This window comes from Rhodanobacter ginsengisoli (assembly GCF_042657065.1).
Taxonomy (GTDB): domain Bacteria; phylum Pseudomonadota; class Gammaproteobacteria; order Xanthomonadales; family Rhodanobacteraceae; genus Rhodanobacter; species Rhodanobacter ginsengisoli.
Genome location: NZ_JBHSNF010000002.1, coordinates 424,694 through 536,125, shown reverse-complemented (window position 1 = coordinate 536,125; position 111,432 = coordinate 424,694). Strand labels below are relative to the sequence as shown.

General features: G+C 65.7%; 101 protein-coding genes, 6 tRNA genes and 1 pseudogene (2 of these 108 only partly in view). 67 read left to right on the top strand and 41 right to left on the bottom strand.

The window, feature by feature from the left end; genetic code table 11:
* Positions 1 to 525 carry the 3' portion of a 5'-nucleotidase gene (locus ACFPPA_RS11685; protein ID WP_377320024.1) on the top strand. Its footprint begins 402 nt before the window's first position, so the window shows 525 of its 927 coding nt (coding positions 403–927); its start codon lies off the left edge, out of view; its stop codon occupies positions 523 to 525.
* Positions 526 to 935: 410 nt separating this feature from the next.
* Complete coding sequence (locus tag ACFPPA_RS11680) at positions 936 to 1,628, top strand: alpha/beta fold hydrolase (protein WP_377320022.1); 693 nt, start codon at positions 936 to 938, stop codon at positions 1,626 to 1,628.
* A gap of 302 nt (positions 1,629 to 1,930) precedes the next feature.
* Here the strand turns inward: ACFPPA_RS11680 and ACFPPA_RS11675 are convergent, their stop codons facing one another.
* Entirely contained in the window at positions 1,931 to 2,566 is a 636-nt protein-coding gene (locus tag ACFPPA_RS11675; RefSeq protein ID WP_377320020.1) for a LysE family translocator, read from the bottom strand.
* Positions 2,563 to 3,420 carry an NIPSNAP family protein gene (locus ACFPPA_RS11670; RefSeq protein WP_377320018.1) on the bottom strand — a complete coding sequence of 286 codons (858 nt, stop codon included), beginning with the start codon at positions 3,418 to 3,420 and terminating at the stop codon, positions 2,563 to 2,565. The genes ACFPPA_RS11675 and ACFPPA_RS11670 overlap by 4 nt, the downstream gene beginning before the upstream one ends.
* 87 nt (positions 3,421 to 3,507) lie before the next feature.
* On the opposite strand from ACFPPA_RS11670, the gene ACFPPA_RS11665 reads away from it, so the two are divergent.
* Positions 3,508 to 4,464, top strand: coding sequence for a helix-turn-helix transcriptional regulator (locus ACFPPA_RS11665; protein WP_377320016.1), 957 nt, complete (start codon positions 3,508 to 3,510; stop codon positions 4,462 to 4,464).
* Between the two features lie 96 nt (positions 4,465 to 4,560).
* On the opposite strand, the gene ACFPPA_RS11660 is transcribed toward ACFPPA_RS11665, so the two are convergent.
* Complete coding sequence (locus ACFPPA_RS11660; protein ID WP_377320014.1) at positions 4,561 to 5,436, bottom strand: DMT family transporter; 876 nt, start codon at positions 5,434 to 5,436, stop codon at positions 4,561 to 4,563.
* A gap of 140 nt (positions 5,437 to 5,576) precedes the next feature.
* Between ACFPPA_RS11660 and ACFPPA_RS11655 the strand changes: the two genes are divergently transcribed.
* The 5 genes from ACFPPA_RS11655 to ACFPPA_RS11635 all read left to right on the top strand — a co-directional run bounded on the left by ACFPPA_RS11655 (position 5,577) and on the right by ACFPPA_RS11635 (position 10,790).
* On the top strand, positions 5,577 to 6,746 hold the full coding sequence (locus tag ACFPPA_RS11655; protein WP_377320013.1) for an acyl-CoA dehydrogenase family protein: 1,170 nt from the start codon (positions 5,577 to 5,579) through the stop codon (positions 6,744 to 6,746).
* A gap of 17 nt (positions 6,747 to 6,763) precedes the next feature.
* The gene (locus ACFPPA_RS11650) at positions 6,764 to 7,309 is read left to right on the top strand and encodes a GNAT family N-acetyltransferase (RefSeq protein ID WP_377320011.1); all 546 of its coding nucleotides are present in this window, start codon (positions 6,764 to 6,766) and stop codon (positions 7,307 to 7,309) included.
* Positions 7,306 to 7,803 (top strand): nucleotidyltransferase family protein, encoded by a 498-nt coding sequence (locus tag ACFPPA_RS11645; RefSeq protein WP_377320009.1) that lies wholly within the window; start codon positions 7,306 to 7,308, stop codon positions 7,801 to 7,803. The genes ACFPPA_RS11650 and ACFPPA_RS11645 overlap by 4 nt, the downstream gene beginning before the upstream one ends.
* Positions 7,800 to 8,402 (top strand): glutathione S-transferase family protein, encoded by a 603-nt coding sequence (locus ACFPPA_RS11640; RefSeq protein ID WP_377320007.1) that lies wholly within the window; start codon positions 7,800 to 7,802, stop codon positions 8,400 to 8,402. The genes ACFPPA_RS11645 and ACFPPA_RS11640 overlap by 4 nt, the downstream gene beginning before the upstream one ends.
* A 114-nt stretch (positions 8,403 to 8,516) precedes the next feature.
* Entirely contained in the window at positions 8,517 to 10,790 is a 2,274-nt protein-coding gene (locus ACFPPA_RS11635) for a thiamine pyrophosphate-dependent enzyme (RefSeq protein ID WP_377320005.1), read from the top strand.
* A gap of 27 nt (positions 10,791 to 10,817) precedes the next feature.
* Here ACFPPA_RS11635 and ACFPPA_RS11630 read toward each other — a convergent pair whose 3' ends face one another.
* The 3 genes from ACFPPA_RS11630 to ACFPPA_RS11620 all read right to left on the bottom strand — a co-directional run bounded on the left by ACFPPA_RS11630 (position 10,818) and on the right by ACFPPA_RS11620 (position 17,120).
* The gene (locus tag ACFPPA_RS11630) at positions 10,818 to 12,572 is read right to left on the bottom strand and encodes a sensor domain-containing diguanylate cyclase (protein WP_377320003.1); all 1,755 of its coding nucleotides are present in this window, start codon (positions 12,570 to 12,572) and stop codon (positions 10,818 to 10,820) included.
* A gap of 341 nt (positions 12,573 to 12,913) precedes the next feature.
* Complete coding sequence (mfd, locus tag ACFPPA_RS11625; RefSeq protein ID WP_377320001.1) at positions 12,914 to 16,399, bottom strand: transcription-repair coupling factor; 3,486 nt, start codon at positions 16,397 to 16,399, stop codon at positions 12,914 to 12,916.
* Between the two features lie 115 nt (positions 16,400 to 16,514).
* Positions 16,515 to 17,120 (bottom strand): GNAT family N-acetyltransferase, encoded by a 606-nt coding sequence (locus ACFPPA_RS11620; RefSeq protein WP_377319999.1) that lies wholly within the window; start codon positions 17,118 to 17,120, stop codon positions 16,515 to 16,517.
* Positions 17,121 to 17,317: 197 nt separating this feature from the next.
* On the opposite strand from ACFPPA_RS11620, the gene ACFPPA_RS11615 reads away from it, so the two are divergent.
* Together ACFPPA_RS11615 and ACFPPA_RS11610 are read left to right on the top strand one after the other, a co-directional pair.
* Complete coding sequence (locus ACFPPA_RS11615; protein ID WP_377319997.1) at positions 17,318 to 17,719, top strand: MmcQ/YjbR family DNA-binding protein; 402 nt, start codon at positions 17,318 to 17,320, stop codon at positions 17,717 to 17,719.
* Complete coding sequence (locus tag ACFPPA_RS11610) at positions 17,716 to 18,108, top strand: VOC family protein (protein WP_377319995.1); 393 nt, start codon at positions 17,716 to 17,718, stop codon at positions 18,106 to 18,108. The genes ACFPPA_RS11615 and ACFPPA_RS11610 overlap by 4 nt, the downstream gene beginning before the upstream one ends.
* A gap of 4 nt (positions 18,109 to 18,112) precedes the next feature.
* Here ACFPPA_RS11610 and ACFPPA_RS11605 read toward each other — a convergent pair whose 3' ends face one another.
* Complete coding sequence (locus ACFPPA_RS11605) at positions 18,113 to 18,652, bottom strand: DUF2058 domain-containing protein (RefSeq protein ID WP_377319993.1); 540 nt, start codon at positions 18,650 to 18,652, stop codon at positions 18,113 to 18,115.
* A gap of 328 nt (positions 18,653 to 18,980) precedes the next feature.
* On the opposite strand from ACFPPA_RS11605, the gene ACFPPA_RS11600 reads away from it, so the two are divergent.
* The gene (locus ACFPPA_RS11600) at positions 18,981 to 19,436 is read left to right on the top strand and encodes a hypothetical protein (protein ID WP_377319991.1); all 456 of its coding nucleotides are present in this window, start codon (positions 18,981 to 18,983) and stop codon (positions 19,434 to 19,436) included.
* A 25-nt stretch (positions 19,437 to 19,461) separates the two neighbouring features.
* Here ACFPPA_RS11600 and ACFPPA_RS11595 read toward each other — a convergent pair whose 3' ends face one another.
* The 4 genes from ACFPPA_RS11595 to ACFPPA_RS11580 all read right to left on the bottom strand — a co-directional run bounded on the left by ACFPPA_RS11595 (position 19,462) and on the right by ACFPPA_RS11580 (position 23,853).
* Positions 19,462 to 21,078 carry an MASE1 domain-containing protein gene (locus ACFPPA_RS11595; RefSeq protein ID WP_377319989.1) on the bottom strand — a complete coding sequence of 539 codons (1,617 nt, stop codon included), beginning with the start codon at positions 21,076 to 21,078 and terminating at the stop codon, positions 19,462 to 19,464.
* Between the two features lie 326 nt (positions 21,079 to 21,404).
* On the bottom strand, positions 21,405 to 22,316 hold the full coding sequence (locus tag ACFPPA_RS11590; protein ID WP_377319987.1) for a cation diffusion facilitator family transporter: 912 nt from the start codon (positions 22,314 to 22,316) through the stop codon (positions 21,405 to 21,407).
* A gap of 66 nt (positions 22,317 to 22,382) precedes the next feature.
* Positions 22,383 to 22,898 (bottom strand): Slp family lipoprotein, encoded by a 516-nt coding sequence (locus ACFPPA_RS11585; protein ID WP_377319985.1) that lies wholly within the window; start codon positions 22,896 to 22,898, stop codon positions 22,383 to 22,385.
* 40 nt (positions 22,899 to 22,938) lie between these two features.
* Positions 22,939 to 23,853 carry a 23S rRNA (adenine(2030)-N(6))-methyltransferase RlmJ gene (locus ACFPPA_RS11580; protein WP_377319983.1) on the bottom strand — a complete coding sequence of 305 codons (915 nt, stop codon included), beginning with the start codon at positions 23,851 to 23,853 and terminating at the stop codon, positions 22,939 to 22,941.
* 176 nt (positions 23,854 to 24,029) lie between these two features.
* On the opposite strand from ACFPPA_RS11580, the gene ACFPPA_RS11575 reads away from it, so the two are divergent.
* The 3 genes from ACFPPA_RS11575 to ACFPPA_RS11565 all read left to right on the top strand — a co-directional run bounded on the left by ACFPPA_RS11575 (position 24,030) and on the right by ACFPPA_RS11565 (position 26,713).
* Complete coding sequence (locus tag ACFPPA_RS11575; protein ID WP_377319981.1) at positions 24,030 to 24,374, top strand: hypothetical protein; 345 nt, start codon at positions 24,030 to 24,032, stop codon at positions 24,372 to 24,374.
* 77 nt (positions 24,375 to 24,451) lie between these two features.
* Positions 24,452 to 24,868 (top strand): hypothetical protein, encoded by a 417-nt coding sequence (locus ACFPPA_RS11570; RefSeq protein WP_377319979.1) that lies wholly within the window; start codon positions 24,452 to 24,454, stop codon positions 24,866 to 24,868.
* A 93-nt stretch (positions 24,869 to 24,961) separates the two neighbouring features.
* Positions 24,962 to 26,713, top strand: a complete 1,752-nt coding sequence (locus ACFPPA_RS11565) for a copper resistance system multicopper oxidase (protein ID WP_377319977.1) — start codon at positions 24,962 to 24,964, stop codon at positions 26,711 to 26,713.
* A 226-nt stretch (positions 26,714 to 26,939) separates the two neighbouring features.
* Here ACFPPA_RS11565 and ACFPPA_RS11560 read toward each other — a convergent pair whose 3' ends face one another.
* Positions 26,940 to 27,101: a hypothetical protein gene (locus ACFPPA_RS11560; RefSeq protein ID WP_377319975.1), complete on the bottom strand. Its 162-nt coding sequence runs from the start codon at positions 27,099 to 27,101 to the stop codon at positions 26,940 to 26,942.
* Between ACFPPA_RS11560 and ACFPPA_RS11555 the strand changes: the two genes are divergently transcribed.
* Both ACFPPA_RS11555 and ACFPPA_RS11550 read left to right on the top strand, forming a co-directional pair.
* A complete protein-coding gene (locus ACFPPA_RS11555; RefSeq protein ID WP_377319973.1) occupies positions 27,100 to 27,930 on the top strand; it encodes a copper resistance protein B in 831 nt (276 codons plus the stop codon). The two genes, ACFPPA_RS11560 and ACFPPA_RS11555, sit on opposite strands and share 2 nt — an antisense overlap.
* 12 nt (positions 27,931 to 27,942) lie before the next feature.
* A complete protein-coding gene (locus ACFPPA_RS11550; protein ID WP_377319971.1) occupies positions 27,943 to 28,626 on the top strand; it encodes a c-type cytochrome in 684 nt (227 codons plus the stop codon).
* A 27-nt stretch (positions 28,627 to 28,653) separates the two neighbouring features.
* On the opposite strand, the gene ACFPPA_RS11545 is transcribed toward ACFPPA_RS11550, so the two are convergent.
* Positions 28,654 to 29,583, bottom strand: a complete 930-nt coding sequence (locus ACFPPA_RS11545) for a DMT family transporter (protein WP_377319969.1) — start codon at positions 29,581 to 29,583, stop codon at positions 28,654 to 28,656.
* A 69-nt stretch (positions 29,584 to 29,652) separates the two neighbouring features.
* Positions 29,653 to 31,821, bottom strand: coding sequence for an AsmA family protein (locus ACFPPA_RS11540; protein ID WP_377319967.1), 2,169 nt, complete (start codon positions 31,819 to 31,821; stop codon positions 29,653 to 29,655).
* Positions 31,822 to 32,110: 289 nt separating this feature from the next.
* Here ACFPPA_RS11540 and ACFPPA_RS11535 point away from each other — a divergent pair, with 289 nt between their 5' ends.
* The 8 genes from ACFPPA_RS11535 to ACFPPA_RS11500 all read left to right on the top strand — a co-directional run bounded on the left by ACFPPA_RS11535 (position 32,111) and on the right by ACFPPA_RS11500 (position 41,556).
* A complete protein-coding gene (locus ACFPPA_RS11535) occupies positions 32,111 to 32,692 on the top strand; it encodes an ATP-dependent zinc protease family protein (protein ID WP_377319966.1) in 582 nt (193 codons plus the stop codon).
* Between the two features lie 29 nt (positions 32,693 to 32,721).
* A complete protein-coding gene (rimK, locus tag ACFPPA_RS11530; RefSeq protein ID WP_377319964.1) occupies positions 32,722 to 33,627 on the top strand; it encodes a 30S ribosomal protein S6--L-glutamate ligase in 906 nt (301 codons plus the stop codon).
* Complete coding sequence (locus ACFPPA_RS11525; protein WP_377319962.1) at positions 33,624 to 34,724, top strand: succinylglutamate desuccinylase/aspartoacylase family protein; 1,101 nt, start codon at positions 33,624 to 33,626, stop codon at positions 34,722 to 34,724. Before rimK ends, ACFPPA_RS11525 begins: the two co-directional genes overlap by 4 nt.
* Positions 34,725 to 34,828: 104 nt before the next feature.
* Positions 34,829 to 35,533, top strand: coding sequence for a glutathione S-transferase N-terminal domain-containing protein (locus ACFPPA_RS11520; RefSeq protein WP_377319961.1), 705 nt, complete (start codon positions 34,829 to 34,831; stop codon positions 35,531 to 35,533).
* A gap of 251 nt (positions 35,534 to 35,784) precedes the next feature.
* Entirely contained in the window at positions 35,785 to 36,231 is a 447-nt protein-coding gene (locus ACFPPA_RS11515; protein ID WP_377319959.1) for an Hsp20/alpha crystallin family protein, read from the top strand.
* Positions 36,232 to 36,555: 324 nt separating this feature from the next.
* Entirely contained in the window at positions 36,556 to 38,001 is a 1,446-nt protein-coding gene (locus ACFPPA_RS11510; RefSeq protein ID WP_377319957.1) for an amidohydrolase family protein, read from the top strand.
* Positions 38,002 to 38,118: 117 nt separating this feature from the next.
* Positions 38,119 to 40,608 (top strand): zinc-dependent metalloprotease, encoded by a 2,490-nt coding sequence (locus tag ACFPPA_RS11505; RefSeq protein ID WP_377319955.1) that lies wholly within the window; start codon positions 38,119 to 38,121, stop codon positions 40,606 to 40,608.
* Positions 40,609 to 40,809: 201 nt separating this feature from the next.
* Entirely contained in the window at positions 40,810 to 41,556 is a 747-nt protein-coding gene (locus ACFPPA_RS11500; RefSeq protein ID WP_377319953.1) for a glutathione S-transferase family protein, read from the top strand.
* A 75-nt stretch (positions 41,557 to 41,631) separates the two neighbouring features.
* On the opposite strand, the pseudogene ACFPPA_RS11495 reads toward ACFPPA_RS11500, so the two are convergent.
* Positions 41,632 to 42,924, bottom strand: a pseudogene (locus tag ACFPPA_RS11495) (APC family permease).
* 156 nt (positions 42,925 to 43,080) lie between these two features.
* Here ACFPPA_RS11495 and ACFPPA_RS11490 point away from each other — a divergent pair.
* The 5 genes from ACFPPA_RS11490 (at position 43,081) to ACFPPA_RS11470 (ending at position 50,273) form a co-directional block, all read left to right on the top strand.
* A complete protein-coding gene (locus tag ACFPPA_RS11490) occupies positions 43,081 to 44,046 on the top strand; it encodes a L,D-transpeptidase family protein (protein WP_377320697.1) in 966 nt (321 codons plus the stop codon).
* A 2-nt stretch (positions 44,047 to 44,048) separates the two neighbouring features.
* Positions 44,049 to 44,804, top strand: coding sequence for a M23 family metallopeptidase (locus tag ACFPPA_RS11485; RefSeq protein WP_377319951.1), 756 nt, complete (start codon positions 44,049 to 44,051; stop codon positions 44,802 to 44,804).
* Between the two features lie 69 nt (positions 44,805 to 44,873).
* On the top strand, positions 44,874 to 45,662 hold the full coding sequence (locus ACFPPA_RS11480; protein WP_377319949.1) for a murein L,D-transpeptidase catalytic domain family protein: 789 nt from the start codon (positions 44,874 to 44,876) through the stop codon (positions 45,660 to 45,662).
* 175 nt (positions 45,663 to 45,837) lie between these two features.
* Positions 45,838 to 47,226, top strand: a complete 1,389-nt coding sequence (cycA, locus tag ACFPPA_RS11475) for a D-serine/D-alanine/glycine transporter (protein ID WP_377319947.1) — start codon at positions 45,838 to 45,840, stop codon at positions 47,224 to 47,226.
* Between the two features lie 236 nt (positions 47,227 to 47,462).
* A complete protein-coding gene (locus ACFPPA_RS11470) occupies positions 47,463 to 50,273 on the top strand; it encodes a glycoside hydrolase family 31 protein (protein WP_377319945.1) in 2,811 nt (936 codons plus the stop codon).
* Between the two features lie 102 nt (positions 50,274 to 50,375).
* Here ACFPPA_RS11470 and ACFPPA_RS11465 read toward each other — a convergent pair whose 3' ends face one another.
* Both ACFPPA_RS11465 and ACFPPA_RS11460 read right to left on the bottom strand, forming a co-directional pair.
* Positions 50,376 to 51,539 (bottom strand): hypothetical protein, encoded by a 1,164-nt coding sequence (locus tag ACFPPA_RS11465; RefSeq protein WP_377319943.1) that lies wholly within the window; start codon positions 51,537 to 51,539, stop codon positions 50,376 to 50,378.
* Positions 51,536 to 52,666, bottom strand: coding sequence for a carboxylate-amine ligase (locus ACFPPA_RS11460; protein ID WP_377319941.1), 1,131 nt, complete (start codon positions 52,664 to 52,666; stop codon positions 51,536 to 51,538). Before ACFPPA_RS11460 ends, ACFPPA_RS11465 begins: the two co-directional genes overlap by 4 nt.
* A gap of 360 nt (positions 52,667 to 53,026) precedes the next feature.
* Between ACFPPA_RS11460 and ACFPPA_RS11455 the strand changes: the two genes are divergently transcribed.
* The gene (locus ACFPPA_RS11455) at positions 53,027 to 53,293 is read left to right on the top strand and encodes a DksA/TraR family C4-type zinc finger protein (protein ID WP_377319939.1); all 267 of its coding nucleotides are present in this window, start codon (positions 53,027 to 53,029) and stop codon (positions 53,291 to 53,293) included.
* A 51-nt stretch (positions 53,294 to 53,344) separates the two neighbouring features.
* Here ACFPPA_RS11455 and ACFPPA_RS11450 read toward each other — a convergent pair whose 3' ends face one another.
* The 5 genes from ACFPPA_RS11450 to ACFPPA_RS11430 all read right to left on the bottom strand — a co-directional run bounded on the left by ACFPPA_RS11450 (position 53,345) and on the right by ACFPPA_RS11430 (position 57,956).
* Complete coding sequence (locus tag ACFPPA_RS11450; RefSeq protein ID WP_377320695.1) at positions 53,345 to 53,743, bottom strand: OsmC family protein; 399 nt, start codon at positions 53,741 to 53,743, stop codon at positions 53,345 to 53,347.
* A gap of 197 nt (positions 53,744 to 53,940) precedes the next feature.
* A complete protein-coding gene (locus tag ACFPPA_RS11445; protein WP_377319937.1) occupies positions 53,941 to 54,708 on the bottom strand; it encodes a proteasome-type protease in 768 nt (255 codons plus the stop codon).
* A 64-nt stretch (positions 54,709 to 54,772) separates the two neighbouring features.
* Positions 54,773 to 55,588, bottom strand: a complete 816-nt coding sequence (locus ACFPPA_RS11440) for a transglutaminase family protein (RefSeq protein WP_377319935.1) — start codon at positions 55,586 to 55,588, stop codon at positions 54,773 to 54,775.
* A 2-nt stretch (positions 55,589 to 55,590) separates the two neighbouring features.
* Positions 55,591 to 56,532, bottom strand: coding sequence for an alpha-E domain-containing protein (locus tag ACFPPA_RS11435; protein WP_377319933.1), 942 nt, complete (start codon positions 56,530 to 56,532; stop codon positions 55,591 to 55,593).
* Positions 56,532 to 57,956 carry a circularly permuted type 2 ATP-grasp protein gene (locus ACFPPA_RS11430; RefSeq protein ID WP_377319931.1) on the bottom strand — a complete coding sequence of 475 codons (1,425 nt, stop codon included), beginning with the start codon at positions 57,954 to 57,956 and terminating at the stop codon, positions 56,532 to 56,534. Before ACFPPA_RS11430 ends, ACFPPA_RS11435 begins: the two co-directional genes overlap by 1 nt.
* Positions 57,957 to 58,262: 306 nt before the next feature.
* Between ACFPPA_RS11430 and ACFPPA_RS11425 the strand changes: the two genes are divergently transcribed.
* From ACFPPA_RS11425 to ACFPPA_RS11415, 3 genes are all read left to right on the top strand, one after another.
* The gene (locus tag ACFPPA_RS11425; protein WP_377319929.1) at positions 58,263 to 58,937 is read left to right on the top strand and encodes a 2'-5' RNA ligase family protein; all 675 of its coding nucleotides are present in this window, start codon (positions 58,263 to 58,265) and stop codon (positions 58,935 to 58,937) included.
* Positions 58,938 to 59,915: 978 nt separating this feature from the next.
* A complete protein-coding gene (locus ACFPPA_RS11420; RefSeq protein WP_377319927.1) occupies positions 59,916 to 61,346 on the top strand; it encodes a carbohydrate-binding protein in 1,431 nt (476 codons plus the stop codon).
* 138 nt (positions 61,347 to 61,484) lie between these two features.
* Positions 61,485 to 61,829, top strand: a complete 345-nt coding sequence (locus ACFPPA_RS11415; RefSeq protein WP_377319925.1) for a zinc ribbon domain-containing protein YjdM — start codon at positions 61,485 to 61,487, stop codon at positions 61,827 to 61,829.
* Between the two features lie 23 nt (positions 61,830 to 61,852).
* Here the strand turns inward: ACFPPA_RS11415 and ACFPPA_RS11410 are convergent, their stop codons facing one another.
* The 10 genes from ACFPPA_RS11410 to ACFPPA_RS11365 form a co-directional block, all read right to left on the bottom strand.
* Positions 61,853 to 63,334: an ABC transporter permease/substrate-binding protein gene (locus tag ACFPPA_RS11410; protein ID WP_377320693.1), complete on the bottom strand. Its 1,482-nt coding sequence runs from the start codon at positions 63,332 to 63,334 to the stop codon at positions 61,853 to 61,855.
* On the bottom strand, positions 63,334 to 64,110 hold the full coding sequence (locus ACFPPA_RS11405; protein WP_377319923.1) for an ATP-binding cassette domain-containing protein: 777 nt from the start codon (positions 64,108 to 64,110) through the stop codon (positions 63,334 to 63,336). Before ACFPPA_RS11405 ends, ACFPPA_RS11410 begins: the two co-directional genes overlap by 1 nt.
* A 36-nt stretch (positions 64,111 to 64,146) precedes the next feature.
* Positions 64,147 to 65,394: a putative bifunctional diguanylate cyclase/phosphodiesterase gene (locus ACFPPA_RS11400; protein WP_377319921.1), complete on the bottom strand. Its 1,248-nt coding sequence runs from the start codon at positions 65,392 to 65,394 to the stop codon at positions 64,147 to 64,149.
* A gap of 49 nt (positions 65,395 to 65,443) precedes the next feature.
* Complete coding sequence (locus ACFPPA_RS11395; RefSeq protein ID WP_377319919.1) at positions 65,444 to 66,631, bottom strand: HD-GYP domain-containing protein; 1,188 nt, start codon at positions 66,629 to 66,631, stop codon at positions 65,444 to 65,446.
* 457 nt (positions 66,632 to 67,088) lie between these two features.
* The gene (locus ACFPPA_RS11390) at positions 67,089 to 67,514 is read right to left on the bottom strand and encodes an organic hydroperoxide resistance protein (protein ID WP_377319917.1); all 426 of its coding nucleotides are present in this window, start codon (positions 67,512 to 67,514) and stop codon (positions 67,089 to 67,091) included.
* A gap of 88 nt (positions 67,515 to 67,602) precedes the next feature.
* The gene (locus tag ACFPPA_RS11385) at positions 67,603 to 68,070 is read right to left on the bottom strand and encodes a MarR family winged helix-turn-helix transcriptional regulator (RefSeq protein ID WP_377319915.1); all 468 of its coding nucleotides are present in this window, start codon (positions 68,068 to 68,070) and stop codon (positions 67,603 to 67,605) included.
* A gap of 163 nt (positions 68,071 to 68,233) precedes the next feature.
* Positions 68,234 to 68,902 (bottom strand): DUF4396 domain-containing protein, encoded by a 669-nt coding sequence (locus ACFPPA_RS11380; protein WP_377319913.1) that lies wholly within the window; start codon positions 68,900 to 68,902, stop codon positions 68,234 to 68,236.
* Between the two features lie 122 nt (positions 68,903 to 69,024).
* Positions 69,025 to 69,789 carry an alpha/beta hydrolase gene (locus ACFPPA_RS11375; RefSeq protein ID WP_377319911.1) on the bottom strand — a complete coding sequence of 255 codons (765 nt, stop codon included), beginning with the start codon at positions 69,787 to 69,789 and terminating at the stop codon, positions 69,025 to 69,027.
* A 279-nt stretch (positions 69,790 to 70,068) separates the two neighbouring features.
* Positions 70,069 to 70,554 (bottom strand): DUF5329 family protein, encoded by a 486-nt coding sequence (locus tag ACFPPA_RS11370; RefSeq protein ID WP_377319909.1) that lies wholly within the window; start codon positions 70,552 to 70,554, stop codon positions 70,069 to 70,071.
* A gap of 33 nt (positions 70,555 to 70,587) precedes the next feature.
* Positions 70,588 to 72,144, bottom strand: coding sequence for a phospholipase D family protein (locus tag ACFPPA_RS11365; RefSeq protein ID WP_377319907.1), 1,557 nt, complete (start codon positions 72,142 to 72,144; stop codon positions 70,588 to 70,590).
* Positions 72,145 to 72,659: 515 nt separating this feature from the next.
* Here ACFPPA_RS11365 and ACFPPA_RS11360 point away from each other — a divergent pair.
* Positions 72,660 to 73,184, top strand: coding sequence for a hypothetical protein (locus ACFPPA_RS11360; protein ID WP_377319905.1), 525 nt, complete (start codon positions 72,660 to 72,662; stop codon positions 73,182 to 73,184).
* A 28-nt stretch (positions 73,185 to 73,212) separates the two neighbouring features.
* On the opposite strand, the gene ACFPPA_RS11355 is transcribed toward ACFPPA_RS11360, so the two are convergent.
* The 3 genes from ACFPPA_RS11355 to ACFPPA_RS11345 form a co-directional block, all read right to left on the bottom strand.
* Complete coding sequence (locus ACFPPA_RS11355; RefSeq protein WP_377319903.1) at positions 73,213 to 73,596, bottom strand: hypothetical protein; 384 nt, start codon at positions 73,594 to 73,596, stop codon at positions 73,213 to 73,215.
* Positions 73,597 to 73,654: 58 nt separating this feature from the next.
* Entirely contained in the window at positions 73,655 to 74,455 is an 801-nt protein-coding gene (locus ACFPPA_RS11350; RefSeq protein WP_377319901.1) for an SDR family oxidoreductase, read from the bottom strand.
* A 146-nt stretch (positions 74,456 to 74,601) separates the two neighbouring features.
* Positions 74,602 to 75,171: a lipocalin family protein gene (locus ACFPPA_RS11345; RefSeq protein ID WP_377319899.1), complete on the bottom strand. Its 570-nt coding sequence runs from the start codon at positions 75,169 to 75,171 to the stop codon at positions 74,602 to 74,604.
* Positions 75,172 to 75,315: 144 nt separating this feature from the next.
* Here ACFPPA_RS11345 and ACFPPA_RS11340 point away from each other — a divergent pair, with 144 nt between their 5' ends.
* From ACFPPA_RS11340 to thpR, 5 genes are all read left to right on the top strand, one after another.
* Positions 75,316 to 75,507, top strand: coding sequence for a CsbD family protein (locus ACFPPA_RS11340; protein WP_377319897.1), 192 nt, complete (start codon positions 75,316 to 75,318; stop codon positions 75,505 to 75,507).
* Between the two features lie 179 nt (positions 75,508 to 75,686).
* On the top strand, positions 75,687 to 76,613 hold the full coding sequence (locus ACFPPA_RS11335; protein WP_377319895.1) for an ABC transporter ATP-binding protein: 927 nt from the start codon (positions 75,687 to 75,689) through the stop codon (positions 76,611 to 76,613).
* Positions 76,610 to 77,371: an ABC transporter permease gene (locus ACFPPA_RS11330; protein WP_377319893.1), complete on the top strand. Its 762-nt coding sequence runs from the start codon at positions 76,610 to 76,612 to the stop codon at positions 77,369 to 77,371. The genes ACFPPA_RS11335 and ACFPPA_RS11330 overlap by 4 nt, the downstream gene beginning before the upstream one ends.
* A gap of 314 nt (positions 77,372 to 77,685) precedes the next feature.
* A complete protein-coding gene (locus tag ACFPPA_RS11325; protein ID WP_377319891.1) occupies positions 77,686 to 78,537 on the top strand; it encodes a DUF3014 domain-containing protein in 852 nt (283 codons plus the stop codon).
* Positions 78,538 to 78,671: 134 nt separating this feature from the next.
* Complete coding sequence (gene thpR, locus ACFPPA_RS11320; RefSeq protein ID WP_377319889.1) at positions 78,672 to 79,262, top strand: RNA 2',3'-cyclic phosphodiesterase; 591 nt, start codon at positions 78,672 to 78,674, stop codon at positions 79,260 to 79,262.
* 52 nt (positions 79,263 to 79,314) lie between these two features.
* On the opposite strand, the gene ACFPPA_RS11315 is transcribed toward thpR, so the two are convergent.
* Positions 79,315 to 79,770 carry a cupin domain-containing protein gene (locus ACFPPA_RS11315; protein WP_377319887.1) on the bottom strand — a complete coding sequence of 152 codons (456 nt, stop codon included), beginning with the start codon at positions 79,768 to 79,770 and terminating at the stop codon, positions 79,315 to 79,317.
* Between the two features lie 255 nt (positions 79,771 to 80,025).
* On the opposite strand from ACFPPA_RS11315, the gene ACFPPA_RS11310 reads away from it, so the two are divergent.
* Complete coding sequence (locus ACFPPA_RS11310) at positions 80,026 to 80,538, top strand: DUF1697 domain-containing protein (RefSeq protein WP_377319885.1); 513 nt, start codon at positions 80,026 to 80,028, stop codon at positions 80,536 to 80,538.
* A gap of 63 nt (positions 80,539 to 80,601) precedes the next feature.
* Here the strand turns inward: ACFPPA_RS11310 and ACFPPA_RS11305 are convergent, their stop codons facing one another.
* Entirely contained in the window at positions 80,602 to 82,173 is a 1,572-nt protein-coding gene (locus ACFPPA_RS11305) for a carbon-nitrogen hydrolase family protein (protein ID WP_377319883.1), read from the bottom strand.
* Positions 82,174 to 82,378: 205 nt separating this feature from the next.
* On the opposite strand from ACFPPA_RS11305, the gene ACFPPA_RS11300 reads away from it, so the two are divergent.
* From ACFPPA_RS11300 to ACFPPA_RS11290, 3 genes are all read left to right on the top strand, one after another.
* Positions 82,379 to 83,056 (top strand): NAD-dependent epimerase/dehydratase family protein, encoded by a 678-nt coding sequence (locus ACFPPA_RS11300; RefSeq protein ID WP_377319881.1) that lies wholly within the window; start codon positions 82,379 to 82,381, stop codon positions 83,054 to 83,056.
* 618 nt (positions 83,057 to 83,674) lie between these two features.
* Complete coding sequence (locus ACFPPA_RS11295) at positions 83,675 to 84,451, top strand: TenA family transcriptional regulator (RefSeq protein WP_377319880.1); 777 nt, start codon at positions 83,675 to 83,677, stop codon at positions 84,449 to 84,451.
* 110 nt (positions 84,452 to 84,561) lie between these two features.
* A complete protein-coding gene (locus tag ACFPPA_RS11290; RefSeq protein ID WP_377319878.1) occupies positions 84,562 to 87,270 on the top strand; it encodes a putative bifunctional diguanylate cyclase/phosphodiesterase in 2,709 nt (902 codons plus the stop codon).
* A gap of 22 nt (positions 87,271 to 87,292) precedes the next feature.
* Here the strand turns inward: ACFPPA_RS11290 and ACFPPA_RS11285 are convergent, their stop codons facing one another.
* The gene (locus ACFPPA_RS11285) at positions 87,293 to 89,092 is read right to left on the bottom strand and encodes an aminopeptidase P family protein (RefSeq protein ID WP_377319876.1); all 1,800 of its coding nucleotides are present in this window, start codon (positions 89,090 to 89,092) and stop codon (positions 87,293 to 87,295) included.
* Positions 89,093 to 89,236: 144 nt separating this feature from the next.
* On the opposite strand from ACFPPA_RS11285, the gene ACFPPA_RS11280 reads away from it, so the two are divergent.
* The 8 genes from ACFPPA_RS11280 (at position 89,237) to truD (ending at position 97,258) form a co-directional block, all read left to right on the top strand.
* Positions 89,237 to 90,907, top strand: coding sequence for a CTP synthase (locus ACFPPA_RS11280; RefSeq protein ID WP_377319875.1), 1,671 nt, complete (start codon positions 89,237 to 89,239; stop codon positions 90,905 to 90,907).
* Positions 90,904 to 91,740, top strand: coding sequence for a 3-deoxy-8-phosphooctulonate synthase (kdsA, locus tag ACFPPA_RS11275; RefSeq protein WP_377319873.1), 837 nt, complete (start codon positions 90,904 to 90,906; stop codon positions 91,738 to 91,740). Before ACFPPA_RS11280 ends, kdsA begins: the two co-directional genes overlap by 4 nt.
* A 60-nt stretch (positions 91,741 to 91,800) precedes the next feature.
* On the top strand, positions 91,801 to 93,099 hold the full coding sequence (eno, locus tag ACFPPA_RS11270) for a phosphopyruvate hydratase (protein WP_377319871.1): 1,299 nt from the start codon (positions 91,801 to 91,803) through the stop codon (positions 93,097 to 93,099).
* Between the two features lie 19 nt (positions 93,100 to 93,118).
* Positions 93,119 to 93,445 carry a cell division protein FtsB gene (gene ftsB / locus ACFPPA_RS11265; protein ID WP_377319869.1) on the top strand — a complete coding sequence of 109 codons (327 nt, stop codon included), beginning with the start codon at positions 93,119 to 93,121 and terminating at the stop codon, positions 93,443 to 93,445.
* On the top strand, positions 93,442 to 94,152 hold the full coding sequence (gene ispD, locus ACFPPA_RS11260) for a 2-C-methyl-D-erythritol 4-phosphate cytidylyltransferase (RefSeq protein ID WP_377319867.1): 711 nt from the start codon (positions 93,442 to 93,444) through the stop codon (positions 94,150 to 94,152). The genes ftsB and ispD overlap by 4 nt, the downstream gene beginning before the upstream one ends.
* A gap of 156 nt (positions 94,153 to 94,308) precedes the next feature.
* On the top strand, positions 94,309 to 94,782 hold the full coding sequence (gene ispF, locus ACFPPA_RS11255) for a 2-C-methyl-D-erythritol 2,4-cyclodiphosphate synthase (RefSeq protein ID WP_377319865.1): 474 nt from the start codon (positions 94,309 to 94,311) through the stop codon (positions 94,780 to 94,782).
* Positions 94,779 to 96,170, top strand: a complete 1,392-nt coding sequence (mgtE, locus tag ACFPPA_RS11250; protein ID WP_377319863.1) for a magnesium transporter — start codon at positions 94,779 to 94,781, stop codon at positions 96,168 to 96,170. The genes ispF and mgtE overlap by 4 nt, the downstream gene beginning before the upstream one ends.
* 53 nt (positions 96,171 to 96,223) lie before the next feature.
* Complete coding sequence (gene truD / locus ACFPPA_RS11245; RefSeq protein WP_377319861.1) at positions 96,224 to 97,258, top strand: tRNA pseudouridine(13) synthase TruD; 1,035 nt, start codon at positions 96,224 to 96,226, stop codon at positions 97,256 to 97,258.
* An 86-nt stretch (positions 97,259 to 97,344) separates the two neighbouring features.
* On the opposite strand, the gene ACFPPA_RS11240 is transcribed toward truD, so the two are convergent.
* The gene (locus ACFPPA_RS11240; protein ID WP_377319859.1) at positions 97,345 to 97,890 is read right to left on the bottom strand and encodes a Smr/MutS family protein; all 546 of its coding nucleotides are present in this window, start codon (positions 97,888 to 97,890) and stop codon (positions 97,345 to 97,347) included.
* Positions 97,891 to 98,018: 128 nt separating this feature from the next.
* On the opposite strand from ACFPPA_RS11240, the gene surE reads away from it, so the two are divergent.
* The 4 genes from surE to ACFPPA_RS11220 are packed head-to-tail and all read left to right on the top strand — an operon-like array spanning position 98,019 to position 101,138.
* Positions 98,019 to 98,816 (top strand): 5'/3'-nucleotidase SurE, encoded by a 798-nt coding sequence (gene surE, locus ACFPPA_RS11235; RefSeq protein WP_377319857.1) that lies wholly within the window; start codon positions 98,019 to 98,021, stop codon positions 98,814 to 98,816.
* 3 nt (positions 98,817 to 98,819) lie between these two features.
* Complete coding sequence (locus tag ACFPPA_RS11230; protein WP_377319855.1) at positions 98,820 to 99,515, top strand: protein-L-isoaspartate(D-aspartate) O-methyltransferase; 696 nt, start codon at positions 98,820 to 98,822, stop codon at positions 99,513 to 99,515.
* Positions 99,515 to 100,120, top strand: coding sequence for a YqaA family protein (locus ACFPPA_RS11225; RefSeq protein ID WP_377319853.1), 606 nt, complete (start codon positions 99,515 to 99,517; stop codon positions 100,118 to 100,120). Before ACFPPA_RS11230 ends, ACFPPA_RS11225 begins: the two co-directional genes overlap by 1 nt.
* Before the next feature lie 28 nt (positions 100,121 to 100,148).
* Complete coding sequence (locus ACFPPA_RS11220) at positions 100,149 to 101,138, top strand: peptidoglycan DD-metalloendopeptidase family protein (RefSeq protein WP_377319851.1); 990 nt, start codon at positions 100,149 to 100,151, stop codon at positions 101,136 to 101,138.
* 37 nt (positions 101,139 to 101,175) lie between these two features.
* On the opposite strand, the gene ACFPPA_RS11215 is transcribed toward ACFPPA_RS11220, so the two are convergent.
* Both ACFPPA_RS11215 and yhbY read right to left on the bottom strand, forming a co-directional pair.
* Entirely contained in the window at positions 101,176 to 101,553 is a 378-nt protein-coding gene (locus ACFPPA_RS11215; protein ID WP_377319849.1) for an Mth938-like domain-containing protein, read from the bottom strand.
* A gap of 10 nt (positions 101,554 to 101,563) precedes the next feature.
* Entirely contained in the window at positions 101,564 to 101,860 is a 297-nt protein-coding gene (yhbY, locus tag ACFPPA_RS11210; RefSeq protein WP_377319847.1) for a ribosome assembly RNA-binding protein YhbY, read from the bottom strand.
* An 81-nt stretch (positions 101,861 to 101,941) separates the two neighbouring features.
* Between yhbY and rlmE the strand changes: the two genes are divergently transcribed.
* From rlmE to lon, 12 genes are all read left to right on the top strand, one after another.
* The gene (gene rlmE / locus ACFPPA_RS11205; protein ID WP_377320691.1) at positions 101,942 to 102,592 is read left to right on the top strand and encodes a 23S rRNA (uridine(2552)-2'-O)-methyltransferase RlmE; all 651 of its coding nucleotides are present in this window, start codon (positions 101,942 to 101,944) and stop codon (positions 102,590 to 102,592) included.
* Positions 102,589 to 104,547, top strand: coding sequence for an ATP-dependent zinc metalloprotease FtsH (gene ftsH, locus ACFPPA_RS11200; RefSeq protein WP_377319845.1), 1,959 nt, complete (start codon positions 102,589 to 102,591; stop codon positions 104,545 to 104,547). Before rlmE ends, ftsH begins: the two co-directional genes overlap by 4 nt.
* 279 nt (positions 104,548 to 104,826) lie before the next feature.
* Positions 104,827 to 104,903, top strand: a tRNA-Arg gene (locus ACFPPA_RS11195).
* A 180-nt stretch (positions 104,904 to 105,083) separates the two neighbouring features.
* A tRNA-Pro gene (locus tag ACFPPA_RS11190) sits at positions 105,084 to 105,160 on the top strand.
* Between the two features lie 25 nt (positions 105,161 to 105,185).
* Positions 105,186 to 105,262: transfer RNA gene (locus ACFPPA_RS11185), tRNA-Arg, on the top strand.
* 15 nt (positions 105,263 to 105,277) lie between these two features.
* A tRNA-His gene (locus tag ACFPPA_RS11180) sits at positions 105,278 to 105,354 on the top strand.
* 20 nt (positions 105,355 to 105,374) lie between these two features.
* Positions 105,375 to 105,450 (top strand) — tRNA-Lys (locus ACFPPA_RS11175).
* A gap of 266 nt (positions 105,451 to 105,716) precedes the next feature.
* Positions 105,717 to 105,801 (top strand) — tRNA-Leu (locus ACFPPA_RS11170).
* 90 nt (positions 105,802 to 105,891) lie between these two features.
* Entirely contained in the window at positions 105,892 to 107,184 is a 1,293-nt protein-coding gene (gene tig / locus ACFPPA_RS11165) for a trigger factor (protein WP_377320689.1), read from the top strand.
* A gap of 36 nt (positions 107,185 to 107,220) precedes the next feature.
* Entirely contained in the window at positions 107,221 to 107,850 is a 630-nt protein-coding gene (gene clpP / locus ACFPPA_RS11160; protein ID WP_377319843.1) for an ATP-dependent Clp endopeptidase proteolytic subunit ClpP, read from the top strand.
* 109 nt (positions 107,851 to 107,959) lie between these two features.
* Positions 107,960 to 109,252, top strand: a complete 1,293-nt coding sequence (clpX, locus tag ACFPPA_RS11155; protein WP_377319841.1) for an ATP-dependent Clp protease ATP-binding subunit ClpX — start codon at positions 107,960 to 107,962, stop codon at positions 109,250 to 109,252.
* 185 nt (positions 109,253 to 109,437) lie between these two features.
* A protein-coding gene (lon, locus tag ACFPPA_RS11150; protein ID WP_377319839.1) for an endopeptidase La crosses the window boundary here: on the top strand, positions 109,438 to 111,432 show its 5' portion. Its footprint extends 480 nt past the window's final position; the window shows 1,995 of its 2,475 coding nt (coding positions 1–1,995); the start codon lies at positions 109,438 to 109,440; the stop codon falls past the right edge of the window.

The following is a 111,432-nucleotide window of genomic DNA, read 5'->3' as shown; positions in this document are numbered from 1 at the left end:
GCCAACGCCGAGGACGTGGGCCGCGCACTGGCCGCCGGCGTGGCCGCGGCCACCATCCTGCCCAGCACCGCGCGCCCACGCGCCAGCGAACAATTGCGCATCGCCTTCGACGGCGACGCGGTGCTGTTCGGCGACGAAGGCGAGCGCGTGTCGCGCGAGGAAGGCCTCGAGGCCTTCCATCGCAGCGAGACCGAACACGCCGGCGAGCCGCTGTCGGTCGGACCGTTCCGGGGCTTCCTCACCGCGCTGCACCGGCTGCAGACCGCGTTCCCGGCCGAGGACTCGCCGATCCGCACCGCCCTGGTCACCGCCCGTTCCGCACCCGCGCACAAGCGCGTGATCCTGACCCTGCGCAAGTGGGGCGTGCGTATCGACGAGGCACTGTTCCTCGGCGGTCGCGACAAGGGCCCGTTCCTCGATGCCTTCGGCGCCGACATCTTCTTCGACGACTCCCCCGCCAACGTCGAGTCCGCCCGCAAGCATGTGGCGACGGGGCACGTGCCGCACGGGGTGAGCAACCGCTGAGGCTGCGTTGACCAGCAGCGGTTTGTTGGACGTTCATTTTCGACCCGTTGCTGCCGGCCGCGAACGCCCGCTTTTGGGAAGGCTGGCCATTATTTCTCATTCGGTATCAGGTCGCGTAGCGGGATGAAGGTCGACTGCCCCGCCTCGTCAGGTGTGCGCTTTAAAGCGGAGCCACTGGATCTGACGAAGCGAGCAAAAGAGCAAAAGCGGAGTGACGGGGGTTGACCCCAGCCAAATCCAGTGGCGTTGGGGCGCACTGAAGTCGATGTGATCAACCGCGCGAAGCGGACTACGGGCCGCTTGCTATGATTCGTGCCCCACACTAGCGGCGATTGCCGTGGCGAACATCTGCACGATTCAGACGCAGGAAGACGCCCGCGGACCCAGCCTTTTTCCAGCGGATGCGGTACATGCCCCCCATCGTTCTTGTTCCCGGCCTGCTTTGCACCTCCGAAGTGTTCGCTCCCCAGGTCGCAGCCCTGTGGCCCCATGGTCCCGTCACCATCGCATCTACGCTGGAGGGCCGTACCATCGCCGGGATTGCTACCGCTATTCTCGATGTCGCACCTCCGCGCTTTGCCCTCGCCGGCATCTCCATGGGCGGGTACATCTGCTTCGAGATCATGCGGCAAGCTCCCGAGCGCATATCCAGGCTAGCGTTGCTCGATACCTCGGCCCGTCCTGACACCCCCGACCAGACTGCACAGAGGCGTTCCCTGATTGCCCAGGCCAGCCAAGAAAACTTCGAGGCGCTGCTGACACAGGTCTACGGCGCGATATTGCACCCAGCCCATCAAGGCGACCCCGTGCTGCGTGCAATCAATGTACGCATGGGATTGACCGTGGGCATCGAAGGCATGGCAAGGCAGCTCGAGGCCTGCATTGGGCGCAGCGACTCCCGTCCCAGCCTGCCGGGCATCACCGTGCCAACGCTCGTCCTGGTCGGCGACAGCGACCCGCTCATCCCGCCGGAACACTCCCGGGAAATGGCCGCGGCCATCCCCCACGCGCGGCTCGTGGTCGTCGAAAACTGCGGTCATGCTTCGACGCTCGAACAACCCGAGGCCGTCAATCGCGCGCTCATCGAGTGGTTTATCGACTGATTCGGGTCGAAGCGAATCCGACCCCATGTTCACGTTCGTACTCGAACGCTACGACGCCAGACCTGGCTGCTTGCGCATAGCCCGCTTGTCAGAAAACGTGGTCCGCACCGAATTGAGCGTTCCGAGCGACGGCGTGCCGACCGTCTCCTGCTGGTCGAACCGGGGCATCGGGCATCGTGCAAGTGTTCGCCTCGGTTTTTCGTGCCCGTCGTGGCCACGGTATCCATATTTCCACGTCGACAGGGAAAGAAGGCCCGGTGCGGCGAACGATCGAGAGCGGAGCGACATGCATCATGGCCCGGTTACAGCCGCTGCCAGCCCTCGAATCCGGTGAACATCGCCGCGGCGACCAGCAGGATACCGACGCAGCGCGTGGCGAGCGCTCCCGCTGCCGGCTTGCCCTGCAGCCACACTCGTGCGCGATCGGCCATCAGGGCCACTCCGCCGTAAACGCACACCTGGTTGAGCGCGATGATCAGCCACAGGATCAACGCCTGCAGCCAGATCAGTCCGTAGTCCGGACGCAGGAACTGCGGGAACACGGCCAGCATGAACAGGTAGGCCTTGGGGTTGAGCAGGCTGGTCAGCATGCCGCGGCGAAACGTGGCCGTGGCGGAGCGCCTGCCGGTGTCCGGCTTCAGGCCGAAGGCGTCGTCGCTGCGCATCAGCGAGATGCCGATCCAGGCGATGTACAGCGCGCCGGCCAGCAGCAGGGCGTTGAACGCACCGGGGACCAGCTTGATCAGCATGCTGATGCCCAGCGCCGTCATCACCACGTGGCAGACGCCGCCCGCGACGATGCCGGCCACGGCCGCCAAGCCGCGACCACGACCACCGGCCAGCGCGCTGCCCATGACGAAGGCCATGTCGAGGCCGGGCAGCACCACGATGCCGAACACCAGGGCGAAGAACAGCCACAACTGCTCGTAGTGATTCATCGCGTTGCCTCGTCGCGGACGTCCGGCAGCCAGCGCAGGCGCGAGCGCGGCGTGGGATCCATCACGATGCGTTCCGGCGCGCCGCGAAGCAGGCCGGTGCCGGCGAGGGCGTGTTCGGCGGAGGTCAGCCGGGGGGCCAGTTGTCGATCGAGGGTGGTGTTGTCGCGGACCACGCCCAGCCAGACCAGGAACGGGCCATCGCTGCGGATCGGCAGTTGCGGAAAGTTGTTCGGCACATCCAGCGTCACCAGCACGCCGGCCGGATGGACGCCGTCGATGCGGTAGTCGGCAAAGGCTGCCTGCGCCTGCTTCGCGAAGGTGTCCTCGTGGCCCTTCTTCACCGCGAAGATCTGCGCTACCACGATGCCCTGCGCGCCCTGTTCCTCGATCACCGGGTCGACCGCCGGCAGCACCGTGATGGCGGATTCCGCTTGCAGCGGACGCAGCAGCATCACGTTGTCGCTGTCGGGCAGGATCGCGTTGACCTTGAGCCGGTGCTCCCTCCACAGCGGGCCGTAGTAGAACGCGGCATTGACGACCGGGCGGGCATGGATGTCCTTGAAGCCGCGCAGCCAGGTGAAGTGGTCGGGGTTGCCGCGTTCGGTGAACTGCCCGAACACCATCGCGCCCAGCTGTTCGAAGGCTTCGGGGAAATAAGTGTCGAAATACTTCACGAAGTGCGCCCGCTCGCCGGCGCTGGTGGTGTAGCGGCGGAACTCGACGACCTGGAAATCGTGCAGGTGCTGCACGCTTTGCATCGCGGTCGCGTCGACGGGTTGGCCGTGTGCCGCATGCATGGCGGTACAGGCGACGAGCGAGGCGATGCCGGGTAGCAGACGTTTGACGCGCTTCATGAGGTAACCCCTGGTGGTCGTGGTCGGCATCACGTTAGGGCTAAAACAGGACAAATTACGCCCTGATTAATGGATAGAATGCGAGCCATGACCAAACCCACCACCCGTGTGCTGGCCGTGCTGGATCTGTTGCAGAGCCACGGCCGGATGAGCGGCTCGGAGCTGGCGCGCCGGGTGGGTGTGGACGTGCGCACGCTGCGCCGCTACATCGTGATGCTGGAGGATCTCGGCATCCCGCTCACCGCCGAGCGCGGTCGCCACGGTGCCTACATGCTGGTGGCCGGATTCAAGCTGCCGCCGATGATGTTCACCAACGACGAGGCGGTGGCTTTGTCGGTGGGCATGGTGGCGGCGCGCGGGCTGGGCCTGGCCCAGGCCGCGCCGGCAGTCGAAAGCGTGCAGGCGAAGCTGGCCCGGGTCATGCCCGACAGCCTGAAGCAGCAGGTGGGGGCGATCGCCGATACGGTGAAGGTCGACCTGCAGTCTGCCGCGCATGCGCCCGGAAGCAACGCGGCACTGATGGCGCTGACCCGTGCGGCGCAGACCCGGCAGCGGGTGCACATGAGCTACGACTCGGCGGCGGGTGCGCATACCGAACGCGAATTCGACCCGTACGGGCTGGCCTGGTGGGCCGGTGCCTGGTACGCGGTGGGCATGTGCCATCTGCGCCACGACCTGCGTTCGTTCCGGCTCGACCGGATCGGCGCGGTGAACGGGCTCGACCGGCCGTTCCGTCGACCGCCCGGCTTCGATGCGCTCGATCAGCTGCTGCGCGGCATCGCCACGATCCCGCACGGCCGGCCGATCGAGGTGCTGTTGCGCACGGACCTGCAGACCGCGCGCCGCGCGTTCTCGCTCGCCTTCGGCCTGCTCGAGCCGGGCGACGGCGGTGTGCTGTTGCGGACCAGCGCGGACGACCTGGCCTGGTTCGCCCGCCAGCTGGCCGCGCTGCCGTTCGACTTCGAGATACGCACCCCGGCAAGACTTCGCGTCGCACTGGCGCTTCGCGCGAAGCATCTGCATGCCCTGGCGGCGGCCGGCTGATCCCGGCCTTGCCGGCGGTTGCCCCGGACGTGCTGTTCCTGCTGGACGACCCCGGCCTCGTGGTCCCCCCTCGCCGGGTCCGGGTAACGGTCGGCTTCAGATCACCCGCGTGCGCCGCCACCAGCGGGTGACCTTGTCCTCGCGCACGAAGGTGAACAGCCCGGCGCCGAGGATGATCGTGATGCCGATCGCCATCGGCCAGTCCAGCCGGTCATGGAATACAAGGTAGCCGAGCACCACGGCCCACAGCATCTGGCTGTACTGGGTCGGCGCGACGTGGTTGGCCGGCGCCTTGCGGGTGGCCAGCATCAGCAATACCGAACCCAGCGCGGAGAGCAGGCCGTAGCCGAGCAGGAGCAACCACTGGCCGGGATGCGGCCAGCGGAAATCGGCCAGCATCAGCACGCCGGTGAACAGCATCGAGCCGATGATGCCGGCGCCATACAGGCCGATGCGCTTTTCGTGCGGACCGGCCAGGCGCATGGCGATCATCGAGATGGCGCCGCTGAGGCCGCAGACGATCGCCGCCAGGTGACCGATACCGAGCGCGCGGAAGCCTGGCCGCAGCACCACCAGCACGCCGACGAACCCGGCGACCACGGCCGACCAGCGGCGCCAGCCGACGTGCTCCTTGAGCACCAGTACCGACAGGATCGTGACGAAGATCGGCAGCAGGAAGATCAGTGCGAACGCCTCGGCCATCGGCAGCGCAGTGAAGGCGACCACCGCCGCGATACTCCCGATGGCGCTGGCGGCCGCCCGCACCAGCCACAGGCCCTGGCGCTGGACCAGCAGCACCTCACGCCAGCGATCGCCACGTCCCTTGATGAACGGCAACGCGGTCAGCCCCATGCTGGCGCCGAAGAACACTGCCTCGTAGGCGGGCAGGGAGCCGCGCAGCGATTTCACGAAGGCATCGCTGAACGCGTAGGCGGCAAATGCCATGAAGCCGAGCAGGACACCTTTGAACATGGGATTCCCGTGTGGAGGGGAGCGGGGCGGGCCGCTGCAGGGCCGGATCCAGCCTGTCCGCGTCCGCCGCAAAGACGCCTGTGCGCGCCCGAGTCCCGCGCTACAATAGCGGTTTTTACGCGACCGTTTCCGGAGATTTCATGGCTGCCCGTCTGAATCCGCTCGATCTGTACGATGTCCGTTCGCTGCTCACCGACGAGGAGCGCATGGTGCAGGACACCGTCGGCCGCTTCGTCGACGAGCGCGTGCTGCCGATCATCGGCGACTGCTTCGACCAGGCCCGCTTTCCGAAGGAGCTGATTCCGGAGATTGCCGCGCTGGGCCTGCTGGGCGCCACGATTCCCGAGGAATACGGCGGTGCCGGCATGAACGGGGTCAGCTACGGCCTGATCTGCCAGGAACTGGAGCGCGGTGATTCCGGCCTGCGCAGCTTCGCCTCGGTGCAGAGTTCGCTGTGCATGTACCCGATCTTTGCCTACGGTAGCGAGGAGCAGAAAAAGCATTACCTGCCGCGGATGTCGGCCGGTGAGGTGATCGGCTGCTTCGGCCTGACCGAGCCGCACGGCGGCTCCGACCCGGCCAACATGAAGACCCACGCGAAGAAGGATGGCGGCGACTGGGTCATCAACGGCGCGAAGATGTGGATCACCAACGGCAACCTGGCGCACATCGCGATCGTATGGGCGCAGACCGAGGAAGGCATCCAGGGCTTCGTGGTGCCGACCGACACGGCCGGCTTCAAGGCGCAGGAAATCCACAAGAAGATGAGCCTGCGTGCCTCGGTCACCAGCGCGCTGTTCTTCGACAACGTACGCGTGCCGGACAGCGCGCGGCTGCCCCATGTGAAAGGGCTGAAGGGACCGCTGGGCTGCCTCACCCAGGCCCGTTACGGCATCACCTGGGGCCCGATCGGCGCCGCCCAGGCCTGTCTGAAGGAAGTGATCGACTACACCGCCGAGCGCATCCTGTTCGATCGTCCGCTGGCCGCGAACCAGGCCGTGCAGCTGAAGCTGGCCGACATGGCCCGGCGCATCACCACCGCGCAGCTGCTGTCGCTGCAACTGGGCCGTCTGAAGGACGCCGGCAAGATGCAGCCGACCCAGGTCTCGCTGGCCAAGTGGAACAACTGCCGCATGGCGATCGACATCGCGCGCCAGTGCCGCGACATCCTCGGCGGCGCCGGCATCACCACCGAGCACGGCGCGATTCGCCATGCGCTGAACCTGGAATCGGTGATCACCTATGAAGGCACCGAGACGGTGCATGAGTTGGTGGTGGGCCGCGAACTGACCGGCATCAACGCATTCTGAAGCGGAGCGTCGGAGCGATGAATGTCGATTCGCTGCGCATCGAGACCGAGCGGCTGATCCTGCGCCCGCCGCGGGCGGAGGATTTCGATGCCTATGCCGCAAAGATGGCGGATGCCGAGGCAACCCGGTTCATCGGCGGACCGCAGGCACGCGCCGTTGCCTGGCGGAGTTTCCTTGGCAAGGCCGGGGCGTGGATGATCCAGGGCTTTTCGATGTTCTCGGTGATCGAAAAAACCAGTGGTCAGTGGATCGGACAACTGGGGCCGTGGCATCCGGAGGGCTGGCCCGGTACCGAGGTGGGCTGGGGCCTGGCCCGCTCGGCTTGGGGCAAGGGCTACGCATACGAAGGCTGTATCGCGGCGATCGACTGGTCCTTTGCCAACCTTGACTGGACCGAGATCATCCATTCGATCCATCCGGACAACCGCGCCTCGCAGGCACTGGCCCGGCGGCTCGGTTCGGTCTGTCGCGGTCCCTGCAAGCTGCCGGTGCCGTACGAGGACTCGCCCAACGAGATCTGGTTGCAGACACGCGAGCAATGGCGACGCCGCACACGATCATGACCGCCTGCACCGATGTGGATGCCGAGAGGGTGTTGCGCGAGGTGCTTCGCGTTGCCGTGCCCGACCTGTGGCATTGCTGCCGCGACCCGTGGGTGGTGATCGGCAGTGGCGCGGCGCGATTGATCGGCGCGGACGTCAGCGTGGCCGATCTGGACGCGCTGACCAGCAGGCGCGATGCGGAGAGTCTGATCGAGCACTGGCAGGCACGACGGGATCCGGCATTGCCGCAAGAGGGTGTCGAACGCTTCCGTTCGCGCTTCGCCCGGTTCGTGTTTCCCGGTCTGGCGGTGGAGGTCATGGGTGGGCTCGAAGTCCGTGGCGCCGACGGGTGGATGCCGGTGACCATCGGAGAAGTCGTTGAGCTGGATATCGCCGGCGTGGCCGTGGCGGTGCCGACGGTGGCGGAGCAGATTCGTCTGCTGGAAAGTTTCGGCCGTCTGAAGGATCGGCAACGCCTGCTGTCGTTGAAGCTACTGACCGGGGAGTTGCAATGATCACGATTTATGGGATGCGCGCATCGGGCAACTGTTACAAGCTGCAGTTGCTGCTCGATCAGCTGGGCCGCGACTATCGCTGGGTGGATGTCGACAGTGCCCATGGCGAGACGCGAACGGCCGCCTACCTGGCCAGGAATCCGAACGGCAAGGTGCCCCTGCTGGAGCTGGAGGACGGCCGCCTGCTGGCGGAGTCCGACGCCATCCTGTGTTTTCTTGCCGAGGGCACGGCGTTCTGGCCGCAGGATCCCTGGCTGCGCGCGCAGACCCTGCAATGGCTGTTCTTCGAGCAGTACAGCCACGAGCCATGCATCGCGGTGGCACGCTTCATCCGCAACTGGTTGCCGCCCGATCATCCACGCCAGGCCGAGCTGCCGTCGCTGCTGCAGCGGGGCGCGCAGGCGCTGGCCGTGATGGAGCAGCACCTGGCCACGCGCACGTGGTTCGTCGGCGAGCGCTACGGCATCGCCGACATCGCGCTGTACGCGTACACCCACTGCGCCGGTGACGGCGGTTTCGACCTGTCCGCGTACCCGAATATCCGCGCCTGGCTCGCTCGCGTGCAGGCACAACCCGGGTACAGTCCGATGCAGCATTGACGTCGAATCCCCGTTGCAGGAGCCTGCCGCTGACCGACGTCTTCAGGTTGGCCACGGCATAGCCGCAGCAGCGGACTCTTGCATCATTCTTCCACCCTTTTCCGAAACCACGCCATGTCCATTCCGTTCGCCATCAGTGCCCGTCACAAGGGTTTCAACCGTGCCGAGGTCGTCGACCAGAACTTCATCGAGTTCGTCCAGCTGTGGCGGGGCGAGGCGGGAGCGGCACCGCGCGACGACGAGCCGGTGCTGGCCGGCAGCGCGCTGGATGCGAAGGGCTTTCGCGAGTTGTTCGAATCGCAGCTGATCTCGCGGCACCTGGACCTGATGGCACGCGTGCTGCGGGTGCAGAACAAGGTGTTCTACACGATCGGCTCCAGCGGTCACGAGGGCAACGCGATGGTGGCGAGGCTGACCCGGCACACGGATCCGGCGTTCCTGCATTACCGCAGCGGCGGCTTCATGGCCGAGCGCTTCCGCAAGCTTCCCGGGATGGATCCGGTGCTCGACTCGGCGCTGAGCTTTGCCGCCAGCAAGGACGACCCGGCCTCCGGCGGCCGGCACAAGGTCTGGGGCAGCAAGCCGTTGTGGGTCCTGCCGCAGACCTCCACCATCGCCTCGCACCTGCCCAAGGCATTCGGTACCGCGGTGGCGATCGAGCAGGCGCGGCGCATCGGCCATCCGTTGCCGATCCCCGACGACAGCATCGCGATCTGCTCGTTCGGCGATGCTTCCAGCAATCACGCCACCGCCCAGACCGCATTCAATACGGCCGCCTGGACGGCTTACCAGAAGCTGCCTGCGCCGGTGCTCTACGTGTGCGAGGACAACGGCATCGGCATTTCGGTGAAGACGCCCGGCGGCTGGATCGCGAACAATTTCCGGCATCGCCCCGATCTCGACTATTTCTTCGCCGACGGGCTCGACCTGGCCGAAGGCTACGCGCAGGTGCGGCGTGCGGTGGAGCATTGCCGCACGACCCGTCGCCCGACCTTCCTGCATCTGAAGACCACCCGCGTGATGGGTCATGCCGGCACCGATTTCGAAATCGAGTGGCGCAGCATCGAGGAGCTGTTCGCGGTGGAGTCGACCGATCCGCTGCTGCGGTCGGCGGCCATCGCGCTGCAATCCGGCCTGTACGACAGGGACGAGCTGCTGAACCTGTACGAGGCCACCCGCAGGCGCTGCTTTGCGGCGGCCGAGGATGCGGATTCGCGGCACCGGCTGACCTCGCTGGCCGACGTGATGAAGCCGCTGGCGCCGTATACGCCGGCGGCGGTGAAGGCCGAGGCCGAGCGCATCGACTACACCGACAAGCGCCTGGCCGTGTTCGGCGGCGAAGCGAAGTTGCCGGAAAACCAGCCGCCGCGGCATCTGGCGATCCAGATCAACCAGGCGTTGCACGACCTGCTGGCGAAGTATCCGCAGGCCCTGCTGTTCGGCGAGGACGTGGCGCAGAAGGGCGGCGTGTACACCGTCACCAAGGGCCTCAACAAGACGTTCAAGGGCAGCCGCGTGTTCAACACGCTGCTGGACGAAACGATGATCCTGGGCATGGCCCAGGGCTACGCCAACATGGGCATGCTGCCGATTCCGGAGATCCAGTACCTCGCGTATTTCCACAACGCCTGCGACCAGATCCGCGGCGAGGCATCCTCGCTGCAATTCTTCTCCAACGACCAGTACCGCAATCCGATGGTGATGCGGATCGCCTCGCTGGGCTACCAGAAGGGTTTCGGCGGACATTTCCACAACGACAACTCGATTACCGCGTTGCGCGATATCCCCGGCCTCGTCGTCGGTTGCCCCTCTCGCGGCGACGACGCGGCGATGATGCTGCGCACGCTGATGGCCTTGGCGAAGGTCGATGGCCGCGTGTGTGCCTTCCTCGAGCCGATCGCGCTGTACATGACCAAGGACCTGTACGAACCTGCCGACGGTCAGTGGCAGTTCGACTATCCCGCACCGGATCGGGCGATGACCCTGGGCGAGGGGCGCATCTACAACGACACGGCGAACGATCTGGTGGTGTTCACTTTCGGCAACGGCGTGCCGATGGCGTTGCGCGCGGCGCGCACGATCGAAAAGGAGCTGGGTTGGCAGGTTCGCGTGGTCGACCTGCGCTGGCTGGCGCCGCTCAACGACGCGTTCATCGCGGCCCAGGCGAAAACCGCCCGGCGCATCCTGGTGCTCGACGAGGGACGCAAGAGTGCCGGCGTGGGCGAGGGTGTGATCACCGCGATCGTCGAGGGTGGCTACGGTGCCACGCCGTTGCGACGGGTGGTCGGGGCGGACACCTTCACGCCGCTGGCCGGTGCCGCCCTGCTGGTGCTGCCGGGCGAGGCCGAGGTGGTGGCTGCGGCAGGGGAGCTGGCCGCACGCCACTGAGCGGGACCATTCTTCGCCCGGTTCGCGTCAGCGATCGTTTCCGCGTCTTTCGACGACGTGCAGTCGCGGTCGATTCGGGGCGTTCACCGGTGTGCCGTCGGCGTACAGATAGACCCGGTTGCGGCCGTTGAGCTTGGCGTCGTACATGGCCTGGTCGGCGCGGCCAACCAATGATTCCACGTCATCGCCATCCTGCCGCATGGCGATGCCGATACTGACGCTGAGCAGCTGTGAGCCATCGTCGATCGGTATTTCCAGTCGATGCACGCGACGGCACAGGCGGGTCGCCACGTGCATGGCCTGTTGCGGCAGGGTGTCGTCGAGCAGGGCCACGAACTCCTCCCCGCCATAGCGGCCGAGCAGGTCGCCCGGTCGCAGTTCGGCCACCAGCGCCTTGGCCACCTCGACCAGTGCGCGGTCGCCGGCGTTGTGGCCGTGATGGTCGTTGAGCAACTTGAAATGATCGAGGTCGAGAAACAGCAGCGCGATCGGCCGCGGGGGCCCACTCGCCAGCAGGAGGCTGGCGCGTTCGCTCAGGGCGCGACGGTTGAGCACGTTGGTGAGTGCGTCGTGATCGGCCAGCACCCGCACGAAATCATGATCGTGGCGCAACCGCAGCGCGCGGTCGGCCAGCCCCAGCGACAGCACCACTGCTTCGAATGCGCCGCCTGCCAGGCTGGCATCATTGAGCCAGGCCAGCTGGGGAAATGCGCCGTCGACCTGTGCGCTGGTCAACGCGGTAAGCAGCAGCAGTGGAGTCCAGCCGATCAGGAAGAACCAGGCCTGGCGCGAACCGCGGGCGGCGGCGACGATGGCGGCGACCAGCAGCAGGGCGGCGCCGATCATCAGCAGCGGGTTGAGCAGGGTTTGCGCGACTTCGACCAGCAGCACGATCCCGCTGCTGCGCATCAGTACCAGCTGGGTCATGCCCACCGCCAGCGCAATGATCGGTACCTGCAGCAACGGCGCATGGCGCTGCAATTCGCAGAACCGCATCATGAACAGCGAGGCGAACGCGACCGATAACGCCACCGCCGCCGCACCCACCATGGGGGCCATGCCTGACAGCTCCTGCCAGTCCAGCGGGTGGAACAGGAAGCCGGTCTGGATGCCCTGGATCAGCGCGTAACACAGGATGTAACCGGCGTACCAGGCAAAAGTGACGTCGCGCAACGTCAGCGCGAAGCAGATGGCCATCAACACCATCGCCAGCATCACGGCGAAACAGGCGCTGGCGAACACCAGCCACTGCGCGTCCTGATGCAGGTATTCATCCCATGATTGCAGCTGAAACTGCACCGGTGCACTCAGTGTCGGCGAGGGTTCGAACTTCAGCAGGATCGGGGCGGATGCCGGCAGGGTTGAGGGAACCCGCCAGGCCAGTCGACCATGTCCGTGCATGGGCGAGCTGAAGTCGTCCAACGCCAATGTATCGGATTGATGGTCGGTCACGACCGTGACGCTGCCCATGGACGGCGGGTAGATCGTGAGCACGCGCTCGCCATTGTCCCAGGGCGGTTGAGGCGCAATCACGACCCAGCTACCGGTGGAGCCGCGCGGAAAGCGTTCCAGCAGGGCAGGGTCGAAGCTCTTCAACTTGCCGGCGCGGTACTCGGCCAGCACCGACTGCCTGGTGTCTCCCGGGGCGGCCACGCGCCAGGCCCCATTCAGTGGCGTGACGGCGTGGGCGACACCCATTCCCCAGCAAAACAAGCCGAGCACAAGACCGCACCAAAGCCGCCAACGGCGATCTGGTGTCGATAGTGTGATCAGCCTCTCCATTCGCCTGTCTCCCTTTTGCGATGCTCGCACGGGATTGCCTTTTAACGTTGGGTCGACTTGCCGGGGCGGTGAACACAGGTCCGCTGTCGTGCCGACAACGCTGCTCGTGGTCCACTACCCAAAGGCCTGGCAGCCCAAACCGTAATATACCCTGCACCCATGCGTTGCATGCAGCGTGCCAATACGGATGTCTGTGCGGCGCGGCTTGTGCCTGCTCACTGCCGGTCAGCCGTGAGCCCGTCCGCGGTGTGCCTTCCCGGGTCCGGTCAGGACACGCAGCGGCATCTTCAAGGTCGTTGCCGGGTCGGCCGGGCCGCGTCGATCCTCCTGCGCAGGGGAGGTCAGCCGGGTCGGCGCGCGCCCAGCAGGATCAGTACTTCCTGCGCGCTGCGGATGCGTTCGCTGGCGCCCGGCAGGTCCAGGACGACTCTCAGCTTGTCCTGGCCATCGAGCTTGTAGACGCGGGGCAGCTGCTGGATCAGCTTGATGATCGCCATCGGGTCGACCTCGGGTTTTTCGCGGAACACGATGCGACCGCCATTGGCTCCGAAATCCAGCTTGCGGATGCCCAGCGGGGTGGCCATCAGCTTCAGGCTGGCCACCGCGAACAGCTGTTTGGTGCCGTCCGGAAGCAGACCGAAGCGGTCGATCATCTCCACCTGCAGATCGCGCAGGTCATCCTCGCTGCGCGCGCTGGCGATGCGCTTGTAAAGGGTCAGGCGGGCATGCACGTCGCCCAGATAGTCATCGGGGATCAGCGCCGGCAGGTGCAGCTCGACTTCGGTTTCGTGTTCGCTGCTGAGGTCGAAATCCGGAATCTTGCCCGACCTGAGCGCGCGCACCGCACGATCCAGCAGTTCGGTATACAGGCCGAAGCCGATCTCCTGGATCTGCCCGGACTGTTCGTCACCCAGCAGCTCGCCGGCGCCGCGGATTTCCAGGTCGTGGGTGGCCAGGGTGAAGCCGGCGCCAAGTTCCTCCAGCGAGGCCAGTGCCTCCAGCCGCTTCTGCGCGTCGGCCGTGATCGCCTTGCGGTCGGGCACGACGAGGTAGGCGTAGGCGCGGTGGTGGGAACGCCCGACGCGCCCGCGCAGCTGGTGCAGCTGGGCCAGGCCGAACCGATCGGCGCGGTTGATGATGATCGTGTTGGCACTGGGGATGTCGATGCCGGTTTCGATGATCGTGGTGCACACCAGCACGTTGAAGCGCTGGCGGTGGAAGTCGGCCATCACGCCTTCCAGCTCGCGTTCCGGCATCTGGCCATGGGCGATGCGGATGCGTGCCTCGGGCACCAGTTCCTCCAGCTCGCGCACGATGCGCTCGATGCTCTGCACCTCGTTGTGCAGGAAGTACACCTGGCCGCCACGGGCCAGCTCGCGTTGCAGCGCCTCGCGGATCGTGGCCGGGTCCCAGGCCGAGATGAAGGTGCGCACGGCCGAGCGATGCGCCGGCGGGGTGGCAATCAGCGACAGGTCGCGCAGGCCGGCCATCGCCATGTTCAGCGTCCGCGGGATCGGCGTGGCGGTCAGGGTCAGCAGGTCGACCTCGGCGCGCAGTTTCTTCAGCTGCTCTTTCTGGCGCACGCCGAAACGCTGCTCCTCGTCGACGATGACCAGGCCCAGGTTCTTGAACTTGACGTCCGGCATCAGCAGCTTGTGGGTGCCCACGATCACGTCGATCTGGCCATCGGCGAGCCGCTTCAGCGCCTCGCCGACTTCCTTCCCGGACTTGAAGCGCGACAGCACGTCGACCCGTACCGGCCAGTCGGCGAAGCGGTCGGCGAAGTTGCGGTAGTGCTGCTGCGCGAGCAGGGTGGTCGGCACCAGCACGGCGACCTGCTTGCCGGCGGTGGCGGTGGCGAAGGCGGCGCGCAGCGCGACCTCGGTCTTGCCGAAGCCGACATCGCCGCAGATCACCCGGTCCATCGCACGCGGCGCGGCCAGGTCGCCCAGCACGGCCTCGATCGCGCTTTCCTGGTCGGGGGTTTCCTCGAACGGAAACGTGCTGCCGAATTCCTCGACCAGCTGGCGATCGATCGGCATCGACTCGCCACCGCGTGCCTCGCGCTGGGCATAGATCGCCAGCAGCTCCGCGGCGACATCGCGCACCTTTTCGGCGGCCTTGCGCCGCGCGCGTTCCCACGCATCGCCGCCGAGCGAATGCAGTGGTGCCAGTTCCGGTGCGGTACCGCTGTAGCGACTGACCAGGCCCAGTTGCGACACCGGGACGTAGAGCTTGTCGCCCTTGGCATACTCGATGGTGAGGAACTCGCCATCCATGCCGCCGACGTCCATCGAGATCAGGCCCTGGTAACGGCCGACGCCATGGTCGACGTGCACGATCGGGGCGCCGAGGGTGAGCTCGGTGAGGTCGCGGATGATGCTTTCCGGATCGCGCGCGCCACCGCGACGCCGCCTGCGGTCGCGCTCGCTGCGCACCCGCTGGCCATACAGCTCGCGCTCGGTGAGTACGCTGATCGCCGGCCGGGTCAGGGCGAAACCCTGCTCCAGCCCGGCAATGGTGATGGCGAAGCGCGGCTGCCCGCCGGGCTGCTCGTCGTCGGCAGGCGGCTGCAGAAAGGCCGACCAGCTCTCGATGTTTTCCGGTCTCAGCCCGGCGCCGGCCAGTGTCTCGATCAAGGCTTCGCGGCGGCCGGCGGAGTCGGCCACGATCAGCACGCGGCCCGGGTAGCTGGCGAGGAAATGCCGCAGCGATGTGCCCGGCTCCTCGCCCTTGCGATTGAGTGGCAGCTCCGGTGCCGGCTGCGTGCCGGTGGCGACGGCATGCTCATGCCCGGCCTCGACCATTTCCACGCGCAGGCGCTTGTTGAGCTGCTCGCGCAACTGCTCGGGCGGCAAGTAGAGTTCCGCCGGCGGCAGCACCGGGCGTTCGATGTCGTGCGCGCGCTGGTCGTAGCGTTCGGCGGTCTGGGTCCAGAACTGGTCGGCGGCATCGACGGCGCCCTCGCCGAGCACGAACAACGCGTCGTCGGCGAGATAGTCGAACAGCGTGGCGGTCTGCGTGAAGAACAGCGGCAGGTAATATTCGATGCCGCCGGGCGTCACGCCTTCCTTCATGTCCTGGTACAGCGGGCAGCGGCGTACATCGATCGGAAAGCGTTCGCGCAGGTTGCCGCGGAAGTCCTTCGCCGCCTGCTCGGTCAGCGGGAATTCGCGGGCGGGCAGCAGCTCGATCTTCTCCACCTGCTGCTGCGAGCGCTGGGTTTCCGGATCGAAGCTGCGGATCGATTCCACTTCATCGTCGAACAGCTCGATGCGGTAGGGCTCGGCGGTGCCCATCGGAAAGATGTCGAGCAAGGCACCGCGCACGGCGAAATCGCCCGGCTCGGCCACCTGCGGTACATGGCGATAGCCGGAGGCTTCCAGGCGGCGGCGTTCGGCCGCGAGGTCGAGCTTCTGGCGCCTGGCCAGTACCAGTCCGGAGCCCGTGATGTGCGCCCGCGGCGCGATCCGTTGCATCAGCGTGGCCACCGGCACCACCAGCACGCCGCGCTTCACGCCGGGCAGCTGGTACAGGGTGGCGATGCGCTGCGAGACGATTTCCGGGTGCGGGCTGAACGCGTCGTATGGCAGGGTTTCCCAGTCCGGGAAATGCAGCACCGGCAGGTTGCCGGCAAAGATCTTCAGCTCGGTTTCCAGTGCCTGCGCGCGCTGCGTATCGCGGGTCACCGCCACCAGCAGGCCCTCATGCGTACGCGCCGCCTCGGCAATCAGCAGCGCCCGGGCCGAGCCGTGTGGCGGCGTCCAGTAGCGGCGTTGCTTGGGGGTGCCGGGCAGTGGCGGGTGCTTGATCAGGCTGGTGGACATAGAGAGCGCATGTTCAGGGCACCGCCATCAAGCCGCGCCGGGGAAAGCGGGCAAGTGTAACGCGACAATCCCGGCAGGCCGGGACTGTTTCGATCGGCCTCGGTGTCCGGCCCGGTCAGAGCTTGAGCGTGATCAACGCCACGCCCGGTTCGTCCGGGATCAGCCGCTGGGAGAAACCCAGTTGATGACACAGCTGCAGCATCGGCCGGTTTTCCTGCAGCACATAGCCCCAGATTTCGGCGAGGCCGCGGCGGCGGCAGTCCTCGACCAGGTGCTCCATGAGCAACGCGCCGAGGCCGAGATGGGTCCAGTCGTGCTCCACCAGCACCGAGAACTCGGCGCTGTCGGTGGCCTCGTCGACATAGATTCGGCCCACTCCGCGCATTTCCGCGGGCTGCACCGACTCGTCCATCAACACGTAAGCGGTCTCCAGTGCCGGGTCGATACGGCACAGGCGCTGGGCCATCGGTGCCGGCAACTGGGACATCGCGTGCAGGAACCGGCGCCGGATTTCCTCGGGCGACAGGCGCGTGAAACAGCGCTGCATCGAGGCCACGTCACCCGGTTCGATCGCACGCAGCACCAGTTCGCGTCCGTCCTGAATTCGCACCTGCTCCCCGCGCGGCGTGGGCGACACACGCGGACGAGCAAAGCGTTCGCTACTTCGCGGAGGCAGCGTGGCATGGCGGGAAGGGGCTGAAAAGTCGATGGCGGGGATCATGGTGGCTCCGTACTTTGGCGTATTGTGTGCAATGCAACATAATTTTGCAATGGCCTGTTCCCGGACATGCTGTCGCATCGACGCAGCGCTTCCCGAACGCCTCGCCGGGCCCTCGTGCAGCGGGTGATGTGCGCACGATGGCAGACAATGAGCTCGGTTATGCGCACAATGTGCGCCGAAGACCCGAGGAACAGCGCATGTCCCGCAAGCCTGCCGTTGGCCTCACGGCCGTCCAGCTGGAAGCGTTTTGTGGCCACTGGCCCGGCGTGACCCGTGACATGAAATGGGGAAATAACCTGGTGCTCAGCGTCGGCGGCAAGATGTTTGCGGTGACACCCTCGGACGGTAGCGAGGGTGGCCGGCTGTCGTTCAAGGTGGCGGACGAGCGCTTCCTGGAACTCACCGATCAGCCCGGCATCATTCCGGCACCCTATTTGGCAAGGGCGCACTGGGTTTCGATTCTCGAGCCGCAACGCTTCGGCAGGGCCGAGCTGGAAGCGTTCCTCCGCGACTCGTATGCGCTGGTGCGCTCGAGGCTTACCCGTAAACTGCAGAGGGCACTGGCGCCGTTGCCGCCCCGCGAAACAGGTCAACCATGAAACAGCATATCGGCGCTTTGGCGCTGCTGGTCGCCGACTACGACGAAGCGATCGCCTGGTATACGCGAGCGCTTGGCTTCGAATTGATCGAGGACACCGACATGGGCGGCGGCAAGCGGTGGGTGCTGCTGGCACCACCCGGTTCGCGCGAGACCCGCCTGTTGCTGGCCAGGGCGAAGGGCGACGAACAAGCCTCGCGTGTCGGCAACCAGGCCGGCGGCCGCGTGTTCCTGTTGCTGCACACCGACGATTTTCAGCGCGATTGGCGGCGCATGCGCGAGCGAGGGGTGCACTTTCGCGAAGAGCCGCGGCACGAGGCGTACGGTACCGTCGCCGTGTTCGAGGATCTGTATGGCAACGGTTGGGATCTGCTGGAGCTGAAGAGCTGACGCGCTACCAGGTCAGGTCGTCCGGCACCTGGAATTGCCGGTAATACTCGTCGTCCTCGTTGCCGGGCTCACCAGCCGGTGCCCGGCCGTGATCGAGCACGATCATCGAGGCGTCGCGATCGTAGACCTTGTCGGCTGCAATGCGCGGCAGCAACTCGTAACCCGCGTCGTGGCGCACGATCACCAGCACGCCACTGGCCAGCTGAGCACGCAGCGACTCGTTGACCAGCAGGTCCTTGATCCGGTCACCATCGGTGAAGCGGTACACGAGCTCGCCTTCACGCTTGATCTTGTGCACGTCGACAATCTGCCGGATCTGCGCATGGGCTTCGTTCACGCGCGCCTGCGCGTTGCGCTCGGCCGCCAGTGCGCGATCGCGCTCGGCCCGTTCCACCTGCAGCTTCTGGGCATCAACCTGTTCGGCACTGGGCGGTGCCGGTTTGGTCCCCTTGCGCTGCGCCGCCTGCTCGCGCACCACCTTCGCGACCTGGTTCTTCTTGACCAGGCCAGCCTTGAGCAGTTGTTCTTGCAGGGGATTGCGCATGCGGGGACTGGATGATCGGGGTTGGCGGGATTGCCGGCGTTGATTGTAGCGTGCCGTCGGTGTTCACCGATGGAGCCCATGGGCGCCGGAGGTTTGTCTGCCGGAGCCTGTGCTGCCCGGCGAAACTGGCTTGAGCGCGCGCCTGGATGGCAATCAAGCGGATCGTGCCGACGGCGGCCAGCCAGCGGACATCTGGCCGGATCATCGAGCAAAGTCCTGCCCGATCGCCTCCGGTTCGTGCGCTGCGCCACGCTTTGCGGCCCTGCGCGCGGTCCCGGAATGCTACATTCTTCGGGCAACACCCACTCTACAGCTAAGGGGAAGCACCATGTTCAAGAATCTGTCCCGCCGCGTGGCCCTTGCCGGTGTTATGGCGATCGCTCTGTCCACCTCAGCATTGGCTGATAGCCCGCCGGCCATGGGGCTCGGGCAATCCTGGCCGAATACCGTCGACGTCAGTCCGAATCCAGGCTGGCATGCCTATGTGTTCATGCTGGGCGGCGTCAAGTACGTGCAGATCAACGACATCAACGGCAATGTGCTGGGTGCCGTCGGCACCGTCAACGGGCAGTTCATCACCTTGCCCATCGGTCGGTTCTCGCAGTTGGTCGCGACCCCGCAGGAGCCGGCGGCCAGCCCGACGACTGCCACGCCAGTGGCCAGTCCATCAACGGTTTATCAGGACACCACCACGACGGTGACGGCCACGCCCTTGAGCAATGGCACGGTGCTGTTGAACGCGATGGCCTGTGATCCGATCGAGTGCAACAACGGCCGGCAATAACCGCTGATCTCAGAGTCGGCAAAGATCAGTGGATTTCAGCATCGCTGGTCTTTTCCGGGTCAAGCAGCAATACACTGATCCGTCGTCCATCAGGCAGGGCGCGCTCGCGCGCCTTGCCTTCGAACGTGGCAGCCCGATCCTGGATCGAATGAAAGCCGCGGCCGCTGCTTGCCGGCATCACGCGGGGCAGCAATTCGTCCCATGGCACGCTACGCAGACGGGCTGGATCGGCCCGAAAGATCAGCCGCAAGACAACCCACCGGCGACCGTTACGTTCACCGCAGCGCAGGCGAACTCCGATCTCGGTGGCGCTTTTCCTGGCGCAGGCGTCGGCAATGGCCTCGCACACCAGGCGATAGATCGCCAGGTGCAAGTTGGGTGACAGTCCGTCCAGTTCGCAGCGCAGATCGCACCAGTACCGGATGCCGGCCCGGTCGAGGGCGCGGGGAATCTGGCCTTCGCGCAGCGCCGCCGATACGCCTTTTTCCTGCCAGGTGACGGGGTAAAGGCTGTCCGCCAACCCGAACAACTGGTCCTGCGCAACCAGCGCCAGGCGGTGGTAATTGCGATCGTCGATGGCCGAATGCAGCAACCGGAGCCGGCTCGTCATCATCAGGCAAACGGATTGGACGGCATCGCGGATCTGCTCCAGCGCCTGGGCGGTCATTCGCAACTGCATCTCGCCCATCTGGACATTGCGCTGGGCCAGCGCCAAGGTCATGCGCAGGTCGGTTCGTTCGGTCTGCGCGTGCCGGTCAAGCGCCGCGATACGGGCTCCCATGAGCAGCATCGTCGACATCACGAAGGCAATCACGATCTCGGCCTGGATCGTGTCGTTGTCGTAGCGATGCGGCATCAACATGAGGATGGCCAGGCTGGCCGCGGTACCGCCGACGGCGGCGCCGTGCCAGCCGTGACGCAGGGCAAGCCAAACGATGGGCAGGAACATCGCGATTTGTGCGATTTGCCGGGTTTGCGTGCCGGGCGCCGCGTTCAATCCGATCCACACCAGGAACCCCAAGGCAGGCAGCAGGATGCAGGCACTTTCCAGCAGCAGTCGGCTCTCCGCCAAACGGCGTCTGAGGTTAGCCCAAGTGGAATGAGTGATTTCCTGGTAGACGAACAACGCGAGTGGCGTGATGGTCAGGATGCCGAGATAATCGCCAAGCAACCATCTCGCCGCCAGTTGCTGGTAGTCGATCGGAGGATAACCGGCAGGCAGTTTGGTGATCGTCAGCGCTGCGAGACTTCTCAAAGTCATGACACATGCAGCGATCAGCGCGCATAGCAGCAACGTACCCATATTCACATTGCGGGGGTGCGCAAACAAACGCCCACGCTCACGTGCCCAGTATGCGATAGGGATGATGAAAAGCAGTGTTGGTATGACGTTGAACAGGGCCCAAGCCAAGCCCAGTTGATCGGCACACACGTAGCTGAAGTGGGCTACGGATGCAGCCTCGCCCAGCATCAGCGCAGGCCAATATCGATAGCGCATGAGCAGCAGCACGCTCAGATACAGCCCGCTCAGGATCATCCAGTGCGAAATCGAGAGCTGCCGTAGCAGTGTTACCGCAAGGCCATAGATCACCGCCACTGCGATGTGTCGAAGCCAGGCCTCCCCCCTGAACCCCTTCTGCATTGTCCCACCCCTCATGCGGATTCCCTCGCTGGCGACTTGTGCTTGCTGACCCTTTATTTTCAATATTGTGCCAGCGGCACAATCTGGCCGATTTGCCGAGTCTATCGAAAGCCGGCCCCATGCGCGCGATTCGTTCATCTTTGTTCCTTAAAGATACCTCAGCGGCGGCGCAACAGCTCCTGCTCCAGTTTGACGACGTTTTGGAGTTGTGAACTGGGGCCGCTTTGGGGAGGCACCGCCCCGGCCAGGCGCTCCATTGCCTGAAATCCCCGGCATGACCCGCAAATACCGGTCGAAAACGCGGGATTCCCGCGCCGTGCCGCCAGTCAATCCGCGAAATCCGGTTCGAAGAAGCTCCAGCGGACATCGGTGAACTCGGCCTTCATCGCCGCCTCGACGGCATTGATCGCCTCGATCAGTTGCTGGTCGCCGGCGGTCGGCTGCATCCGGGCCTTCACGGCCACCATCACGTCCGGGCCCATCTGCAGGGTGATCAGGTTCAGCACGTCGGCGACTTCCGGCCGCTGCTCGAGGAAGGTCATCAACGCGTTGCGGCGGCGCGGCTCCATGCCCTGGCCAATCAGCAGTGCCTTGACCTCGATCGCCACCAGTACGGCCACCACGATCAGCAGGACGCCGATCGCGATGGTGCCCGCGGCGTCGAACATCAGGTTGCCGGTGAGCATGGTGGCGCCGATGGCGAGCGCGGCCAGGCACAGCCCGACGAGGGCGGCCAGGTCCTCACCGAAGATCACCAGCAGCTCGCTGGAGCGCGTTTCGCGGAACCAGGTCCACAGGCTCTGGTTGTCGCGGGCCTTGTTTACTTCCTGCAGGCAGCCGCGCATCGAGACGCCTTCGGCAAGGATGCCGAACAGCAGCACGCCCAGCGCCAGCCAGGGCCATTTCAACGGTTCCGGATGGGTCAGCTTGTGCACGCCCTCGTAGATCGAGAACATGCCGCCGACGCTGAACAACAGGATCGCGACGAGGAACGACCAGAAGTACAGCGCGCGGCCCCAGCCCAGTGGGTACTCTTCCGAGGGTGGCCGCTTCGCCTGGCGGATGCCGAGCAGCAGCAGTCCCTGATTGCCACAGTCGGCCAGCGAGTGCACCGCTTCGGCCATCATCGCGCCGGAGCCGGTGATGGACGCCGCAATCAGCTTGGCCACGAAAATGACGAAGTTCGCCCCAAGCGCGAGCACGATCGCCTTGATGGAATTGGCTTGACCGGACGACATGTGGCTTGGGTCCTTGCGAATGAGGCCGGTCAGTTTACCGGCGGCGCAGGAGTTTGCGAGGCGTCGTCAATGGATCCCGATACCCACGCCCACACCGAAGTGGACGTTGTTGCGACCCTTGGCCATTTCGGCGGGCGTCCACACGTGCGACTGAGCCACGCCGACCAGCGGAAACACATAGTCGGCCTCGCCGACCTTGCCGGCGCGACTGCCGTCGAGCTTGCCGCTGACCGTCATCAGGGCGCCGGCAGGGTAGTCGAGCGGCTCGGCGTAGCCATGCAGCACGGCGATGAAACGGCCGTTGCCGCTGTCGTTTGCCTTGGGTCGCTGCGAGGAATCCAGCGGATAGGCCAGCAGCTCGATTTCGCTGTGGTCGCTGAACACGTTGACGCGCACGATGCGGCCACCCCAGATCACCTCGCCGTTGCTGTAGCGCTCTGGCGTCTGCGCCACCTGGGCGGGGGTCGCGATGACCGCGGCGCCGCTGGTCTTGTAGATCGGCGCCGGTGCGCAGGCCGCCAGCGTCAGCAGGACGGCGGGCAGGGCGAGCCGGATCAACTTCGAAACCGGACGAGTACGCATGATCGTGCTCCTTGTGGAACGCTGGCGGGATGGGGCGAGCTTAGCGGCGACCCGGCGTCCTTGGTAGCCGTGACGCCGGCAGCGGGCTGGGTGTGTTCAGCATGCTGCCGGCTTCGTCCAGCAACCAGTCCAGCCTGAATTCGGCGGGACGCTCCTGCGACAGCAGGCTGGCCAGCGCGCGCAGGGGCTCACGCAACACATCGTCGAGATTCCAGGGAGCATTGAGGATCACCATTCCCGAGCCGTTGAGGCGCAGCGGCGAATCGTCCGGATGCACCAGCAGTTCGGCGCGCAGGATACGTTTGACACCGCTGCGCTGCAGGCCGCGCAGGAACGGCTGCACCTGACTGCGCAGCTTGATCGGGTACCACACGGCGTAGACCCCGGTCGGCCAGCGCTGCAGCGCGGATTTCAGCGCCTGCTCGATCTGCCGGTACTCCGCTTCCTGCGCTTCGTAGGGCGGGTCGATCAGTACCAGGCCCCGTTTTTCCGTGGGTGGCAGCAGCGCCTTGAGCGCCTCGTAACCGTCCCGCTGATGCACGTGAACTTGCGGGTTGCCGCGAAACAGGTCGCGCAACTTGGACGCTTCCTCCGTATGCAGTTCGCACAGTTGCGCGCTGTCGCCGGGGCGCAGCAACCGGGCCACCTGCAGCGGCGAGCCGGGGTAGTGCTTCAACCCCTGCTGGTTGTCGGCGCTGCCCAGAATGCTGGCGCGCCAGCGCTGCAGCAGTGCCGGTACTTTTTCGGCGGGATGCAGTCGGCCGATGCCGTCCTTGTGCTCGCCGGTCTTCTTCGCCTCGAAGCCGTCCAGCGCATAGCTGCCGCAGCCGGCGTGGGTGTCGACAAAGCAGAATGGCGTCGGCTTCGCCTGCAGCGCTTCGATCAGCGCCAGCAGCACGGTGTGTTTCAGGACATCGGCAAAGTTGCCGGCGTGATAGGCGTGGCGATAATTCATGGCGGTCACGGCGGGCGGGGTGGTCAAGTATAGATGCGCTGGAGCCGTTGCCCTGCGTCGGTCGGTCACGGGCCGGATAACCTTTCGTGCACGTCGGATGGTGCAGGCTTCGCCTGTTGCATGGTGCAACCGGTCAGGCGGATCGGCCTGACTGCCCATTCAGGCGGAGAATCATCATGACGTTCTCACCGAAAATCCTTGTCGCGACGACTGTGTTCTGCCTTGGTCTGGCCGCCCCGGCAGCCTTTGCCCAACAGGCCGGCAGCATGATGCCGGCAGCGGCCGGCAGCAGCATGGCGCCGATGCACAAGGGCATGTGGCACAACAAGATGTACCACGGGATGAACGGCAGCATGCACAGCATGCCTGCCACCGTGACCTCGGTGGATACCGGCAGCGGCATCGTCGAGGCGAGCTCCGAGGGCATGTCGCTGCGCGTGCATTTCCCCCCGGCCTCGGTCGCCAAGCTGAAGGCCGGCGACAAGATCATCCTGCACCTGGGTTACAGCGCCAGCCCGTGATTTCCCCGTGGTGCATCCCTCGCGGTGGATGCGGATCCAGAGTTGAGTCGGCCCGGCGCAGCGCCTAAGCTGCGCCGATGAATCGCTCGCTACGCCATTCCGCCCGCACGCAAAGCCTTCGGCTGATGGCGTGGTTCGCGTGGCTGATCATGGCGATGGCGCCGGCGCATGGCACGCCGGCGGGGATGGTCGGCGACGGGCATCCGGCCAGCATGATCTCGTCGATGACGCAGGCTCCTGCCCACGTGTCGCGAGGCATGTCCGGCATGGCGGATGACTGCTGCGCCGGCCAGCTCCATCATGGTGAGGGCCTTGCCGGCAACTGCCATTGTCCGGCAGCATGCGCGGCCACCTTGCCGCTGACGGGCATGCAGGAGCTCGGTCCGATTCCTCCCGTCATCTTCCAGGTTCCTCCGCACGGACCGGATGCGTCCGGGGTGGTTCATGCGCCCCCGCTGCGACCTCCCATGTCCCGGACAGCCCGTTCGAGCTGATCCCTCGCGCACGCCGGTACAACCGCTGCTGTCCGCGATGGCGAACCTGTCCGACTCCGGCCACGCCGGAGCACGTTGTCCTGGAGTGGCACCATGAAATTTGTTGATCCATCGGCGGTGGCGACAGCGAGTCTGCCGCGGCGTCGTTTTGTGCAGGGCCTCGCCCTGGGCGGGGCCGCTGCCGGTCTCGGCCTGTTGCGTCCGTCGCCGGCGTGGGCGCTGGCCGGCACGGGCCAGCCCGGCGTGCCCGGCGGTACCGACTTCGCACTGGAGGTCGCGGAGAAGCCGGTGAATTACACCGGCAAGACCCGCCTGGCCACCACGGTCAATGGCAGCGTGCCGGGGCCGGTCCTGCGCTGGAAGGAAGGCAGCACGGTCACCCTGCGGGTCACCAATCGCCTGCGCGTGCCGACCTCGATCCACTGGCACGGCATCCTGTTGCCGTTCCAGATGGATGGCGTACCCGGCATCAGCTTCGACGGCATCGCGCCGGGCGAGACCTTCGTCTATCGCTTCCCGGTGCGTCAGTCCGGCACCTACTGGTACCACTCGCACAGTGGCTTCCAGGAACAGGTCGGCATGTATGGGCCGATCGTGATCGAGCCGGCCGGGCCGGAGCGCTATCCCAGCGATCGCGACTACGTGGTGATGCTCAACGACTGGAGCGACGACGACCCGAAGCACATCTTCGCCACGTTGAAGCGGCAAAGCGACTACTACAACTTCGCCGAGCCCACCGCGCCGGAATTTTTCCACGATGTACGCGAGATGGGCCTGCAACGCGCGCTGGCCAGGCGGCGCATGTGGAACCGCATGCGCATGAGTCCCAGCGACCTCAGCGACGTCGGCGGCTACACCTACACCTATCTGATGAACGGCAACGCTCCCGCGGGCAACTGGACCGGGCTGTTCCGTCCGGGCGAGAAGGTCCGGCTGCGTTTCATCAACGGCTCGGCCATGACGTACTTCGACGTGCGCATTCCCGGCCTGAAGATGACGGTGATCGCCGCCGATGGCCAGGATGTCGAGCCGGTATCGGTCGACGAATTTCGCATCGGCGTGGCGGAGGTCTACGACGTGCTGGTCGAGCCGCAGGAGGATCGCGCCTATACCGTGTTTGCCCAGTCCATCGACCGCACCGGCTATGCCCGCGGCACGCTGGCACCGCGGGAGGGCATGCTGGCGGAAGTGCCGGCGATGGATGCGCGCCAACCGCTGGCGATGGTCGACATGATGGGCGCGATGGCCATGCAGGGCCCGGCACAGGGTGCGATGCCTGGCATGGATCACGGCGGGACGGCCGGGATGTCGATGGATTCGATGGCCAGGGTCCGCCATGCGCGCACCGAATACGGGCCCGGTGTGGACATGCGGGTCGACATGCCGCGCACCAATCTCGACGATCCGGGCGTCGGCCTGCGCCACAACGGGCGCCGGGTGCTGAACTATGCGGACCTGCATACCGTCGGTGGCCCGATCGATGCGCGCGAACCGTCGCGCGAGATCGAGCTGCATCTCACCGGCAACATGGAGCGTTACACGTGGTCGTTCGACGGGGTGAAGTTTTCGGATGCGAAACCGGTGCACTTCAACAGCGGCGAGCGGCTGCGCATCGTGCTGGTCAACGACACCATGATGCCGCATCCGATCCACCTGCACGGCATGTGGAGTGAGCTGGAAAGTCCGAATGGCCAATTCCAGGTGCGCAAGCACACCGTCAACGTGCAGCCCGCGCAACGCGTGTCCTGCGCGGTAAGTGCGGACGCACCCGGACGCTGGGCCTATCACTGCCACATGCTCTATCACATGGAAGCGGGCATGTTCCGCGAAGTGGTGGTGTCATGAGCACGCCAGTTCGACGGGTTCGTCCAGGTTTCCCCCGTGCGGCGCTGGCCGCCGCCCTGTTGATGGCGCTGCCACTCGTCGGTCACGCGCGAAGTGTCCCGGCCTCCCCAGGCAGCTCGACCACGATGGACACGGGGGCGATGCCGGGCATGGATCACGCCAGCATGTCCGGGATGGCGATGCCCGCAGCCTCTGCGACGGTGGCGACGCCTGCGGCAGCAAGTCGTCACAGGCACGACAACGTCGGCAGGAAGCCGTCGGCCGCCCCGATGACGCCGGTCAATTCCCTGACCGGCATGCCCGGCATGCGCTCCGGGTCGATGCCCGACATGAACCAGCCGGCTGGCAGTGCCAAACCGGCGGCGGGGATGGAAAAGATGCCGTCCATGCAACACCCCGCCATGCCGGGCACGGCGCCCGCTAGGCTGAAAGGCGGCGATCACGCCACGATGCGGGCGAACGATCACGCCTCGATGTCCGGCATGAACATGGGCGCGATGCAAGGCGGCAGCGCACCGCCGGATGCGCGCAGCCCCGACTATTCCGACGGCGTGGGCTACGGGCCGATGAAGCCGCACATGCACGGCAAGGCTGCCCTGGGCATGCTGCTGCTGGACCAGCTCGAAACGGTGCATGGCCGGGACGGCAATGGACAGGCGTGGGAGGTCGAGGGTTGGTACGGCAGCGACGAGGACAAGTTGTGGCTGCGCAGCGAAGGAGAAGCCAGCAGGGGCAAGGTCGAGGATGGCAACCTCGAGGCGCTGTGGAGTCACGCCATCGCGACCTACTGGGACAGTCAGCTCGGTGTTCGTCACGATTTCGGTGCAGGTCCGGCGCGCGACTGGGTCGCGTTTGGCGTGCAGGGGCTTGCGCCCTACTGGTTTGAACTGGAAGCCACCGGTTATGCCGGTTCCTCCGGGCGCACCGCGGCACGCTTTCGTGCCGACTACGAGGTACTGTTCACGCAGCGGCTGATCCTGCAGCCGGAGCTGGAAATCAATCTGTATGGCAAGGACGATCCGGCACGCGGCATCGGCAGCGGCCTGTCCGATGCGCAGCTCGGCTTGCGCCTGCGCTACGAGATCCGTCGGCAGTTCGCGCCGTATGTCGGTATCAACTGGGTGCGCCGGGTCGGTGCCACCGCGGATTACGCCCGGCAGGCCGGGCAGCCGGTTCTCGATCGGCAATGGGTTGCCGGTATTCGCATCTGGTTATGAGGAGAGACACACATGAAACGACTTGTGGATACCAGCATCACCGTGGCGGTGGTAGCCACCATCGCGGTGGCCGGCGCCGTGGGGTTTGTCTACTCCGGCCTGTACAACATCGGTGCCGACGATCATCACACCCGGCCGGTGTCGGCGCTGATGCAGACCCTGCGCGAACGATCGATCGAGGCCCACTCGCAGCACATCAGCGTGCCCGACCTCGAGGATCCACAGCTGATCCTCAAGGGCGCGGGCCAGTATGCGGCGATGTGTACCCAGTGCCATCTCAAACCCGGCATGGAGAATTCCGAGATCCGGCCGGGGCTGTACCCGCAACCGCCGAACCTGTCGAAATTCCGGCCCGATCCGCGCGAGGCGTTCTGGGTGATCAAGCACGGCATCAAGATGAGCGCGATGCCCGCGTGGGGATTCAGTCACGACGATGCCACGATCTGGAGCATGGTGGCGTTCCTGCAGAAGCTGCCTGACATGACGCCGGAGCAATACCAGGACATCGTGGCAAAAGCGCCGCCGGACGAGGACATGGAGATGGACGACGATGCCGGGCACAGTCACGAGCACCCGGCCGAGCCGGCGCATGCCGGATCGCAACAGCCGGCCGCCGCGATGAGCACCGGCAGCGCGCCGGCGATGCCCTCGACGGCGGCGCCTCCGGCCGCGGCCGCGACTGTCGGCGGCGTCTGAACCGGACTCGCCGAGCCGCCCGGGCGATCAGTCGATCATGCTGTGGCTTTCGGCCGTACTCATCAGTTCGGGTTGTGCCGTGATGCGGCGCGTTCGGTTCAGCAGCGGATGCACGAACACCGCGGACAGGATCACCGCCACGCCGGCATAGAACCAGCCGTCCAGCTGGCGTTGTTCGCCCAGCAGCAGGATCGCCAGCACGATCGAGTAGACCGGTTCCAGGTTGGTCACCATCTGGGTGCCGAACGCGCTGATGTGACGCAGCGCGACCAGCGCCAGCGAGAACGGCAGCAGGGTGCACCCGAACGAGAGCAGCAGCAGCAACAGCGTGTCATGCAGGCCGGGCAGCACGAACAGCGCACCCTGGTGCGGCAACAGCGGGGCCAGCAGGGTGAGGAACGCCGTGCCGGTGCCCAGCTCGATGCAGGTCACCGTCAGCGGATCGCCATGTTCGACCATCCGCTTGTTGAGCGAGCCGAACAGGGCCACGAACAGGGCCGACAGCACACCCACGGCGATGCCGATGCGCATGTCGGTGGGCACGCCGCCGACCACCATCACCACGCCCGGCACCACGGCCACGCCGATCAGCAGCTCGCGCGGGTCGAACTTGCGTCGCGTGAGCCAGGGTTCGATGAAGGCCAGGAACACCGGTCCCAGCGCGATGCAGGTCGCCCCGACCGAGGCATTGGACAGCTTGATCGCGGCATAGAAGGTCAGCCAGTGCAGCGCCACCAGCACACCGATGCCGGCGTAGGCCCCGATCAGCCGCGCCGGCATCGCGCGCAGGCCGCGGCGCACTTTCGGTACCAGCAGCAACGCGACTACCACCAGCAACATGCGCCACCACACCAGCGGCAGTGCGGGCAGGGTGATCAGCTTGCCGAGGATCGCGGTGAAGCCCCACAGCAACACGCAGAAATGAATCTGCAGACGGGCCAGGTTGACGGGTTGCATGAGGAGGTCGTGCGGAGGAGGTGCCGGCATTCTAGCGCCGGCATCCGCATGCCATGGGGAACGATGGCTCTACTTCGCGGTGGACCTCGGGGCGGCTTTCCCGGACGGGGTCTTCCCGCTCGAACTGCGCAGCTGCTGCAACACGCCAAGGCAGGTGTTGCCACTGTCATTGTCATGGCTGGGAACGACCAGTGCGAGCAGGGCCGCGACCGGGGCCGCCACCGCACCGAGCGCGATCGCCCCGGCGCCGCGAGCCAGCAGCGGCCCCTTCTGCACGCCGACATCGGGGTGCTTCAGCGTGCCCTTGACGTACAGCGGCGAGCGCAGCGAGAACACGCGGAAACCCCTGGTATGCGGTTTCACGTCGAGGTCGAGCTTCTCGTTGGCGAAATTGATGGTGCCGGTCACGTTGATCAGCGCATCCTCGGTGTCGAACACGAACAGGCGCATGTCGAACAGACCGTCGCGCGCGGCCATGTCGGCGGCCGCGCAATTGATCTTCACCGTCTTGTCGCCGAACAACTTGCTGATGACGATGTTGCCCACGTTGAGCCCGGCGGTCTCCAGCAGCGCCTTGCTGATCGCGCCATCGTTCATCAGCAGCTTCAGTTCGCCGTCGGCGCTGCCAAGCAGGGCCGCGACGGAATTGCCGTGGGCGGTGAGCCGGGCATCGCCATTGATCTCGCCGAAACTGGTGTGCATGGGTTCGAAACGGGGGAACAGCTGCTTGAGCTTCAGGTGTCCGGCATGCAGTTCGAGCAGGCCCTGCATCGGCGAGCGGCTGCCATCGAGGGTGAGGTTGCTGCGCACCGTGCCACCGGCCAGCCCGAAACGCAGCGGGTCCAGGTACAGGGCGCCGTCGTTCATGACCAGATGGGTGCTGAGCGAGTCGATCGGCAGCGCGTCGCCGTGCACGATGCGTTCGCCGCTGAAATTCACATCCGCGTCCATCGCCTGCCAGCGATCGGTACGGAACGGTTCGGCCGGCAGCAGCTTGTCGGTCGCCTGCGGTGCGGCGTCGCCTTGGGACTGCCTGGCACCGTCGGGCCGGACGCCGATCAGCGGCGCCAGGTCGGCGAACTGCAGCAGCTTCGAATGCACGTCGCCGCTCAGCTTCGGGCGCTGGCCCCCCGTGACGAACAGCAGATTGCCGGCCAGGTCACTGCCGCCGACGCGGCCACGGAACTGGTGGTAGCTGTAGCGGCTGCCGCCGCGATGCAGCTCGGCCTTCAGATGGCCTTCGGTGGCATACGGCAGGGTGTCGGGCAGGGTGATGCCGATGATCGGGTACAGCCCCGCCATGCTGGAGCCGGCGAGCCACAGGCGCACGTCGAGCGCGCCCAGTTGCAGCGGATCGGTCAGCGTGCCGACCAGGGCAATATGGCTGTCGCCGATGTGCACATCGGCCTGCACCGGGAACGGTCGGGTGCGATCCTGCAACGCCAGCACGGCACCGGTTCTGCCGTGGCCCGTGAATGGGCTGCCCTGGTAACTGCCCTCTGCGCTCCAGCCAAACTGATAGGTGGCGGACGCGTCGGCGTGGCCGATCCGCTCCCCTTGATCCTGCCTTGCATCGGCGCTGGCCATGATCTTCTGCACCGCGCCGCCTGCGGTCCTGCCCGCCTGCTTGCGTGCCTCGCTGGATTGCTGCGCCACGATCCGGTCGTATGGCAGCGCTTCCTGCAGCGGCTTCACGGTCACCTGCAACTTCACCCGGCGGATGGCGTCGTCGACCGTGATCAGTCCCCGATCGAAGCCGATCGCGCCCAGGTTCAGCGTCCACCCGGAAGCCGTCGCGCTTTCCGGCCGCACGAAATCCCAGGTCGCGCGCGAAGACGCATCGCGTTCCAGGTCGACGACGGGATGCACCAGTTGCAGCGAGGGCACGTCGAGCCGGTGTGCCAGCAGCGGCAACGGCGACAGCCGGAAGCGCAGGGCATCGAGCCGGGCGAACTGCGGCTGCCTGGCCCATCCCGGGTTGCCGATGCTGACCTGGCGCGCGGTGAATTCCGGCCACGGCAGCAGCGAGCCCAGCCAGCTGCCGCTGCGGTCGCGCTGCCAGTCCAGCGTGAGCTCGCCGTCGATCGCGAACGGCCGCCCGATCGCCTGGCTCACCTTGCCGCTGATGAAGGGCTTCAGGCGGTTCCAGTCGAACGTGGCGATCACGATCAGGGACACGACCAGCAAGGCCAGCAGCCCGCCTGCGGTCCAGCTCAGTACCTTCCGGTTGCGTTTCATGCCGCGACTCCGTACACCGATTTCAGGCAAACCCATTGCTGCTGGCATCCCCACGGATCGCGAGGCTCAGCGCGCAGTCTTAGCAGTAGTCATGGCAAGGTTGTGTGCTGATCGCAGACGGCCGTTGGGTGCCGTTCACGCCCCCCGTTGCCTCCGCGCCTGCTGAAAACCGCCGAGGCGGATGGAGGCGTGGTCGTGGCGTATCCGCGACTGGCCACGGCAGTAGCGCATCGCCGCGATTTCCGGCCTTCATGCGTCTGTCGCGTGCGGGCGCGTATAGTCGACGCCCATGGGCAAGCCAGATGGCCAGCCGGACTCCCGGGTCCCCGACGTTCATCGCCGGCACTCGCGCGAGGGTGAGGTTCGCGGAACCGCCACGACGTTGCGGAGCGTCGGTGCGAAGCAGGTGCTGGGCTGGAAGGAATCGGTTGCGTTGCCCGGCCTGGGGGACGTCCGGTTATTGGCCAAGCTCGATACCGGCGCGCGCACGTCGGCCCTGCATGCGATCGACATCCGTTTCGGCAGGAGTCACGGCCGGCCGTGGGTCGAGTTCGATCTGCCGGATATCGACGAGCCGGCCGCACACCACTTCCGCCTGCCCGTGCTGGAGCATCGCAAGATCCGCAGTTCGATCGGCCACAGCCAGATCCGTCCCGTGGTGTTGCTCGCGCTGAACCTGGCCGAGCAGACCTGGAAGACCGAGGTGACCCTGACCGACCGTTCGGACATGGAGTTGCCGATGCTGGTCGGGCGCTCGGCCCTGAAGGGACGATTCCTGGTCGACCCGGCCCGCACCCGCCTGGCCAGCCCGCGCAAGGTTTCTACCCGTGCACATGGTTCTGAATCCCGGGGCCGTTTCGCTGATCGGTGACCTTGAATACAGTCAATGGGAGAGAACGGATGAAAATCGCGATGCTGGCACGCAATGCGAATCTCTACTCGCACCGACGACTGGTCGAGGCCGCCGAGGCTGCCGGGCACAGTCTGGACATCATCAACACGCTGCGCTGCTACATGAACATCACCTCGCATCGCCCCGAGGTGTACTACAACGGGCAGAAACTCACCGGCTACGACGCGATCATTCCGCGCATCGGCGCATCGATCACGTTCTATGGCCTTGCCGTGCTGCGGCAGTTCGAGATGATGGGGGTGTATCCGCTCAACGAGTCGGTCGGCATCGGGCGTTCGCGCGACAAGTTGCGCTCCATGCAGTTGCTTGCCCGCGACGGCATCGGCTTGCCGGTGACTGCCTTCGCCCACGATCCGAAACAGACCGAGGAAGTCCTGGACGTGGTCGGCAACGCGCCGGTCGTGATCAAGCTGCTCGAGGGGACCCAGGGCATCGGCGTGGTGCTGGCCGACACGCCGCGTTCGGCGAAGTCCGTGGTGGAGGCATTCCGCGGGGCCAACGTGAACATCCTGGTGCAGGAGTTCATCAAGGAGGCCGGCGGGGCCGACATCCGCGCGCTGGTGATCGGCGGAAAGGTCGTCGCCGCCATGCAGCGCCAGGGCGCAGCGGGGGAGTTCCGTTCCAACCTGCATCGCGGCGGGAGTGCGCGATCGATCAAGATCACTCCCGAGGAACGCTCCACCGCGATTCGTGCCGCCAAGGCGATGGGGCTGAATGTCTGCGGCGTGGACATGCTGCGTTCGAACCACGGGCCGGTGGTGATGGAAGTCAACTCGTCCCCGGGTCTGGAAGGCGTGGAAAAAGCCACCGGCATCGACGTGGCCGGCCAGATCATCGAATTCATCGAGCGCAACGCCAAGCCCGGCAACACCCGGACCAAGGGCCGCGGATGAGTCGCGGCGCGAAGCAGGGTGCAACCGGGGCCGCCGCCGGGGCGGGCCGCAAGCGCGCACGGGTTGCGTTCGAGATCGGTGACCGGTCGATCCCGGCCGGCACGCGGCGGACGGTCGAGTTGCCGGTCAGCCTGCTGGCGAATCACGTTCCGGTGAACCTGCCCGTCCATGTCATCCATGGTGCACGGCCGGGGCCGGTGATCTTCCTGTCGGCGGCGGTGCACGGTGACGAGATCATCGGGGTCGAGATCATCCGTCGGGTGTTGCGCAGCCCGTCGCTGAACCGTCTGGCGGGAACCTTGCTGGCGATTCCGATCGTGAATGTCTACGGCTTTCTCAACCAGTCGCGCTACCTGCCTGACCGGCGCGATCTCAACCGGTGCTTCCCCGGATCCGAGCGGGGCTCACTGGCCGCGCAACTTGCCAACCTGTTTCTCAACGAGGTGGTGCGCCGCTGCGAGTTCGGGATCGACCTGCACAGTGCAGCGCTGCACCGGATGAACCTGCCACAGATTCGTGCCAGCCGGAGCCGGTCCGAGCACCTGAGCGCGCTGGCCCGGGCATTCGGTGCGCCCATCACCTTGAGCGCGCCGCCGCGTGAAGGCTCCCTGCGGGCCGCCGCGGAGGCGATCGGGGTGGAAACCCTGATCTACGAAGCGGGTGAGGCCTTGCGTTTCGACGAGTTGCCGGTGCGCGCCGGTGTTCGCGGGATTCTCGGCGTACTGCAGTATCTGCACATGCTGCCGTCCCGGCCCGTTTCCGGGAAGCGCCGGTTGCCGCTCGAGGCGTTGGAAAGCCACTGGGTTCGCGCGCCCAGGGGAGGACTGTTCCGCGCCTTCAAGACGATCGGCGTGGCCGTCGAGAAGGGGGATCTGCTGGGCATCGTTTCCGATCCGTTCGGCGATGTCGACGTCGAAGTGCTGGCCAGCACGAAAGGCCTGGTGATCGGGCGCAGCAACCTGCCGATCGTGAACAAGGGCGATGCCTTGCTGCACGTCGCGCACCTGCGTGACCCCGGCGGCGCGGAAGAACACGTCGGGGAAGTGCATGATTCGCTGGGATCCGATCCGCTGCTGGACGAGGATGAAAACCCCTGAACCGGACGGGCGGCCCGGGAATGATCCGGCCGCAATCGACATCGGGTTGAATCTGTCGGGCGGGGGAGCCACCTAAGGGGCTTCCCATCAGCCACGAGCAAACGATGTCCGCATTGTCCGTCTTCCCGATCGCCGCGCGCTGGCCGGCTGAACATCCCGAGCGCATCCAGCTGTATTCGCTCAACACGCCCAATGGCGTGAAAGCGTCGATCATGCTGGAGGAGACCGGGCTGCCGTACGAGCCGCATCTGGTCGACATCGGTAAAGGCGAGAGCCACACGCCGGCGTTCCTGTCGCTCAATCCGAACGGCAAGATTCCCGCGATCATCGATCCCCACGGTCCGGGCGGCGAGCCGTTGGCGCTGTTCGAATCCGGCGCGATTCTGCTGTATCTGGCGGACAAGACCGGCCAGTTCATTCCGGCCGATCCGGCCCGGCGCTGGGATACGATCCAGTGGTTGTTTTTCCAGATGGCATCGATCGGCCCGATGTTTGGCCAGGTGGGTTTCTTCCACCGGTTTGCCGGCAGGGAGTACGCCGACAAGCGTCCGTTGCAGCGCTACGTGGCCGAGTCCGCACGCCTGCTCGGCGTGCTCGATCAGCGCCTGCAGGGACGCGACTGGATCATGGGCGATGACTATTCGATTGCCGATATCGCCACGATCGGCTGGGTCAACAACCTGATCACGTTCTACGAGGCGCGCGAGCTGGTGGAATACGACCGCTTTGCCAACGTGGTCGGCTGGCTCGATCGCGCCCTGGAACGTCCCGCCGTCAGGCGTGGCCTGAAGATTCCCGGCAGGGGCTGACCTCACGCGTTGCCGGCTCTGGCTATCGGGTCGTTGCCTCGACCGCCGAGGTTGTCGCCACTTGCCGGGCATCGAGCGGAGCGGGGCTGGCGCCGACGGTCCGGTTCGTCGGAGTTCACCAGTTTGTTACGACGCATGGACTATTTTCAGCGGGTCTCGCTCCCGCAAGGAGCTGCGGACTGCGAGTTGCCTGCAACCTGTGATCGACGGTCGCGGCACGGGTTGCGTCTCGACCTGCGGAGGTAATTTCCATGACATCCATGACACGCTGGAATCCCATCAAGGCAGTCAGCCGGTTCGATCCGGTCGCCACCTTCGACGACCTGTTTCGCGGTCTGACCACCCGTCCCATGTGGCGGGATCTCGAGGCTTCGCCGGACCTGCCCATCGACGTCACCGAGGACGCCAAGGCCTTCCATATCAAGGCCGAAATGCCCGGGATCACCAAGGACGACATCGAGGTCTCGGTCGAGGGAAGCCAGGTGGCGATCAGCGCCGAGGTCCGGCGCGAGACGAAGAAGAAAGACGACGAGCGGGAGCTCTATACCGAACGCTATTACGGCAAGGTCTACCGGGCTTTCAGCCTGCCCAGCGACATCGACAGCAGCAAGGCCGATGCCCGCTACGACAACGGTGTCCTGCATCTGACCTTGCCGAAGAAGAGCAACGGCAGCATGCGCAAGATCGCCGTCAACTGAAGTTGGACCAGGAGCCGTCCGCGCCACAACGGCTCCTGTTGTGGACGGCGCGGGACGGTCTGTCGGGCGGTGGACTGGCGGGAGACCTGTCCCCCGCCGCGGGCCCGCGAAGGTGAAGGTGCCGGGGAAGTTGGCAGGCATCAAGTCGCTTCGGCGCCGCAAGGGCGGCGCCGGACGGCGTGGTGTGCTTTGATAGTGGACGACACGTCGGAAGGGTCGGTATCGGACGACCCCTCGGCGTGCCTGCCTGCTTACAGCCTCGAGGGGATTGCCGTGCACCAGCCCGCCCATGTTCTTCGGCCCTGTCCGTCGTCTCGTCGACGCGTGTTGCCTGCTGCTGCCGGTGCGTTGCTGGCCAGCCTGTGGCTGGCCGCGCCGCTGTGTGCCCAGTCGCCCGCGCTGTCGGCACAGACCCGGCAGTTCGTGAAATACGCTGAGCCGCTGCTGGCGATCACCCACGTGCGGGTGATCGACGGCCATGGCACGCCGGCGAAGGAGGACCAGACCGTCGTGCTGCGCGACGGACGGATCGCCTCGGTCCAGGCGCATGCGCCGGCACCCGCCGGCGCCACCGTGATCGACGGCAGCGGGCATACGCTGATCCCCGGCCTGGTCGGCATGCACGACCACATGTTCTATCCCGCGCCGAAGGTGAATCCGGGGGCGAAGGAAGCGCTGTATCCGGAGCAGGGCTCCAGCTTTCCCAAGCTCTACCTGGCTGGCGGCGTCACCAGCATCCGCACCACCGGCAGCGTCGAGCCGTATACCGACCTGGCACTGAAACAGGCGATCGATGCCGGCAAGATCCCGGGGCCGAAGATGCACACCACCGGGCCGTATCTGGAGGGCGTGGGCAGCTTCGCGCCGCAACTGCACGAACTGGCCGATGCCGCCGATGCACGCCGCACGGTCGACTACTGGATCGGCGAAGGCGCCACCTCGTTCAAGGCCTACATGCACATCACCCGCGCCGAGCTGGCGGCCGCCACCGAGGCGGCGCACGCGCGGCACATCAAGATCACCGGCCACCTCTGCTCGGTCGGCTTTCGCGAAGCGGTTGACCTGGGCATCGACGATCTCGAGCACGGCCTGGTGGTGGATACCGAGTTCACCCCGGGCAAGCAGGCGGACGTCTGTCCGGATACCAAGCTGGCGGCGGCGCACCTGGCCACCATGAGCATCGACAGCCCGCCGCTGCAACAGCTGATCCGTTACCTGGTGGCGAAGCACGTGGCGATCACCTCGACCCTGCCGGTATTCGAGACCTTCGTGCCCGGGCGCGCACCGGTGGATCAGCGCGTGCTGGATGCGATGCTGCCGGAAACCCGGGTGGAATATCTGACGACGCGCGCCCGCGTGGCGGCGAAGGCGGACTCGCCCTGGGCCAGACTGTTCAAGCTGGAAGAGCAGTTCGAATACGCCTTCGTGCAACAGGGCGGTACCCTGCTGGCGGGGCTCGACCCGACCGGTTACGGCGGGGTGATCGCCGGCTACGGCGACCAGCGCGAGGTGGAGCTGCTGGTGGAGGCGGGCTTCACACCGGTGCAGGCGATCCGGATCGCCACCCTGAACGGCGCCCGCTTCATGGGCGAGGAGAAGTCGATCGGTTCGATCGAAGCAGGCAAGGCGGCCGACCTGGTGCTGCTCAAGGGCAACCCGGTCGAGCACATCAGGGACATCGAGAACGTCGAGCTGGTATTCAAGGACGGCGTGGGCTACGACCCGGCCAAGCTGGTGCAGGCGGCGAACGGCACGGTGGGATTGCGTTGACGCCACCGTCGATGACGCCGGATTTTATGTAGCATGGAGCGGACTGATCCAGCCCGGTCGCCGCGACGGCGGCCGGGCTGGATCGATCGCGCCATCGGGGATCAGGGAGTAGCGGCAATGAGAACATTTACCCGGGCGCTGAGCCTGTGCCTGCTGGTGCTGGCCGCCGCCTTGTCGACGCCGCTGCATGCCGTCGAGGCGAGCAGGAGCGACGCCGCCAGGCACAAGGTCGTCAAGAGCATCGCAGGATTCACTCGGGGCATGCAGCGCTTCGACGGGCTGTTGCCGCTGTACTGGGATGCCGACAAGGGCAAGCTCTATCTGGAAGTGCCGACGCCGGGTCAGTCGTTGCTGTACTTCACCACGCTGACCGGTGGCCTGGGCTCCAACGACGTGGGCCTCGACCGCGGCCAGGTGGCCGAGGCCAGGCTGGTGCATTTCGATCGGGTCGGGCCGAAGCTGTTGCTGGTGCAACCGAACCAGGCCTTCCGTTCCGGCAGCGATAATCCGGACGAGCAGGCAGCGGTCAACCAGTCCTTCGCCCGCTCGGTGTTGTGGGGCTTCGGGATTGTCGCGGTGACGGGCCCCCGGGTACTGGTGGATGCCACCGATTTCGTGGTGCGTGACGGCCACGGCGCGATCGCCGCGCTGGCCAAGGCCAAGCAGGGCAAGTTCAAGCTCGATGCCGCACGCAGCGCGGTGTATCTGCCGGGGACCAAGGCCTTTCCACGCAACACCGAAATGGAGACCACGGTCACCCTGGTCCACGATACCGGCAACGATCCCGGCAGCGAGCCCGGTCAGTACGTGCAGGATGTGACGCCGACGCCCGACGCGATCACCCTCAACGAACGCTACTCCTTCGTGGCCCTGCCGCCGCCGGGCTACACGACGCCACGGGTCAGCGTGCCGGGCGACGGCTATTTCGAGATCGCCTATACCGACGAGGCGGCACCGCTGGGTGCGCCGCTGGTGAAGCACTTCATCATTCGCCAGCGCCTGCAGAAGAAAGATCCGGCGGTGGTGCTCAGCGATCCGGTCAAGCCGATCGTCTATTACCTGGATCGTGGTGCACCGGAGCCGATCCGCGAGGCGCTGCTGTCCGGCGCGCGGTGGTGGAACCAGGCATTCACTGCCGCCGGCTACCGCGATGCGTTCCGGGTCGAGCTGCTGCCCGAAGGGGTCGATCCGATGGACGTGCGCTACAACGTGATCCAGTGGGTGCATCGCGCCACCCGCGGCTGGAGTTACGGCGCCGCGATCGTGGATCCGCGTACCGGCGAGATCATCAAGGCCAACATCACGCTGGGCTCGCTGCGCGCGCGCTACGACTACCTGCTGGCCGAGGGCCTGCTTTCGCCCTATGCCAAGCCCGGCCAAGTGCCGGATGCGATGCAGCGCTTCGTGATGGCGCGGCTGTCGCAGCTGGCGGCGCACGAACTGGGCCACACGCTGGGGCTGGCGCACAACTACATCGCCAGCAGCCAGAAGCGTGCCTCGGTGATGGACTACCCGGCACCGCTGGTCAATCTCACGCCGAGCGGCGAGATCGACCTGTCCGATGCCTACGCGACGGGCATCGGCGACTGGGACAAGGTGTCGATCGACTATGGCTATCAGGACTTTGCGCCCGGTACGGACGTGCCGGCGGCACTCGACCGGATTCTCGGCGATGCCCGCGGCCACGGCCTGACCTTTCTCACCGACCAGGACGCACGACCCGCCGGCGCCGCCGAGCCCGAGGTCAACCTGTGGGACAACGGCGTCGACATGGCCGCCGAGCTGCGCTCGGTGATGAAGGCACGGGCGGCGGCGCTGCAGCATTTCGGCGTGAATGCGGTGCGTCGTGGCACGCCGCTGGCTACCCTCGAGGACGCGCTGGTGCCGGTGTACCTGTTCCATCGCTACCAGCTGGACGCCACCGCCAAGGTACTCGGCGGCCTGCGCTACGACTATGCATTGCGTGGCGACGGCCAGCGGCCGACCACGCCGGTACCGGCGGCCGAACAGCGCGATGCGCTGGACGCGCTGCTGCAGACGCTGTCGCCCGCGGCGCTGGCGCTGCCGGCACCATTGCTTGCCAGCATCCCGCCGCGCCCGCCCGGCTATCCGCTCAATCGCGAGCTGTTCGCCCGCTATACCGGGTTGACCTTCGATCCGTTGACGCCGCCGGTCACCGCCGCCGACCTGACCCTGACCAACCTGCTGCAGCCCGAGCGCGACGCGCGGCTGGTCGAGCAGCACGCCGCCGATCCGACCCTGCCCGATCTCGGTGAGGTGATCGACAAGCTGATCGTCGCGACCTTCGACGGTAGTGCTTCGGATGGCTACCAGACGGAAATCCTGCACGCCGAACAGACCCTGCTGGTGCAGCATCTGATGGACCTGGCCGACGGCGCCGGCATGCCCGCCGTGCGTGCGGTGGCCATGCTGAAGCTGGATCAGCTGCAACGCCGCGCCGCCAGCGGCAAGGGCGGCGATACCGCCGCGCAGGCACAGCGGTTTGCACTGGCCAGCGCGATCGCACGTTTCGAGCGACGACCGGCCAGCGACAAGCCACTGGCGCCGCCACCGGCGGCACCGCCGGGCAGCCCGCTGGGCGGCTGAAGCGAATGCCAGCCAGTCCGTATTGAAGGAAGGCCGGAGCCGCGGTCGCGCGATCGACCGCGGCGCGCTTGCCCGGACAGGGTGCCTCGCACGTGTGCATGGGAGATGACGTACGTCCCGTGCTCCGCCACGCCTGCTGACACGACGCTGTCAGCAGCGAGGCGCCATGCTGCAGGCACTTTCCGTCGCAGGGACATGAGCATGTCGTCATCGGGTATCACCTTGTTTGCCACCCGGCCCGGCTTCGGGCTGCCCGATACCAGCCCGTTCGTGATCAAGACCGAAGTGCAGCTGAAGATGGCCGGTCTGGCATACGAGCGGGCTTCTGCCATTCCGCCGCAGGCACCGAATGGCAAGCTCCCCTATATCGACGACCACGGCGAGGTGGTGACCGATTCCACGTTCATACGCGCGCACATCGAGCGCAGGTACGCGATGGATCTGGACGAGGGCCTGAACCTGCGCGAACGGGCGGAGGCCTGGACGATCGAACGTCTGCTCGAGGATCACCTCTATTTCGCGATGGTCTGGTTTCGCTGGATCGACCCGGAGAATTTCGAGCGGGGGCCGGCGCATTTCGCCGACGCGGCACCGGAAGCCGAGCGTGCGCGGATGCGCCAGGAGATGCAGGCACGCAAGGCGAGCGAGCTGCATGCGCAGGGATTGGGTCGGCACCCGCCCGGGCGGATCGCCGAGCTGGGCGAGCGCTCGATCGATGCACTCGCACTGATGCTTGGCGACAAGTCTCATCTGCTGCGTGAGGCCGTCAGCGGCGTCGACGCCACCGCGTTCGGCGTACTGGCCAGCGTGATGACACCGTTCTTCGACACGCCGCTGCGTCGCGCGGCGGAAGCGCACCGGAACCTGGTGGCGTACGTGGCGCGCATGATGCGGCGTTACTACCCTGAACACGCGTGGCAACCCGCTCAGCGGGTAGAGATCGCCTGAGCGGAACGGCTGGGGATTCCATCGAAGAGGCAGGCCGGAGGGGTCGGGCATCGGGCTCGTGACCGGACTGGCCGATCAGTCCGGTCTGGATACTCTTTTTCCCGACAGCCGGTAGGTACCCTCGATCAGGATCGCCAGACCGATCATGGCGGCCAGCACCCACAACTTTGCCGGTTCGGTGCGCGCCGTCTGCCAGCACAGCGCAGCCAGTGCTGTCAGGCAGGCGAGCGCGCCCAGGAGCGAAAGCCAGGCATGGCTTCGGGTCGTCTCCGCCTGCCGCGCATTGGCCACGTTCACGGCGGCAAAGATCAGCAGGAAGCCGCCACTGCCCAGCGTGGCGACGCTGGTCAGATCGAAGGCGTTGGCCGTCAGCAAGGTGAGCGCGGCGGTGATCAGCAGCCCTGCCACCGGTCGATTCCATACCTTGTGTTCCAGCATGGCTGGCAGCTCGCCATCGACGGCGATGCAATAGCTCAGCCGCGCCGCGCCATACAGCGTCGCATTGATCGCCGAGGCGGTGGACAGCATCGCGGCGACCGCGATCAGCACGAACCCGGCCTGGCCGAGAAAGGGCCGGGCCGCCTCGGCCAGGGCGTAATCCCTGGCGGCGACGATGGTGTCTACCGGCAGGTTGCCGACCGTGACCAGCGAGACCATCACGTACAGCGCGATCACGAATCCGACCGCGATGTAGTAAGCCCGGGGCAGGGTGCGCGCCGCGTCGCGCACGTCCGGGGCGGTGTTGGCGATCAGCTCGAAACCCTCGTAGGCCAGGAAGATGATCATGCCGCCCGCCGCCAGTTACAGCGGTGGCGACCATGAACCCGGCGCGACCCGGCCGGCGTGGATGCCGACAATGCCGGCGCCGACGAACAGCAGCAGGATCGCCACCTTCAGTCCCACGATCCAGCTCTCGGCCTTGCCGATCGACTTGACGCTGAGCAGGTTCAGCCCGGTAAGCACGATCACGCCGAGGCTGAGCAACACGTGCTTTCCGACCGCCTGCCACGCCTGCGGCAGGAACGTGGCGGCGTAGCTGCCGAAGGCCAGCGCGTACAGCGAGAGCATCACCACGTAACTCAGCCACAGCAGCACGTTCATGCTGCCGGTGAACATGCCGGCACCGAAGCTGCGGTCGAGAAAGGTGACGGTGCCGCCGCGGCTGGGCCAGGCCACGGAAAGTTTGGCGTAGGCATACGCGGTCAGCAGCGCCACGGCGCCGGCCAGTGCAAAGGCCAGCGGCGTGCCGCCATGCGCCATCTGCACCGCCAGTCCCAGCACCGCGAAAATGCCACCGCCGACCATGCCACCCACGCCGATGGCCACGACCGGCCACAGCCCCAGCTTGCGATCGTCTGTCTTGTCCATGTCGCGCAGTATCGCCCGGAACATGCATTCCGGCCGGCGGGAACCGGTCCGCCACCTCGCGTGGGGTTCGCGCATGGGCTTCTTCACAAGGCCCCGTGCATGCTCGATCTCCCTGAGGGAGACAGCAACGTGAAAAGTAAGAACGCCATGACCTTGATGCTCGCCGCCGCGCTGGCGGGAAGCGCGGCGCAAGCCGCCACGCCGAGCCCCGCGCCGGTCGGATTGACCGCCGACAGCGTCAACGATGCCGCGCTGCTCTCGCCGGTGAAAGCCGGTGACAAGGGCGCGGCCACGCTGCGCGCACAGATCCTGCTGGAGCGTGCGCGCTTTTCGCCGGGCGAGATCGACGCGGCCTACGGCTCGAACATGCATCAGGCGATCGCCGGCTTTCAGGCCAGCCGTGGCCTGGAGGTCAATGGCAATGTGGATGCGGCGACGTGGGTAGCGCTCGACAGCGACAGCGCACCGGTCCTGGTCGCGGTGACGCTCACGGCCGAGGACGTGGCCGGGCCGTTCCGGCCGTTGCCCGCGGGCGTGCCGGCGCGGGCGAAACTGGACACGTTGGGCTATGTCTCGCCATTGGAGTCCCTGGGCGAGAAGTTCCACGCCAGCCCGGCCCTGCTCAAGCAGCTCAACCCAGGCAAGGATTTTGGCCTGGCCGGCGAACAACTGCTGGTTCCCGGCGTGGAGGCCAGCCTGCCGATGCCGGCGGTGGCCAAGCTGGTCGTCGACAAATCCGACGACACGGTGTCGCTGCTCGACGCCGCCGGCAAGGTGGTGGCGCAGTATCCGGCGTCCAGTGGCAGCGCGCACGATCCGTTGCCGCTCGGTGACTGGAAGATCAAGGGAGTGGCCAGGCACCCCACCTTCCATTACAACCCGAAGCTGTTCTGGGATGCGAAGGCCGCCGACGCCAAGGCCACGCTCCCCGCAGGCCCGAACAACCCGGTCGGCGTGGTGTGGATCGATCTGTCCAAGGAGCACTACGGCATCCATGGCACGCCGGAGCCGTCGAAGATCGGCAAGACCCAGTCGCATGGCTGCATCCGCATGACCAACTGGAGTGCGCGGGCGGTGTCGGAGGTGGTGAAGCCCGGCATGATCGCCACGCTGCAGGAATGAGCATGCGAATACTGTTGATCTTCCTGCTGGGCATGGCCTGCGGTGCAGCGGCCATGGTCTACCTGTCGCCCAGGTGGTCGGCGTCGCTGCTGGTCGACGGTGGCCCGGTCCGCGCCGCGGATGCCGTGATGGTGGCGACTCCGGTACGGTTGCCACCGGCGCTGTCGGTGGGAAAGGTGGCGGTTCTGCCAGCGCCCTCCGCGTCGGTTGAACGACTGGTCGTTCCGATGCCGGTGAGCACCCCGGCCGAGGCGGCATCTGCGCCGAACTCCACTGAGCCGTCCTCGGCGGTGCCGGCAGATCTCGCCGGTCCACCGCCCTCCGCGGTGGATGGGCTGCGGATCCCGGTGGTCGGGGTCCGGCCCGGGGACCTGGTGGATACGTTCAGCCAGGCGAGGGGAGTGGGCCGCACCCATGATGCGATCGACATCATGGCGGCGCGCGGCACCCCGGTGGTGGCGGCGAACGACGGTCACGTGGTCAAGCTGTTCACCAGCAAACCGGGTGGGCTGACCGTGTACGAGTTCGATCCGCAGAACGAGGTCATCTACTACTACGCTCACCTGGACAGTTATGCCCCCGGTCTCGTCGAGGGCCAGCTGCTGCACCGGGGCGATCCGATCGGGTTCGTCGGCAGTACCGGCGACGCCAGCGCCAACGCGCCCCACCTGCATTTCGAGGTCGAGTTGCTCGGACCGGAAAAGCAGTGGTGGCATGCGACCTCGATCAATCCGTACGGACGTTTCGAGGGGCAGTGACGAGTGTGCCGGGGGCTGTACGGGATGAACATCAACATTCCGTTCAGCTTTTCCCGCTAGACTCGGCCAATGCCTTACAGACCTCTAACGCTCGCGCTGGCGTTGGCCCTTGCCGTTTCCAGCTTCAGCCTGGCTTTCGAGGCAGCGGCTTCGGGCGCCCGCCCGGGCCGACCATCGTCCGTTGCGGTTCCGCAGCAGGCGATATCCCCGGCGCCAGGCTTGCCGCCACCGCAACGACTGGCCCGGCTGGCGCCGGCTGCCGACCCCGAAGTTCTGGATCTGGCGCTCGATGCCGTGCGGTGCGCGCAGGCCGAGGGCGTGGGTCGAACGGCGAAACGGCTGGCCGTGATCGACTACAGCCGCTCGTCGCTGCAGCCGCGCCTGTGGGTGTTCGATCTGGCCAGCAGGAAACTCCTGTACAAGGAGCTGGTGGCGCATGGCCAGGGTTCCGGCGGCAACGTGCCCACGCATTTTTCCAATGCCGATGGCAGCCATGCTTCCAGTCTGGGCCTGTTCGTCACCGGGTCGACCTACACCGGCCACAACGGTTATTCGTTGCGCATGGATGGACTGGAGCACGGGATCAATGATGCCGCCATGGCGCGCGCGATCGTGATGCACGGCGCGGCGTACGTGAACGAGGCCAGCGGTCGGCAGATGGGGCGGCTGGGCCGCAGCTGGGGCTGCCCGGCGCTGCGCAAGGCAGTGGCCAAGCCGATCATCGACGTGATGAAGAACGGGCAGTTCGTGTTTTCCTACTACCCCGACCAGGCCTGGCTCGCGCACTCGGCCCTGCTCCATTGCGCGGCGTCCCATGTGGCCAGCCGCGACACCGGCCGCCATCCCGCTTCGTCGTGACTTCGCGCCCCGGGTCGCCGGATCAGCGCATGCGTGGGTGATCGCACCTGAGCGGTTCCGGTCACGCCACGCCGGTGCGCCGATCCGCGTTCCTGCATGATCCTGGAAGCCGCCGATGGCGGTGCGGCCCCGTTTCTTTTATGTTGGCGCATCCCGAACGCCAAAGGCGCGCTGCATGACCGTATCCCAGGAACACCCCGATCATCTGCGCCGCAGCCTGTCGAATCGACACCTGCAGCTGATCGCCATCGGCGGGGCGATCGGCACCGGTCTGTTCATGGGGTCGGGCAAGACGATCAGCCTGGCCGGGCCGTCGATCGTGCTGGTGTACCTGATCATCGGCGTGATGCTGTTCTTCGTGATGCGGGCGATGGGTGAGCTGCTGCTGTCCAACCTCGACTACAAATCGTTCATCGACTTCTCCACCGACCTGCTCGGGCCATGGGCCGGATTCTTCTGTGGCTGGACCTACTGGTTCTGCTGGATCATCACCGCGATCGCCGACGTGATCGCGATCGCGTCCTACGCGCAGTACTGGTTTCCGGGGCTGGCGCCGTGGATTCCGGCGGTGCTGTGCGTGCTGTTGCTGCTGACCCTGAACCTGGCGACGGTCAGGCTGTTCGGCGAGATGGAGTTCTGGTTTGCGCTGATCAAGATCATCGCGATCTGCGCGCTGATCGTGACCGGCTTCGCGCTCGTGGCGTGGGGCTTCCGCTCGCCGACCGGGCATGCGGCGTCGCTGGCCAACCTGTGGAACGACGGCGGGGTGTTCCCCAAGGGACTGGGCGGTTTCTTCGCGGGGTTCCAGATCGCGGTGTTCGCCTTCGTCGGCATCGAGCTGGTCGGCACCACCGCGGCGGAAACGGCCGACCCGATGCGCAACCTGCCCAAGGCAATCAACTCGATTCCGGTGCGCATCATCATCTTCTACGTGCTGGCACTGCTCGCGATCATGGTGGTGACGCCGTGGCGGATGGTCGAGCCCGGCAAGAGCCCGTTCGTCGAGCTGTTCGTGCTGGCCGGCATCCCGGCCGCCGCCAGCCTGATCAATTTCGTGGTGCTGACCTCGGCCACTTCGTCGGCCAACAGCGGCATCTTCTCCACCAGCCGCATGCTCTACGGCCTGGCCGAGGAGAACCATGCACCGCCGCTGTTCGCGCGACTTTCCCGTGCTGCGGTGCCGTCGCTCGGCCTGCTGTTTTCGTGCTTCTGCCTGCTGCTGGGCGCGGCCCTGATCTACCTGATCCCCAACCTGATCACCGCGTTCACCCTGGTCACCACGCTGTCGGCGATACTTTTCATGTTCGTGTGGTCGCTGATCCTGTGCGCCTACATCGCCTATCGTCGCAAGCGCCCCGAGCAGCACCTGACCTCGACCTACAAGATGCCCGGTGGCGTGGCGATGTGCTACGCGTGCCTGGCTTTCTTCGCCTTCGTGCTGGTCCTGCTCACGCTGCAGCCGGATACCCGCCAGGCGCTGATCGTCAGTCCCGCCTGGTTCGTGCTGCTGGGCATCGGCTACGCGTGGAAGGGGCGTCGGAAACAGACGAACGACCGCCGCTAGGTCGCGCCGTTCGCTGATGGTCGCCGGCCCGCCGGCAGCGCCGCCGGGGCGGCGGGGGCCACCCGATTGTTGTAACGTTGACGGCGGTTGCTGCTCCATCGGAGCGGCAACGTTCCGGCGCCGCTGCATGTGTGGTGCGGACATCGCCCTTCGGGCGGGCCGGTTCGGCTGACGTGCGCAGGGGGCAATCCCCCGGCGTCGAGCCCATCCGCGACTGACCGGAAGGGGAATCCCGCATGGCGTTCATCACCCGAATTGCAGGCCCGGCGATGAGATGGCTGCTGATCGCCTTCGTTCCCGCGCTGCTCGTTCCCTGCGTGGCAAGGGAAGGCAGTCCGCCCGTGGTGGCCGGACATGCCCGCTTCGAATTCCTGACGCCGTCACTGGTGCGGATGGAGTACTCGCCTTCGGGCACGTTCGTCGATGTCCCCACCGCGGTCGTCCAGAAAAGGGACTGGCCTGCGGTCGCCGTCCGCTCGAGCCGGGAGAACGGCTGGCTGGTCGCCAGCACCGATGCGCTGACCCTGCGTTACCGGCTGCAATCCGGTCCGTTTGCCGCCGACAACCTCGAGGTGAAGTGGAAGGATGATCCTGCCGGCCGCGCGCACGGCTGGCATCCGGGCGAGCGGGATCGGCGGAATCTTGGCGGGTTGACCTATTCGCTGGACAACATCAGCAAGGTGAACCTGCCCACCGACGGCATGGATCTGGCCAGCCCCGTCAACGACATGATTCCCGGGATCGACGTGCTGCTGGCCGAAGCCAGGCCGGGGCTGTTGAGCCGCAGCGGCTATGCGTTCATCGACGACAGCCGTACCCCGCTGTGGAACGCACGGAAAGCCTGGATCGAGCCGCGCAGGCAGGAAGCGAACCAGGACTGGTATCTGTTCACCTACGGCCGCGATTACCGCCGGGTACTCGGCGAGTACGCCGCGCTCTGCGGACCGATCCCGATGATCCCCCGTTACACCCTCGGGCCGTGGATCACCGATCTCAACTTCGAGTATTTCCCCGGTGCGGAAGATACCCGGCAGCCTGCCTTCAGGCACTACGACGAGCAGCATCTCAAGGACGAGATTTCGCGGTTCCGCGAGAACCACATCCCGCTCGACACGCTGGTGCTGGATTTCGGCTGGCACAACTACGGCTGGCAGGGCGGTTATGACTGGAGCCCGCTGATCGCGCACCCCGCCCAGCTGATCGCCTGGCTGCATGGCCAGGGCATCAAGCTGAGCCTCAACGACCATCCCGGCTATGCCAACACCGAGGAAAGCATCCTCTCGCACCAGGACAGCCATGCGCCGGCCGTGCTGCGGGCGCTGGGCCAACCGTTGCCGGCCAGGCCCTCGTTCGACCTGGATATCTCCACGTCGTGGGAGTTTTCCACCGACCCGGAGAATCGGGGTCTCGACCAGCGCTGGTTCGCGAAAGATCGCCACGATGGCGGCCACTGGCAGCCGATCCGGATCGGCGCGCCGTGGCAGACACAGGGATACGGCAGTTACCAGGGTGTGGCCTGGTATCGCACGTCGGTGCGCCTGCCTGCGCATCTTCCCGCCGCGCTGTATCTGTACCTGGGCGAAGTGGGCAAGTCGTACCGCTTGTTCGTCAACGGCCGGCCGGTGGCGCACAGCCAGGTGCAATGGCCGCGACGCCTGACCTATGCCGACATCGCGCCCCATGTCCGGGCCGACCGGGCCAACGTGATCGCCCTGCGCGTGGTGGCCGGAAAAACCGATGGCGGGATCCTGCGCGGCCCGGTCGCACTCCGCGACGTCAAGCCACCGCCGCGGATCCATTTCGATCTGTCGGACAAGCGCCAGGCCGCGATCTTCATGGATCGGTTGCACCGGCCGTTGATGCAGCAGGGGGTGGATTCCTGGTGGGTCGATGGCGGCAGCGGTGCGGTCGACATGCCGGGGCTGAACAAGCAGCTGTGGACCAACAAGGTCTTCTACGACTACACCCGGCAGGAAACCGGCAAGCGCGGCTTCATCCTGAGCCGCTACGGCGACTGGGGCAGCGAGCGCTACCCGGCCTACTTCACCGGCGATACGTATTCCGAATGGCCGGTGCTCGCCTACGAAGTCGCATTCACGGCCCGCGGTGGCAACGTGCTGGTGCCGTACATCAGCCATGACATCGGTGGCTTCCATGGCAGGAAGATCGACTTCGACCTGTATGCCCGCTGGGTCGAGTTCGGCACGTTCAGCCCGTTCCTGCGCCTGCACAGCGCCCACGAAAATCCCGACGAGGGCAACCTGCGCATGCCGTGGACCTATGGCAGCCAGGGCATGGCGCTGGCCCGGAAATACTTCACGTTGCGCACCCGGCTGATTCCCTACCTCTATACGTATACCTGGGTGGCGCACCGCGATTCGATGCCGATCCTGCGCCCGCTGTACCTGGCCTACCCGGAGCTGGAGGAGGCCTACCGGCACCCGCACGAATATTTCTTCGGCAAGGAAATGCTGGTCGCCCCGGTGCTGGATGCGAGCGGCAACCGCACGGTCTATCTGCCGCCGGGGCAGTGGATCGATTTCTTCACCGGCCGGCACCATCGGGGTGGCACCACGTTCACTGCCCACTATGCCGTCGACGAAACGCCGGTGTTCGTGCGCGAAGGCTCGATCATTCCCGAGCAACCCGCGAGCCTGGCCTGGTCGGATGCCCGACCGCTGGACACGCTCATGCTCGACGTCTACGGGTCGGGCAAGGGGCGCTTCGATCTGTACGAGGACGACGGGGTTTCACTCGCCTGCGCGAAGGGTCAGTACGCGCTTACGCCGATCAGCCATGTGACGACGGGCGACGGACACGAACGGCTCGTGATCGGGCCGTCCGAGGGTTCGTTCGAGGGGCAGCCGCAGCGACGCGCATACGAGCTGCGCATCCACAGTGCGGGCAAGCCGCGGTCGGTGTCGGTGGACGGCCGGCCCGCCGGGCACTGGAGCTGGGATGCGGCGGCCGCGACCGCGACGGTGGCGTTGCCCGAACGAAGCATCCGGGACGCCCGCGACGTAACGTGGTCAACGACAGGACCGTAGGGAGAACGCCGGGTGCAAAGAGGCCGGGGGCAGTAGGCCCCCCGCTTTCCCGGTGACGGCGGAGTGGCTCGCGCCGTCCCGCCGCCCACCTTCCCGCGCACTTCAGGCCGACGCGCCGGCGCTGTCGAAATACAGCAGGGTCATCCCCTCGCCGGGCGCCGTCTGTCGTCCGCTCAGGGTCGCGATGCCGTCGGTGGAACAGCGCAGGATCCACGCCATCACCCACGGTTTGCGGCCCGGTTGCAGGCCCAGCATGCAGCGGATCTCACCGAACAGGGCCCGGCCGGTGACCGGGTGTTGCCCGATCGGGACCTGCCGGAACTTGTTCTGCACGATCCACTGGCGCGGGCCGGGCAGGGCGGCCAGCTCGGCCGGAGTGGGTGCCAGCAGCAGGCCGCTGCCGGAATGCCCGCCGACGGATTTGGCCACCCATCGGTCCGCGTCTGCCCACTGGTCGGCGCACAGGGGGCTGTCCTCCACCCAGTGGCAGGCTTCGTGCGCGGCCAGCGGCACGTCGGCCAGGCTGCCCTTGTGGATGCCGTCGTACCAGGCCGGATGGCTGTGCCAGCTGAGCTGGTTGGCGGCCAGGAAGGTGGCCCTGGCGTGACTGCGGTCAAACACGGCCAGGTCCGAAAAGATCAGCCGGTTCCACACATGCGTGTAATGCCGCGCAGTCACCGGATTCCACAGGTGGCCATGCACCGGAACCACTTCGCGCCAGTCGAGTACGTCCACCTGCCACCAATGCCGGGCGGCCTCCAGATCCGGCCAGCTGGCGCGTGCCCGGGGGCGATCCTCGATCAGCACCGTAGCGGCGTGCGGCGCCACCCATTGACGCATGTGATCGATCCATGAAGTTTCGTGGGGTAGGGCGTCGTGCGGAAGCCAGCGTTCGCCCTGGCCATGCAGCCGGCGTTGCGCCTGATGCACGGTGTGGAAGGTGGGCAGCATCGAGGTGAATGCCTGGATCTCCACCCAGGCCAGGTCGAACGGTTGTGCGGGATGTTCGACAAAGGCCATGTCCAGCGCCAGCACGTCGGCGCGGACTCCCGACCACGGGACGCGGGCCGGCAGCAGTTGCGGTTCGAGGGCGCTCAGCAGATGGTCGATCTTCCCCTCGAGCGCCCGGCGCAGGGCGTCGTTGCCGACCGCGTAGTGATCCGCCAGCTGGCTTTGCGGCAGATGCGGCGCGCCGGTATCGGAAAGGGCCCGCGCCAGCGGTTCGGCGCCCAGGAATTCCAGCCGCAGCTGTGGCTGGGTGTTCATCGCCAGCCTCCGGCCTGCTGCAGCACGGGCGGTCGATCGAACGCCATCGCCGCGATCCATTGCAGGGTGCGGGACCAGTCGCCGTCGAGCCTGACCTGCTCGCGCAGGGCGTCGGCGAAAGTGCCCTCGCTCAGTGCGTCGGCCAGCTGCCGCTCCCAGTAGTTGCGTTCCGCCGCATTGCCGGCGCGGAACGCGATGCGTGACCACCAGCGTTCGAAATGCACCGCGGTGCTGCAGACTTCGTCGCGGTCCCATTCGATCCACTGGGCCTGCAAACCGTGGCGCCGGGCACGCCACTTGTTCTCGTCGATGCAGGCACGCGACCAGACCGCACCTTCGCGTCCGGCATGGAGTTCCTGCAGCACGGTTTCCGCTTCCCATTTCAGCAGGGTGGCGATCAGCCCGATGCGCTCGAGGTCGGGGTGGGTGTCCATGATGCGAACCTCCAGTGTGCCGTAGCGGTGATGCAGCCGCAGGTCCTGCCACAGCCCCTGGTCCTCGGTCAGGCAGCCCAGGTGCCGCAGCCGATGGACGTGCGCCTGATAGTCGTGTTCGCTGTCCCACGGGTCCGGTGTGCCCATGCGCGGATATCGGTCGAGCAGGCTGTGCCGCCAGGTATGCAGTCCGGTGTCGCGCCCCTCGAAGAACGGCGAGCTCGCCGACAAGGCGAGCACTTCGGGCAACACATGACGCAGCCGGTTCATGATCGCCAGCTTGGGCGCGGCGAAATCGAAACCCAGGTGCAGATGCATGCCGAAGCTGAAGGCGCTTCGCGCCACCTCCTGGTATTCGTCAAGCAGCTGCGCGTAATGCGGGAAATCGGGGCCCTCGTGCAACGCCTGCTGCTGCCACAGCGCGGTGGGGTGCAACCCCGCGATGAGGATCTGCTGGCCTTGCGCGGCGGCTTTCCGGCGGGCCTGGGCGCGCAACGCGCCCAGGGCCGTGACCAGTTCGGTCACGTTGTTGCAGATGCGCGTCTTGAGCTCGATGACGCAACGATGAATTTCCCTGTCGATGAGTCCTTCCGGGGTGCCGTACTCGGCCAGTCCGGTCGAGAAGTCGTGTGCGATCAGTTGCCCGTGTTCGTCGACGATCTGTATTTCTTCTTCCATACCGATAGTGATCATGCCCTTTGCTCCTTCCTGCGTGGCGGGGCCGTGGCCCCATGGTTGCGGCGGCGTGTCGCCAGTCCGTCGCAGATCGTCCCGCGTGTGGGAGTCCGCGTGTGAGACGGCAGCAGGGGCAGGGAGGAAGTGCGGGTGGCGCGCGGCCGCCAGTCACCGGGAGGGCCGGATTGCCGGCAGGGAGAGGCTTTGCGGAGGGCGTGCCAGGCGCGCAGCGCGGGCAACCGCTCGCGGGCGGCACGATCACGCTTGCGGTCTGTCTTTCCGCGGGTCGAGCGGGATGCACGCGGCAGGGCGCCGGTTCATGCCGGCGGGTTTATGCTTGCCGGCATCCTTGAACTGAGCGGTATCTCGGAGGCTTCCATGGCAACGGGTTGGGCAGGTGACGGCGCCGTGCAGGACCAGATCGACGCCACGGTCAACGACGCGGTCCAGCGGGCTCGCCAGCAGTTGCACAAGGGCCCGGGCCTGACGCATTGCGAAGAATGCGACGCGCCGATTCCCGCGGCCCGGCGCAAGGCCGTGCCGGGCGTGCGTCTGTGCGTGGCCTGTCAGGAGGCCCATGACAAGGAGGCCCAGGGGGCCGGTCTCTACAACCGCCGCGGCAGCAAGGACAGCCAGTTGCGCTGAAGCCCTGCCGCGACCTGCCGCGTCCACCTTCGTGGCGTGCAGCCGGACGCTCTACGCTTGCGGTGAGACAGTCGCCAGTTGTGTGGCGATGCGCACCTCGCCGGTCAATACCTTGTGGATCGGGCACGCGTTGGCGATCTGCAGCAGGCGTTCGCGCTGCGGTTCGGTCAACGTTCCCGCGAGGGTGATGACGCGGGTGATGTCGTTGCCCGCGGCCGGCGTGCCGTCAGGATTGAAGCGAAGCTCCACGGTGACGCCATCCAGCAGCCACTGCTTGCGTGAGGCGTACATCCGCAGGGTGATCGCGGTGCAGGCCCCGAGTGCCGATAGCAACAGCCGGTGCGGTGACGGGCCGGCATTGGCACCGCCCTCGTCGGAAGGCTCGTCGGCCAGCCAGCCGTGTCCGAGGTCGTCGCTGAACGTCACGGTGAACGGAGTGGTGCCGGTCATGGCACGAACGGTCGGGATGGTCACGCAGGCAGTCTCCGGGGGTTGGATGCTGCATGATCGTTCCAACGGCGGGTCGAAGACAAAGAGGTCTCGACAAGCCAGCCGCGGTAGGGGAGATCGGCGCTCGCCGGCTCGCCTTGTCCGGAGGAGCACCCTGCAGCGTTCGCCGGTTGGCCGGGCCGGAGGGGGATGGACCCTCAGTCGGCCGGATCGGCCGGGTACGGACCGCTCAGCCAGCTGGGCGCCGGGATTTTCCGGTGTGCCTCGGCCAGCGCCGCCGACCAGCGTTCGCGGATCATGCCGAAATAGGCATCGCCCTTCTCGATGCGATGCGTCTCGACGCCGTCGATGCTGTCCTTGCGATAGACCAGCAGGTCCAGCGGCATGCCGACGCTGAGGTTGGAGCGCAGGGTGGAGTCCATCGAGATCAGCGCCAGCTTCACGCCCTCGGTCAGCGACGTGGCCGAGCTGACCGCGCGGTCCAGGATCGGCTTGCCGTACTTGTGTTCACCGACCTGCAGGAACGGGGTGTCGCCGGTGGCCTCGATGAAGTTGCCGGCGGCATAGACCTGGAACAGGCGCATCGTGCGGTTGGCCACCTGGCCGCCGAGCAGGATGGAGACGTCGAACGGCACGTCCTGCTCCTGCATCGCCTTGCCGTGGATCTGATGGACGTGGCGCACGGCCTGACTGACCAGCGCGGCGGCACCGAACATGGTGGGCACGCTGTAGATGGTTTCCTGCACGCCGGTTTCCGGATGCGGCAGGCCTTCCTGGATCAGGTTGATGACGGCTTGCGACACGGCCAGGTTGCCGGCGGTCATGGTGGCGATCATCCGCTCGCCCGGCCGATGGAACTGCTGCAGCTTGGCGAAGCAGGAGATGTTGTCCAGTCCCGCATTCGTGCGGGTGTCGGCCAGCATCACCAGGCCCTGGTCGAGAAACAGGCCTACACAATAGGTCACGCGGTACTCCTTTGTTTGGCTCGGGATCGGTTCCCGCGGGAGCGATCGGTGAATGGCTGGAGCGCTATTGTGCCGCTTGCGGGGACTCGGCGATGGACACTTCGACTTCCAGCGTCTCGGCGAGGCCGCCCAGCCGCACGCCGCGTACCGGCGCGGCGTCGCGATAATCCCGGCCGCAGCCGATGCGCACGTAGCGCTCGTCCGGGGACTGGCGGTTGGCCGCATCGAAACCGACCCAGCCCAGGTCGTCGACGAAGATCTCGGCCCAGGCATGGCTGGCCGCGGCCGTGTCGGCGATCGGGCACAGGTAGCCGCTGACGTAACGCGCCGGGAAACCCAGCGAGCGTGCCGCGGCGATCAGCACGTGGGCGTGGTCCTGGCAGACGCCGGCGCCGGCGGCAAAGGCCGCGACGGCGGTGGTTTCGGCGTCGGTCTGGTAGGGCAGGTAGTCCACATGATCGCGCACGCCATTGCACAGCCGGTGCAGGCGATCGAGCGGGTCGGCGCCGCTGCCGGCGGAGGCGTGGGCCAGCTCGACGATGCCGGTGTTGCTGTCAGTCAGCGGAGTGCTGGCGAGGTAGAACATCGGCGGCAGCGACTCCTTCTCGTTGCCATGCACGCCGTGCAGGTCGCGAGTATCCACCCGGCCGCGGACGGAAAGCCGGACCGATTCCACGCTGCGGTCGATGGCATGGGTGGCGACCGGGTTGCCGAAGCCGTCGACGCAGGTCGGTTGCAGGCGCTTGCCGTCGACCGCGACCCGCCATTCCTTCACCACTTGCCCGTTGCTGGGGGCGGGCCACATGCGCAGGGCCTGGATGATCAGGTTGGCGGCCTGGTCATAGCGGTAGGTGGTGTCGTGGACAATGTGCAGTTGCATGGCTAGAACAGGTGCCCCCTGGCAATTTGCGCACCCAGTTCGGCGGTGCGCTCGATCAGCTGGGTGAGGTATTCGTGCAGTCCCTTCTCGATGACGGTGTCGACGTTGGCGTAGCGCAGGTCCGCATACAGCGAGTTGGCCTGGCGTTTGGCCTCGGCGGCGAGTCGCGGGTCCTGGCTCTCGATCGCATCGAGGTGCTGGGTGATCATCTGGTAGCAGAACGTCAGCGAGCGCGGGAACACGCTGCTGGTGATCAGCAGCTCGGCCACGCGCGCCGGTTCGACCACGCCCTTGAACAGCACCCGGTAGGCACGACGTGCGCTGACCACGCGCAGGATCGCCAGCCACTGGTAGTAATCGACCACACCGCCCACGTCGCTGACCTGGGCAAGCTTTACATGGTATTTCACGTCGAGCAGGCGCGCGGTGTTGTCGGCGCGCTCCAGGAACTGGCCGACGCGGGTGAAATGGAAGCCGTCGCGGCGCAGCATGTTGTTCGAACACACGCCATGGAACAGGCCCACGCGAGCCTTCACCCAGTCGAGGAATTCGGCGAGGTGGTCGGCGTCCATGGCATCGGCGCGATAGCTGGACAACTCCTGCCAGCTCGCATTCACCGCCTCCCACATGTCGGCGGTGAGCGCCGTGCGGACCGCCCGCGCATTGCGGCGGGCGGTTTCGATGCAGTTGACGATGGACGAGGAGTTGTCGCGATCGAACGCGAGGAACTGGATGACGGTGGCCTCGTCGGCCCGGGCATGTTTTTCGAAATAGCCCTCGCGGCAGCCGGCGGCGACGATCGCCGACTCCCACTCGCTGCCGTGGCTGGCATCCACGCGCAACGCGCTCATGTGCCCGGCCACCTGCAGCAGGCGCGCGAGGTAGTCGGCGCGCTCCATGTAGCGCGCCAGCCAGTACAGGTTGTCGGCGGTGCGTGCGAGCATCAGCTTTCCAGTACCCAGGTGTCCTTGGTACCGCCACCCTGCGACGAGTTGACCACCAGCGAGCCATCCTTCAGCGCGACCCGGGTCAGCCCGCCGGGCACCACGCGGATGCGATCGGCGCCGCACAGCACGAACGGGCGCAGGTCGACATGCCGCGGCGCAATGCCGGCGTCGACGAAGGTCGGCACGGTCGACAGCGCCAGCGTGGGTTGCGCGATGTAATCCTGCGGCCGCGCCTTCAGCAGGAGGCGGAAAGCCTCCAGCTCGGCCTTGCCGGCGTGCGGCCCGACCAGCATGCCGTAACCGCCGGAGCCGTGCACGGCCTTCACCACCAGTTCGTGCAGGTGCTCCAGCACGTAGCGCAACTCGTCGGGCTTGCTGCAGTCGTGGGTCGGCACGTTTTTCAGCAGCGGCTCTTCGCCCAGATAGAAACGCACCATTTCCGGCACGTGGATGTACACCGCCTTGTCGTCGGCGATACCGGCGCCGACCGCATTGGTCAGGGTGAGGTTGCCGGCGCGGTTGGCGAAATGCAGGCCGGGTACCCCGAGCATCGAGTCGGGGCGGAACACCAGCGGGTCGAGGTAGTCGTCATCGACACGCCGATAGATCACGTCCACCCGCTCCAGCCCGGCCGTGGTGCGCTGGTAGCAGACATCCCGGCTGACCAGCAGGTCGGCCCCCTCGACCAGGTCGATGCCCATCTCGTCGGCGAGGAAGGCGTGCTCGTAGTAGGCGCTGTTGTGGATGCCCGGTGTCAGCAGCACGATGGTGGGCTCGCCGGGACAGTTCGGCGGCGCCAGCGAACGCAGCGTGGCCAGCAGTTCGTCCGGGTAATGCGCCACCGGCGCGACCTGGTTGCGCCGGAACAGGTCGGGGAACAGCCGCAACATGACCTCGCGGTTCTCCAGCATGTAGGACACGCCCGATGGTGTACGGCAGTTGTCCTCCAGCACGTAATAGTCATCCGGGCCGGTACGAACCATGTCGATGCCGGTGATGTGCGCGTACATCTGTCCGGGCAGGTCCAGTCCGGCCATCTCGGGACGGAATTCGCTGTTGTGCAGGATCAGCCGCTCGGGCACGTGGCCGGCGCGGATGATCTCGCGGTCGTGATAGACATCATGCAGAAAGGCGTTCAGCGCGCGGGCGCGCTGCTCCAGCCCGCATCGCAGTCGCTGCCACTCGGCCTGGGCGAGCACGCGCGGAATCAGGTCGAACGGGATCAGCCGTTCCGCGTCACCGCCCTCGGTATAGACGGCGAAGGTGATGCCGATGCGGCGGAACAGCACCTCGGCTTCCCGACGCTTCAGGGCCAACTGCTCGGCGGGAACGGATTTCAGCCAGGCATCGATCAGGGCGTAGGGCGCGCGGATCCCGTCAGGCCAGCCCATTTCATCGAAAATCATCGTGTCTGACGGCATCTGTGCCCTCCCGGGACGGCTTTGACCGTGAAGTGCGTGTCTGCAAATGTCAAGCGTGCCGGCGGCTTCCGGTGGCCGTGACGTGCCGCCACGGGCATGCATGTCCGGTGGGCACTTGCAGGGGTGCCCGGGTGGCGGCAATCTTTCGTATCATGGGGCGAGCGATGCTGGCGTGACCATGCAGCGGTGTCCGCGGCGGATCGCGACAACGCATCCGCTCCGAGTGCCGGTCGTTCGACCACCTGCGCTGCCAGATGGCTCGAAGAGTATCGTGGGGGGCTTGCAGCTTGTCGTCTCGTTACAGTCATGGAGACAACGACGATTTCCAGTCCATCGATCACAGGGGAACTTGCGGCAGGCATCAATTATTTTTTTGCCGTGCTGCCGGATGACCGTACAAGAGCCGAGATCGCCGGCGTCGCCGAGCGATTTCGCAAGTCGCATCGGGTGAGCGGAAGCCCGGTCGGCATCGACGGGTTGCACCTGTCCGTATGCCCGGTCGGCAAGCCCGAACGCTTGCGGCAGCCGCTGGAGACGGCCCTGCTGACCGCTGCCGCCACGGTGCGTGCCGCGGGTTTTGCGGTCACTCTCGAGTCGGCGATGCGCTTGAGCGCAAAGGATGGACAATTCCCGTTCGCGCTGTGCGTGGACGGCAGCACGACGGCGTCCGCGCTGGAACTGCGCAAGGCGATTGCCACGGCCCAGCTTCAGGTCGGGCTGCGGGTATCCGGTGTTTCCAGTTTCATGCCGCATGTCACCCTGCAGCATGGGCACCTGATTGACGCGATCGAGGAATCCATCACGCCGATCCATTGGCAGGTGAGCGAATTCGTGTTGATCCGCAGTTTCTTCGGCCAGTCCCGGAACGAGGTGATCGGTCGCTGGCCGCTGGCGCAGCAGCCCGTGCCCGTGGCCTACGACATGCTCGAGGAGATGGCCAACATGCCCGATCTGCCTGCCTACCCGTCCGACGAGGAGTGAGAGGGCGGCATTTCCGGGCACCGCGCGCGTCATGCCGCTGCACGGCTGATGTTGCGCCCACCTGATTCGCGTGCATCGGGGCAGGAAGATGCCCGGATGGCAACCGTCAAGGGCGGTTGACGGCGCGAAGCTCGGCCTGGCTGCAACGGGCCCGCTTGCGGACGCCGAGTGGCGCAGCCTTCCGGACGAAATTCGAGCTCTCCCTCTCTCGCGGCCGCACCGGGAGCGGCAGCCTGGTGTATCCGGTGATGGCAGTCCTGTCGCGCCACGCGCGGCATACGTCCCGGATTCCCGGGTTGAAGTAACTCCAACGGGATGTCCCCGGTCGGCGGCGCCACCGGCGCCGGTGGAGGCTTGCGCTTCCCCATGCGCGCATGACCGGGTGGCGCTGCAACCACGCCGACATCCGTCGGGCTGGCGTGGAACGGCGGAGCAACCCGTCCTCGTTCGTGAAAATCGCCATTTCGACTCGAAAAGATATCGTTGTCATCCTTGGCTGATGATTCGTCAGCGCGCCATGCCGAAGGCGTTGCTCTGGCGCGTTCCGATGTGGTCATTTCTGTCGGGGCCGCATCTTCATCGGCTGACGATCTTGCGGGATATGGTTGGAAAGTGGCCCTTGATTGCAGCGCATTTGCAGGTCTCTCCGAGCCAGTCACCTGCGTGCAGGTCGTCACACTTTGGAAAATGTCTTATAGACAACGTTGTCATTCAAGCCTAAGACAGGACAGTCACACACATAAAAAGCGGTATCGCGCAGGGACGCAGCAAGGTGACGGGATCCCCACCCGCCTGGCCGATGGAACACGGCCCGAACTCGCCTTCATAACTCACTCGTAGCGATGTAATTCCTACAGGAGACATCTCATGTTTGTGAAACGATCGGCTGTGTGGTCAGGCTTGGCCTTGAGCGTCCTGGGCAGTGCCATGGGGACGGGATTGTCGGCGACTCTTCTCGCGGCAATACCGGTTGGGTCCGTGCAGGCACAATCCATTCCCGCCTGCGCGGCGGCCTGGAATGCGACAACGGCTTACAACGGCGGCAATACCGCCAGTGAAAGCGGCACGAACTATCTGGCGAACTGGTGGACGCAGGGTGATGATCCGGCCAACGACAGCGGTCCCGCCGGCAGCGGGAAGCCCTGGACATCGCAGGGCGCATGCGGTGATTCGTCGGGTTCCGGTTCCGGTTCCGGCGGCTCCGGCTCAGGCGACTGCGATGCCGGTTGGAGTGCGACCACGGCCTACGGCGGCGGTGCCCTGGTCAGCGAAGACGGGGTGAACTACGAGGCGAACTGGTGGACCCAGGGCGATGATCCGGCCACGCACAGTGGCGCCACGGGTTCGGGCCAGCCGTGGGCGGTGCTGGGATCGTGCACCGGTTCGGGGGGCGGTGGCACGGGCGGCGGCTCCGGTGGCGGCACGGGCGGAGGCACGGGCGGCGGTTCAGGCTCTGCGGATGGCCTGCTGTTCAGTCCCTACAAGGACGTCACGATCAATCTGGACTGGAATACCAACACGATGCGTTCGGCGGTCACCGGCACGCCGATACCGCTGGTGGGTAGCGGCGGCCTGGTGGCCACCACGGTGCCGAACCTGGGCGCAATCACGCTGGCGTTCGCCTCGGGCGAGTGCGGCAGCGAAAACTGGGGTGGCATTCCGGGGGCAACTTTCGCCAGTGCGAACATCCAGCCGCTGGTCGATGCGGGTCTGGAGTACGTGGTTTCGACCGGAGGCCAGGCGGGCAGCTTCACCTGCTCGACGCCGGCTGGCATGGCGCAGTTTCTTTCCCGCTACATGTCGCCACAGATGGTCGGGGTGGATTTCGACATCGAGGGTGGCCAGAGCCAGGCGCAGATCAACAACCTGATCTCCAACGCAGCCTATGCGCATACCCTGTACCCGAACCTGCGTTTTTCCTTCACGCTGGCGACGCTGGCGGCATCGGACGGCAGCCATGGTGGCCTGAACAGTGTCGGCGACATGGTGGTACGGGCGGTCACTGCGGCGAACCTGCCGAACTACACGATCAACCTGATGGTAATGGACTTCGGTTCGGCCAGCCCGGGGGTCTGCGTGGTGGCGAACGGGCAATGCGACATGGGACAGTCGGCGATCCAGGCGGCGCAAAACCTGGAGTACACGTACGGGGTCCTGGCCAGCCGGATCGAACTGACCCCGATGATCGGCATGAACGATGTCTCCAGCGAAGTCTTCACCATCGCCGACGTCGACACCGTGATCGACTATGCGGCAAGCCAGGGTCTGGCCGGAGTGCACTTCTGGTCGCTCGACCGCGATACGCCGTGTCAGGGTAGCAGCGGATATGCCTCGCCGACCTGCAACTCGGTCGGCGGCACGTCACCGCTGCAATACACCGACCGCTTCCTGCAGGATCTCGGCCGCTAGCTGACGGATGGCCTGCCCGGCGCATGGACGTCCATCTCCATGCGCCGGGCGTTTCGTATCAGAAACCGATGCCCGAGGCGACCGTGGTGTGACCACCTATACTGGGCATCCGCCGAAACGAACTGCCAGGATCGACCGATGTCCGATACCCCCGCCTGCCCGCTGTGCGCCATGGAAAACGTCTATCCGGATGGCGACAACCTTGTGTGTGCCGATTGCGGCCACGAGTGGCCGATCGTGGCGGACGCGAATGTTGCCGACAGCGCGATGGTCGTTCGCGATGTCAACGGCAACGTGCTCAACAGCGGCGACACCGTCACGGTGATCAAGGACCTGAAGGTGAAGGGGTCATCGATTCCGCTGAAGCAGGGCAGTGTGATCCGCAACATCCGTCTGGTCGATGGCGACGACGAGCACATCGAGGGCAACTCGGACAAGATCAAGGGACTGGTGCTGAAGGTGTGCTTCCTGAAAAAGGCCTGAGTTCGGCGCCGCTGGCGTTCCGCTCACTGCCGCGCTTCCATGCGCAAGCCGCGCGGGGTCAGCCAGCGTTCGATGCCCTCGAACAGGCCCTGCACCAGCAGCGCCAGCGTGGCGGCCGGGACCGCGCCCTCCAGGATCAGCCCGATGCTGTCCAGCCGGATTCCGGTGAGGATGGGTTGGCCGTAGCCGCCGGCACCGATCAGGGCAGCCAGCGTGGCGGTGCCGACGTTGATCACCGCGGCGGTCTTGATGCCGGCCAGAATCGAACGGGTGGCCAGCGGCAGTTCGATCCGGCGCAGTCGTACGCCGTGCGGCAAGCCGAGCGCCGCGGCCGATTCGCGCAACTCCGGTGCGATCCCGACCAGGCCGGCATGCGTGTTGCGCACGATCGGCAGCAGGCTGTAGAGGAACAGCGCGGCGATCGCCGGCCAGGTGCCGATGCCCAGCAGCGGGATCATGAACACGAACATCGCCAGCGAGGGCACCGTCTGCAGAATGCCGGTCGCGCCGATCACCAGCTGTCCAAGCCGGCGCCGGCGCGCGGCCAGCACACCCAGCGGAATCGCCAGCAGCACGGCCAGGCCCAGTGACGCCGCCACCAGCTCGACATGCTCCACGCTGCGCTGGAACAGGCGCTGCCACAGGCCGCGCCGGCTGTCGTCGGTGCGGACGCCGAGGAAGTCCGCGGCCACCGCGCTTTCGCTTGCGCCGTGCAGTTTCACCTGGGCATTCATGCGGCGCATCGCCCGCGCATCGATGCGCCCGGCGAGATGGCGCAGCACCGTGACGAACGCCGGCGAGCTCTGCTCCAGGGCCAGCCGGTACAGGTACACCGCCTCGTAACGCGGAAAGTAGTGGCGATCGTCGATCAGGGTGCGCAGGTGGTAATAGGGGATCTCCGCGTCGGTGCTGTACAGGTCGATCGCATCGACCGCCCCGCTGGCCACCGCGCGATACGACAACGCGTGATCCATGCCGCTCACCCGGGTCTGCGGCAGTCCGTAGCTTCGGCGCAGTCCGGGCCAGCCGTCGCCCCGGTCCAGGAACTCGTTGGACAGGCCGAGGCGCAATGCCGGATGGTCGCGCAGGTCGGAAATTCGCGTGATGCCCAGCCGGGCCGCCTCGTCGTCCCGCATCCCGATCGCGTAGGTGTTGTCGAAGCCGAGCGAATCGGTGATGCCGATGCCCATCGGCTCGAGACGCTTGCGCAGGCTGGCGATGTCGGCGTCGGCCGGCATCCCCGCGAGCAGTTCCTGGGTCAGCGTGCCGGTGTATTCCGGATAGGCGTCGATCTCGCCTTGCTGCAAGGCGCGCCAGAGAATGCGCGTGCCGCCGAGCTCGCGCCGGTGCACCGCTTCGATACCGGCATCGCTTGCGCTGACCCGCGCCAATTCTCCCAGGATGACCGATTCGGTGAACTGCTTGGAGCCGATCCGCACGGGCGCGGCTTGGGCCAGCCCGGGCATCAGCAGGCAGAGCAGCAGGAGCGATCGAAGGCGGCGCATCATGGCGTCTCCGGCAGGCGTCGTTGCGCCTCGACGAAACGGCGGACGAAGTCGCTGGCGGGATGGTCGCGCAACTCCTCGAAGCTCCCGTCCTGAACGACCGCGCCCCGGCGAAGCAGCACCAGCCGGTCGGCGAACCACGCCGCCTCGGCCAGGTCGTGGGTGACCACGATCACCGTCTTGCCGAGTTGGTCGAAGATATGCTTCAACTCGTTCTGCAGTTCATGCCGCACGATCGGATCGAGCGCGCCGAGTGGCTCGTCCAGCAGCAGCGCATCGGGATTGGCCATCAGTGCACGCATCAACGCCACGCGCTGGCGCTGGCCGCCGGAAAGTTCGGCCGGGTAGCGATCGAGCGCGCCAGGCGGCAGATGGGTCAACGCCGCGAGTTCCTCGGCGCGGGTACGGATGTGCTCACGGCTCCAGCCGAGATACTGCGGCAGCAAGGCCAGGTTGCCCAGCGCGGTGAGATGGGGGAACAGCCCGCCGTCCTGGATCACATAGCCGACGCGCCGCCGCAGCGCCAGCACATCGGCCGGTTCCAGTCGGCGCCCGTCGATCCGGATACAGCCGCTGTCGGGCTGGTCCAGGCCCAGCAGCAATCGAAGCACGGTGGATTTGCCCGAGCCGCTGCTGCCGATCAGCGCCGTCGTGCTGCCCGCGGCGAAGTCCAGCTCGATCCGGTCGAGTGCGCACACCTTGCCGTAACGCTTGCTGGCCAGCTCGACCGTGAAGGCGATGCCGGCGGTGGTCTCGACATCAGGCGGCGCAGACATCGGCTTCAACCCAGGCTGTGCACTTGCACCGGATGGTCATGGGGTCGGCTCGGCGGCAGTGAAACGCGCGATGAAGTCGGCCGCCGGCTCCGGTCGCCCGAGGTAGAAGCCCTGGCCGAAATCACAGCCCATGTCGGCCAGCATGTCCTGCGTGGCCCGGTTTTCGATGCCTTCGGCGATGGTCGTCAGATCCATGTGGTGGGCCATGTTGACGATGGCGCGAACCAGCTTGGCGGTGTGGGGTTCGTTCTGCATGGCGCAGATCAGCGACTGGTCCAGCTTCAGCTCGGTGGCCGGGAACTGACGCAGATAGGCGATCGAGGCGTAGCCGGTACCGAAGTCGTCGATCGCGATGCGGATGCCGTGATCACGCAGGCGGCGCAATACCTGCACGCTCACCTCCAGATCGTTGACCAGCGTGGTTTCGGTGATTTCCACCACGACCGAGGTCGGGGCGACGCCCCAGATCTCCAGCGCGCCGATGAGCTGCTCGACCATGCCGGGCCGCGAAAGCACACGGGGCGAGAAGTTGATGGAAAAGCTCAATCCGCGCGAGGCAGGCAAGCTGGCGACATGTCGCAGGGTGGCGTTGACGCTCCAGCGGGTCAGCACCGAAATCAGATCGCTCTGTTCGGAGAACGGCACGAAGTTCGCGGGGGAGACCTCGCCGTGATGCTGGCTGCTCCAGCGCGCCAGCGATTCGGCCCCGGCAATGCGGTTGGCCTGCAGGTCCCAGATCGGCTGGAAGAAGACCTGCAGGCGGTTGGCATCCAGGGCCTCGCGCAATTCCTCGTAGAAGATCTCCACCTGGGTATCGTGCGGCTGGTAGACCGCGCACAGTTCGCCACGCCGTTGGGCTTCATCCAGCGCCATGCCGGCGCGGCGGCACAAGCGGTCCGGGCTGGGACCGTGTTCCGGATGCAGCGCGATGCCCATGATCGGCCGCACCAGCCATGGCGAGGTCGTGCCACGCAGCGGCTGCTCGAATGCCTGGATCAGGCGGGTGCCGGCCAGCAACGCGTGATTGTGATTGAGCATGGCTGGCAGCAGCACCACGAAACTGTCGTCGCCGGCGCGGAACACCTGATCGACCGGTCGCAGCGACTGCCGGATCAGCTCATGTGCCGTGGCTTCGGCCTGTTCGCCCTGCTCGTAACCGAAACGCAGGCTGATCTCGCGCAGGCCCGGTACGCGCAGGATCAGCACGGCGAAACGTTCGCCCGTGGCGGCATGAGCCAGGACCCGTTCGGCGATCGCGCCGAATATGCTCTCGCGGTTCAGCATGCGGTTGCCTCCGGCCGCGGGACGCGCACGGGTATCGCACCGATCCGCGTCATTGCAGAAACAGCCGGGCAGCGTCGATGTCGTAATCACCCACCGCCAGGCCGCGCACGATGTCGACGGTCTCGTTGTTGCCCAGGCTCATCAGGTCGACCGGTCGAAAATCGGTCAAGGGCTGCTTGGCCGGCGTGCTCAGGATGGCCACTCGCGGGCGCAGTCGGCGGACCTGGTTCTGCGCCATCACGATGGCTACCTCGCCAGTGCTCAGTTCGACCAGCGAACCGGTCGGATAGACCCCCAGGCAGACCTGAAGCTGTTCGATCATCGCCGCCTGGAACAGGCTGCCACGTGCGGCGTAGATCTGTCGCAATGCCCGGTGCCGCGAGATGGCGGCGCGGTAGGGGCGCACGCTCGACATCGCATGGTAGGTGTCGATGAGGCCCAGCATGCGCCCGGTGACCGGAATGGCGTTGCCGGCCAGCCCGTCGGGATAGCCGCTGCCGTCATGCCTTTCATGATGGGTGCGCAGGATATCCAGTACATCCTGATTGGTGATGTCGGACTCCGCGACGATCGCCAGGCCGTGTTCGACGTGCGAGCGGATGGTGTTCACGTCGTCCGGCGACAGCGTGCCCTGGTATTGCAGCAGTGATTCGGGCAGGCGGGTCTTGCCGACGTCCATCAGCAAGCCACCGGCGGCCAGGCTGAAGATGGTCTCCTCGTCGAAGCCCAGGTGGCGTCCGAAAGCCGCGCCGAGCGCACTGCAGCTGATCGCGTGGTTGTATGAATAATTGTCGTGCCGGCGCAGGCCCTCGATCAGGAAAAAGGCATCGGCGCTGCGCAGCACGCTGGCCACCAGCGGGCGCACGGCCTGTTCGACATGCTCCACCGACAGTTCACGCCCGCTGGCGAGGTCCTCGAAAATGTCGTCCACGATCTTCGAGGCCGTGTCGAGTGCGGCGCGTGCGCGCGGCGCCTCTTCCTCGATCGGCACGGTGTCGGCGTAACGCATCGAACTCTTGAAGCGACTGCCGGACAGTTCGGTACGCGTGAGTGCCTGATGCGGGTCATACGAAACCAGCCGGTGCGCATCGACATACACGACCTGGCACAGTCGGCGCAGCGTATCGATGTCTTCGCGACTGTTGAGCTCGACGCCCTGCAACGGGAAGGGTGTGTCCTTCCAGGGGCGGTCCAGTCGGCAAACGAACATGCCGATCTGCAGATCGGCCACATTCATGCGAAGTTCCTCGAGCTCAAAAGCCACGCGTTACCTCATGCCTGGGAAGCCGGCCCGCGACGTTCATGATGGAATGCGATGAGCATCGGGAACATGGTGCGGACCTCGTCATGAAACTGAACCGAGCGTATCAGTATTCGCCGATGCAGGGGCAACCGGATGACAACGGGTTCGCCCTTGTACAGCGCTGTCGCGTGGCTGGTCCGGGCATGCCTTCGATGGATGCGCATGTCGATCCCGCGTCGCGCGTCATGCCATGCGGGCACGGTCACTCCGACGGCAGCTTGCAGCGGCCGGGGCCGATGCGCCGCACCGGCCACCCTCCGGCGACCACGTCTGTTCCGGCGCCTGCCTGTTCGGGCCGGACGCGCCACGGCAAGCGGCGGCGACCCGGTGAGGTCGCCGCCGCTTGATGTTTCGCGGTTTCGCCGCGTCCGTGCTCGCCGGGGCCGGCGCCTCAGACGACGGTCAGCTTGACATCGATGTTGTTGCGGGTGGCATTGGAGTAAGGGCAGACGATGTGCGCTTTCTGCACCAGTGCCTCGGCGTCGGCGCGGGGCAGGCCGGGGATCGAGATGATCAGTTCGACCTCGATGCCGAAGCCCGTGGGGATCTGGCCGATGCCGACCTGGCCGGTCACCTGGGTATCCGCCGGCAACTGCAGCTTCTGCTGCGCCGCCACGAACTTCATCGCGCCGATGAAGCAGGCGGAATAACCGGCCGCAAACAGCTGTTCCGGGTTGGTGCCATCACCGCCGGCGCCGCCGAGTTCCTTCGGCGTGGTCAGCTTGATGTCGAGGACGTTGTCGGATGACTTTGCCCGGCCGTCGCGACCGCCGGTGGCGGTGGCTTTTGCGCGGTACAGGACATTTTCGATGGACATGGGTGTCTCCTTGGTGGGTGGGATGTTGCTGAAAATAAGTAGCCAACTATTAAATAGTGCACTATACAAAAAGAGAAAGAAAAGCCGATCAGCCTCCGCCGGCCAATTTGGCCCGCAAGTCCTGCAGTTCCGTTTTCAGGTGCATCAGCTCGGCGGGGGTGCAGCGGGAGGCGCAGAACACGGATTCCTGCACCTTGCCAGCCTTCGCCTGCAGGCCTTTGCCACGCGCGGTCAGCGACACGACCACGTGCCGTTCGTCGTCGCGTGAGCGCAGTCGCGTCACCAGCCCGGCGGTTTCCAGCCGCTTCAGCAGTGGCGTCAGCGTGGCCGAATCAAGGAACAGCCGCTCGCCGATCTCGGACACGCTCAGGCTTTCGTCTTCCCACAGCACCATCATCACCAGGTACTGCGGATAAGTGATGCCCAGCGGTTTGAGCAGCTTGCGATAGACCTTGTTCATGGCCAGGCCGGTCGAGTACAGCGCGAAGCACAGCTGCCCATCCAGCCGGGGCGGGGACGCTGTGGCAACCGAGGGGGAGGGCTTGTTCCCGTTCATGGTTGCGCATATTACATAGCACGCTACTGAATTGCAAGCGATCTTTTTGATGCCACCGTTGGACGATGGTCGAGCGCCACGCGTCCTGGTGCCGTCGTAGCGGAGCTCCAGTGGCTCTGGCGGGACTCCCGGCCGGACCGGTTCCTGCCCGCGCGGCAGGTCGTTACATTGGCTGCTTGATGCCGCGACGAAGCAGCCAGGCGTTGACCGGCCAGGCGGTGACGAAGCCGATCAGCATGGCGATCTGCATCATGAACCAGAACACCGGGGTGCCTCTGCCCGGCGGGTCGTCGAAGATCCCGAACGTGGCGATCGCCATCCAGCCATACATGCCTGCCTGCCATGCGATCAGCGACAACGTGTCGGCCTTGAGTGCGGCCAGCAGTGCCTGCGTCGGCGACTTGTCGGCCATCGGCCTGATCGTGAAGTACTGGAAAGCGATGCCGAGCGCAAAGGCAAACGCGAAGTCGAGCACCCAACCGGTGAGCACGGTGCTGCCGAACAGGGTGAACGGCAGCCACGGCAGCAGCGATTCCGCGACGATGTCACCCAGGGTGCAGCCACTGCCGCAATGGGTCGCGGCCAGTGCCACGTCTTGTGCGAAAGGCTTCGGCGCTGTGTCGGCCAGGTGTCGCGACGATCTCGCACGGCCGATGCGGTAGTACGCCAGCACCGCGAGCGGCCCGGCGTAGAGTGCGGTGATCGGCCAGACCAGATTCATGATCCACATCCGCTGCCGATGGCCGCGCACGATGTCCAGCGTGATCCACAGGGTGCATGTCATGGCCGTCGCCAGCGCGACGACGGTCATGGCGGTGAGCCAGACCGGCATGATGGACTCCTCGATGCGGGTCGGCCTTTATCGTGCGGACCAGCCAGTCCATACGGGGTGAAATCGAGCGGCTGCGACGGCAGCTGACGATTCCGAAGACGCTGTGCGGTCCGCAGGCGTGTTCAATGATCCGCTGCAGGTGCGGCCAGCAGCAGCACCCGGCGCATCGCCGGCTGCCACAACTTCCAGTTGTGGTGGCCTGGCAGCATCAGCACATGGGTGCGGGGCAGTTGCGGACTCATCAGCTCGATCGCTCCGCGGAAATGCTCGTCCGCGCCATAGGCGAGCCAGGTCGTCTGCGTACGCCCCGGATCGGCCGACCAGTGCTTGAGATAGCGCCACAGCTCGCGCTGGAACGTGTCCGGCCCCAGCGGCTGCACCGGCCCGGGTTGCCACGCCGCCAGGCCACCGGCGTCGCGGATCTCCTGCTGGATCGCGCGATCGCCCAGATAGGGCGAGAGCAGCAGCATGCCGTCCAACTGGCCGGGATAGGCCCGGTCGTACAGCAACGTACCCATGCCGCCCAGCGAGATGCCGGCCAGCCATATCTGGCGGTAGCCGTGCGCCTTCAGCGGCGCGATCACTTCGTCATGCAGTCGCCGGGTGGCCACGCCCGTGGTGTAGTAGGGCATGGTCAAGCCGGTGAGGATCACGTCCGCGTCCGGCCAGGCGCGCTGGATGATCTGCGCCGCACCGTGCTGCTGCAGCCCGGTCAGGTCGTCACCCCGCCCGGGCAGCATCACGACCACCCGTTGTGCCCGTTGCGGGGCGTGCACAAGTGCGGTGGGGATCGGTCGGGTCGCGTCGCCGCGCGCGGCACAGCCGCCCAGCAGGGTGAGCGACAGGAGCAGCAGACAGCCATACAGCCGGTAACGTGGGGGCATCATGATTTCTCCCGGAAAGTTCGCCATGTCTGGCTGATCCCGCAAGCACGTTCACGGTGATCCGCATGCCGTACGCGCCACAAGGTTGCGGGCGGGTGATCCGGTGAGGCGCACGTGCGTCGCATCGGGTGTCCGCACCATCGCACTTCCCGCCCGGGGTTGCCAGCAGGGGAGGCGTGGTGCGGCAGGGGGTATCGCCCGTTTGCGATGTCGTCCAACGGCGCTGGACCGTATCTCGCGGGGCAAGCTCGTCGGCAGCCGCAGGGGCTGTCGGGAAAGCGCTCAGGGCGTTTGCAGGAGCGGTCCCGTGGGGTGGGAATAGGTGCTCAGCTTGTGCCGCAGGTAGGTGGCGGAATCCACCGTGTGGCCGTCGGCAAAGCGGATCGTGTACTTGATCCCGGAAACCGACGAGCCGGTGCCGCAATAGACGATGAAGTCTTCCGCGCTCTTTACCCGGCTGCCGGCGAAGCGCAGCTTGAGCCGCATGTGATCGGCTGCCTTCGGTGCGTCGTAGGCCTTGCCGTTGCGGATGAAACTGGCGTCCTTCAGCGCGGCCACCGAAGCGATCAGGTAGTCGATCTTCTGCTGCTCCAGTGCCTGCTGCTGTTCCGCTTGCTGCGGGGCCGCAAGTGGCGGCTGGCCGAATGCCGGCGTCAGCAGCAGCATCGCGCATAGCATCGCTGCCGCCAGCCGTTGCGGCAGGCGTACGCAGCAGGCCGGGCTGTCCGCAGGGGTGTCGCGCGTCGCGTGGTTCGAGACTGGCCGCATGGGGGCATCATCCTTTCATTGGAGCGGGTGGGATCAGAGCAGGCCTTCGATCGGCAGCAGCTTGAGCAGTTGCACCTCGACCCGGCGCTGCATGGTGGCATCGGGGTCGTGGTCGTAGATCACCGGCTTGCCGTCCTTGCTGGCCTGCCATTGCATGGCCCCGGCGTGTGGCGAGCCGGCGGGAAGCAGCACCACGTGATAGGCGCTGGCTGGCACGATGGCGGCGTCGAAGAACCGGGTCACCGCCTGCGCCAGCGGCGCGGAGTCGACGATGATGCCCATTTCCGTATTGAGCAGCCTGGAGCGCGCATCCATGTTCATCGAGCCGATGAATACCTTCTGCTCATCCACCACGACGGCCTTGGCGTGCAGGCTCACGCCGGAGGAAGTGCCGGCGGTGCTGGCCGGCTGCGGTGCGCCGGCGGCCGGGCGCAGCTCATACAGCTGCACACCGCTTTCGAGCAGCGGGCGGCGGTAACGCGAGTAGCCGGAATACACCGCCGGTTCGTCGTTGGAGGCGAGCGAGTTCGTCAGCACCTTTACCGCCACGCCGCGCTCGGCAATGCTGCCGAGGTAGCGGGTGCCGCTGTCGCCCGGAATGAAATACGGCGATATCAGCAGCAGGCTGTGCTGCGCACCGTCGGTCATCGCCTTGATATCCGGGCCGATGCGCAACTGCGGCTGATCCTCCTGCATCTCGACCTTCTCGGGCTGATCCGCCACCAGGTTGGCCGGTCCCCAGAACCACTTGCCGGGGTTGTCCGCGGTGGCGCCGTTGTAGTCCTCGTCCAGGGCCGCCTGGGCATAGTCCGACTGCGCGAACACGCGGGCATCACGTGCCAGATCCGTGCGCAGCTTCGCCAGGTCGTAGTGATCGGCGTGCTTGCCAAACGCGCTCACCGGGTAGGCCTCATCGCAATTCCAGTATTCGTCGAACGCCTGCGATGCCTGTTTCACCACCGGGCCGATCGCAACCAGGTCGAGATCACGAAAGTTGGTGGCGTCGCCGGCATCGAAATAGTCGTTGCCGATGTTGCGGCCGCCGACGATCGCCACGTTGCCGTCGACGATGAACGACTTGTTGTGCATGCGGCGATTGAGCCGGTGCGCGTCGAGCAGAAACTGGGTGGCCTTGGACAGCATGGAGGGATTGTGCGTGGCAAACGGGTTGAACAGGCGCACCTCGATGTTGGGGTGCCGGTCCAGCGCATCGAGCATGCCGATCGTGTCGCGCACGTTGATGTCGTCCAGCAGCAGGCGCACGCGCACGCCGCGATCCGCCGCCTGAAGCAGCCGTTGTGCCACCAGCCGTCCGGTCTCGTCGTTGTCGAAGATGTAGTACTGCAGGTCGATCGAGTGCTGCGCATGATCGGCCAGCACCACCCGGCTCAGCAGCGCATTGGTGCTGCGCGTGAGCAGGCGGAAGCCGGACTTGTCCATGTGCCTCGCCACCTCGGCGTGCACGTAGCGCGCACTCGGCGTGGTCGTGGTCGGCCGCAACGCCTTCGACGGCTGTTTGATCACGCCGGGGCGTGGCGGTGAGCATGCCGCCAGTGCAAGCCCGACAAGCGCCATCCCAACGGTAGTCATGAAACGTCGCATGCAAAACCCCTCGCCAGTCTGTTCAATTCGACCTGTGACTCCGTTCAGCAACCGCCTCCAGGCGGTCCGGCGCACGGGCTTCCACTCTCGCCTGCGGCCATTTGAGCGCAGGCTTCACGTTACTGTGCGCATGCGCCCGTGAATACGGCGCGACCGTGTCGGCCCGAATACGCGCGGTTGGTGCGGCCTGCCTGTGGCTCGACAACGCCGCCAGGCCAGGAATCGGGCTCATGCCGCGCGCTGCCATTGCCAACCGCACGCCGGTCTCCCTATGCTGGCCCGTGGCTCCGTGGGAACCGGATGGCGCGGGAGCCACCGGCCTTGACCGGTGGCGGGCGGACATGGTGGTGGCAGCAAGCGTTGTCACAGAAGCCTGGCGGAGTCGGCGAGCAGGCCGGTGTGAAAGGTGTCGCATGGCATGTCGAGGGCGATCATGCCGCTGAGTCGATACCGCGTGGTCAGGGGGCGGGGCATCGCATCATCAAAGTACGGGGGAAAGTGGCATGGGGAACGAACACGGTTCGATTTCGCTGCGCATGCTGCTCGGCATCGCCACGCTGCTGATCGGAGTGATGCTGTTGATCGTCCATCACAGCGTCGTTCAGGGGCGCGCTGCTGAATCCACCGAGGTGAAGTCGCCTGTCGTCGCGACGAATCCGGTGCCCGCGATGGTCGACACGGTCGCGCTCGATGCCACCCGGCGAGCGTGGATCGCCCATGACCTTGCCCGGGCGGCACCGTTGTTCGAGCAGTGGACCAGCGCCGCCGACCTGGCTAGGTCGACCTCCGTGGCGCAGCTGCAGCCGCGCATCGTGGAGTTGCAGGATATCCGCCGGCGTTACGTGGCAGTGCAGCTGTCGGCCGCCTGCGCGGTGCAGCTGCAGCGGGCCCGGGTGGATGCGATGGATGCACACATCACTTACTTCATCGCCCTGAAGGAGCACTGGCCAACCGCGCCAAAACGGCTGGAACAGGCCGAGCAGGCCAGCCGCGCCGCGAGTGCCGCCAGCACGGCCTGTCGCACCTGAGGCGAAGGCTGCTGCCGACGCATGCCGGTCAGGGTGCCCAGGGCGTCATGCCACGGGTACGCCACCAGGCCAGCACGAACAGCGTGGCGAACAGCAGATCCATGGCCCCGGCGGCCAGCATCAGGGGAGACAATCGCTGCTGCAGGTAGAGCACCAGCATCGCGCCGCCGAACGCGACCTTCTCCAGCGTGGCCGGCAGCATCAGCGGGCGATGGCGCAAGGGATCGCGCCACAGCAGCAGGAACGCCAGTTGCCAGGCCAGCGCCACTCCGATGAAGCCGTAGTAGTACTCGGGGTGGGTGATGGCCGGAGGCTGATCACGTGCCACGACCGCCTCCCGGAAGTACATCGGCAACAAGGCCAGCACGCCATAGATGGCGGCCAGCAGGAACACCCGACGCGCAAATTTCATGGCCGATTCCCCTGGTCGAAAGCCGGCGGACGCGACGTCCGCCCGGCGCAGGCCATGGTCACACGTATTGCATCTTCACTGACATGCCGCCGTCGACCACGAAGTGCTGGCCGGTGATGAAACCGGACGATGCCCCGAGCAGATACACCACCAGTGCACCGATGTCCTCGGGCGTGCCCACGCGGCCGACCGGATGCTGGGCGTGATCGAGCCGGCTCAACTGCGGAGCATGCCGTGCGCCGGGCTTGCGCCAGCCGTCAGTGGCGATCCAGCCGGGCAGGATGGCGTTGACCCGCACGTCGGGGCCGGCACTGATGGCCATGGCATGGGTCAGTGCCAGCAGGCCACCTTTGCTGGCGGCGTAGGCCTCGGTGTCGGGTTCGGATTGCAGGGCCCGGGTGGACGCGATGTTGACGATGCCGCCGTGCGCAAGGGTCAGGTCAGGCAGTGCATGCCTGCTGCACAGGAACGCCCCGGTGAGGTTGCTGGCCAGATAACGGTTCCAGTCCGCCAGCGCAAGGTCAGTCAGCTTGCCGCTGTGCGGCTCCGCGATGCCGGCATTGTTGACCAGTCCGTCGATGCGACCGAAGCGCCTGCGCGCGGCTGCGATCCAGCGTTGCACGCTGGCTTCGCGCGAGACATCCAGCCGGCCGAAGGCGGCGCGGCGACCCACCCGCCATTCATCGAGACAGGCGCGGCCGGCAACTACATCGAGGTCGCCGATCAGCACGCTACCGCCGGCGCCGAGTACTGCCTGCGCGATGCCACGCCCGATACCCTGGGCGCCGCCGGTGATCAGCACCACGCGGCCGCGCAACGGTCGGGCGTCATGTTCGGTGATGGCAGGGGGCGATGTCATTCCGAGCGGGTTGGGGGGGGGCGGGTCATTGTGCACAAGATGTGGCGATGATGTGCGGGTTCGTCGCCTGCGATGGGACGGTTGGCCAGGCCCGGGGTGTTGGCCGGGCACTCCAGCCGACGGCATTCCCATGCGCCGGCAGCCGCTCAATCCAGCGGCGCCATCATCACCAGCTGGTCGACCGGATAACCGCGTTGCCGGGCGCGCTCCCTGATGCGCTCGAACAGCACTCGATCCATGCTGTCCTTGCGCGCGAGTATCCACAGGCGCTTGCGGCCGGGACCGCCGACCACGGCCCATTGATAGTCGGCATCCACATCGATCACCCAGTAGTCGAACCATGCCTGCGGCAACCAGGTCAGCCAGGCGGGCGCAAAGCGGACCTTGAATGCACCGGGGCGGCCCGTCTCGATCTTCGCCACGCCTTCGGCGACCTTGATTCCGTCACGGGTGCGACAGGTGTTGTGTACGTGAATGCTGCCATCGGGGTTCGGCGTATAGGTGGCGATGACGGCATCCAGACAGCGGCGCTGGAAGAACGTCGGCAGATGGGCGATCTCGTGCCATCGCCCGCTGTAGCGGGCGAGGTCAAGCGTCTGCACCGGACGGTTCGGCAGGGTGGTTGCCGAAAGCGCGAGTGCGAAGAACAGCATGACGATCGCAAGCAGCGGGCGGAACATGGGTGTCTCCGGATGCAATGGCACAGCCTTGCTCATCTGCTCTCCATCGCTCGATATGCGTGACGGGGGCGGAGATGAACGTCAGCCGCGGAGGGGAACATTCCAGTCACGAATTGTCGACCGACCAATATCCATATTCCGTCGACGTCTGCAATCCCGCAGACCGGTGGAGAGAAAAGCATGGACAAGAATCGTACCGAGGGTACCAAGCACGAGATCAAGGGCGCCGTGAAGGAAGTGGTCGGCAAGGTCAGCGGCAACAAGGTCAAGGAAGTCACGGGCAATCTGGAGAAGAACGCGGGCAAGCTGCAGAAGAACATCGGCAAGGCTACGGACGACGCCAGGCGCGAACTGGAAAAGCGGCGCGGCTGAGTGCATGGATCGGGACGGGCTCCTCCAGCCGGCCCGATTTCGCGGGCGCCCTCGTCGGGGCGCCCGCGGCCGCTTTCCCTGCCGGCCTCACCGCGTCGCGGATTTTCGCGGAAGGTGGCGAGGAGGTTCGCGCAGGCATACCATCGGCTGCTCTTCAGACACCTGGACAAGGATTCTGCGTGCAGCCGATCATCGCCGTCCGACAACTCAGCAAGACCTACGCCTCGGGATTCCAGGCGTTGAAGCCGATCGATCTGGAAATCCGCAAGGGCGAGATCTTTGCCCTGCTCGGTCCGAACGGTGCCGGCAAGACCACCCTGATAAGCATCATCTGCGGCATCGTCAACCCCAGTGGAGGTACGGTGCTGGCCGACGGACACGACGTGGTGCGCGACTATCGTGCCGCCCGCGCGAAGATCGGCCTGGTGCCGCAGGAACTGACCACCGATGCATTCGAGACGGTGTGGAACACGGTCAGCTTCAGCCGCGGCCTGTTCGGCAAGGCGGCCAATCCGGCGCATATCGAGAAGGTGCTGAAGGAACTGTCGCTGTGGAGCAAGAAGGACAGCAAGCTGATGACGCTGTCCGGCGGCATGAAGCGCCGGGTGATGATCGCCAAGGCGCTGTCGCACGAGCCGCAGATCCTGTTCCTCGACGAACCCACCGCCGGTGTCGACGTGGAGCTTCGACGGGACATGTGGGAGATGGTGCGCGCGCTGCGCGCCAGCGGCGTCACCATCATCCTGACCACTCATTACATCGACGAGGCGGAGGAAATGGCCGACCGCATCGGGGTGATCAACAAGGGTGAGCTGATCCTGGTCGAGGACAAGGCGGAGCTGATGAACAAGCTCGGCCGCAAGCAGCTGACCCTGCAGCTGCAGAATCCGCTGCAGAGCATTCCGCCTGCGCTGGACGGCTACGCACTGGAGCTGTCGGCCGATGGCCACCAGCTGGTCTATCGCTTCGACACGCAGAGCGAGCACACCGGCATCGACGGCCTGCTGCGACGGCTGGCCGAGGCCGGCATCGACTTCAAGGACCTGAAAACCAGCCAGAGTTCGCTGGAGGACATCTTCGTGGACCTGGTGAGGGAGCGCGCATGAACATCTACGCGATTCGGGCGATCTACCTGTTCGAGATGGCGCGTACCTGGCGCACGCTGCTGCAGAGCATCGTCTCGCCGGTGATTTCCACCTCGCTGTATTTCGTGGTATTCGGCTCGGCGATCGGCTCGCACATGGCCGCGATCGACGGAGTCAGCTATGGCGCTTTCATCGTGCCGGGGCTGGTCATGCTGTCGCTGCTGACGCAGAGCATTTCGAACGCGTCGTTCGGGATCTATTTTCCGAAGTTCGTGGGCACCATCTACGAGATCCTGTCGGCGCCGGTTTCGCCGTTCGAGATCGTGGCCGGCTATGTGGGGGCGGCGGCGAGCAAGTCGATCATCCTGGGCGCGATCATCCTGGTCACCGCACGGTTGTTCGTGTCGTTCCAGATTGCGCACCCGCTGTGGATGCTGACCTTCCTGCTGCTGACCGCGCTCACCTTCAGCCTGTTCGGTTTCATCATCGGCATCTGGGCGGACAATTTCGAGAAACTGCAGCTGGTGCCGCTGCTGATCGTCACGCCGCTGACCTTCCTTGGCGGCAGTTTCTACTCGATTCACATGCTGCCGCCGTTCTGGCAGAAGGTCACCCTGTTCAATCCGGTGGTTTACCTGATCAGCGGCTTCCGCTGGAGTTTCTACGGCGTCTCCGATGTCAGCCTCGGAGTCAGTGTGGGCATGACCCTGGTGTTCCTGAGTGTCTGCCTGGCGCTGGTGTGGTGGATTTTCCGCAGCGGTTATCGGCTGAAGGCATGAGTGGGGTCGGCGTATCGTCCGCGATCACCTCCCCGCGTCGAGAGCCGAGCAGACGACCGCGGGACGGGGTGATATCGGATCCCTGGAAGCGACCGAGGGCGGCATGGGGCACCTGCCGCAGGTCGCGATAACCGATCACCAGCCGCCGGTTTTGTGTGGCGTTGCGGTGCAGCCACGATTCCGCCAGTGGATAATGATCGCTGCCGGGCGCCGGTGAGGCGCTGGTACGTGATCATCGTATCTGCCATGTCGGATGAACGAATCGTGCCCGCACAAGTCCAACTGAATGTCGAAGTGCTGAAACGGGGAAGATCATGAGCAAGCAAGCATCGATAGGCAGCTGGATCGGGGCCGTGGTGGTGGTACTGGCCGTTGTCGTGGCAGGCGTCTATCTGGCGCGCCGGGCAATGCACCTGGAACATCAGGCGGCGAACGTGCCCGCCGCGGCGAGCTCCGCTGCCCCGAGCAGCACCGCTGCGCCGATCCAGCACCCGATCAGTCAGGCGAACACCGGGCCGGCGGCGGCGTCGACGGCCGCGTTGCCTGCGCTGGACGACAGCGATGCCAGCGTGGCTTCGACCCTCGCCCGGCTGGCCGGCGGGGCCGACCTGTCACCGCTGCTGGTGCGCCAGCAGATCATCCGGCACATCGTGGCCACGGTGGATGCGATGCCGCGTCACGACCTGGGCGTGGGCGTGCTGCCGGCGCGTACCCCGAAGGGCGCGTTCATCACCGCGGAGGTCGACGGCCGGAAGGTGATCGGCAGCGAAAACGCCGCGCGCTACGCGCCTTACATGCAGGTTGTGGAAGACGCCGATCCGCAGGCCCTGGTGGCTTGGTACGTGCAGAGTTACCCCCTGTTCCAGCAGGCCTATCGGCAACTGGGCTATCCGAAGGGCTATTTCAATGACCGCCTGATCGCGGCCATCGACAACCTGCTGGCCACGCCCGAGCTGGCCCAGCCGGCTGCGCTGGTGCCCTCCAAGGGGTTCTACGCGTACGCCGATCCCGCGCTGGAATCGCTGTCGTCGGGACAGCGCATGTTGCTTCGCAGCGGCCCAGCCAACGAGGCGAAGATCAAGGCGAAGCTGCGCGCGATCCGCGTCCTGCTGACCGCGCAGGAGATGCCGGCGACGCCGGCCTCCACCGCCGCCGCGGCCGGCTAGGTTCATTCGTGCGGAATCGGAAGCGGGTGTGATCCAGCCGATGAACGTTCAGTCCGCTGCATGGGCAGGTGCATCCTGCTAACGTGCGGCGCTGCCCGCCATCATGCGGCGCAGACAGCTGGAAGCCGAAGGCCATGCACTCTCATTCCACCGAACATCCCCAGCTCGACCTGCTCGGTGGTACCGATGCCCGGCCGGCCGAGCTGCATCGACTGTTCTTCGCACTGCTGCCGAACGAGGCAGCCCGCGGGCAGCTGGCACGGGCAGCGGCCGCGTTGCGGGCCAGCCATCCCGGGCTGCGCGCTCGCTGGGTGCATCCGGCCCGTTATCACGCCACGCTGCATTTCCTGGGCAACCATGCCACGTTGCGGCAGGACGTGGTCGATGCCGCCGTGCTGGCGGCGGGTAGGTCCAGCGCACCGGCATTCGAGTGGACCTTGTGTGGCGCCGCCAGCTTCCGCGGCCGCCAGCCGCCCTGCGTATTACGCGGACCGAGCGTGCCCGAAGCGCTGCAGCAACTGTGGCAGGACTTGCGTCATGTGCTGACGCTGGCCGGGCAGGGCAGATACCTGGAACGCAGCTTCACGCCGCATGTCACGGTCGCCTACAGCCAGCACGAGCTGCTGGATGACACGCCGATCGAGCCGGTGCGATGGATGGTCGATGAGTTCGCCCTGATCCACAGCGTGGTGGGCCGGCCCGATTACCAGGTACTCGCGCGCTAGCCACTGGCGGCGGCGGAGTAACGCCGCCGGTCGAGGGTCCGGATGCGGACACTCACGGGTATGTCGTGCCGTCCTTGTGTGCATAGGTGCCGACTTGCGAGTCCCATGCCAGGTCGACGTCGGGGTAATGGCACTTGTCGATGTCGCTGCGGCTGCCGATTTCCAGATAGACGGCCATCTCCGTCCCGCGATTGATCAGGTGGTGGGCATCGGCGTGGTTCTTCGGGAAGGCCGCGCAATCATTCGCTCGCAGGTTCTGTTCGCCGGCATCGGTGACCAGGATCAGCTCGCCCGACAGGACGTAGACGAATTCGTCCTCGCTGCTGTGCCAGTGTCGCTGGCTCGACCACGCACCCGGCGGGAGCTGGGTGAGGTTGACGCCGAAATCGGTCAGCCCGCCCGCGTTGCCGAGCGCCTGCTTGATTCGCTGGCCGGCGGCCGCCGCGAACGGCGCCGGATAGCCCGAGCCCTTGCGTCGGGGGACGGTGGCGATGTCGATTTTCGGCATGGTTGTCTCCAGCGGGGGGGCTTGCCGCCAGGCACCGGAAGGATCCGGGCCCGGATCAGCTGATTGTCCAATTTTTCAGGTTTCGGTGGGTAGCTGGGTTGCACGCGAAGTAGTCCATGAAGGCTGGCGCCAACTCGACATCTGATCCGGGAGTGGGGTGATCGGGTGGGCTGTCCCGGGTGGCCGCGAGGTGCAGTTGAACGTGTCGGTGCCAGCGGTGAAACTGAGCGCTCCCGAGGGCCAGGCGATCGAGACATGACCAGCTATGTGGCGTTGTTGCGCGCCGTCAACGTGGGCGGCACCGGCAAGCTGCCGATGGGCGAGCTCAAGGCCATCGGCGAGGCCGCCGGCTTCACCGACGTGCGCACGTATATCGCCAGCGGCAACCTGCTGTTCACCAGCAAGCTGGCCGAGAAGGCGGTGAAGACGGCGCTTGAGCGGTTGTTGCAGGACCATGCGGGCAAGCCGGTCGGGGTGATGGTACGCACGGCCGCCGAACTGGCAGCGGTGCTTGCAGCCAACCCGTTTCCCGAGGCAGCCGGCAATCGCGTCGTGGCGATTTTCCTGGATGCCCCGCCAGCGGCGACGACCCTGCGTGACGTCACCGGGGCGAAGGATGAACGGCTGGCTCTCGGCCGACGCGAAATCTACGTGCATTACGGTGATGGCATGGCCGATTCACGCCTGAAGATCCCGGCGGGAAAGGCCGGTACGGCACGCAACATGAACACCGTCGCCCAACTGGCTGAACTGGCCGCTGCCAGGTAATCACATGGGCGTGGACGATGCTGGCGGGGGCGGCCAGGCCGCCCCGCGGAGGGGCCGCATCGGCTAGACCACCGTGATGTGTTCGACCGGTACCTTGGCGGTGAGTTCGTACAGGTCGTGGCGGCGATCCAGCAGCGGGCGCACCGAGGCTGACTGGCGCTGGATGTCGAGCGCTCCCAGGTCGAGGTCGGCGATCACCACGGTCTGCGTGTTGACGATGCCTTCGGCGGCGATGCCGTTCATCGGGAAGGCGAAGTCGCTCGGCGTGCAGATCGCCGCCTGGCCGAAGTTGATCGACATCGACGGGCTGTGCGACAACCCGCCGACATTGCCGGACATCACCACGTAGACCATGTTTTCCACCGCCCGCGCCTGGGCGCAGTAGCGCACGCGCAGGTAGCTCTTGCGCTCGTCGGTGGCGAACGGGTTGAGGATGATGTCGACGCCGTGCTCGACCAGCATGCGCACCAGTTCCGGGAACTCGATGTCGTAGCAGACCACGATGGCCAGCCGGCCGATCGCGGTCTCGAACACCTTGATGCCGTCGCCCGGGGTGATGCCCCAGTATTCGCGCTCGGCCGGCGTGATGTGCAGCTTCTCCTGGGTATAGGTGCCGCCGCTCGGGGTGTACAGGTGGGCGACGTTGCGCATGCCCTTGTCGGTGCGCACCGGCGTGGTGCCGCCGACCACGTGCAGCCGATGGCGCACCGCCACGTTGCGGAACAGCGCGTCGATGCGCGGAGCCAGTGCGGCAAGCTGCTCGACCGCGTCGAGCAGCGCAATGCCGCGGGTGAAGGTGGAGTACAGCTGGGCGGTGACGAATTCGGGAAACAGCAGCAGGTGGGCGTCGTAAGTCGCGGCGCTTTGCGCGAAGTATTCGATCTGCTCGGCGAAGTCCTCGAACGTGCCGATCCGGCGCTGGTCGTACTGGGTCGCGCAGACCCGGACATGCCGCGCGGTACGACGCACCGGTGCGCCGGCGATCAGGCGCTTGCGTGGCTGGTAGTCCGCATTCGGCATCACCAGGTGGGTGGCATACCCCAGGCTTTCCTGATCGTCGAGGTAGCCGTAATGCACGCCCTCGACGGCGTAGCCGGCATAAAGGTGCGCATTGAGCGCCGGGTCCCCCAGTTCCCCGGATTTGACCTTGTCGACATACTCCTGTGCCGTCAGCTGGCCGCGATGCGCGGCATAGCCCGGGATGCGTCCGCCGGCCACCATCTGCTTCAGGTTGTGCCGCTTCATCAGGGTCCGCCGCGCCTGGTACAGCAGGCGGGAGACACCCTTGCCCTGCCAGTCGGGGTGCACCGCGATGTCGGCGCCGTACAGGGTCTGGCCGGCAGGATCGTGGGTGCTGAAGGTGCCGTAGCCGGTCATCTCCGCGTGGTTGTGCCAGGGACTGTCGTCATCCAGCTGCACGATCAGGCTGGTCGCGTAGCCGATCACCTGGTCGTCCAGCACGGCCACCAGTTGCCCGGTGGGGAAGGCGGCGATCTGCAGCGAGAAGTTGCGCTCGTTGGCGATGTTCGATGCCGGCCAGGCCGCATAGGCGGCCCTGGCCACGGCGGCGATGGAGGCGGCATCGTCAGCCCTGGCCGTACGAACCTTGATCGAGTGGGATTTGGAGGAGGGCATGGAACTGGCCTTGTGGGGTCAAGTGGGGAGGGCCGGTCGAACAAGAGACCTCACGGGGTCGTCCCGCGCTGCCTTGAAGCCAGTCGGTGAACCAAGTAAGCCCGTTGTGCCGGGTCCCGGCAAGCGCCGGATGAGCGGGTGCTCTCGCGGCCGGATGCTCGGGCTATCCTGCAGTCTGTGCCTTCAAGATGGAAAGGGTCCAGCCATGAACGTCCTGCTGTTTGGCGCGACCGGCATGGTCGGTCAGGGAACGTTGCGCGAATGCCTGCTCGCCGACGATGTGACCCTGGTGCAGACCGTCGGCCGCAGCGCGACCGCCCAGCGGGATCCCCGGCTGCGCCAGCTGGTGCATGCGGATCTGTTCGACTGTTCGGCGATCGAGGCACAGCTCACCCCGTTCGATGCGTGCTTCTTCTGCATCGGGGTGACCTCGTCCGGCATGTCCGAAGCGCAATACACCCACTTGACCCATGACCTGGCGATGGCCGTGGCACGAACCCTGGCCAGGTTGAATCCGCAGATGACCTTCGTCTACGTTTCCGGCGCCGGTGCGGACAGCAGCGAAACCGGCAGGACGATGTGGGCGCGGGTGCGTGGACGGCTTGAAAACGCCTTGCGCAGGCTGCCGTTCAAGGCGGTGTACGTGTTCCGGCCAGGCCTGATCCAGCCGTTGCACGGCATTCGTTCAAAGACCGCCGCGTATCGCCGGTTCTACGGGTTGATCAGGCCGCTGCTGCCGCTGCTGCGTCGGTTGATGCCGGACACGGTGCTGAGTACCGAGGTGGTCGGGCGCGCGATGCTGGAGGTGGCGCGCCATGGAGCGCCCACTGCGGTGCTGGAAGCAGCGGATATCAGCAGGGTCGCGCGAAGTCGCTCGGCCTGATTGTCCAGGGGACACTTCCGAATTCGCCGTAGTGTCCGCATGGTGCGCGAGGTGGGGGCCTCACGCTGCTGGCTGCCGCTGGAAGTCGATGCCTTGCGACCTGATGTACTGATGGCGCGACGACGTGAGCCCTGATCATGGAAGGCGCTGCGGGACTATGGGGAGGGAGGCCAGGTGGGGGCAACGATTCCGCAAGATCCTGCAAGCATGCCGTCGGCGGTGACGTGCCGGGCATGGTCGTGTCGTCGTCCGGTCGGCACGGTCGGCACGGTCGGCACGGTCGGCACGGACGCGATCGTGAACGCCCGCCTCGGGTGGGCACTTGGTCGTGCGGATTGCGACATGGTATCCAGACACTGGTTTTGGTCGGGGGCACGCTGTCTTTGCGGCAGTGCGGCGCAAGCCCGTGCGGTTCGGCAATCGGGCCCTCGCTGGCGTGGTATCAACACCGGATACCGACGCTTGTGCCGATCGCGTCCCTGGCGGACAGGAAAGAGCACCAATCCAGAGTTCCCGGTATTCCGTCCGGATATCGGATCACGGCCGGTGGCAGGAATCCTCCGCGCCGGCCACGCAGCAGTGACCTACTGCAAAACCCAACTCCGCAGGAGATTTCAAATGAATACCAGCTTTGAACGTACCGGCCCGCTGACTGAATTGACCAGCTATCCGCAATGGGCCCAGGACATGGTGGCCGATTGCGAAAGCACCAAGCAGAGCGTCGTGGAGCATCGCCTGTGGGAAAAAATGATTGACGGCACCCTCGGCAAGGTGGGGACCGCCAATTTCATGGTGGGCATATGGCCGGTGATCGAACGCTTCCCGGCCTACATGGCGCAGAGCCTGCTGAAGACGCGGTTCGGCCGCAGTGCGGGAGACAATCTTGCGCGTCGCTGGCTGGTGCGCAACATCCGCGTCGAGCAGAACCATGCCGAGTATTGGCTCAACTGGGCCGAGGGGGCCGGCATCCCCCGCGACGAGGTACTTCACGGGGTGCCGCCACGGGGTACCGAGACCCTGGCCAACTGGTGCGAGGACGTCAGCCGGCGTGACACGCTGGCTGCCGGCATCGCAGCCACAAACTACGCGGTGGAGGGCGCTACCGGCGAGTGGTCGCAACTGATATTTGAGAGTAAAAGCTATGCCGAGAGTTTCCCCGCCAAGATCAGGGCGGGTTCGTTGCGCTGGTTGCAACTGCATGCTGCATATGACGATACCCATCCTTGGGAGGCATTGGAGATAGTCTGTACACTGATGGGAACGGAGCCGGCAGCCGACGAGGTGTCCCACATCGGTGAATGCATCAAGCGCAGCTACACCAGCATGCGGATTCTCGCTGACCGCTGCGTCGAACCGCATCGTGTTCTTGAGGCATTGAGCGAAGCAGCAGCCTGATGGAAAGGCCCGAGCAGTGCCTCGCCTGAACGTGACGCGCCAATCGTGAAACAAGGGACGCAATGCGTACTTCGACGATTACCTTGCAACGGCCATTATCAAGACGATTGATGCCCCTTGCATATGCGTTGGTGGGCATGGTCGGGCTGATTCTGGCGCTGACTTGGGGAGCATTGCAGGTACAGGTGGCTCTCGCCGGTTTTCTCAACGGCGAGAGCGTCTGGTCGAAGGCGCAAAAGCAGTCCGTCATCGCGCTGGAAAGTTATGCCGTCCGGGGCGACCCGGCGGATCTGGCCAGCTACAAGCTCAATTATGGCGTGCTGATGGCCGATCACTGGGCACGCGACCAGATTGCTTCCGGCCACTACGACTACGACGCCGTGGCCGATGCGCTGCGACGCAGCGACACGGTGACGATAGCCATCCCCGGCGTGATCTTCATCCTGCATCATTTTCCCAACGCCCCGTACATGCGCGAGGCGCTGCAGGCGTGGCGCTCCACCGACTCGTCCATCGCCGAACTGAACACGATTGCCGGCTCCCTGGAGGCCGGCTACGTCGCGGGCGGAATAACCGACGCGGAAGTTGCCCGGCAGCGCACGCGCATCCACACCATAAACAGCTATATCGAACCACGCAGTGCCTTGTTTTCTCGAAAGATTGCCGATGGCGCAGTCTGGCTCGGAGAGGTGCTGTTCGGCGGCGTATTGGCGGCGGCCTCGATCGCTGCGCTGCTGTGGCTTGGCATGGCCCGTCGCATCCTGGCCAGCGTACGCGGCAGCGAGGAGCGCTACCGCCTGCTGTTCGACAGCGCCGCCGACGCCATCGTGATGGTGGATGAAGCCAGTGGACGGATCCTGGACGTCAACCGCACCGCCTCGGCGTGGACCGGGCGACCGGCAAGTGAACTCATCGGCGATCGTTTCGTGCATCTGTTCATGCAATCGCTTTCCGGGCAGCAGGCGGGGCGTGCGGCCACCAATGCCCTGCTTTGCGCGGACGGCAGCAGCCGCCCGGTCGAGACGCAGACCAGTCTTGCCAGTTGGGGGGCGTTATCGGTGCGCCAGGCAATCATCCGCGATATCTCCGAGCGGGTGGCGATCGAGCACGAGCGCCGGGTTGCCGCCGAGGCGCTTGCCAGCATCGCCGAAGGCGTGATCATCGCCGATGCGGAGCGCCGGGTGATTTCGACCAATGCCGCGCAAACCGAACTCACGGGTTTCAGCAGCGTGGCGCTGCAGGGCAGGCTCCTCGATGAGGCGCGTCGACTGCCTGACGGCCGGCCGTTGCCACAATCGGTGTGGGATGGCATCGCGGCAGGCCGCAACTGGATCGGCGAGGTGCACACCACCCGCAACGACGGCAGCAGCTATCCGGAGCAGCTGAGCATCAGTGCGATCCGGGATGCGGACAGCCATGTGCTGTACTACGTCGCGGTGTTCACCGACATCCATGAGACGAAGGCGAACCAGCGTCGGCTGGAACATCTGGCGCGGCACGATCCGCTGACCGGGCTGGTCAACCGGGCCGAGTTCGAGCGGCATTGTGCCGAGGCGATTGCCGTGGCCGAGCGCGAGCGGCTCGCGGTGGTGGTGCTGTTCATCGACCTGGACGCGTTCAAGATCGTCAATGACAGCTATAGCCATGCGGTCGGCGATCGACTGCTGGCCAAGGTGGCCGAACGTATCCGCCGGGAGTTGCCCGATGGTGATATCGCCGGACGCATCGGCGGCGACGAGTTCACCGTGCTGATTCGCCGGTTGAGCCTGCGCGAGGATGCCCGGGTGGTCGTCAGCCGGCTGCTGGTGGCGCTGTCCGAGCCGCTGCAGGTGGAGGACTATGAGGTGGTTCTCAGCGCCAGCATCGGTGTGGCCGGTTATCCGCTGGACGGCGATACCCCGCAGGCACTGATCGGCAATGCCGACGCAGCCATGTATGCGGCGAAGACCGAGGAACGCAATGCGTTCCGCTTCTACACACCGATGATGCACGCGGATACCCGTCGGCGCCTGCAGCTGGCCACCGAGTTGCGCCAGGCGCTGGTGCGCAACGAATTCCAGCTGGTATTCCAGCCCAGTGTCGAGCTGCGCACCGGCCGCATCGTCGCGGTGGAGGCGTTGCTGCGTTGGCAGCACCCGGAGCGCGGCGAGGTGATGCCCGCGGAATTCATTCCGGTCGCGGAAGGGCTGGGCATGATCCGGCGTATCGACGAATGGGTCATGCAGGCCACCTGCGCCCAGATCGAGGCCTGGGATCTGGCCGGTGTGCCGCCGATTCGGGTGGCGGTGAACATCTCGGCTCGCTGGTTCGGCCATCCGGCGTTCGTCGACGGCGTGAGCCGTGCGTTGCAGTCCAGGCAATTGCCGGCCCAGCGGTTGCTGCTGGAGATCACCGAAAGCGCCATGTTGCGTCTGGGCGATGCCACCGCGCGGACGATGCAGACGCTGAGCAACCTGGGCATCGAAGTGGCCATCGATGATTTCGGTACCGGCTACTCATCGATGGCCTACCTGAAGCTGCCGGCCGTGGCCTATCTCAAGATCGATCGCTCCTTCATCACCGGTCTGCCGGCCAGCGCCAACGACGCGGCGATCACCCAGGCGATGCTGGTGATGGCCAAGAGTCTCGGCCTCACCACGATTGCCGAAGGCATCGAAACCGAGGCGCAGCACGACTTCCTGTTGCGTGCCGGCTGTATCGAGGGGCAGGGCTATCTGTATTCGTATCCGCTGAAGCCGGAAGAAATCCAGTACCTGTTGCTGCCGAACCAGCCGATGATTCCGGCCCGGCTCCGACTGGTGCCGCCCAAGCGCTCCTGAGCGGTTCCGCGGGCTCCGCTGCTCAGAGCGGCGCGCAGTGCCGGTTCAGCCACTCCAGGTCGGCACCGTCCAGCAACGGGCTGAGTGCGGCGCGCACGCCGGCATGGTAGTCGTCGAGCCAGGCCCGTTCTTCCGGATTGAGCAGGCTCGGTTCCAGCGCACGGCGATCGAACGGGCACAGGGTCAACGTCTCGAACGCGTGGAATTCGCCGAACTCGGTCTGCTCCGCTTCCACCACCACGGCCAGGTTCTCGTGGCGGATGCCGTGCCGGCCGGGCTTGTACAGGCCGGGCTCGATCGAGCTGATCATGCCCGGTTCCAGTGGCACCAGGGCGCCACCGGCAACCGGCGGACGAATGCCGTGGGGCCCTTCGTGCACGTTCAGGAAATAACCCACGCCGTGACCGGTGCCGTGGCCGTAATCCATGCCCGCGGCCCACAGCGGAGCCCGCGCCAGCGCATCCAGTTGCGGGCCGTTGGCGCCTTTGGGGAAACGCGCCCGGGACAGCGCGATCATGCCCTTCATCACCAGGGTGGCATCGCGACGCTGTTCCGGTGTGGTCTCGCCGAGGGCCAGCACGCGGGTGATGTCGGTGGTGCCGCCGGGATACTGGCCACCCGAATCGATCAGCAACAGGCCCTTCGCGTGCAGCGTGCTGTGCGACTCGGGCGTGGCCCGGTAATGCGGCAGCGCGCCGTTGGCCTGGTAGCCGGCGATGGTGGCGAAACTCTCGCCCACGTAACCGGGCTGGGCCGAGCGCTCCTCGTACAGCAAGGTGTCGACATCCAGCTCGGTCACCGCCATGCCGGCGGCGAGGCGTTGCTCCAGCCGCCGGAAGCCGCGTACCAGCGCGGCACCGTCACGGCGCATCACTTCGCGGATGTGGTCGAGCTCGGCCGCATTCTTGATCGCCTTGAACGCCGTGCTGGGGTTGGCCGCGTCGATCCGGGTGACGTCCGGGGCGACGGCCGCGGCGATGGAGCTGACCACCCGGCTGCCGTCCAGCAGCAGGCGATCGGCGGCGCCCAGCTCATGCAGGCTCGAGGTGATCGAGGCGTAGTCGGCGATGCCGATGCCGTCGGCAGCGAGCGCGGCAACGATGGCATCGCTCAGCTTGCTGCGGGTGACGAACAGGGTGGCCCGGCCGTCCGCCTGCACCAGCAGGTGGGCCAGGAATACCGGATTGCATTCGACATCGCTGCCGCGCAGGTTGGTCAGCCAGGCAATGTCGTCGAGACTGGAGATCAGGTGATGGCTGGCGTGGTGTTTGCGCATGGCCTTGCGCAGGCGCTCGAATTTCTCGGCCCGCGGCACCATGGCGTAGATCGGGTCGTGCTCCAGCACCGGCGCCTGCGGCAATGCAGGGCGATCGGGCCAGATCGCCCCGGGCAGGTCCAGATCGGTGCGCAGGCTGGCGCCGCCCTCCGCCAGCCGCCGCTCGATCTGCCGCTGGGTGGCCCATGCCAGGCTGTCGCCCGCCACGGCCAGCACCTCGCCTTCGTGCAGCTGCTTCTGCAGCCACTCCAGGTGTTCGGGGGTGTGCGGCACGCGCAGTTTCATCAAGGCGATGCCGGTACCGGCCAGCTGTTGCTCGGCCTGGGCGAAATAGCGCGAATCGGTCCACAGGCCCGCGTGGTCGTGCGTGACGATCAGGGTGCCGGCCGAACCGGTGAAACCGGACAGCCAGGCGCGCGCCTGCCAGTGTTCGGGCAGGTATTCGGACAGGTGCGGGTCGGCGCTGGGGACGAGTACGGCGGCGACATCGTGCTGTCGCATGGCCGTGCGCAAGGCGGCAAGACGGGCGGGAATGGGGCTGTTCATCCGGTCATGCTAGCAGGCGGGGAAGCTCGGTTTCAGTGTCGTCCGGGCGGCGGAGATGAACCAAAACACAGAATTTTCCATAGGCATCTCGCAGCGGAGCGCTTCTGCAGCTAAAATGCCTAATTTCCAGCACGGCTGCTTTCCATGACCCCCCTGATTTTCGTCACCGGCGGTGTGGTGTCCTCGCTTGGCAAGGGCATTGCTGCGGCGTCGCTCGCTTCCATCCTCGAAGCGCGCGGACTTTCGGTCACCATGATGAAGCTCGATCCCTATATCAATGTGGATCCGGGCACCATGAGTCCCTTCCAGCACGGCGAGGTCTATGTGACCGACGACGGTGCCGAGACCGACCTCGATCTCGGTCACTACGAGCGTTTCGTGCACACCCGCCTGACCGGCAAGAACTCGATCACCACCGGCAAGATCTACGAGTCGGTGATCCGCAAGGAACGCCGCGGCGACTACCTCGGCGCCACCGTGCAGGTGATTCCGCACATCACCGACGAGATCAAGCACTGCATCCACGAGGCCACCCGTGGCTTCGACGTGGCGCTGGTCGAGATCGGCGGCACGGTGGGCGACATCGAGTCGCTGCCGTTCCTCGAGGCGATCCGCCAGTTGCGCATCGAGCATGGCCCGGAGAAGGTGGTGTTCATGCATCTCACCCTGGTGCCGTTCATCAAGGCCGCCGGTGAGATCAAGACCAAGCCGACCCAGCATTCGGTGAAGGAACTCCGCTCGATCGGTATCCAGCCGGACATCCTGCTGTGCCGCTGCGAGGAGCCTCTGCCGGAGGCCGAGCGGCGCAAGATCGCGCTGTTCACCAACGTGCCCGAGCAGGCGGTGATCAGCGCCACCGACGTCGACATCATCTACAAGCAGCCGCTGTGGCTGCACGCGCAGGGACTGGACGACATCGTGGTCAAGCGCCTCGGCCTCGATGCCGGCCCAGCGGACCTGTCCAGCTGGCAGCGCACGGTCGACGCGATGGAGCACCCGAAGGACGAGATCACCGTCGCCATCGTCGGCAAGTACGTCGAACACAAGGATGCCTACAAGTCGCTGGGCGAGGCGCTGCGCCACGGTGGCATCAAGCAGCAGGCGCGGGTCAACCTCAACTGGATCGATTCCGAGCAGGTCGAGGCCGAAGGTGCGGCCAAGGTGCTCGGCAAGGTCGATGCGATCCTGGTGCCCGGCGGTTTCGGCAAGCGCGGTTTCGAGGGCAAGATCCTCGCGGCCAAGTACGCGCGGGAGCACGGGGTGCCGTATTTCGGCATCTGCTACGGCATGCATGCGGCGGTCATCGATTTCGCCCGGCACATTGCCGGGCTGCCTGAGGCCGATTCCAGCGAGAACGACCGCAATACGCCGGATCCGGTGATCGGTCTGATCACCGAGTGGACCACGGCCAGCGGCGATGTCGAACAGCGCAGCGAACGCTCCGACCTGGGCGGCACCATGCGCCTGGGTGCGCAGGAATGCCGCCTCAAGGCCGGCACGCTGGCGCGCGAGTTGTATGGCAAGGACGTGGTGCGCGAGCGCCATCGCCATCGCTACGAGTTCAACAACCGCTACCGGCAGTCGTTCGAGGATCTGGGTCTGGTGATTTCCGGCAAGTCGATGGATGACCTGCTGGTGGAAATGATCGAACTGCCGCAGCAGAAGCACCCGTGGTTCCTCGCCTGTCAGGCGCATCCGGAGTTTACTTCGACGCCGCGCGACGGGCATCCGCTGTTCAGCGGGTTCGTCCGCGCCGCGCGCGAATACAAGGCCGTGCGCGAGGGTGCGCAACTGGCGCAGGAGTCACTGGCATGAAGCTCTGCGGTTTCGAGGTCGGGCTGGACCAGCCGCTGTTCCTGATCGCCGGTCCCTGCGTGGTCGAATCCGAACAATTGCAGCTGGATACGGCCGGCACGCTGAAGGAGATCACCGGCCGGCTCGGCATGCATTTCATCTTCAAGTCCAGTTTCGACAAGGCCAATCGCTCCTCGGGCGAGAGCTTCCGCGGCCCCGGGCTGGAGGAAGGCCTGCGCATCCTGGCCGAAGTGCGGCGACAGATCGGCGTGCCGGTGCTCACCGACGTGCATGAATACACGCCGATGGACGAGGTGGCCTCGGTGGTCGACGTGCTGCAGACGCCGGCATTCCTGTGCCGGCAGACCGACTTCATCCAGAAGGTCGCGCGCGCCGGCAAGCCGGTGAACATCAAGAAGGGCCAGTTCCTGGCGCCGTGGGACATGAAGCACGTGGTGGCGAAGGCCAAGGCCGTCGGCAACGACGACATCATGGTGTGCGAGCGCGGTGCCAGCTTCGGTTACAACAACCTGGTCTCGGACATGCGTTCGCTCAGCGTGATGCGCGAGACGAACTGCCCGGTGGTGTTCGATGCGACCCATTCGGTGCAACTGCCGGGCGGGCAGGGCAGCACTTCCGGTGGCCAGCGCGAGTTCGTGCCGGTGCTGGCGCGTGCCGCGGTGGCGGTCGGCGTGGCCGGCCTGTTCGCCGAGACCCATCCCGATCCCAGCAAGGCGCTCAGCGATGGCCCCAACGCCTGGCCGCTGGACAAGATGGAAGCCCTGCTGGAAACCCTGCTGGAGCTGGATGCCGTGACCAAGCGGCATGGCTTCCTGGAGCAGGGCATCTCCTGAATCGCCGGGCGCAGCGATGCGCCCGTTCCACAACTCATTACCAAGGCAGACGGACACCGCATGAGCACACAGATCACCCGCATCCACGCCCGTGAAATCCTCGACTCGCGCGGCAATCCCACGCTGGAAGCCGAAGTCACCCTGGCCGGCCGTGGCTTCGGTCGCGCCGCCGTGCCCAGCGGCGCCTCCACCGGCTCGCGCGAGGCGGTCGAGCTGCGCGACGGCGACAAGTCGCGCTACGGCGGCAAGGGTGTGAGGAACGCGGTGGCGAACGTCAACGGCGTGATCGCCGATGCGCTGAAGGGTTTCGATGCGGCCGACCAGAAGGGTCTGGACGCGAAGCTTATCGCGCTGGACGGCACCCCGAACAAGGGCAAGCTGGGCGCCAATGCGCTGCTCGGCGTCTCGATGGCGGCGGCCCATGCCGTGGCGGCCTCGCGCGACGAACCGCTGTGGAGCTATCTGTCGCACGGCAAGCCCGGCGCGCTGCCGGTGCCGATGATGAACATCATCAACGGCGGCGAGCATGCCGACAACAATATCGACGTGCAGGAATTCATGATCCTGCCGGTGGGCCTGCCCAGCTTTGCCGAGGCGCTGCGCGCCGGTGCGGAGATCTTCCATGCGCTGAAGAGCGTGCTGAAAGGTCGCGGGCTCAGCACGTCGGTGGGCGATGAGGGCGGCTTTGCGCCGAACCTGCGTTCGAACATCGAGGCGCTCGACACGATTCTCGAGGCGATCAACAAGACCGGCTACAAGATCGGCGGCGAGATCCTGCTCGGTCTCGATGCGGCCAGCTCGGAGTTCTACCGGGACGGCAAGTACGACCTGGCGGGTGAGGGCAAGAAGTACGCCCCGGCCGAGTTTGTCGACCTGCTCGCCAGCTGGGCCCAGCAGTATCCGATCGTCAGCATCGAGGACGGCATGGCCGAGGGCGACTGGGATGGCTGGAAGCTGCTGACCGAGCGGATCGGCGACCGCATCCAGGTGGTCGGCGACGACCTGTTCGTGACCAACCCGGTGATTTTCCGCGAGGGTATCGAAAAGCACATCGCCAACTCGATCCTGATCAAGGTGAACCAGATCGGCACGCTGTCCGAGACACTGGAAGCGATCGCGATGGCGGATGCAGCGAAGTATTCGGCGGTGATCTCGCACCGCTCCGGCGAGACCGAGGACACCACCATCGCCGACATTGCCGTGGCCACCACGGCGACCCAGATCAAGACCGGTTCGCTGTGCCGCAGCGATCGTGTGGCCAAGTACAACCAGCTGTTGCGGATCGAGGAGCAGCTGGGCGCGGCCGCGCGCTACGCCGGTCGCGATGCGTTCCCCAACCTGACCCGCCTGCCGGGTTGAACGGAGCCATCGGTCACCCATGCTGCGCTGGATCGCCCTGATTCTTGTCGTGATCCTGATCGGACTGCAGCTGAAACTGTGGTCCGGCAGCGGCAGCATGCGCGAGGTGGACAGCCTGCGCGTGGCCGTGAAGAAACAGGCTGACGAGAACGCCCGGCTGCAGCAGCGCAATCAGGCGGTGGGTGCCGACGTGCTGGACCTCAAGCACGGTGACCAGGCGGTCGAGGCGCGCGCACGCACCGAGCTGGGGCTGATCAAGCCGGGCGAGGTCTTCTACCAGGTGGTCGAGCAGCCGGCCCATGCCGGAAGCGCACCCGCAGCTGCCGCATCCGCCGGTTCGCCATGAGTGCGCCGAAGCTGTGGTGCGTGGTGCCGGCGGCCGGGCGGGGCACGCGGGTGGGCGGGGACTGTCCCAAGCAGTACCTGCCGCTGGCCGGTCGTCCGCTGATCGAGCACACCATGGCGCGCCTCGCCGCCCATCCCCGGATTGCCGGCCTGCTGGTGACGCTGGCGGCCGCCGACCGATATTGGCCCGGGCTGACCACGTTCGCCGGCAAGCCGGTGCTCACCGCCATCGGCGGGGCGGAGCGCAGTGATTCGGTACTGGCCGGCCTCGATGTCCTGCCCGACGCGGTGGGCGCGGAGGATTTCGTGCTGGTGCACGATGCCGCGCGGCCATGTGTGCGGCTGGCCGATATCAGCAAGCTGATCGAACAGGCCGGCGCAGCGGATGGCGGCCTGCTGGGAGCCCCGTTGCGTGACACGCTCAAGCGCGCCGATGCTGCCGGTCGCAGCGAGTCGACCGAGCCGCGCGACCGGCGCTGGCGCGCCTTCACGCCACAGATGTTCCGGCGTGGTCAACTGTCGGCGGCGTTGCGCGAGGCGGCGCGGCGTACGCTGAGTGTCAGCGACGAAGCGATGGCGATGGAGCTGGCCGGTCATGCACCCTTGCTGGTCGAGGGGGCCGAGGACAATATCAAGGTGACGACGGCGGCGGATTTCGCGCTGGCCGAGTTCCTTCTTTCAAGGACAGGAGGGAATGCCCATGGGTAGCAAGCCGATCGCGTTTCACCCGCAGGGCCGGGGTGGTGTGCCCGCGCGGCGGCGTCATCGCTCGGTCGTGTATCGACATACACTTCCTCACTCTTCCTTGCCCCGCAGGCACGCCACCTCCGGCGCCACCGACTTGCTACCCATGGGCACTCCCCGATGCGCATAGGCCAGGGTTTCGATGTACACGCGTTTGGCGAGGGCGACCACGTCATGCTTGGCGGCGTGCGCGTGGCGCATCGCCATGGTGTGGTCGCCCATTCGGACGGCGACGTGGTGATCCATGCGCTGTGCGACGCGATCTTCGGCGCCCTGGCGCTGGGCGATATCGGCCAGCATTTTCCGCCCTCGGACGAACGCTGGCGCCATGCCGACAGCCGCCAGTTCCTGCGTCATGCGGCGATGTTGATGGCGCAGCATGATTATGCACTGGGCAATGCGGACATTACGGTGATCTGCGAGGCGCCCAGGGTCGGCCCGCATGTGCAGGCGATGCGCGAGCTTCTGGCCGCGGATCTGGAATGCGACATCGGTCGCGTCAGCGTCAAGGCCACCACCACCGAGCGGCTCGGCTTCTGCGGCCGTGGCGAAGGCATCGCCGCCCAGGCCTGCGTGTTGCTGGAACGCGCGTGAGCGAGGTCCAGACCCGCAGCTCCACGCACCGGCTGCACGATCAGCTGGATGCGATCGTCGATCTGCTGCACCAGCACGACGACGAGCCGTTGCCGGCATCGGCGCAGGAGACGTTGCGGCGGCAGCTCGACGCGCTGCATCCAGCCGATATCGCGTTCATTCTCGAATCGCTGCCGCTGGACGATCGCATCGCCGTCTGGCAGCTGGTCAAGGCCGAGCGCGACGGCGACATCCTGCTCGAAGTCTCCGATGCGGTGCGTGAATCGCTGATCGCGGACATGGACCGGCACGAGATCCTGGCGGCGGTCGAGCCGCTGGATGCCGACGAGCTGGCCGACCTGGTCGAGGATCTGCCCACGGCGATGCTGCCGGAGCTGATGGCCAGCCTGGACTCGCAGCAACGCGAGCAGGTGCAGTCGGCGATGTCCTACGAGGACGACAAGCTTGGCGCGCTGATGGACTTCGAGATGGTCACGATCCGCGAGGACGTGAGCCTGGAGGTCGTGTTGCGCTACCTGCGCCGCTTCGACGAGCTGCCGGCGCAGACCGACAAGCTGTTCGTGATCAACCATGACAACCTGCTTACCGGCGTGCTGCCACTGCACTGGCTGCTGGTGAACTCGCCCGACAAGATGGTCAGCGAGGTGATGGCGCCGGACGTGAACACGTTTCATCCCACCGACGATGCCTACGAAGTGGCGCAGGCGTTCGAACGCTACGATCTGGTGACCGCGCCGGTGGTGGATAGCCGCGGTCACCTGATCGGTCGCATCACCATCGACGCGATGGTCGACGTGATCCGCGAGGAAAGCGAGTCCGAGATGCTGGGCCGGGCCGGTCTGCGCGAAGAAGAGGATATCTTCGCCTCGATCTGGGCCTCGGTGCGCAACCGCTGGGCCTGGCTGGCGATCAACCTGGTCACCGCGTTCATCGCCTCGCGCGTCATCGGCCTGTTCGAGGGGGCGATCGAGAAACTGGTGGCGCTGGCCACGCTGATGCCGATCGTCGCGGGCATCGGCGGCAATTCCGGCAACCAGACCATCACCATGATCGTGCGCGCGATGGCACTGGATCAGGTCAATGCCAACGCGATTCGCCGGCTGTGGCGGAAAGAACTCGGCGTGGCGCTGTTCAACGGTGTGGTCTGGGGTGGGGTGATCGGTATCGTCGCCGCCCTGCTGTACGACAGCCCGACCCTGGGCGTGGTGATGACGGCGGCGATGACACTGAACCTGCTGCTGGCCGCGTTCATGGGCGTGGGCATCCCGATGTTCATGATCCGCATGGGGCGCGATCCGGCACTCGGTTCGAGCGTGTTCCTGACCTTCATGACCGACAGTGGCGGCTTCTTCATTTTTCTCGGCCTGGCCAGCATTTTCCTGGTCTGACCACGGACAACTGTTTCAACCGATCCGAATGCCGGCGTGCCCGGTGGAGTGCGATGTCCGAAATTGAACCTGCCGATGCCCCGTTGCCGCGCGCCTGCGGCGTGCCGCCGTTGCAGGCGCGGCTGCGCAGCACACCGGAGGATTTCCTGGTCGAGGAGATTCTCGGCTACGACGCCGACGGTGCGGGCGAGCATGCCCTGCTGTGGGTGGAGAAGCGGGGTGCGAACACCGACTGGGTCGCCCGCGAGTTGGCGAAATTTGCCGGCGTGTCGCCGGTGGCGGTCGGCTACGCCGGCATGAAGGATCGCCATGCGGTCACCCGGCAGACGTTCTCGGTGCAGTTGGCGGGCAAGCCCGATCCCGACTGGTCGGGCTTCCCGCATGCGGAAGTGAAAGTGCTGGCGGCCACGCGGCATTCGCGCAAGCTCAAGCGTGGCGCCTTGCGTGGCAATCGTTTCGTGCTGGTTCTGCGCGAGGTCCAGGGCAATCGTGCCGCGGCCGAGCAGGTCCTGCAGCAGATCGCGGCGCGCGGCGTGCCGAACTACTACGGCGAGCAGCGCTTCGGTCGCGAAGGCGGCAACGTGGCGCAGGCGCGGGCGATGTTCGCCGGGCGCCGGGTCGAGCGCGACAAGCGTTCGTTCCTGCTGTCGGCGGCGCGTTCGAAGATTTTCAACGACGTGCTGGCGGCACGAGTCGAGCGGGGCAGCTGGGACACGGCACTGGAGGGCGAGATCTGGTCGCTGGCCGGGTCGCGTTCATGGTTTGGCCCGGAACCCTTCAGCGATGTGCTGGCGGCGCGGTTGGCGAGCGGCGATATCCATCCGTCCGGCCCGTTGTGGGGGCAGGGCGAGCCACCGAGCCAGGGCGAGGCGGGTGCGCTGGAGCGGGAGGTTGCCGCGGTCAACGACGACCTGGTGGCCGGCCTGGTATCGGCACGGATGGATCAGGAGCGTCGTCCGTTGCGGTTGATGCCGAAGGAGCTGAAATGGCGCTGGCTGGATGACACGGCGCTGGAGTTGTCGTTCGAGCTGCCGGCAGGTGCCTATGCGACGGTGGTCGTGCGCGAACTGACGTCGGAGCCGAAGTGAGCAGCGGGAAGTGAGTGGTCCGTTGTGACCGAAGCCGCCGCCGCTCCCCACCCGTTTCTCATTCCTCTGCACTCGCTTCTGGCGGTCTAGCCTTTCAGCAGCACCACCACCGCGCCGGTGCCGCCCTGGGCGGGTCGCGCCGAGGCGAAGGCGATCACATCGTCGCGTCGGCGCAGCATCCGATCGGTGAGGCCCTTCAGCACCGGTCCGGCCGCGCGCGAACGCAAACCCTTGCCGTGCACGATGCGCACACAGCGAATGCCGGCCTGCCGGGCCTCGGCCAGAAACGCGATGATGCTGGCCTGGGCGGCAGCGGCGTTCATCTGGTGCAGGTCGATGTCGTCCTGCACGCTGAACTGGCCGCGCTTGAGCTGGCGCAGCAGTTTCGGCGGGTAGCCGTCGCGCAGGTAACTCAGTTCCTCGCCGACTTCCAGCACGGCCGGGTCGAATGCCATGTCCAGCAATTCGCCAGGGACGGCGGCCTCGTCGGCGTCCAGCATGTGCGGGTGCGGTGCCGGCTTCGCGACGGCCGGTGCCGGTGGCACCGGGTCGAACGGCCGCACCGCGCCGATCGCCTCGCGAAACAGGCGGCTGTCGTCGTCGCTGATCGGTTTGGGCTGGCGGCGCTTCATGTCGCCATCCTAGCCAGACAACGCGCATTCGTGTGAAACCGATGGCACGCTCCGGTAGACTTGAGGGCATCGAGTACGCGCCGTCGGTGGCTGATGGCGCGCACGCAGTCAGCCTTCGACGGAGCATCATGCGAGTTCTGGTAAGTAATGACGATGGCGTGGATGCACCGGGCATCCGCGTGCTCGCCGAGCGTCTCGGTGTCGTGGCTCAGGTCACCGTAGTGGCACCCGATCGCGACCGCTCCGGCGCCAGCAATTCACTCACTCTGGATGCACCGTTGCGCGTATTCGCCATGGGCGACGGCTATTACCGCGTGGCCGGCACGCCGACCGACTGCGTGCATCTGGCGCTGGCCGGGCTGCTGGACGAGGAGCCGGACATGGTGGTCTCGGGGATCAACAACTCGGCCAATCTGGGCGACGACGTGATCTATTCGGGCACGGTCTCGGCGGCGATGGAAGGGCGGTTTCTGGGTCTGCCGGCGATCGCGGTTTCGCTGGTCAGCACGAACCACAAGGGCGTGCATTACGACTCCGCCGCGGAGGCGGTGTTGCTGCTGATGCAGCGCCTGCTGGTCGATCCGCTGCCCGCCGACACCATCCTCAACGTCAATGTGCCGGATCGGCCGTGGGCGGAGATCGAGGGCTTCGAAGTGACCCGGCTGGGGCGGCGCCATCGCTCCGAACCATGCGTTGCACAGACCGATCCTCGGGGCCGTCCGATCTGGTGGATCGGCCCGGCCGGCGAGGTGGACGACGCCGGCCCCGGCACGGATTTCAACGCGGTGCGGCGCGGGTTCGTCTCGGTCACGCCGATCCACGTCGACCTGACCCGGTTCCAGGCGCTGGACAAGGTCAGCAGCTGGATGCAGGGGCTGACCGACGCAATGGCGAGCGACCGAACCAACAGCGACGAGGCAGCCTGAGCGATGAACCTCTATCCATTGCCGGCCGCAGATCTGAAGGGCGAGGGGATGACTTCCCAGCGTGCACGCGATCGTCTTGCCGCAAGCCTGAAAGAGGGCGGCATTCGCGACCCGCGGGTGATCGACGTGATCCGCAACACGCCGAGGCACCATTTCATCGACCAGGCGCTGCATTCGCGTGCCTACGAAAATACCGCGTTGCCGATCGGTCATGGCCAGACCATCTCGCAGCCCTGGGTGGTGGCGCGCATGACCGAAGCGCTGCTGGAACGGCCGGATGGCAGCCGGGGCGTGCCACAGAAGGTGCTGGAGATCGGCACCGGCTCGGGATACCAGGCGGCCGTGCTGGCTGCCCTCGTGCCCGAGGTATTCACGGTGGAGCGGATCGAGGAGCTGCTGCGCCAGGCGCGCCGGCGCTTTCGCCAGCTCGGCATCACCAATCTGCGTTCGCGTCATGACGACGGCAAGCTCGGCTGGCCTGACGAGGCACCCTTCGACGCGATCATCCTCACCGCGGCCGGCGACACCATTCCCAGCCGGATCCTCGACCAGTTGAGCCCCACCGGGGTGCTGGTGGCGCCGGTAGGCTCGCCCAGCAAGCAGACCCTGATCCGCATGCGCGGCGACGGCCAAGGCGATTTCATCCAGGAAGAACTCGGCGGCGTCAGTTTCGTGCCGCTGCTCGGCGGCATCGGTTGATGCGCCTGTTCGGGGCGTTGTATGCGCGTGTGCTGGTGTGGGCGCGCGCCCCGCGGGCGGTGCCTTACCTGTGCGGGCTGAGCTTTGTCGAGGCATTCATTTTTCCGATCATGCCGGAGGTGATGCTGGCCCCGATGATGCTGGGCAAACGGCACAAGGCATTTTTCTACGCCAATATTTCGCTGCTTTTTTCCCTGCTCGGGTCGCTGGTCGGCTACGCGCTGGGACACTGGGCTTACGAGGCGGTGAAGCCGCTGTTCAGCCTGCATATGCAGGAGATCATCACCGCCTGGGTGGAGAACCTGCGCACCGACATGAACCAGCATTGGCTGGCCATGCTGGGGGCGCTGGTGCTGGCTGCGCTGCAGCCGGTGATTCCCATGAAATTCGTGACCTGGGCGGCGGGTATCGTCGGCGTGCCGCTGTTGCCATTTCTGGCCTGCGTGGCGATCGGTCGCGGCAAGCGCGTATGGTTGCTGGCACTGCTGATCCGGCTGTTCGGTGAGCGTGCGGAACGCATACTGCACAGGCACATCGAATGGATCGGCTGGGCCGCGCTGGCTGTGCTTGGCGTGCTCCTGGCGTGGTGGCTCTGGCCACGCTGATGGGCAACAGCCAAGGGAGCGACCCTGCATGAAAAAGCTTTTCCGCCTGGCTATGCTGATGCGCATGAATCGACATCTTCAATGGCTGACGACGATGACGGTGGCCATGCTGCTCGGGGCCTGCGGCACCATGCGCAGCTCGGTGGTGGTCGAGCCCGTGACGAACGGCAGCAGCTACGCGCGGGGGGGCGGCGAGGTGCCCGTGCCTGCGCGGACACCGATTCCTGGCGGAAGCTATGTCGTGCTGAAGGGTGACACGCTGTATTCGATCGCCTTTCGCAAGGGTGTGGATTTTCGCGACCTGGCGCAGTGGAACGGTATCGCGGTGCCTTACACGATCTGGCCCGGCCAGCGGCTGACCCTGTCGCCGACGGGTGCGGATGCCATGGCGCACACGAGCGGCGCGACCGTCCATCCCCATCGGGTCACCCCGGCACCGGAACATGGCGCGTCGGCGCCGGTATTCACGCCGGTGCCGCCGGCAGCGGGTCCGTCGGCTTCAGTCGTGAAATTGCCACCGAGGCCTGCCCACCCGGCCGTGGCGGCCACCACGTCGCTGGTGCCAGTAGCGGGCATGCCAGCCACTGGCGCACCCGCCGCCGCACCGCTCCCGGTCCGGGTGGCCAGCGCTGCTTCGCGGGCCGTCAGCGGGGTGAGCTGGCGCTGGCCGGCCGATGGCAGCCTGATCAGTCATTTCAATGGCAGCGATGCGATTCCCGGCATCGAGATCGCCGGCAGGACGGGGGATCCGGTGCGCGCTGCCGCCGACGGAGTCGTGGTTTACAGCGGCAACGGTCTGGTCGGCTACGGCGAGTTGGTGATCATCAAGCACAGCGACAGCTTCCTGTCCGCCTACGGTCACAATCGCAAGCGGTTGGTCAAGGAAGGTCAGCGGGTCAGAGCCGGTCAGCAGATCGCCGAAATGGGCTCCACCGGAGCCACGCGCAACGAACTGGAATTCCAGATCCGCAAGGACGGCAATCCGGTGGATCCGCTGAGTTACCTGCCGTCGCGTTGAGTGTGCGACGAATCGTGCAGGCCGCCATCGCGATGCATCACGCCGAGGGCAGGATGAATCCGGCGACGACCCGGCGACCCTCGCCGGCGAGCAGGTTGTAGGTGCGCGCGGCGGCGGCATTGTCCATCACCTCGATGCCGACACCCTGACGCAGGAAGCCGGCCAGGAACGCGGCCGCCGGAAAGATCTGTTTCTCGCCGGTTCCCAGGATCACCAGCTCCGGCTGCAGCGCGAGCAGGGCTTCGACATGATCGGCGTCCAGCATGCCGGCGGCATCGACCGCCCAGTGCTCGATCACCCGATCCGGTGCCAGCAGAAAGCTGCTGACCAGTTCGCGGTCGATCAGGGTGATGCTGTGTGCGTCGGTGCGGCGCACGAACAAATAACCTTCGGGGCGATCCAGTGACAGATCCATCCGGGCACCCTTAACGCGGCAGGGCGATCTTGGGTTCGTCGGCGTTGCGACGGAACAACACGACGACATGGCCGATCTGGTGAATCTTCTCTGCCCCAGTGCCATCGATAAGCACGTCGATCTGTGCCTGCCGTTCTTCCTTGTCGCCGCCGGACAGTTTCAGTTTGACCAGCTCATGAATGTCGAGGGCCTGGTTCAGTTCCTTGACCACCGCCTCGGTGGCTCCCTTGTTGCCAAGCAGCACAACCGGGCTCAGATCATGGGCGAGGCTGCGCAGGTAGCGGGTCTGCGAGGAGGTGAGGGGCATGCGGTGGTGCTCGATTCGCGGTAAATGAACGGCAAAGAGTATCATGCGCCATCCCGTTCCCCAATTGGCGACTCCACACATATGGCCCGCAGCAAGAGCAGCGCAGTCTGGCTGCGAGAACATTTCAAGGACGAATACGTCAAGAAAGCCCAGGCCGAGGGCTTGCGTTCGCGTGCGGTATACAAACTGGAAGAGCTGATCGAGCGCGACCGTCTGCTGAAGCCGGGCATCAACGTGGTCGATCTGGGGGCCGCGCCGGGCAGCTGGTCGCAACTGGTGCGCAACCGGTTGGGTGACACCGGCAAGGTGTTCGCGCTCGACATCCTGCCGATGCAGAGCATCGCCGGGGTGGATTTCCTGCAGGGCGACTTCCGCGAGGAGTCGGTGCTGCGGGAGCTGGAGGCGCGGCTGGAGGGACACCGGCTGGATCTTGTACTGTGCGATCTGGCCCCCAATATGAGTGGTGTGGCACTGGCCGACCAGATCCGCGCAATGGCTCTGGCCGAACTGGCGCTGGATTTCAGCAGGCAGTGGCTCAAGCCGGGCGGGTCGTTCCTGATCAAGTTGTTTCAGGGAGTAGGCTTTGACGAATACTTGCGCAGCTTGCGCGCGGACTTCACCCGCGTGACCATGCGTAAACCTAAGGCCTCGCGCGCACGTTCGCGTGAGGTGTACGCACTGGCGACGGGCCGCAAGCCTGTCGCCGTGCCACCGGGCGAGAACCGTGCATGAATGAAACAGCGAAAAATGTGTTGCTCTGGGTAATCATCGCGGTGGTTCTTTTCACCGTGTTCCAGAGCTTCAATCCGCGCGGCGCGGCTTCCTCCGACCTGGCCTACAGCTCGTTCGTGCAGAGCGTGGACAGCGGCAACGTTGCCAGCGCCACGATCAGCGCCGATCAGCCCGCCACCATCAGCGGCAAGCTGAAGGATGGCAGCGCGTTTCGCACGGTGGCGCCGATGCTCGGCTTTTCCACCAACGCGGTGGTCAAACAGATGCAGGACAAGGGCGTCGAAGTGCGCCAGGACCCGTCCGAAGGCTTCTCCCTGATTGGCTTGCTGGTCAGCTGGTTGCCGGTGCTGCTGATCGTCGGCGTATTCATCTGGTTCATGCGACAGATGCAGTCCGGCGGCGGTGGGCGCGGTGCCATGAGCTTCGGGCGCTCGCGCGCCAAGCTGCAGGGCGAGGATCAGATCAAGGTCAATTTCAGTGACGTCGCCGGCTGTGACGAGGCAAAGGAGGAGGTCGGCGAACTGGTCGAGTTCCTGCGTGATCCGGGTCGGTTCCAGAAACTGGGCGGCAAGATTCCCCGTGGCGTGCTGATGGTGGGGCCGCCGGGTACCGGCAAGACCCTGCTGGCGAAGGCCATTGCGGGCGAGGCGAAGGTGCCGTTCTTCGCCATTTCCGGCTCCGATTTCGTCGAAATGTTCGTCGGTGTCGGTGCCAGCCGCGTGCGCGACATGTTCGAGCAGGCCAAGAAGCACGCGCCGTGCATCATCTTCATCGACGAGATCGACGCCGTCGGGCGTCACCGTGGCGCGGGTCTCGGTGGCGGTCATGACGAGCGCGAGCAGACCCTGAACCAGTTGCTGGTCGAGATGGACGGTTTCGAGGGTACCGAGGGGATCATCGTGATCGCCGCGACCAATCGCCCCGACGTGCTCGATCCGGCGCTGCTGCGTCCGGGTCGCTTCGATCGCCAGGTGGTGGTCGGTTTGCCCGATGTGCGCGGCCGCGAGCAGATCCTCAAGGTGCACATGCGCAAGGTGCCCACCGCCAGTGACGTGAATGCGATGACGATCGCACGCGGCACGCCGGGCTTCTCCGGTGCCGACCTGGCCAACCTGGTCAACGAGGCTGCGCTGTTCGCCGCGCGCGAGAATGCCCGTGAAGTGCGCATGAGCCACCTGGACAAGGCGCGCGACAAGATCCTGATGGGCAGCGAGCGTCGTTCGATGGCGATGAGCGAGGACGAGAAGAAGCTGACCGCCTATCACGAGGCAGGCCATGCCATCGTCGGTCGCCTGGTGCCCGAGCACGATCCGGTCTACAAGGTCACGATCATCCCGCGCGGGCGCGCTTTGGGCGTCACCATGTACCTGCCCGAAGGGGACAAGTACAGCATCAACCGGGTGGCGATCCAGTCGCAGCTTTGCTCGCTGTATGGCGGTCGGGTGGCCGAGGAGCTGATCTTCGGCGCCGACAAGGTCACTACCGGTGCTTCCAACGACATCGAGCGGGCTACAAAGATGGCGCGCAACATGGCGACCAAGTGGGGTCTGTCCGACGAGCTCGGCCCGATCACCTACGGAGAGGACGAGGACGAGGTGTTCCTCGGCCGCTCCGTCACCCAGCACAAGAGCATCTCGAACGAGACCGCGAGCAAGATCGACGAGGTGGTGCGCGGCATTCTCGATCGCGCGTACGCGCGCAGCAAGGAACTGCTGACGGCGAACCTCGACAAGCTGCATGCAATGTCCGAGGCGCTGCTGCAGTACGAGACCATTGATGCGCATCAGATCGATGACATCATGGCCGGGCGTGTCCCCGGGCCGCCGGCCGACTGGACCAAGAACGCGTCCACCGGGGCGACACCGCCGCCACCGCCGCCGAAGGGCGACGCAGGTTCGACGGTGGGCAAGGTCGGTGATCCCGCAGCGCAGAGCCGGACGGGTCTGGACGGCTGAGCCTGATTTGGACGGCTATATCGGCTACGTCAGTCGATGATCGAAGAGGGTGGCCCAGGTCACCCTCTTCGTGTTTTCGGTGGAGGCGCCGTTGCATGCCGCAGTCCTGCGTATGCTTGTACGTGCCGAATCGGCGGTATTCGGACAGCATCGCGAGGTTCGATGAATGAATTTGAAGAAAAGGGTTGACGCATGGAGGCGGAGTCTGAATAATTCCGCTTCTGGCTTCGCCGCCTCGATGCTCGCGCATCATGGCGCCGGGGTTTGAAGTTTTTCAGTGCGCCCGTAGCTCAGTTGGATAGAGTACCTGGCTACGAACTAGGTGGTCGGGAGTTCGAATCTCTCCGGGCGCACCATTTTTACAAGGCGAGGCGGGGTGCTTGCACCCCGTTTTGTTTTCGCGGCAACAGGCAGTTTGCTGTCGTGAAAACAGGTGTTCCAGATGTCATGGTGTGCTTCGATACGGATTGACTGAGCGGAGCATCACCCGTAACATTTCAAGGCTTCGATGGCTGACGCGATCGGGGATTCGAAAACGGGGTATAGCTCAGTCTGGTAGAGCGTTGCGTTTGGGACGCAAAAGTCGGGGGTTCGAATCCCTCTGCCCCGACCAGCGACGTTCTCTGATGGTTGTGACTGCGCCTGTAGCTCAACCGGATAGAGCATCGGCCTTCTAAGCCGACGGTTGCAGGTTCGAGTCCTGTCTGGCGCACCAGTTTCAAGATTTATGGTGGGTGTAGCTCAGCTGGTTAGAGTCCCGGATTGTGATTCCGGTTGTCGTGGGTTCGAATCCCATCATCCACCCCAGTTCCATGTCCAGTTTCATTGGGCCGTTAGCTCAGTTGGTAGAGCAGTTGACTCTTAATCAATTGGTCGAAGGTTCGAATCCTTCACGGCCCACCAATCAAGACCACGACGCCGATCGCTTGCGATCGGCGTCGTGCTTTGGGGGATTCAAAATGCGACAGGCCGGAAGCGGTTTGTCTGGCCCGGGAGGGCGACCGGGAGGCTCGATCGGCATCGCGATCGGCGCGCTTGTGCTGCAAGGTAGTGCAACCGTAAAATGGTCTGCTTTCGTACAAGGGAATCATCGACTTGGACGGCATGGTGGCGGGTCTCCGGGGTGCTTTCCGGATCCCTTACCCATACCGTCAGGCAAGGGTGGCAAGGCGAGAGTGGCGGAATTGGTAGACGCACCAGATTTAGGTTCTGGCGGTTAACCCCGTGGGGGTTCGAGTCCCCCCTTTCGCACCATGTCCCATTGATTTCATTGGATTTTCAAGGCGGCGATGTCGCCATGGCGCCTGTGGCAGGCCCACAACATTGGTAGTACCAGGAGACGTCATGCAGGTTTCGGTTGAAAACATCGGCACGCTCGAGCGCAAGCTCACCGTGAAATTTCCCGCTGAGCGGTTCGAGACGCAGGTGAGCGCGCGGATTGCTGAAATGGGCCGCACGGTTCGCCTGAAGGGTTTCCGTCCGGGCAAGGTGCCGACAACGGTGATCAAGCAGCGTTTTGGCGAGCAGGTGCGTGGCGAAGTATTGTCCGACCTGATTGGCAGCACGCTGCGCGAGGCGGTGGAGCAGGAAAAGCTGCAGCCGATCGCGAATCCGGCGATCAACACCACCGGCAAGCCGGAGAACGGTGAAATCGCGTACACCGCGACCTTCGAGATCATGCCGGAGCTCCCCGCTGTCGATGTGTCGGCGCTCGAGATCCACCGCCCGGTGGCGGAAGTGACCGATGCGGACATCGACAAGATGCTGGAGACCCTGCGGCTGCAGCGCCGCAGCTTCGACGAGGTCGATCGCGACTCGGTCGAAGGCGACTTCGTGATGTTCGAGTACACCGCCGCCGCGGGCGACTATCGGTTCCCGGTCGAGGGGATGGAGCGAGCCGGCAGCGTGCTTGGCTCGGGCACCCTGTTCAAGGCGCTGGATGAAGCGTTGACTGGCCGCAAGGCCGGTGACAGCTTCGAGACGGAGATCGCTTTCCCGGAGGATTTCCGTAACGAGCATCTGGCTGGCAAGACTGCCCAGGTGAGCTTCAGCATCATCAAGGTGCAGGAGCCGAAGCTGCCGGATATCGACGCCGAGTTCGCCAAGCTGTTCGGTATCGACGATGGCGACCTGGAAACCTTCCGCAAGGAGGTTCGCGCCAATCTCGAGCGCGAACTGAAGGCCGCGCTGATGGCGCGCCTGAAATCCGAAGTGGCTGAGAAACTGGCCGACGCCCATGCCGATCTGGATGTGCCGAAGCTGATGGTGCAGTCCGAGGCGCGCAATCTGGCCGCCGGCAACGTGCCGCAGGGTCAGCAGCCGCCGCCGCAACTCATCGATGCCGCCATGCCGATCGCGCGCAAGCGGGTGATTGCCGGCTTGCTGATGGGTGAAGTCGCCCGCAAGCAGGAGCTCAAGCTGGACCGTGCACGCATTGCCGAGCAGTTGGCCGCGATCGCCTCGACCTACGAAGAGCCGGAAAAGGTCATTGAACTCTACAATGGCGACCCCCAATTGATGTCAGGGCTGCAAAATCGTGTTATGGAAGATCAGGTGGCCGAATGGGTGGCGGAACATGCCAGGACCACCCTGCAGGACCTGAGCTTCGATGACGTGATGCGCCCGGCTAACGCCTGAGCCATTGCCAGGCCCATCAACCGGAGAGCTGCAAGCATGGCCATGGATCAGATCCAGAACCTCAATTTGGTGCCGATGGTCGTCGAGCAGACTGCTCGCGGCGAGCGCTCCTATGACATCTACTCGCGTCTGCTGAAGGAGCGGGTGATTTTCCTGGTCGGCGAGGTCAACGATCAGGTGGCCAACCTGATCGTCGCGCAGATGCTGTTCCTCGAGTCGGAGAATCCGGACAAGGACATCAACTTCTACATCAACAGTCCGGGCGGTGCGGTCACCGCGGGCCTGGCCATCTACGACACCATGCAGTTCATCAAGCCGAATGTCAGCACCATGTGCATCGGCCAGGCGTGCAGCATGGGTTCGTTCCTGCTGATGGCCGGCGCCAAGGGCAAGCGCTTCGCCCTGCCCAATTCGCGCATCATGATCCACCAGCCTTCCGGTGGCGCGCAGGGGCAGGCTACCGATATCGAGATCCAGGCACGGGAAATCCTGTATATCCGCGAACGGCTGAACAAGCTGTACGTGGAACATACCGGTCAGCCGCTGGAAAAGATCGAATTGGACATGGAGCGGGATCGCTTCATGAACGCGGTCGATGCCAAGACGTATGGCCTGATCGACGAAGTGCTCGACAAGCGCTCCGGTGAAACGGTGAAATCGGCCTGATTTCCAGGTTTTACCCCAGAGTCCCGAGATGGGCTCTGCGTCTGCAAGCAGACGCGGAGCCCTGTGTTATTCTCGCGACGCATCCAGATTTACCAGCGGGATCGAGAGTATGAGTGACGACCGGCAGGGGCGTTCCAGCGACAGTGGCAAGATTCTCTATTGCTCCTTCTGTGGCAAGAGCCAGCATGAGGTACGCAAGCTGATTGCGGGCCCGTCTGTGTTCATCTGCGACGAGTGCGTGGAACTGTGCAACGACATCATCCGCGAGGAACTGGAGGAGAAGGCCGCGTCTGGCCGTACCCAGCTTCCCAAGCCCCGTGAGATCCGCGAATCGCTGGATCAGTACGTGGTCGGCCAGACCCGCGCCAAGAAGGCGTTGGCGGTTGCGGTGTACAACCATTACAAGCGGATCGAATCTCGCCAGAAAAGCGACGATATCGAACTGGGCAAGTCGAACATCCTGCTGATCGGACCGACCGGCTCGGGCAAGACGCTGCTGGCCGAAACACTGGCGCGTCTGCTCAATGTGCCGTTCACGATCGCTGACGCCACCACGCTGACCGAAGCGGGCTACGTCGGTGAGGATGTCGAGAACATCATCCAGAAGCTGCTGCAGAAATGCGACTACGACGTCGAAAAGGCGCAGTCGGGCATCGTCTACATCGACGAGATCGACAAGATTTCGCGCAAGAGCGAAAACCCGTCGATCACCCGCGACGTGTCCGGCGAAGGCGTGCAGCAGGCGTTGCTGAAGCTGATCGAGGGCACGCTGGCGTCGGTACCGCCCCAGGGTGGCCGCAAGCACCCGCAGCAGGAGTTCCTGCAGGTCGACACCAAGAACATCCTGTTCATCTGCGGTGGCGCGTTTGCCGGCCTGGAAAAAGTCATTCAGCAGCGTTCCGAGAACACCAGCATCGGTTTTTCCGCCGAAGTGCGTAGCAAGGAACGTACCGAAAACCTCGGCAAGGTGCTGGCCGATGTGGAGCCGGCGGATCTGGTGCGTTTCGGCCTGATCCCGGAGTTCGTCGGACGGTTGCCGGTGGTCGCTACGCTGGACGAGCTGGACGAGGCGGCGCTGGTAAAGATTCTCACCGAGCCGAAGAATGCGGTGACCAAGCAGTTCAAGAAGCTGTTCGAGATGGAGGAGGTGGAGCTGGAGTTCCGCCCCGAGGCGCTGCTGGCGATCGCCAAGAAGGCGCTCAAGCGCAAGACCGGCGCACGCGGCCTGCGCACCATCCTCGAGCAGGTACTGCTCGACACGATGTACGAGCTGCCGTCGCTGGAACATGTCAGCAAGGTGGTGGTGGACGATGCCGTGATCGACGGCCAGGCCGAACCCTACCTGATCTATCGGGGCAATCTGCAGCAGCGCGTAGCTGCCGACGGCGGCGATGCGGCCTGAATCCTGACCCTGAACCGTTTTGCGATGCCTGCATTGACCACGGCTCCGGTGAAATCACCGGAGCCGTTCTGTTTTGGTGCCCCGCACGCCTTGAGTGAACGCCTGGTTGCCTCCACTTGACGTGTTAACCCACCCGGCGCAGTGTCGGGATGAATCCAGATCCGAATCCGAGGGACCCCACTTCCATGGCCAAGAACGCCCCCCTTCCTGAAGCGCTGGACGCCCTGCCGGTGTTGCCGTTGCGCGACGTGGTGGTCTATCCACACATGGTCATTCCGCTGTTTGTCGGTCGCGACAAATCCATGCGCGCGCTGGAGCGTGCGATGGAAGGCGAGCGACAGATCCTGCTGGTGGCCCAGAAAAGCCCGGATATCGATGATCCCGAGATTGCCGACCTGCATCAGGTCGGTACGCTGGCCGGCGTGCTGCAGCTGCTTAAATTGCCCGATGGCACGGTCAAGGTGCTGGTCGAGGGTCAGTCACGGGTGGCGGTCGAGGATATCCAGGACGAGGGCGGCATGTTGGTAGCCCGTTCGCGCCTGATCGAGCCGGTCTACAACGTCAAGGAGCGTGAGCTCGACGTGGTGTCGCGCACACTGATTTCGCTGTTCGAGCAACTGGTCAAGCAGAGCCGCAAGTTGCCGCCGGAAGTGCTCGCCAGCCTGTCGGGCATCGACGATCCGTCGCGCGTTGCCGACTCCATCGCTGCGCACCTCTCTGTACGCATGGCCGACAAGCAGAAGGTGCTCGAGACTGCCGACGTCGGGCAGCGGCTGGAACTGCTGATCGGGCTGGTCGACGGCGAGATGGACCTGCAACAGGTCGAGAAGCGCATCCGTGGCCGGGTCAAGTCGCAGATGGAGAAAAGCCAGCGCGAGTACTACCTCAACGAACAGATGAAGGCGATTCAGAAGGAGCTCGGAGACAACGAGGAGGGCCCGAACGAGATCGAGGAGCTGCAGAAGAAGATCGAGACCTCCGGCATGCCCAAGGCCGTCTTGGCGAAGGCGCGCCAGGAGTTCGGCAAGCTCAAGCAGATGTCGCCGATGTCCGCCGAGGCGACCGTGGTGCGCAACTATCTCGACTGGCTGGTCGGGGTGCCCTGGAAAAAGCGCAGCAAGGTACGCAAGGACCTGCAGATGGCGCAGGAAGTGCTTGATGCCGATCACTTCGGCCTGGAAAAGGTCAAGGATCGCATCCTCGAATACCTCGCCGTGCAGCAGCGCGTGTCCGTGATGAAGGGCCCGATCCTGTGCCTGGTCGGGCCGCCCGGCGTGGGCAAGACCTCGCTCGGGCAGTCGATCGCCAAGGCGACCAACCGGAAATTCGTGCGCATGAGCCTGGGCGGGGTGCGCGACGAAGCCGAGATTCGTGGGCATCGGCGCACCTATATCGGTTCGATGCCCGGCCGCATCGTGCAGAACATCAACAAGGTAGGCACCAAGAATCCGCTGTTCGTGCTGGACGAGATCGACAAGATGTCGATGGATTTCCGTGGCGATCCGTCATCGGCGCTGCTTGAAGTGCTCGATCCGGAGCAGAATCATGCGTTCAACGATCATTACCTCGAGGTCGATCTCGACCTGTCCGAGGTGATGTGGATCGCCACCGCCAATTCGCTGAACATCCCCGGTCCGCTGCTCGACCGCATGGAGGTGATCCGCATCCCCGGTTACACCGAGGACGAGAAGCTCGGTATCGCGCAAAAGTATCTGTTGTCCAAGCAGCTCAAGGCCAATGGCCTGAAGCCGGAAGAACTCAGCGTGAGCGAGGACGCGTTGCGCGATATCGTGCGCTACTACACGCGCGAGTCGGGCGTGCGCAACCTGGAACGCGAGATTTCCAAGATCTGCCGCAAGGTGGTCAAGGAGCTGACCCTCGGCCAGGTGAAAAAGGCCAGGGCGAAGGCATCTTCGGCCAAGGCGACCAAGGCCGGGACACGGCCTGATGCGGGGCGGGTCAAGGTGGACTCGGCCAATCTGCAGCATTATCTGGGCGTGCGCCGCTTCGATTTCGGCCGCAAGGAGCTGCAGAATGAAATCGGCCTGGTAACCGGGTTGGCCTGGACCCAGGTCGGTGGTGAGTTGCTCAGCATCGAAGGTTCGGTGGTGCCAGGCAAAGGCCGCCTGGTGCATACCGGCCAGTTGGGTGACGTGATGAAGGAGTCGATCCAGGCGGCG

Excerpts from the sequence above, each read along its gene's own strand:
- ACFPPA_RS11680 (WP_377320022.1), top strand. The coding sequence starts at position 936 with ATGCCCCCCATCGTTCTTGTTCCCGGCCTGCTTTGCACCTCCGAAGTG.
- ACFPPA_RS11675 (WP_377320020.1), bottom strand. The coding sequence starts at position 2,566 with ATGAATCACTACGAGCAGTTGTGGCTGTTCTTCGCCCTGGTGTTCGGC.
- ACFPPA_RS11670 (WP_377320018.1), bottom strand. The coding sequence starts at position 3,420 with ATGAAGCGCGTCAAACGTCTGCTACCCGGCATCGCCTCGCTCGTCGCC.
- ACFPPA_RS11665 (WP_377320016.1), top strand. The coding sequence starts at position 3,508 with ATGACCAAACCCACCACCCGTGTGCTGGCCGTGCTGGATCTGTTGCAG.
- ACFPPA_RS11660 (WP_377320014.1), bottom strand. The coding sequence starts at position 5,436 with ATGTTCAAAGGTGTCCTGCTCGGCTTCATGGCATTTGCCGCCTACGCG.
- ACFPPA_RS11655 (WP_377320013.1), top strand. The coding sequence starts at position 5,577 with ATGGCTGCCCGTCTGAATCCGCTCGATCTGTACGATGTCCGTTCGCTG.
- ACFPPA_RS11650 (WP_377320011.1), top strand. The coding sequence starts at position 6,764 with ATGAATGTCGATTCGCTGCGCATCGAGACCGAGCGGCTGATCCTGCGC.
- ACFPPA_RS11645 (WP_377320009.1), top strand. The coding sequence starts at position 7,306 with ATGACCGCCTGCACCGATGTGGATGCCGAGAGGGTGTTGCGCGAGGTG.
- ACFPPA_RS11640 (WP_377320007.1), top strand. The coding sequence starts at position 7,800 with ATGATCACGATTTATGGGATGCGCGCATCGGGCAACTGTTACAAGCTG.
- ACFPPA_RS11635 (WP_377320005.1), top strand. The coding sequence starts at position 8,517 with ATGTCCATTCCGTTCGCCATCAGTGCCCGTCACAAGGGTTTCAACCGT.
- ACFPPA_RS11630 (WP_377320003.1), bottom strand. The coding sequence starts at position 12,572 with ATGGAGAGGCTGATCACACTATCGACACCAGATCGCCGTTGGCGGCTT.
- mfd (WP_377320001.1), bottom strand. The coding sequence starts at position 16,399 with ATGTCCACCAGCCTGATCAAGCACCCGCCACTGCCCGGCACCCCCAAG.
- ACFPPA_RS11620 (WP_377319999.1), bottom strand. The coding sequence starts at position 17,120 with ATGATCCCCGCCATCGACTTTTCAGCCCCTTCCCGCCATGCCACGCTG.
- ACFPPA_RS11615 (WP_377319997.1), top strand. The coding sequence starts at position 17,318 with ATGTCCCGCAAGCCTGCCGTTGGCCTCACGGCCGTCCAGCTGGAAGCG.
- ACFPPA_RS11610 (WP_377319995.1), top strand. The coding sequence starts at position 17,716 with ATGAAACAGCATATCGGCGCTTTGGCGCTGCTGGTCGCCGACTACGAC.
- ACFPPA_RS11605 (WP_377319993.1), bottom strand. The coding sequence starts at position 18,652 with ATGCGCAATCCCCTGCAAGAACAACTGCTCAAGGCTGGCCTGGTCAAG.
- ACFPPA_RS11600 (WP_377319991.1), top strand. The coding sequence starts at position 18,981 with ATGTTCAAGAATCTGTCCCGCCGCGTGGCCCTTGCCGGTGTTATGGCG.
- ACFPPA_RS11595 (WP_377319989.1), bottom strand. The coding sequence starts at position 21,078 with ATGCAGAAGGGGTTCAGGGGGGAGGCCTGGCTTCGACACATCGCAGTG.
- ACFPPA_RS11590 (WP_377319987.1), bottom strand. The coding sequence starts at position 22,316 with ATGTCGTCCGGTCAAGCCAATTCCATCAAGGCGATCGTGCTCGCGCTT.
- ACFPPA_RS11585 (WP_377319985.1), bottom strand. The coding sequence starts at position 22,898 with ATGCGTACTCGTCCGGTTTCGAAGTTGATCCGGCTCGCCCTGCCCGCC.
- ACFPPA_RS11580 (WP_377319983.1), bottom strand. The coding sequence starts at position 23,853 with ATGAATTATCGCCACGCCTATCACGCCGGCAACTTTGCCGATGTCCTG.
- ACFPPA_RS11575 (WP_377319981.1), top strand. The coding sequence starts at position 24,030 with ATGACGTTCTCACCGAAAATCCTTGTCGCGACGACTGTGTTCTGCCTT.
- ACFPPA_RS11570 (WP_377319979.1), top strand. The coding sequence starts at position 24,452 with ATGAATCGCTCGCTACGCCATTCCGCCCGCACGCAAAGCCTTCGGCTG.
- ACFPPA_RS11565 (WP_377319977.1), top strand. The coding sequence starts at position 24,962 with ATGAAATTTGTTGATCCATCGGCGGTGGCGACAGCGAGTCTGCCGCGG.
- ACFPPA_RS11555 (WP_377319973.1), top strand. The coding sequence starts at position 27,100 with ATGCAACACCCCGCCATGCCGGGCACGGCGCCCGCTAGGCTGAAAGGC.
- ACFPPA_RS11560 (WP_377319975.1), bottom strand. The coding sequence starts at position 27,101 with ATGGACGGCATCTTTTCCATCCCCGCCGCCGGTTTGGCACTGCCAGCC.
- ACFPPA_RS11550 (WP_377319971.1), top strand. The coding sequence starts at position 27,943 with ATGAAACGACTTGTGGATACCAGCATCACCGTGGCGGTGGTAGCCACC.
- ACFPPA_RS11545 (WP_377319969.1), bottom strand. The coding sequence starts at position 29,583 with ATGCAACCCGTCAACCTGGCCCGTCTGCAGATTCATTTCTGCGTGTTG.
- ACFPPA_RS11540 (WP_377319967.1), bottom strand. The coding sequence starts at position 31,821 with ATGAAACGCAACCGGAAGGTACTGAGCTGGACCGCAGGCGGGCTGCTG.
- ACFPPA_RS11535 (WP_377319966.1), top strand. The coding sequence starts at position 32,111 with ATGGGCAAGCCAGATGGCCAGCCGGACTCCCGGGTCCCCGACGTTCAT.
- rimK (WP_377319964.1), top strand. The coding sequence starts at position 32,722 with ATGAAAATCGCGATGCTGGCACGCAATGCGAATCTCTACTCGCACCGA.
- ACFPPA_RS11525 (WP_377319962.1), top strand. The coding sequence starts at position 33,624 with ATGAGTCGCGGCGCGAAGCAGGGTGCAACCGGGGCCGCCGCCGGGGCG.
- ACFPPA_RS11520 (WP_377319961.1), top strand. The coding sequence starts at position 34,829 with ATGTCCGCATTGTCCGTCTTCCCGATCGCCGCGCGCTGGCCGGCTGAA.
- ACFPPA_RS11515 (WP_377319959.1), top strand. The coding sequence starts at position 35,785 with ATGACATCCATGACACGCTGGAATCCCATCAAGGCAGTCAGCCGGTTC.
- ACFPPA_RS11505 (WP_377319955.1), top strand. The coding sequence starts at position 38,119 with ATGAGAACATTTACCCGGGCGCTGAGCCTGTGCCTGCTGGTGCTGGCC.
- ACFPPA_RS11500 (WP_377319953.1), top strand. The coding sequence starts at position 40,810 with ATGTCGTCATCGGGTATCACCTTGTTTGCCACCCGGCCCGGCTTCGGG.
- ACFPPA_RS11490 (WP_377320697.1), top strand. The coding sequence starts at position 43,081 with ATGCTCGCCGCCGCGCTGGCGGGAAGCGCGGCGCAAGCCGCCACGCCG.
- ACFPPA_RS11485 (WP_377319951.1), top strand. The coding sequence starts at position 44,049 with ATGCGAATACTGTTGATCTTCCTGCTGGGCATGGCCTGCGGTGCAGCG.
- ACFPPA_RS11480 (WP_377319949.1), top strand. The coding sequence starts at position 44,874 with ATGCCTTACAGACCTCTAACGCTCGCGCTGGCGTTGGCCCTTGCCGTT.
- cycA (WP_377319947.1), top strand. The coding sequence starts at position 45,838 with ATGACCGTATCCCAGGAACACCCCGATCATCTGCGCCGCAGCCTGTCG.
- ACFPPA_RS11470 (WP_377319945.1), top strand. The coding sequence starts at position 47,463 with ATGGCGTTCATCACCCGAATTGCAGGCCCGGCGATGAGATGGCTGCTG.
- ACFPPA_RS11465 (WP_377319943.1), bottom strand. The coding sequence starts at position 51,539 with ATGAACACCCAGCCACAGCTGCGGCTGGAATTCCTGGGCGCCGAACCG.
- ACFPPA_RS11460 (WP_377319941.1), bottom strand. The coding sequence starts at position 52,666 with ATGATCACTATCGGTATGGAAGAAGAAATACAGATCGTCGACGAACAC.
- ACFPPA_RS11455 (WP_377319939.1), top strand. The coding sequence starts at position 53,027 with ATGGCAACGGGTTGGGCAGGTGACGGCGCCGTGCAGGACCAGATCGAC.
- ACFPPA_RS11450 (WP_377320695.1), bottom strand. The coding sequence starts at position 53,743 with ATGACCGGCACCACTCCGTTCACCGTGACGTTCAGCGACGACCTCGGA.
- ACFPPA_RS11440 (WP_377319935.1), bottom strand. The coding sequence starts at position 55,588 with ATGCAACTGCACATTGTCCACGACACCACCTACCGCTATGACCAGGCC.
- ACFPPA_RS11435 (WP_377319933.1), bottom strand. The coding sequence starts at position 56,532 with ATGCTCGCACGCACCGCCGACAACCTGTACTGGCTGGCGCGCTACATG.
- ACFPPA_RS11430 (WP_377319931.1), bottom strand. The coding sequence starts at position 57,956 with ATGCCGTCAGACACGATGATTTTCGATGAAATGGGCTGGCCTGACGGG.
- ACFPPA_RS11425 (WP_377319929.1), top strand. The coding sequence starts at position 58,263 with ATGGAGACAACGACGATTTCCAGTCCATCGATCACAGGGGAACTTGCG.
- ACFPPA_RS11415 (WP_377319925.1), top strand. The coding sequence starts at position 61,485 with ATGTCCGATACCCCCGCCTGCCCGCTGTGCGCCATGGAAAACGTCTAT.
- ACFPPA_RS11410 (WP_377320693.1), bottom strand. The coding sequence starts at position 63,334 with ATGCGCCGCCTTCGATCGCTCCTGCTGCTCTGCCTGCTGATGCCCGGG.
- ACFPPA_RS11405 (WP_377319923.1), bottom strand. The coding sequence starts at position 64,110 with ATGTCTGCGCCGCCTGATGTCGAGACCACCGCCGGCATCGCCTTCACG.
- ACFPPA_RS11400 (WP_377319921.1), bottom strand. The coding sequence starts at position 65,394 with ATGCTGAACCGCGAGAGCATATTCGGCGCGATCGCCGAACGGGTCCTG.
- ACFPPA_RS11395 (WP_377319919.1), bottom strand. The coding sequence starts at position 66,631 with ATGAATGTGGCCGATCTGCAGATCGGCATGTTCGTTTGCCGACTGGAC.
- ACFPPA_RS11390 (WP_377319917.1), bottom strand. The coding sequence starts at position 67,514 with ATGTCCATCGAAAATGTCCTGTACCGCGCAAAAGCCACCGCCACCGGC.
- ACFPPA_RS11385 (WP_377319915.1), bottom strand. The coding sequence starts at position 68,070 with ATGAACGGGAACAAGCCCTCCCCCTCGGTTGCCACAGCGTCCCCGCCC.
- ACFPPA_RS11380 (WP_377319913.1), bottom strand. The coding sequence starts at position 68,902 with ATGCCGGTCTGGCTCACCGCCATGACCGTCGTCGCGCTGGCGACGGCC.
- ACFPPA_RS11375 (WP_377319911.1), bottom strand. The coding sequence starts at position 69,789 with ATGATGCCCCCACGTTACCGGCTGTATGGCTGTCTGCTGCTCCTGTCG.
- ACFPPA_RS11370 (WP_377319909.1), bottom strand. The coding sequence starts at position 70,554 with ATGCGGCCAGTCTCGAACCACGCGACGCGCGACACCCCTGCGGACAGC.
- ACFPPA_RS11365 (WP_377319907.1), bottom strand. The coding sequence starts at position 72,144 with ATGACTACCGTTGGGATGGCGCTTGTCGGGCTTGCACTGGCGGCATGC.
- ACFPPA_RS11360 (WP_377319905.1), top strand. The coding sequence starts at position 72,660 with ATGGGGAACGAACACGGTTCGATTTCGCTGCGCATGCTGCTCGGCATC.
- ACFPPA_RS11355 (WP_377319903.1), bottom strand. The coding sequence starts at position 73,596 with ATGAAATTTGCGCGTCGGGTGTTCCTGCTGGCCGCCATCTATGGCGTG.
- ACFPPA_RS11350 (WP_377319901.1), bottom strand. The coding sequence starts at position 74,455 with ATGACATCGCCCCCTGCCATCACCGAACATGACGCCCGACCGTTGCGC.
- ACFPPA_RS11345 (WP_377319899.1), bottom strand. The coding sequence starts at position 75,171 with ATGAGCAAGGCTGTGCCATTGCATCCGGAGACACCCATGTTCCGCCCG.
- ACFPPA_RS11340 (WP_377319897.1), top strand. The coding sequence starts at position 75,316 with ATGGACAAGAATCGTACCGAGGGTACCAAGCACGAGATCAAGGGCGCC.
- ACFPPA_RS11330 (WP_377319893.1), top strand. The coding sequence starts at position 76,610 with ATGAACATCTACGCGATTCGGGCGATCTACCTGTTCGAGATGGCGCGT.
- ACFPPA_RS11325 (WP_377319891.1), top strand. The coding sequence starts at position 77,686 with ATGAGCAAGCAAGCATCGATAGGCAGCTGGATCGGGGCCGTGGTGGTG.
- thpR (WP_377319889.1), top strand. The coding sequence starts at position 78,672 with ATGCACTCTCATTCCACCGAACATCCCCAGCTCGACCTGCTCGGTGGT.
- ACFPPA_RS11315 (WP_377319887.1), bottom strand. The coding sequence starts at position 79,770 with ATGCCGAAAATCGACATCGCCACCGTCCCCCGACGCAAGGGCTCGGGC.
- ACFPPA_RS11310 (WP_377319885.1), top strand. The coding sequence starts at position 80,026 with ATGACCAGCTATGTGGCGTTGTTGCGCGCCGTCAACGTGGGCGGCACC.
- ACFPPA_RS11305 (WP_377319883.1), bottom strand. The coding sequence starts at position 82,173 with ATGCCCTCCTCCAAATCCCACTCGATCAAGGTTCGTACGGCCAGGGCT.
- ACFPPA_RS11300 (WP_377319881.1), top strand. The coding sequence starts at position 82,379 with ATGAACGTCCTGCTGTTTGGCGCGACCGGCATGGTCGGTCAGGGAACG.
- ACFPPA_RS11295 (WP_377319880.1), top strand. The coding sequence starts at position 83,675 with ATGAATACCAGCTTTGAACGTACCGGCCCGCTGACTGAATTGACCAGC.
- ACFPPA_RS11290 (WP_377319878.1), top strand. The coding sequence starts at position 84,562 with ATGCCCCTTGCATATGCGTTGGTGGGCATGGTCGGGCTGATTCTGGCG.
- ACFPPA_RS11285 (WP_377319876.1), bottom strand. The coding sequence starts at position 89,092 with ATGAACAGCCCCATTCCCGCCCGTCTTGCCGCCTTGCGCACGGCCATG.
- ACFPPA_RS11280 (WP_377319875.1), top strand. The coding sequence starts at position 89,237 with ATGACCCCCCTGATTTTCGTCACCGGCGGTGTGGTGTCCTCGCTTGGC.
- kdsA (WP_377319873.1), top strand. The coding sequence starts at position 90,904 with ATGAAGCTCTGCGGTTTCGAGGTCGGGCTGGACCAGCCGCTGTTCCTG.
- eno (WP_377319871.1), top strand. The coding sequence starts at position 91,801 with ATGAGCACACAGATCACCCGCATCCACGCCCGTGAAATCCTCGACTCG.
- ftsB (WP_377319869.1), top strand. The coding sequence starts at position 93,119 with ATGCTGCGCTGGATCGCCCTGATTCTTGTCGTGATCCTGATCGGACTG.
- ispD (WP_377319867.1), top strand. The coding sequence starts at position 93,442 with ATGAGTGCGCCGAAGCTGTGGTGCGTGGTGCCGGCGGCCGGGCGGGGC.
- ispF (WP_377319865.1), top strand. The coding sequence starts at position 94,309 with ATGCGCATAGGCCAGGGTTTCGATGTACACGCGTTTGGCGAGGGCGAC.
- truD (WP_377319861.1), top strand. The coding sequence starts at position 96,224 with ATGTCCGAAATTGAACCTGCCGATGCCCCGTTGCCGCGCGCCTGCGGC.
- ACFPPA_RS11240 (WP_377319859.1), bottom strand. The coding sequence starts at position 97,890 with ATGAAGCGCCGCCAGCCCAAACCGATCAGCGACGACGACAGCCGCCTG.
- surE (WP_377319857.1), top strand. The coding sequence starts at position 98,019 with ATGCGAGTTCTGGTAAGTAATGACGATGGCGTGGATGCACCGGGCATC.
- ACFPPA_RS11230 (WP_377319855.1), top strand. The coding sequence starts at position 98,820 with ATGAACCTCTATCCATTGCCGGCCGCAGATCTGAAGGGCGAGGGGATG.
- ACFPPA_RS11225 (WP_377319853.1), top strand. The coding sequence starts at position 99,515 with ATGCGCCTGTTCGGGGCGTTGTATGCGCGTGTGCTGGTGTGGGCGCGC.
- ACFPPA_RS11220 (WP_377319851.1), top strand. The coding sequence starts at position 100,149 with ATGAAAAAGCTTTTCCGCCTGGCTATGCTGATGCGCATGAATCGACAT.
- ACFPPA_RS11215 (WP_377319849.1), bottom strand. The coding sequence starts at position 101,553 with ATGGATCTGTCACTGGATCGCCCCGAAGGTTATTTGTTCGTGCGCCGC.
- yhbY (WP_377319847.1), bottom strand. The coding sequence starts at position 101,860 with ATGCCCCTCACCTCCTCGCAGACCCGCTACCTGCGCAGCCTCGCCCAT.
- rlmE (WP_377320691.1), top strand. The coding sequence starts at position 101,942 with ATGGCCCGCAGCAAGAGCAGCGCAGTCTGGCTGCGAGAACATTTCAAG.
- ftsH (WP_377319845.1), top strand. The coding sequence starts at position 102,589 with ATGAATGAAACAGCGAAAAATGTGTTGCTCTGGGTAATCATCGCGGTG.
- tig (WP_377320689.1), top strand. The coding sequence starts at position 105,892 with ATGCAGGTTTCGGTTGAAAACATCGGCACGCTCGAGCGCAAGCTCACC.
- clpP (WP_377319843.1), top strand. The coding sequence starts at position 107,221 with ATGGCCATGGATCAGATCCAGAACCTCAATTTGGTGCCGATGGTCGTC.
- clpX (WP_377319841.1), top strand. The coding sequence starts at position 107,960 with ATGAGTGACGACCGGCAGGGGCGTTCCAGCGACAGTGGCAAGATTCTC.